Raw genomic sequence first — 115,343 nt, forward strand, 5'->3', positions numbered from 1 at the left:
CTAATGCCCGTTCCATCATCTTAAAGGCAGACCCGCAAAAATTAAGGGAGCTAAATATCTCACCCGAACAAGTGGTTGAAGCGCTTGGACGTAATAACGCCATGACGCCGTCAGGTAATGTACGTATCGACAGTACCATGTTTATTTCATCCGTGAACTCGCAGGAAGAAAAAGTAAAGGATTTTGCCGATATCCCCATCATCAGCAATGGCGTAAATACCATTTACGTACATGACGTAGCCAAGGTAGAAGATGCCTCAGACCTTGTAGTGGATTACGCACTTGTTAATGGTAAACGTTCGGTTTACTTTCCGGTTGTAAAAACAGCCAGCGCATCAACCTGGGATGTGGTGCAAAACCTGCGGAAAGAAATACCGGAGATGCAAAGCCTTTTACCGCCAGATGTACACGTAAGTTATGAATTTGATCAAAGTGTGTTCGTGATCAACTCGGCTAAAAGCTTAATGACCGAAGGTATCCTCGGTGCTATACTCACGGGCCTGATGGTACTGCTCTTCCTGCGTGACTGGCGAAGCAGCCTGGTGGTTATTATTACCATACCAGTAGCCATATTAAGCGCCGTGTTCTTTTTGAAAATGGCAGGGCAAACCATCAACATTATGACATTGAGCGGCCTTGCGCTTGCCATTGGTATCCTGGTTGACCAGGCAACCGTAACCATCGAAAACATCCATCAGCATTTTGAGATGGGCAAAAGCAAAAAGAAAGCTATCCAGGATGCCTGTACCGAAATTTCATTCCCGTTGTTACTTATCCTGCTAAGTATCCTTGCAGTTTTTGCGCCTTCATTTGTAATGAGTGGCGTGCCGAAGGCAATGTTCCTGCCGCTGTCCCTATCTATTGCGTTCGCTATGATCGTGTCTTATGTAGCTGCGCAAACGCTGGTGCCAATTATATCAAACTGGCTTTTAAAAGCCGAAATGTTCCAGTACCATCATGCTGGCTTTCACGCTCATGCAGGTTTAGACCTTGATGATAATGAAACGGCCGAAGTAAAACTCCATACCGAGCAGGACATCAAACATCCCGAAGAAAATGATTTCTTTCAACGTATTAAAGTAGGGCTGCTTAATAAGCTCAATAAATGGATGCCCAAACGCAAACCTATTGTAATACTTTACCTGGTTATTGTACTTGTACTTACCGCAATTGGTTTTGTCATTATCGGTAAGGATATGCTCCCTAAATCAAACGCGGGACAATTGCAGCTAAGGATAAGGGAGCCCGATGGAACCCGGTTAGAGATCACAGAGCGCAATGTTAAAAGCATCCTGAAAATTATTGATTCTGCTGTACATGGAAATATAGCGATCTCATCTGCATTTGTTGGCCCGGTATCGGCCAACTACGGGCATAGCAACCTTTATGTGTTCAACAGTGGTTCGCATGAGGCAGTGATGCAGGTACAGCTGGATGAAAACTATAAAGTAAAGATGGATGATCTTAAGGACCAGCTTCGGTTAGCCATTGGTAAAAAGTTTCCACGGATCAGGTTATCTTTTGAACCGATAGAATTGACGGAAAAATTAATGTCGCAGGGTTCGGCAACACCGATAGAAGTGAGGGTTGCGGCAAAAAACATTAACGATATGGCCGGCTACTCTTCTAAACTTGTCGAAAAACTGAAAGCTATACCTTATTTGCGTGATGTACAGGTTGCCCAGCCGTTGAAATTCCCGACAATCAATATCCGCCTTGACCGTCAACGACTCGCACAATTAGGCTTAAGTATTGAAAATGTTTCCAAAAGTATCTCTGATGCTACGGCATCCAGCAGGTACACCCTGAAAAACCTGTGGCTGGATAACAACAAGCAATACACTTACAACACCGAAGTGCAGGTGCCGGAATACATGATGAACAGTATGGAGCAGCTTCAGGCCATCCCGGTTGTACCCGGCAAACCGAGGCCCTTACTTTCTGATATTGCCAGTATTAGTATTGATTCGCTTCCCGGCGAATATGACCGCTCCGGGCCCCGCAGGTTTTTGACTATTAATGCCAACATCTATAAAAAAGATCTTGGTACGGCTACTACCGCGGTGCAAAAAGCAATTGATGAAATGGGTACACCTCCGCAGGGATTAGTAGCCGAGGTAAGGGGGATGTCATCATTACTGACCGAAACATTAGGGTCTTTGCAAAACGGGCTTTTAGCGGCTATTGTAGTTATCCTGTTACTGCTCACTGCAAATTATCAATCCTTTGGTTTGGCAGTTACCATCCTGTCTACGGCACCGGCTGTATTGTTAGGATCAATAGCCATGCTGTTGCTTACAGGTTCTACATTGAACCTGCAATCTTACATGGGTATTATCATGTCGGTTGGCGTATCGGTGGCTAATGCTATCCTGATAGTTACCAATGCAGAAACTTTGAGGCTGGAATACCGCGATCCATTCAAGGCTGCATCCGTTGCAGCCAGTATCCGATTAAGACCGATTTTGATGACGAGCCTGGCCATGATTGCCGGGATGATCCCTATGGCAAGCGGCCTTGGCGAATCAGGAGATCAGTCGGCCCCGCTTGGCCGCGCAGTAATTGGCGGATTGATAGCTTCAACAATAGCGGCGCTTTATATTGTGCCCCTGGTTTACGGCTGGGTGCAACAAAAAGCATCGTATAAAGATGTGTCCCTGTTGGCCGAAACAGAAGCTGAACCCGAAAAGCAGATGGAATTAGTATCCTAAAACCCTTATAATTAAAATAATGAATTTAAAATATATAATATTGTTAAGCGCTGCTACCACTATGTTTTATGGTTGCACAGAAAATAAGGCTTCAGAAAAGAAGACTGAAACCAACATTGTACATTATGCACTGGTAAAAGTTACGCAGGCAGGTATGGAACAAACAGTAAAGTTACCGGCTCAGCTCTCCGCTTATCAGGAGGTGAGTATATTTCCCAAAGTAAATGGCTACGTGAAAAATGTATTGGTTGATATAGGCAGTAAAGTTGGCAAAGGGCAACTATTGATGACACTTGATGCACCTGAGATACAACAGGCGTTGCTACAGGCAAAGGAAAAATACGCCCGTGCAAAATCAGATTTTGAACTGAATAAGGAAAATTATTTGCGTTTAAAAACGGCATCCCAAACCGCGGGGGCTATTTCGCCAATGGACCTTGCTACCGCAAAAGCAAAAATGGCATCAGATAGCGCCCTGAGCAATGCCGAAAAGGCTAACTGGCAGATGCAGCAGGCTATGAGTGATTACTTGCACGTAACAGCGCCGTTTAACGGTGTTATTACAGAGCGCAATACTCACCCTGGCGCGTTGGTAAGTGCGGAGGCAAAAGATAAACCCATGCTTGAACTAAAAGAGGTTGATCATTTACGTTTACAGGTTGATGTACCTGAAGGTATTTCTGCTACATTGCAAAAACACGATTCAGTTAGTTTTTTCATTTCCGCTTTGCCTGGAAAAAAGATGACGGCCAGCGTAAGCAGAAAGGCAGGCAACGTAAATATCCAGTACCGCTCCGAGCGGATAGAGCTGGATGTGCCTAACAATAACGGTACTTTATCGCCGGGGATGTATGCAGACGTTATACTTAAAGCGAAAGGGAACGCAAAGGCGCTGATCGTGCCCAAATCTGCAGTTGTAACCTCTACCGAAAGGAAATTTGTAATTGCTGTGCGCGGTGGAAAAACGGTAAGGGTTGATGTATCTACGGGGATAGAAAACAAAAACAAAATAGAAGTAGTTGGAGATTTAAACAGTGGTGATGAAATAATTGCCGCTGCAACAGATGAGATAGACGAAGGGATAGCGGTTAAGTAACCGTTATCCTCTTAAAAGCAAAACAAACGATGGACCACGAATTTTTACACACCCCGGCCGGGCCCATAGCCCTTAAAATGGCGGTAGCCATATGTATTGGCATGCTTATCGGCATGGAGCGTAAATGGTCGCACAAGGAGGCGGGTATACGTACTTTTTCCATTATATGCCTGTTGGGAATGCTGTCAGCGGTAATTGGTCAAAATATGATCATCGGATCAATGATAGGCGTTTTTTTGCTGATCATCGCAACTAATACCCGCGGCTTAATGACCAGCAAAACGTTGGAAATTACTACTTCGGCGGCGCTTATTGTCAATTATGTACTTGGTGTAATGGTTGGCCTGGGACACATTTTTACGCCCGTAGCGGGCGCTATTGTTATGACTATGCTGCTTGCGCTCAAAAGCGAATTGAACCGGTTTGCCGGCGGCTTACAGTTGTCGGAGATCAGGAGCGCTATTTTGCTGGGGCTAATCGGTTTTGTGATCTATCCTATCATGCCCGACAGGTACGTTGACCGGTGGGACCTGTTCAATCCCAGCGACGCCTGGGTAAGTATCATTGCCATTGCGGGTATCGGTTTTGTTAACTATGTGTTTTTACGGATATTCAGCACCGGGGGACTTTACCTCGGTGCTATTTTTGGCGGCCTTGTTAACAGCAGCGCTACCGTAGCCGAGGTAAGCAGCCGGGCAGAATCGTCAGGCTTAACTTCAAAAATGACCACGCTTACCCTGCTTACCACAATTGCCATGTTTGGCAGAAACCTGCTCATCGCTACCTTATTTTCTCCCGCTTCTATAACAGGCACACTTATGCCTTTGCTGGCAATGACGCTGGTTGCCGCATTTTTTATTTTCAGGGATAAAGTAACTGAAGGTAAGGCAGCGGAGCCAACCGGAACATTGAAACTCGATTCGCCCATTGCCGTAGGAAAAGTATTAAATTTCGGATTATTGTTTATCCTTATCCAGGTTGGCGGCACCCTGTTAACGCGCTTTTTTGGTAGTTACGGCCTGTTGGCAACCGGGTTGTTTGGCGGACTTGCATCCAGCGCAAGCACAACTGCTGCCGCTGCCACTATGGCCATGCATGGTAAAATTACGGCTTCCTTAGCCGGTAGTGTTACCATTGTGTCGTCGCTGGCCAGCGCTGTTGTCAATTTGCCCATTGTATGGAAAACCATTAAAGACAAACAGGTTGTAAGGCGGCTTACTATAGAGATCATGGCGGTTATCATAGTAGGTATCACTGTTGTTGTTTTAGACAGGACCTTTTTACTGTCTGATATGTTACTTGGGCGTTAGCCGCGCACAGGAATTTATGACCATTTGAAAATTAATGCGCCGGTGATTTAGCTTGGTCGGCCATGAAATTGTCCGGTTGTTAGTTTCATTTGTCTGCTTCAACGCAAAAGGGCTTAGGATTAGCGTGTTTTTGCCGCAATTTCGAGCCATCAAACAAATCAAAACTAACACATCATGACAACAAAAACAGTAAAAACAATCTATTGGATAGGAGCAGCATTAACTTCATTATGGTTTGGAGCAAGTGGCTTTTGCGAGCTTACTACCAACCCTCTTGTATGGGCAATAACAGTAAAATTAGGCTATCCTCCACACTTTATTTATATCCTTGGTGTTGCTAAACTTTTGGGTATTGCGGTGCTTTTAACACCTAACAGGTTGCTTAGATTAAAAGAGTGGGTATTTGCAGGCATATTCTTTGATATCCTTTTTGCCTTCTTTTCAAAAATAGCGGTACTTGGCTTTCCTGCTACCATAGATGCTATCGTTGCGTTTATCATGGTAAGTGTAACTTACTTCATGTTCCGCAAGCTTTATCCGGCAACATACGCAGGCACCGTTGCTTTATAAAAGTTACAGGTTATAACCTGCTATCAAATATTTCAGGCTTGTGCCATACAGAAAGAGGCTATCCGCAGGATAGCCTCTTTCTGTTTATAACTGCACCGGAAGTTTAATACCGGGCAGGGGCAATGCTGTTTCTGGCCAAAGCCGGCTGTTTAATCTTCAAGAACCGGGGCACCCTTTATTTTTTCAAGTACGGATGCCGGCAGATATGGCCGCCCGCCGGTTGCCGGTACGCAGGTGCCGGTAAAAACAGCTTTGGTCATTATTTTATTATTGAATATTATAGATTGTTTAAAATGCAGTTTTGGTGCGCCTCCTTTATCGGCATACAAGGTACAGGTAACCTTAAATTCGTCGCCTTTTTTTAATGACCTGAGAAAGCTGATGCTGTAGTTTGACAGTACCATATAAATGCCGTTTTTTGCTTCGGTTTCAAAGTCAAACCCAAGTATTTCCCTGATATAATCATGCCTGCAGTATTCCATGTAAAACGGATAATATAAACCATCCATGATCTCCTGCACATCTATATGCTCATCTTTTGCAACATAGGTTTTTGAATATTCCATAATAATTAATTCTTTTAGTTGGGTTGCAAAGCTATTGAACCTTTTCATTTATAAAAATAACAAGAGTGAGCAATGTAGACTTTAATATTACAATGACACAGGGCTGGGTTTATATCAGGTTATTTTAAGGCTTGGTCGGTAAAAAGTAAGTGAACGCCGATTGCATTGGCCGTTGGCCTTGTTACCGGTTATATTTGAATAGTTTCACTTATAGTTCATAATTACAATGACGATAAAATCTCAACCCACGTGGTCACGCCGCGGGTTCATCACCGCGCTTGCCGGTACTGGCGCGGCTGTAATGCTGAACCCGCTGGTAACATGGGCAATTGACGAGGTTGACCCACGGGTAGCCGCGATCGTAGCCGCAACAATTGGTATCGATACACATAATCATATAGATGTTCCACTTACTGCTGATGCTGGCCCTGGGCCCGACATTGACCTTGCCGGCGAAATGAAACGTTCTGGCTTATCGGCCATTTGCATGACATTTGCGCTTGATTACCAAAAGCTCAATAACCCGGGAGAAGCATATGACCGTTTCCTGAATGGCCTTTCTGTAATGGACCGGCAGTTAAAAAACAATGGCATGAAACGTTCTTTGAACATGGCAGATCTGAGGGCCGCCCATGACAAGCACCAACCCACAGTGATACAGTCTGTAGAGGGCGGCCATTTTTTGGAGGGAAAATTGGAGCGGCTTGCTGTAGCTTATGACCGTGGACTAAGGCACCTCGGCTTGCTTCATGACAATGATGCCTCGGTGTCGTTGGGTGATGTGTATACCAACCCTGCACGCTGGGGCGGTTTAACTGCATTTGGAGCGGAGATCATTAAAGAATGTAACCGGTTAGGGATTCTTATCGATTTGGCACATGCTAATGGAGAAACTATAGCCGCAGCACTTAAACTGGCAGCCAGCCCCGTGATCATTTCTCATACCGGGCTTGATACCCGGTTGGGTAATAACCCCAATATGGCTGGCATGATGCGGCCGCGGCTAATCAGCAAGGAGCAGGCAAAAATTGTTGCCGGTACAGGCGGCGTGATAGGTGTATGGACACATTTGGCAGATACGCCGTTAGAATATGCACAAAATATAAGGGCTTTGGTTGATGTTATTGGTGTAGACCACGTTTGCATTGGTACGGATACCAAGCTAACCCCCGCTTTCAGAGCCGGCGGCTTCGGGCCTAAACCAGGTAATCCTGGTCCGCCGCCGGGCGGTGGCCCCGATGATCATCATGATAAGGGCCCTGGTGATAATGGCCGCAATGGCCCGGGCGGCGGCTCTAATAAAGGCAGGGTTGGCGAACGCACAAATGAAGCATGGGAGGATCAAAAAGTGGGTTTTTATTATGCTGTCGTTGATGCCATGTTAAAAACCGGCTTTACTGCCGATGAAATTGGCAAAATAGGAGGGGGGAATTTCTGCCGGGTGTTTGAAGCTGCAACTTCAGGCCATCATTGATGTTTAAATAGAAACTATTCGTGATGCTAAGTTCTTGTTCTAACTGGATATCCCGTTGGAACAAGAACTTAGATTGGCTTAAATATTTACTTGAAAACCTTAATAATCAGTTTTTATTTGGGATGCCAGGCAAAAATCTTCATTCCAGGCTATGTCTGAGCCGTCTTTTGCCCTGATAGCCCCCCGGCACGTGGTGTAGTGCTTAATAAACCTGGTTCCAATGCTGCTATCGCGGTGATAATCCAACAGAAATTTAAAGTCAAGATCTTTGAAAATATAAGAATGCCATTGACCATTACTTAAGGAATCGGTATAGTATGTAGTTATCTTGTTTAGCTTTTTATCCTGTTTATTGTAATACATAACCTGGTAGGCAGGATTATTTCCGTTCCGTGAATCGAGGCCCGGAGCTATCACAACAGAAGAAAAAACTTTCCCTTTACTGATCATTAATTTAGCATCTGTTGTATGGGTGTGTCCTGCCAGTTGAAATTTAATAAGCGAGGCGTATTTTTTTATGATTTGAGTATATGCCAGCTGGATACTATCCTGCCATGCTGGTGATTTTAAATAACGATCTATACCCGGAGGAACATGGTAAACGAGCCAAACCGATTGATTGGGTTTAAGTATACTTAGTTTGTATTCCAGCCATTTTAATTCGGCCCGGGCTGCCGGTGCCAGGTTTTTATTTTCGCTCATAAAAAGTATCGTGTTTAATACGATAATGGATAGGTCGCCCTTTTCGTAGGCATAATACCCTCCTTTACGAAATGTTTTTTCTATTTCCCCGTTCTTGTCGATTGGTTTGAGGAGGGATTTATAGAAAATATCATATGTTTCAGCATCAGGTAAATCATGTTTTGTACAATCATTATTTCCTAATGCAGGCAGGATGATTGCGCGTTTATCTATGTTGCGAACATGTTTGATAATGTAAGCATACGTGTTTTGCATTACTTGCTTACTATGACCTTTGTGTTTGAGCATATCGCCGGGCATAATGATAAATGGATATTTACCGGGCTTAATATTGTTGATTGCGGACAGGAAAAGGGACGAATCGGTGTCGGTATGATAAAAGGTGCTCCATGTTGTGTCCAGGCGCACATGTACATCTGACAGTATCAATACCGAATCTCTTTGTGCGTAACTAAATGCAGGAAATGCAGCGAGTATCAGGAACAGAAGCTTTCTCATAGCTTAGTAATGTTAAGGAAGGTATGTAGCTTATTGATTGTTATAAAGTTATTTATTTATTCCTGAAATGTGTGCGTACGGGGCCAAAAATAAACCCCGTTAAATTTAGTTAACAGGGTGCTTTTGAAATTGCGTATAATAATTGTCTCCCCAGCATATCCCGTGGCTCTTTGCAGATAGCTGTGATATTTATTTCGCAAAGCTTTCTGCTTCCATTATGGCATCAGCAAAAGCTTTTGGGGCTTCCTGCGGTAAATTGTGACCTATACCGCCGGTAATTGTATGATGTGCATATTTACCTTTAAAACGGGCCGCATAATCGGCCGGCATTGGATGAGGTGCACCGTTGGCATCGCCCTCAAGGGTTACAGAAGGTACGATAATAGGAGGCGCAGTTGCTAATTTTCTCTCCAGGTCATCATATTTTGCTTCGCCTTCGGCAAGGCCCAGTCGCCAGCGATAATTGTGGATCACGATGGCAACATGGTCGGGGTTGTCAAAAGACGGGGCTGTTTGTGCAAATGTTGCATCGTCAAATTTCCAGTTAGGCGATGCTGTTTCCCAAATAAGCCTGTTAAAATCGCGCCTGTTAGCTTCATAACCCATGCGGCCGCGTTCGGTACTGAAATAAAACTGGTACCACCATGATAATTCTGCCTTTGGTGGCAGCGGTTTTTTATTTGCTTCCTGGCTGCCTATCAGGTAACCACTTACCGAAACCATTGCTTTACAGCGCTCGGGCCATAATGCAGCCATGATGTTGGCAGTGCGGGCGCCCCAGTCAAACCCGCCTATGATGGCACTATTTATTTTCAGTGCATCCATCAGCGCAATAATATCGGTGGCCAGGGCTGCTTGCTGCCCGTTTCTGAATGTTTGTGCCGAAAGGAATTGTGTTGTACCATGACCACGTAAATGGGGTACAATGACCCTGTATCCGGCTTTGGCAAGTACGGCCGAAACCTCAGTATAGCTATGTATGTCATATGGCCATCCATGAAGCAAAATAACCGGCTGTCCGTTGGCTGGGCCGCTTTCTGCGTAGCCAATATCAAGCAGGCTTGTTTTTACCTGTTTAATGGTATCAAAAGATGCGGTAGAAAAAAAAGTATTTTGCCGGGCTGGTGAATCTGCGTGCCTGGTTTCGGCTTTAAGTAAACCGAGACCGCCTAATTCTGCTGCAGCAACTGTTAATGCAGAAATGCCAAGAAAGCGGCGGCGGCTGAATGTTGTTTCGTTATTCATGTTTTTCGGGATTAGTGTGATTAATATTTGCCGTCAGATGCTTTTCTCATCGTTGGCATAACAAAAGTACGCCGGCATCAGGATTATGAAAGTTGATGATGTGTGAACAGGACAAATAGTGACCCCAGTTAGACATATACCCCGTTAGATATGCCGTTACCCTAAAACCGTTGAAGGCAGCAGTGCAGTTTGTATGGATAAAGAAAAGAAACCTGGGAGATTTTACTTTTTACTTCAATTATGGCAGGCCTTTAATGTCATTATTTTAATAATTGCAGGCAACAATTAGCAATGATTACTGTATTTTACCACGAAAATTTGTTAATACCTCTGTCTGAAAATGAACTTCCCCTCCAAAATAACAAACTGGTTTGCTTGTATTGCCCTGTTGGTGTTTTCGTGCCCTGTTTTTGCCCAGAAACTGGTTAACTATGTTCAACCGATGGCCGGTACAGCTATTGCCACAACCGCTTCGGCATTAAAACATGGGCAGGCAGCTGATACGCGGTTTGCCAATACTATCCCTGCCGTTACTGCTCCCTTTGCAATGACACAATGGACGCCCGAAACCGAAAGTGGGGAAACCAAGTGTGTACCGCCTTATTATTATAAGGACAGTGTGTTTAATGGCCTTCGCGGTTCGCACTGGTTAAGTGGTTCATGCACGCAGGATTATGGCAGCTTCACTATTATGCCCATCACAGGCAAACTGAAAACAATCAACAATGGTGCGTTATTTAAACATGCCGACGAATTGTCGTTACCACACCTTTATAGCATTAACCTTAATCAATATAAAGTGAAAGCATCGGTAACTGCTACAGAGCGTTGCGGGATAATGCAGTTTACCATGCAGCAGGCCGATAGTCTTTATTTATTGATTAAAGCTAATAGTGATTATCATGAAGGCTTTGTAAAAGTGGATAAGCAAAAAGGCGAAATATCGGGCTATAACCCTGTACACCGCATTTACCAGGGTTGGGGGAAAAGTGCCGGTTTCAGTGGGTTCTTCGTGATCAGGTTTGAACGGGGTTTAGGCAAAACCGGCGTTTTTTCGGGAGATAATGTATTTACGGCCGATAGTATAAAAAACGATGCAGGGGCGGGTGTTTATGCAGGGTTTAAACTCAACAAAGGCGAAAAGCTAACTATCAGGGTGGGTACCTCATTTACCAGCCTGGCCGGGGCACGTAAAAACCTGCAGGCCGAAATACCCGCGTTTGATTTTGACAAGGTTGCAGCAAACAGCGAAGTGAAATGGGAAAAAACCTTAGGAAAGATCAGCATTTCAACCAACAGCGAACAGGATAAGCGCATTTTTTACACATCATTTTACCATGCCATGCAGCAACCGCGCCTTTTTAATGATGTTGATGGCAGGTATCCGCGCTTTGCCGGTAATTACCAAACAGAACAGTTATCGGGCGGTAACTATTATGATGATTTTTCGATGTGGGATATTTACAGGGCCCAGTTGCCATTGTTTGAGATCCTGGATCCGTCTTTGATCAACAACCTGGCAAAATCGCTGATCCTGAAAGGCAGGCAGGGCGGTTGGATGCCTGTTTTTCCTTGCTGGAACAGTTATACATCTGAGATGATCGGTGATCATACCGCCTCAGTAATCAGCTCGGCATATTTAAAGGGTATCACTGATTTTGATGCTAACGATGCTTACGGGATTTTAAGGCATAATGCTTTTGAGCTGCCCGCCAACCGTGCCGATTATGTGGAAGGCAAGGGCCGCAGGGCGCTTGATAGCTATCTTAAATACAAATACATCCCCCTTGAAGACAGCGTTCGCGATGCTTTTCATAAAATGGAACAGGTAAGCCGTACGCTTGAATATGCCTATGACGACTATGCGCTGGCTCAATTTGCGAAAGCTTTAAAAAAATCTGCCGATTATAATACACTTACCAACCGGGCAAAGTATTATGCCAATGTGTTTGATGCTTCAAGCGGGTTTGTACGTGGTAAACATGCTGATGGTAGTTGGGTATCCCCCTTTAATCCCGATAAAAAGGAAACCTATATCACAGAAGGTACAGCGCGGCAATACACCTTTTATGTTCCGCAGGATGTACCGGGTTTGGCAAAATTGATGGGAGGGGCAAAGAACCTTGAACAAGCCTTAGATAGTTTGTTTGAAAAAGGGGAGTATTGGCATGGGAACGAACCGGGGCACCAGGTCCCTTTCATGTACAATTATTCCCCCGCGCCATGGAAAACGCAGGCAGCGGTGCGCAAAATATTAGCTACCGAATACAGCGATGGGCCGGGTGGCCTGGGAGGAAATGATGACGCAGGGCAAATGTCGGCCTGGTATCTGTTTGCTTCGATGGGGTTTTATCCTGTAAATCCGGTTTCGGGTGAGTACCTGCTATGTTCGCCTTTGTTTGACAAAATTACTATTACGCTTCAAAATGACAGGAAATTTGAAATTATCTGTCATAAATCGAGTCCCGGATCAATGTATATCCAGGCGGTGAAGTTGAACGGAAAAATAAAGCCTGATAATTTTATCCGTTATAATGATATCAGGAATGGCGGTAAACTTGAAATATATATGAACGATAAGCCAGGAAATAGCTGGGCAACCAAACCAGAAAATCAACCTAAAGGGATGTGATTTAGATGGCTGTTGCATTCTAATATTTAGCCGCAAGTTCAAGTGTCTTTCGCTTGAATTATTACTCAGGCAAGCGCCCACGCCATAGCCGTTAACTTAAGGGAGTAATTTGGCGCAACCCTTTTAAAATCCCCTCTCGAGAGGGGGGGCGTGGGAACGTGTTGTAGCAGGGGTGTGTTATACAAGCGATAAGCCGCACGTAGAATAACACACCCCTCCACCCCTCTCAAGAGGGGAATCGCACAATCCCACGCTTTTGAGGAGTTTTTTCTTTAAGTTAACGGCTGTGGCGTCCACGCTTACCTTTTGATGTTGTTACGCGAGCGTGGACGCTCAAAAAAGCCAACACTCGAGCGTGGACGCTCGGCCGTGCGATTTTAAAAGCACATTGAATTAGAATGCAACATGCCTGCTCTCGAGAGGGGATATTAAAAGGATAACGCCATATGGCGTCATCCGCTTGTACCCATTCCCAGCGTTGGGCATCCAATAGCAGCAGCAAATAGGTAAACACTGCATTTTTCTTCCGGACACTCATGGCAACGATACTTATGTCACAGGCAAAAAAAAGGGAGAACAGTCATGTTAAGGTTTAAAAGTAAAGTCGCTAAAGCAACAGTATAATTAGCATTGACAAACAGCCCGCCGGTTAGCTATATTAGCGGCCTGAACCATGAGCATTTTGAAAGAGATCCGCGATAAAACAGGCGAATTTTTACTGGGACTACGGGACGTACAGGAAGACATTTTGTGTACACCTGCCCAGTTTTCAGAATATACCGTTTACCTTGTGCCCGAAGGGTCGGGTATCTTCCATGCAGATTTTGGCGTATTTCCTTTTACAGGCCCTGTGCTGCTGTTTGCCACCCCGTTGCAGATCATTTATATAGATGAATGCCATGCTATAAAAAGTAACGTGCTGCAATTCCACAGCGATTTTTATTGTATTGAATATCACCGCGAGGAAGTGGCCTGCAACGGATTATTATTTAACAATATCTACGTTGATCCCATTGTTTCGCTTACCCCGCAGGATGTAAAAGTGTTTGAGCTGTTATTGATGCAGGTAGACGATGAATTTATGCAAGCCCAGCCATCCGAAATTGTATTGCGCGCCTATCTGCAGCTTTTTTTGGCCAAAGCCAGCAGTATAAAAATAAATGCTATCAGTGCCGATCAGGATAAACCGCAAAAAGACGAACTGATGGAAAAGTTCCGGACGCTGCTTAACCAGCACTACCTCGATCTGCACAAACCATCAGACTACGCATCGTTGCTGGCTATCTCACCCGATAACTTAACCCGGCGCTGCACAAAATACTTCCGTAAATCACCATCCCAACTTATCCAGGAGCGGCTGATCCTTGAGGCAAAAAAACAGCTTCACTTAACCCGGCAAAGCATTAAGGAAATTGCTTATAAGCTCAAGTTTCAGGATGAGTTTTATTTTAGCCGGGTGTTTAAAAAGTTCACCAAAGTATCGCCCCAAACTTTTCGCGATAAAATCGGCATTTCCGTCGTAGCGGATTTGTACAAATAAAACCCTTTTTTGTCCATGTTGGAGGAGCCTGTAGCGTTGTAGTTTTGCCTTATCAAAAAACAACAATATGAAAACTTCAATCATAAATACCATAGCAGGCCTTGATCAGCTTGGTAAAAAAGCAGTTCGTTTCGGCATCGTGGTCGTATTTCTTTGGATAGGCGGTCTTAAATTTTTCACTTATGAAGCAGATGGCGTTGTGCCTTTTGTGGCTAACAGTCCGGTGATGTCATTCTTTTACAATCACCCTGCCGAGTACAAAAAACACATGAACAAAGAAGGTGAACTGATTGCCGGCAACCACCAATGGCATATCGAAAACAACACCTATGGCTTTTCTGTAGGCCTGGGCATTTTCCTGGTAACATTGGGCGTTTTGGTAGCGCTGTATAAAGTTGTGCCAATACCAAGTATGATTGCCAGTGTCCTGGTATTTATCATGACATTGGGTACACTATCTTTCCTGATCACAACACCCGAAAGCTGGGTGCCTCACTTAACCGACAGTGATTGGGGCTTCCCGTACCTGTCAGGCCGCGGCCGTCTGGTGATCAAGGATATTGTGATCCTTGGCGGTGCCATTATCACCATGAGCGAAACCGCACAGCTTTATCTTAAACGTAAAGCCACAGGCAAATAATTTAAAACACCCCAAACTATAGGTTGCTAACCTTTTGCACCTACAGGGTATTTTATAACTATCGGTAAAGTGAGTTTCGTCCTTCCGGATCTAAAACCGGGAGGGCAAAACTTAAATCAGATAGCCGCGATGTGTTGATGCCGGTGAGTTAACTTAAAGTCTGTGTGGGGTGCAGAAGGCACATGTTAAAAAAAGAGATCGTTGTACAATGACCTCTTTTTTATTATTGGTTTCTAAGTTAACTTTGAGCCTAATCCCTGCATTATACATGAAATATTTCAGCGCCGTTCTATTCCTCTTCTTTATTTGCCAATATAGCTTTGCCCAAAGCCATAAAGAACAGATTGCCTCTTTCAGGCAAAATTATAAAGATGATTTTTTGAAAGATCCGCGTTCGCCACTAAAAAAGGAAGATCTCGAATTTCTTCGTTTTTATGATGCCGATAGCACCTACCGCGTTACTGCCCGGGCGCAGCTGTTAACTAATCAGGCGGCTTTTATTATCCCCACCTTTAGCGGTACAGGCAGTCAGTATGTGCGGTACGCCCAGCTTTCCTTTACGTTAAAAGGCAAACCTGTGCAGTTAACCATTTATAAAAGTATCGCCCTGGCGCAAAACCCGGCATTTAGCAATTACCTGTTCCTGCCGTTTACAGACGCTACAAATGGTTCAGAAACATACGGTGGCGGCCGCTATATCGACCTTACTACCAAAGACATTAAAAGTGGCTCTATCATTATAGATTTCAATAAAGCCTACAATCCGTACTGTGCTTTTGCAAGCGGCTACTCATGCCCTAAACCTCCCGACGAAAACCGCGTTGATATGGCTGTTGAAGCAGGTGAAAAAAACTTTGGGAAAGGACATTGATTTCAACCACGCATAAATTATAAAACATAAACGGCCGCCTTTTGCAGGGCGGCCGTTTATGTTTTTACCGGTTGGTACTTTATTATTTGCTTGCTTCGGGAAGCAATTGCATACGGATATAGTTTTTGCCGCTCAGGTATTTTTGAGCAGTAGCTTTTACGCTTTCAATGGTTACACTGTTCAAATCTTTAGTGTAGTTATCCAATTGGTGCAAATCTTCCTTATCGTTGATTTGCCCGCTGATATAGCCCAGCCAAAAACCGTTGGTGCGTACAGCTGTTTCACGGCTGCGGATGCTTTCTGCACGCCATTTATCAATGTTTACCTGTGCAGGTCCGTTTGCTTTGATCTTGCTGATCTCATCAAGAGTTGAGGCTACCAGCTTGTCGGCATTTTTAGGGTCACAGCCAAAGTAAACAATTACCGAATAGCGTTGCGTTGGGAACTTGCTGTTGTTAGCAAAGGCCCCCGGCGAGTAAACACCGCTTTCATCTTCCCTTAAACGCTCAATCAGCCTTATTTGTAAACACTCCTTCAACGCATCCAGCTGGATCCTTTCGGCTGCGCTGTAATCAAACGTGCCCGACCAGATCAAATCAACCGATGCCTTTGGTTCCGAACCTTTGTATACGTTTTTCGCTATTTGACCTTCGGGGATATGGATGCCGAGGTCTTTAGCCTGTTCGCCCAGGTTTTTAGCCGGTAACGAGGCTATGTACTTTTCAAGCAGCGGTTTTATTTTATCGATATCAATATTACCCACAAAAGTAAAGGTCATGCCCGATGCATCTGCAAAACGCTCCTTATAAATGACATATTCACGGTCAAGGCTGATCTGATCGATCTTGGCAATGCTTGGGCCGGTACGGCGAATACTGTGATTACCCAAAACCGCGCTTAAAGTATCCTGGAAAACAGCATTAGGGTCATTAAGCCTGTTGGCAAGTCCGGCTTTTGAGCTGGTAATGATTCCCTGGAACAGGTCGGCATCCTTGCGTGGTTCGGTCAAATAACCGTAAATGAGCTCAAAAGCGGTTTCCAGGTCTTTAGGGGTTGAATTACCACCAATACCCTGCGTACGCTCGCTGATATACGGACTAACGCTTAGTTGTTTACCCGAAAGATATTTTTCCAGTTGCGTAGGGTTATAGTTACCTACACCAAATGACTCCACCATGCCCGATGCATTTTTGGCCGATTCGAAATCAGCATCGCTGTAAAGCGAAGTACCACCCGCAGAGGTAGCGCTGAACAAGATCTCGTTATCTTTAAAATCGGTTGGCTTAAGTACAACCTTAATGCCGTTGCTTAAGGTTAAGGTGGTGGTACCTAAAGCGGCATCTTTGGTTTCGCCGGTGATTTTGCCTGCCGCCGGTTCGTTAGCCAACAGTGGTTGTTTGCTCACTTCGTCATTGTATGGCTTCAGGTCTTCGGCTTCAACGTCTTTTATCCATGTGTTAACTACAGCCTCTGCCGGTAGGGTTGCTTTATCCTTTTCGGGTGCAAGCAGCATTACGTCACGGTTAGTGCTTTTAATAGAAGTCTTGGTAATTGCGTTCACCTCGCTAAGTGATATACCCGGCAATTCATTTTTTACCAGATCATATTCGTAGCTTATACCCGGCGCGGCGGTACCTTTTAAAAAGTATTGCAGGTATTCGCTCACATAACTATCCGAGTTGGTTTTGTTTTTTTCTTTTAACGCTGCTTCCATATCGCTCAGGAAGCTTTGTTTGGCGCGGTCAAGTTCGGTTTGGGTAAAGCCAAAGCGTTTGATCCTTTCTGTTTCGCGCCAGGCGGTCTTGAAACCTTTTTCCAGTTCGCCGGGTTTGGCCACAGCATAAACGCTATAAGTATCCAGCCCGCCTAAAAAGCCGCTGAGGTCAGAACCACCCTGCAAATATGGCGGGTTTGCCTGGCGCATAATCTCGGCATAACGCGCACCTACCATTCTGTTATACAAGCCACGGATAGTACTTTGGCGATATTCAGACGCTGTATGCAGGTCAAGCGCGGGTTGTTTCATGAAAACCTGGGCTACCGTTACGGTCATCTCCTTATCAGTAATAGCGATGAACTGATTTTGGCCGGTTAATGGCACCGTGTATTTGGTGCGGGGCTTTTCGGCAGCCGGCTTTTTCAAATCGCTGAACTTTGCCTTGATGGTTTTCTCCATCTCGTTCACATCGATATCACCAACCACGATCAACGCCTGCAGATCCGGGCGGTACCAATCATGGTAAAAGCGTTTAATGGTTTCGGGCTTAAAATTGTTTAACACCTCGTCGGTACCGATAGGGAGGCGTAATGAATAGCGCGAGTGATTAAGAATTACCGGCAGGTAAGCCCGTTGCATACGCTCCTGTGCACCTTTACCTAAACGTTTCTCTTCCAATACCACACCGCGTTCCTTATTGATCTCGGTTGGGTCTAATGTAGCATCCTGGGCCCAGTCACGCATGATCTGGATCCCATTTTTCAGGATCTCCGGATTATCAGACGGGATTGGCAATTGATACACAGTTTCATCAAATGAAGTATAGGCATTTAAATCGGCCCCAAAACGTACACCTGATTTTTGCAGGTAACTTACCAGTTCATTTTTTGGGAAATTTTTAGTGCCGTTAAAACTCATGTGCTCCATAAAATGGGCAAGGCCGCGCTGGCTGTCGTCCTCTAATACCGATCCAACTTTATTGGCCAGGTAAAATGTTACCCGTTTTTTGGGTTCTTCGTTGTGCCTTATGTAATAGGTAAAACCATTGGCCAACTTACCGGTACGTACGGCAGGATCAAGCGGCAGGTTTTTTTCGGCTGCAGTCTTTACTGCTTTTGGGTGATTAACCTGTGCCCAGGTTGGTACAGCTGAAAACGACCAGCTGAGCGCAAGGCCAACACTGGCCAGTAGAATAGTACTTTTTATGTTTTTCATACTTTGCTTATCGGGTTAGGATTTAGCGCTAATTTAAAAAAGTAACGGTATTAAAAACGGTTTCCATGAAATTATATAAACGCCGAAAGCAGAACGCCTGAAGCTGAAAAGCTAACAATATGATTATTAAAACTTTCAATCATTTTACCGGAATTAGTTAACCCCGTATGTTTAGCCAGGCACTAAACAGGATCTGTTGTAATTTCCAGATCTTAAACAAAAAGAGCCCCGCTGTTAGCGGAGCTCTGCCGTTGCAAAGGCCTGGATAACGCCCCGATCATCTATTTAAAATCCAGATCGCCAATGTAAACAGTGCCGTTTGTGCCTTTTTTCATCTGTAGCACTATGATCTCCTTCTTTTCGTCGTGTGTTCCGTAATGCGTAAACATTTCGGCCATAACCGTGGTTGGCCCGGCAATGGTAGCCTGCCTGTCACCGTAATAATTGATCTCTATTTTATAAGTTCCCTTGATAGCTTTTTTTAATAAAAACTGTTCCGGGCCAAAGCCCTGTGTCATATCATGCGAAATTCTGCCGCCTATGGCTGTACGATTATGGCTATAAAAGCATTTTTCATTATTAGGGTCGGTTACCCAAAGGTCAATGTCGGTATTATTCATGTTCCAGTCCATCACAATGCGAACATCAACCGGCAGTGGTTTAATGAGCTTTTTATCAATAGCAGCAATGTTGAGCCTTCCCTTATTTAGCGCAATTATCCGGTTTATTTCCGGAAGGAAAATCTCCTGGATACCACGGTACAGGCCATCGGCATCGGCAGTGTAGCTTTTGGTCATGGCGGTATAAAGCACGTCAAGCGCCTTTTGATGTTCGCCGGCATCATCAAGGGCCAAACCATAATCACGATAGCTTTGCGGATCAAGCGGGCGTAATTCGGTTACTTTTTTAAAGGCAAATACTTCGCCTTCAAAATCGCCAAGCTGTTTCAATTTATAGCCCAGCATTTTATATAGTTCATAGCTGCCCAGGTCAAGCTCGGCAAGGTTACTCAAAATCCGTTTACCCAGTTCTGTGTTGCCTGTTTTTATAAAATAATCGGCCACATCAAAATAATAAACAGGGTTACCGCTCAACGACGTTCTTAAATCCAGGTATTTTTGATACTGTGTGGCCTTGTCTGTTTTCTGGATGATCTTTAAATAATCGGCAGCGGCCGGGTTGTATGCTACGTTGATGGCCCCGTTTTTATCAACAGAATTGGCCACAGAATCAGACTGAACAGCGGCGTTCCGGGTATGGATTATCACAACACCTTCGGCGGCCCTTGCTCCATACATCGCGGTAGCATTGCCACTTTTCAAAACATTAACCGATACAATGTCATTAGGGTTAATATTGGGATTAGTAGTTGTAGCCACTCCATCAACAACATACAAGGGCTGGCTACTTCCGGTACTGGCATTACCGCGGATGCGTACCTCGGCGTTTGAACCCGGAGCCCCCGCATCGGTTACCTGTACTCCGGCTATCCTGCCAGATAATGCAGTATTAACATAACCGGGAGTTACAGCCCTGTCCTGAACCTGGCTTACCGAACTGGTAAGGGTTTGTTTTCTTTGTGCGGTATAGCCTACTACAACAACCTCGTTAAGCTGGTTTGCATTTTCCGGGGCTGCATTTGCTGAATATTGCGCCTGGCTTACTGCCCGGGAATTACCAAAAACAACCGGAGTATTAGCTTTGGCAGCTCTGCGCGGTGACACTACCGGTGTAACGGGATTTGGTGCAACTGCAGTGGTATTTTTATTTGTTGCTTTAGGTTTTTCCTCAGCTTCGATCTTGGTATCCCACCATTGTGCCAATTCTGCTTTTGTAGTGTAAGCCGTGGTCAGGTTTTCACGTATGGGCTCGTTAACCGGACCTCGTTGCTTCATGATGGCATCGTATTGGGCCTGCAGTTCGGCAGGTGGTTCAATACCGTATTGGATGTAATCACTTACATTTTCCAATACTATAAGCGACGTATTGCGGGTAATAATGCCGAACCGTTTGCCAAGCGATTCAATTTCCTGCCGGTTGGCATCGTAGTTAATATCCAGCTCGCTGATCTTTTTCTGTGCCCATAGTTTGGCCACGTCCACTCCTTCAACGGCGTTGGTTGCCAAATCAAGTGTAACTGTTTTTTCAAAACTAACCTTATCGCCATAACCATATTGCAGGGTGATGGTTTGGTTGGGGTTGCGGGTGATTCCTGCTATTGAAAATGAGTTACCAACTGCCACAGGTAAAGAGGGATAAGTTTCTTCAACCAGGGCCCCTGCCTTGATACCCAGAAAATGAAGCGAACGGGTGGTTAGCTTATTCAAGGCTTTATCGGCATTAGTTCCGTTAAGGTCTATCAGTTCGCCATGTGTTTTCAGGGCAATGAGTTTAAGGTTGCTATAATCGGCTGTTGGTGATGAATTGATGCAGTAAACCGGCTTACCGGTAAGCTTCAAAGTTTTTTCGCCAAAGGTTTGGTGACCATCGCTCATCAGCAGGTACTCATCTGCCGGGTATTGGGCCAGGTTGATATTTCCCAAATTGGTGGCACCGTCATAAGTAATGTGCTCAAGCGCTGTTTTAAGCTCAGTCCAGTCGCCGTTATGTATAGTATAACTTTTGCTGCCGGTCACTTTATTGCTGAATGTTGTAAGATTAACATCTGCATTATTTACTTTTTTGAAATAAGTATCCAGCAAGGCCAGCTCTTTTTTGCTATCGCGATTGCTACCACTTAACGATGCATCCCATAGCAGGCCGATTCGGCGGGGAAGCGGTTTATCCAAAGGCTGCGAGTTTAATGAAGTATTAATAAAGTAATAGTACTTATTTCCCTGTGCCTGCAGCATTACCTCATTTGCTTCGGCAGGCTTAGGGATTAAAAACGATAGGGGATGGTCGGGCACGTAATTGCTTTTTTCAATAGATGCCGAATAAGTGTTATGGTGGTTATCAAAATGCAGTATGTCGCCTTCTCCTTCAGCAAGCGGGGCTTCGGCATTTTGAATTACCGATGCATTGAGCGAAAATTTTTCGACAGTATCCTTAACATTTAGCGGTAGCGTAAATTTCAGGTTGCCTTTATCGGCCATGGGAACCTCTTCTTCATACCCAATGATCACCGTACGGGTGCTGTTGGGATTAATAGGATAAATACGCGTACGGAATGCGTTTCCTTCAACCTTTTCGAGCAAGCCCGGATCAACCCGACGGCGTTCAATGGCCTCAAATGTTACAGTTCCCTTACCCCTGTCAACAGGTACAGCCTCGCGCATTTTGCCATTAATGTCCAGCGCGTAACGGCTCACGCTCACGCCATCCTTTAACGGAAATATCAGCGTACCTTCTAAAATGCGCGAAGTTGAGTTAAAGAAAGTCATTTGCCAGGTGGTGCGGCTGATGTTGCCATAAATAGCGACGTCAACTTTTAACTGTTGCAGCTTAACGCCATTATTGCTTTTACCATCAACCGTAAGCTGCGGGCTTTGCGCATAAACTGTTACTACAGGTAGTACAAACAGTATAATTGCAAATAGTGGAAAGGAAATAATCTTTTTCATGGATACTTATTTCCCATAGGATGCAGGGATTTAAGCGTTTCCATAAAATGATTTAAAAAAATTACTGCTTTGAGAAGTTGTGTACCTCCGGCACAACAAAAATTTATTTATTTCATTTTCTACAAACCTTTTGCACCTCTGGTGCAATTCATCCAATCTTTGAGCTATGGGCATAAATAAAAAAGGATCTAAAACATCTCAAAAAATAGATGCTTTAGATCCTTAAACTTTAAAAGAATATATTATTATCCCTTTTTACCCTTTGCTTTATCGCTGTAAGTTAGTTCAACAGCAGGGTTTTGGCTGTATGCTTCCCAAAGGGCATCAAGGCTTTTACCGGTTAGGGCTACCCATGATTGGTCGGAATACTGATGAGCGCGTAATTGCACATCCAGATCGGCAATTAAACCCGGCTTAACGTTTTTTTCGAGCCATGCAAAAAAGCGGGCTGTTACGCGGTAGCTGTTGGTATAATGTTGTTTGCTGCTAAAAGCTGGCAAATACCATTTTGAACCTACGTTATCAACGCCGTATTTATACCTTACGTAATCGGCTATGCCTTCTGTTAACCAAACCGGCCCGGCACTGTAGCCATAACCCTGAACCAGGTGCATGGTTTCGTGGGTTACCACATCGATATCGGTTGGGTGCGCTTTGAAATATTTAGTGCTGAACAGGATGCGGTTACCGCTCGCTTCTGCAACACCGCCGTAAGCTGTATCCGTTACAAATACAACACTTTTGGTTGTTTTTTTATTGAAGGTTTTGATCAATACCGGGAAAATTTCAAAGTAGGTATCAATTAAACTTTGCTGCACAGCCGGGTCAATGTGTTGGTTTTTGTTTATAAACACCAGCTGAAAGCCTTTCTTTTTAATAGTATCTGCCGAAACCCAGTTTTTTGCCAGTGCTGCTTCCATAGCTTTTTCCAGTTTCTTTTCAGACAGGTCTTTAACCAGGGCAGCGCTGATCTCCATTTTACCATCTTCGGCGGTAATTGCAGGGCTATCAGAAAGAGCAACTGATAAATGTTTTTTGGTGTGATAGCTATTGGCCCGGGCAAAGTCGGGATAAATGCTGTAGAAAGCTTTTGTAAGCTTCTCTCTTGATTTTGCATCTAAAGCGCTGCTATCTGCAGAGAGGTTTAAATGGTATTCTTTCAAATCATTTTCCTTCTCTTGCGCAAAGCAGGTTCCTACGCTGCATAAAAGGGCAAGGAATAATAGTTTTTTACTGATCATTTTTATTTTTTATTAATAAGTAATTCCCGGAAAGTCTGTACGGGCTTTTTCGAGTTGTGGTATCCAGCTGTTTCCATGTTCGTCTTTATCGCCAAAAGCGGTTAATGCAAGCTGTTTCAAATCTGTGCCTGCTGCGCCGCTCCAGAAATGGATAAACTCGCCCATATTTAAATCCCTTGAATATTCGGGGAAGGTTTCTTTGCCGTTATTAAAGGTTTGCTTAGGGAAGTATTTTGCCAGTAGTACAAAGAAGTTGTTTAATACCTTTGTTTTTCCGTACTGGGTATAAACAGGGTAAAACCAATCCCTGAACCAATGTGTGCCTGCACGCGGAAAGCCATCGGCAGTAGTTAATTTCATATTTTTCCAGCGGGCTGCATCGTCATCACGGCCAAGACCAAGATAAAGGTCATACTGGTAAATTTCCATCCACTTGCTATCATGCCAGATAGGGAAAGCCGGTGAGCCATGTACTCCTTTTGCAGCGCCTTCAACAATGTGACCTATTTCGTGGGTTGACAGGTCGATGTCATTGCCGATGCCGGATGTCCATGCGTTAGGGTCTGACGAGCCGCAGTCTGTTACATTATGATAATCATGACTGGCATCCATATAAGTTGAGGGATGTCCGCCGGAATATTTGCCGGCATGAAACACCGCGTACAACCGCGGATCATTGCCAAAGCTTCCGTAAGTTTTTTTGGTATAGTTCCAGGCTTGCGCCATATAGGTTTTAGGCCATGTAACAGCCGGTTTCACATCGGCGTCATAATAAAGCACTACGCTGGTGTCATAGTAAACCCTGTTAAGTGTTTGCGCATGTTCAAACCAGTGTTCTTTCCAGGTAGCGGCCGGAGCCGATGGGTCTGTACCTACGCCGGGTTGTTTGGGTGGAGCAGTTATTTTTTTGCTGCAGCCCCCAACGGCAATACCCAGCAAGCACATACAATAAAATGTTCTTTTCATTTTGGCAGATTTTCAAAAAAGCCCCGCATTAAGCGGGGCTAAATTTAATGGTATTGCGTCAATTTTAATTACCAACCGGTATTTTGAACCATGTTGTTATTTTTCAACACTTCGTCGTTGGGGATCGGGAACAGGTAATCGCGTTTTTTGAAAACCCGTGTTTCAAGTAGCGTTTTGTTATAAAAGCTATTATCGCTTTTGCTCATGTCCATGCCAAAAAATTGGCCGGCATCAGTGCTTTCGGCTATTTTCCAGCGGCGTGTATCAAAATATCGCGCGTTTTCAAAGGCAAGTTCAACCCGCCGCTCGGCACGGATAGCCAGGCGCATATCGTTTTGATTTGCAGGTGCAGGCAAACCGGCGCTTCCATATGCAGGCACATCTGCACGCTGACGGATTAGGTTAAGATATTTCAAAATATCTGCATCTCCCGGGGTCGACTCATTAAGTGCTTCAGCATAATCCAGATAGATATTTGCAAGCCTTAACATGATGGCTCCTCTGGCACCGTCACTTTTAGTAACATCTTTACGCACGGTATAACCAGTTGGTGTAACATCTGATGTACTTTGTGAGCGCCCGGAGTTTCCGTTTAAAGTAAAATCGGTAATAAGCGTTGAACCTGATACCTGGTTTAACCAGTAGCTGTTGGTATACGTTACGCCTACATAAAAACGAGCTTCGCGGCCTACCCATGGGTTAAAGGTGTTTCTGGCTGCCACATCAAAAGGTGCTTTAAAGCTTGAAAAACCAGTTGAAACATAGCCGGATGACTGATCTGTGATAGGCAAACCGTTGGCCATAAAATAAGCGTCAACCATGGTTTGTGTTACACCCAATGCACCACCACCCTGGTTAGCAGAACTTGGCGTAGCGGCCCCAACGTGTTTGGGGGTACGGTCATACTGTGTATAGCTGCCACTATTTGACCGCGCAAAGATCCACTCACTATTCCAATCGGTAGTTACAACATCCCGGCATGATTTATAGGCAGCCATAAAAGGATCGCTGTCCGTTTCCTGGAAAAGCTGGTACGTGGTAGGTACAAAAGTGGTAATGAACGATTTGGCGGCAGTAGCTGCGGCTGTCCATTTGGTTACATCAACCGTTTGGCTTATAAGTTGCTTGCCATCCTTGTTTTTTAAAGCAGCATAATCAGTATTTCCGTTGTAAAGCGGACTGGCTTTCAGCATTAAAGCTTCAACCTTGTAGGCTTTACAAATACCACTTGTGATCCTGCCGTATTGTGCCGAATTTGGCGTAGCTTCTAAATCTGCAGCTGCGCCGTCAAGTTCAGAAACCACGAAATCAATACCTTCATCAAATGAATTGCGGGGTAATCTTAAATCGGTAATAGGAGCATTAACATCCAATATCTTGTCACCTATAATTGGTACCGGCCCATAAGTACGCAACAACCAGAAGTAGAAAAGGGCACGCAAACCTCGCGCCTCTGCTTTATAGGTCTTTTTTACGTTAGCATCAACTTCGACCGGGTTAGCACTGTCAATGTTTTGCATAAAATACGTTGCATTACGTATAGCTATATAATAGGCATTCCAATAAAAGCCCACGTCACCATCGGTATTGCTCCAGGTGCTCGCATTCATATTATTACTATAATTAAAATCCCAGTTATATTTAGCCTCATCAGATGATGCTGTCCATGGCCCTGAATTACCTGTACCATTATAGCGCTGCGTTAATTCATTGGGAATAGCACTGTAAATATTAGCTAAAAAGTTATCGGTATTGGTTCTGGAAGTAAATATCTTATCAGTTGTGATGATATCATCAGGAACCTGGCTCAAATATTTTTTGCATGAACCCAGGCTTAACGCAAGCACACACAAACCTATATATGTATATTTTTTCATTTTCTTTTACTTATCTGTTTATATTTTAAAAATTAGCCTGAACACCAAAAGTTAATGTTCTTACGTTTGGATAAGCAGTACCGTTAGAGGTATTAAGCTCAGGATCCCATAATTTGAAAGGGCTCCAGTATAAAAGGTTCAAACCTTGCATATACACACGGGCAGCTTTGAAACCAATGCTTTTAAGTAAGGGCTTAGGCAGGTTATAACCTACATCGGCAGTTTTTAAGCGAACAAAATCAATGTTTTTAACCCACCACGATGATGTTACCGCATTGTTTTTATTGGCGCTGTTGCCGTAAGCCAAACGAGGATAAAAAGCGTTAGGGTTTGGATTTTCAGGCGTCCACCTGTCTTCCGCTATAGCAAAAAGGTTACTACGCTCGGCACCGGTACTGTTGTTAAACGGAATTATACCGTCGCCGCTCAACAACCTGTCGGCTCCGGCTACACCCTGGAAGAACACGCCGATATAAAAGTTTTTGTATTGCAAATTGAAGCCCAAGCCATAAACAGTTGTAGGCACATCTCCATTACCGATACGAGTAACGTCATTGGCATCAATTTTACCATCACCATTTAAATCCTTATACCTGATATCGCCGGGGCGTACAGTACCAAGGGCCGATTGCGTAGGGGCCGCATCAATTTCTGCCTGGTCTTTGAAAAGGCCGGTAGCCACATAACCAAAGGTTGCCAGGTAATTAGTACCTCTTCTTTCCATATATGGATAAGGCTGAGGGGCCTGGTCATTTTCAATAACCTTATCGCGGTTATAAGTAAATGTACCGCGTACATCAAGCGTAAACGCACCTATTTTTGTAGGGTTAAGCGCAATAGTAGCATCAATACCTTTATTGGTTATGATACCAAGGTTACCCTGAGGCGCGCTCACCAAACCCACGATAGCTGGGATTGAGGCCCTGTCTAAAAACACACCGCTCCTTCTTTCATGAAACACATCAACCGTTAATGAAAATAGCGATTTAAATGCCTGGATATCTAAGCCCAGGTCCTGTTTGTGTGATCGAGCCCATTGTACGTCGCTGCCATAGCTGGTAATTGCGGTACCGCCGTAAGTTGTATTGCCACTGGCCGAACCATTACCAAATGTATAACCGCTTGCACCTGTGCTTACCAATGTGAGGTAACCAAACCGCCTGCCATTACCACCTGCCTGTACACCACCATCGCCTACGATGCCGTCAGAATACCTGATTTTAGCAAAGTCGACAATGTCTTTAATAGGCTCATAAAATTTCTCATTAGATATTACCCATCCTACACCAAAAGATGGAAAAAATCCGAATTTTTTAGCTGGTGCGAAGTTTTCAGAACCGTTATAACCAAAGTTACCTTCGGCAAAGTATTTATTATCGTACGAGTATGTAACCCTGCCGGCCAAACCCTGGCTGCGGTAAGGGAGCGATCCGGTTAAATCTGTTGCTGAATTTAATAGCTGCTCGCGCTGATTAAATAAAGCCAATCCGGTTATGTGGCTCTTTTTACCAAAGCTATGGTCGTAATTTAAAGAAGCTTCGGTATAATACTGGCGGGTACCGTTAGCATCACCCTGCGGCGCAAAACCAAGCTGATCTGACCCCTGTTGTATTAAATTCAAATTAATTGAACCGTCTGCATTATAAGGATTAGCCCTGTTTATTTGATACCAGCTTCTTGTACGGGTACGTGAGATAGTGTGAGTATTATAAACGTCAAATGAGTACAATGCACTAAATGACAAGCCCGGAAGGAAGAATTTCAAATCCTGTGTTAGCCTTGCGTTTGACAAAACCTGATTGGCGAATATGTTTTGATAACCTGTTTGCGTTATCTCTGCATAGGGGTTAGGCTGTGCGCCGGCCGAGCTTACACCCGGCACCAGGTTACCCGGGTACATAACAGGATAAAGCACTGGATTGGTTTGCATAACATCGGCAAAGGCATTATTAGGGCTTACACCCGGGTAGTTAGTATTGGCAATGTAACCCTGCACACCCAAATCAAATTTGGTAGTGCTTGTCCAGTTCATGGAAACGTTTGAGGTAAAATTGTAACGCTTAAACTTAGTTGTAGCATCATAACTTTGTAAGCCATCTGTTTTCAATAAACTTTCCTCGTCATAATAAGCTCCTGAAATATAATACGTTGCAGTTTCAGAACCGCCACGGGCACTAAAATTGGCCCTCCTGTTTTGCGCTGTGTTATTAAACAACGCCTTCATCCAGTTTACATTTGGATAAAGGTTAGGGTCTTCGTTTTTGATGGTTGAGTTGATATAGTTGTTACTATACTCTTTACTTTGACCGCTGGCTAAACGAGCCTCATTTCTTAACATCATGTATTCAATACCATCAGTTAATTCGGGAGTTTTGGTAAATGAAGTGATACCCTGGTTATAATTGAACATTAAAACCGGTTTGCTATTGGTACCTTTTTTAGTGTTGATCAATATTACACCGTTGGCACCCGCCACACCGTAAACCGCGGTGGCTGATGCATCCTTCAAAATAGTGAATGAAGAAATATCTTCGGCATCAAGACCATTGATATCCCTGCCCTGCACACCATCAATGATAATTAGCGGAGATGCATTATTACTGCCGTTAAATGTAGAGATACCACGGATCCAAAGATCGGCACCGTTTTGGCCCGGTAAACCCGAACGTTGTACCCCAACCAAACCGCTGATGCGGCCTGCCAGTGTAGCACTCAGGTTAGCAACCGGCTGCTTGATATCCTCAAGGTTTACTGTTGATTGTGCACCTACTACACTGATTTTCTTTTGCTGGCCATAGCCTACAACAGCAACCTCATTTAAACTATTGGCAGCTGCCTGCAGGGTGATGGTAAAGTTAATTTCATCTTTAACAGCTGCGGTAAAAGTTCTGAAGCCGATAAAGCTCACAGAAATTGAATCGCCACGGCTGGCCTGGATGTTGAACCGGCCTTTTTCGTTAGTTACTGTAGCCCCTTTAGTTTTAAGATTGCGGACAGTAACGCCCGGTAATGGCAAGTTAAGTTCGTCCTTAACGGTACCGGTTATTTGTATTGCCTGATGGCTTTCCTGCGCGCTAACATTCATAACAAACGCCATACACACCAGGGCGATATACATAAGTTTGTTATTCCTCAAGCTCGCAAGAAAAACTTTTAAAAGTCGAATTTTTGACATAGTTTTTTTATTTGTTGATTGAAAGTATTTTGATTGATTAATTGAGTGTTTTATTGCGGCACATTGGTTACGCGCCACTCAGCCATCTGAAATAAATCATCCCCACCGTTAGCCGTTATATTAAGCCTGTAATAGGTGTAGGTTTTGTCGTTAGCGAACTCGTAATTATTAGTTTGGCCACGGTCTGCAAAGGTTTCATTGGTACGGGTATCTAATACCGTCCATGCATTACCATCATTTGACCCGGCAAGGTTCCAGTTTTTAGGGTCCCTTTCAGGCGCGTCATTAGCCGAAGTGAGCGTATAGCTTGTAATATGCTGCGCCTTATTAAATTTTAGCTGGATCCAAAAACTCGGATCGTAGGTAAAAATGAGAAACTTGGTTCCTGTGTCGCCATCTGTCACCTTTACCGAACCTTCTGCAGCATTTTTCCCACCCGTATTTTCAATGCTTACAGATAAAGCGCCCTGGGCGGTTACGTCCTCTGGATCTGGGGGCAACAGGGCATAAGTCCTCTGTTTGTCTTTTTTGCAACCCGAGCAAAATGCAAGGACTAAGCAAAGCATTACCAATGCCCGCCTGGTTAGTGTTAAAACATTCATAAATTAATTTGATTGTAGTTAGGAAATTGAAACATATATATTGTTAATTAATAAGCAGTTATGAATAATTACGCTATAAAAACAAGGCAATAAAAATCCTGTCCGGATATTTCCGGAATGTTTTCGTTCATTCTTTACTGTTAAAGAATAATTACTTCAGAAGAAAAAATAGCGGCCCTGCAATAGCCTGTACTATCGTTAAAATATGCCAAAGCAATGCCTGATCAGTGTTTTTTACTGATGATTGGAGGGCATAATATTACAATAGTGGATTTCTTTGAAAATTAAAACAGGTACCTGTAATTCAAAATTGTTTTCATTTGGTGAAGACGGCTAAGTTTAGTTATAAAAAGAAAGATGTATTAAAACCTGTTTAATAAAACGTTTTATCAAACAGATAAAATTGCTGCCTCAAAAAAATCATTCATTAAAAGCGATTTAAGTGAAGTAGAAATACAAATAAAACGTTTTACCAAATGAATAAAACTGATTATTTGCAATAATCTTTCATTGAAAACGAATTTAATGAAAATATTAATATTAATAAAACGTTTTATCATTATTTTATTTGACATAATTGTCAACATTAATTTCAACGCCTTTCTCAATCTCTTCAGTTTTGCTGTCCGATGATATTTGTTTTCAGATCGGGAGCAGGCAATAGCATTGCGGACTTATTGAAAATAGCCTGATCATCAGTATGATAATCTATTTATATGTTTAAAAAGAAATATTAGGTATTTTGCCTGCAGGCTAAAATCCCTTTTGGCGGGTGTGGTTGCGCACTCATTTAAAAACAATGTCATGGCAAATTCAAACAATATCTGGTATGTAACAATCCTGTTAAGTGCTATTGCCGGCTATTGTGACACCGTAACTTTTGTAGCGGCGGCTTCCATGTTTTCGGCGCATGTTACCGGTAACTTTATTGTATTCGCCTACCAGATCATTAAAGGGGCTGATCCGCAGGCATGGATCAAATTGATTTCCTTCCCTGTTTTTGTTATGGCGGTAATAACCGGCGGACGGATAGGATCGGAGACGGGCAAAAGGTACAGGCTATTATTTATTGAAGGTCTTTTGCTTCTTATTAGCGGGATTTTTGCAGTTTTTGTGAGGCTTTATTTCATCGCCGGCTGGGGGATACACTTCACTGCAATGATGGTGGTATTTGCCATGGGCCTTCAAAACGCTTTTGGTAAACTTTATGCCAAAGAAACCTATGGCCCAACAACCATGATGACCGGCAACGTAACCCAGGCTTCGCTTGATCTTGGCAGCTTTATTTTTTCTGTATTTAAGAATACAGTTAGTCTGGATGCTTTAAAAAAGCAAAGCATAACCATAGCAGGCTTTTTAGGTGGCTGCCTCGCAGGCGCTTTAATGGCGAAAAACTTTGGTTTACCGGCACTCATTGTTCCCGGTTTGTTATTGGTTATATGCTACCTGGGCACTGCCCGGCAAGCGGCCAGTCAGTTACAATAAATCTTTAAAGGTTTAGATTATCTATCAGGCAATTCCATATACCCAAACAAAGCATAAAACATTACTGGTAACGAGACTGTTACACCCTAAGCAAAACCTAACCGGTATTTTTGAATAAAGCCTCCAGCAATATGAACCAAATTAAAAAAGAAGATATTAAACAGGAAGTGTTTGACCTGTATGATGATTATGCACATAACCGCCTCGACAGGCGTACTTTTATGCAAAAGTTATCAATGTATGCAGTGGGCGGTTTAACTGTAACCGCTTTAATGAGTTTCATGATGCCCGATTACCACTCGACAGCCGAGGTTAAGACGGATGACCCGGGCTTAAAATCAGGCTATATAAATTACCCTTCGCCCAAAGGTGGCGGAACAATCAAAGGGCTGTTGTCGGAACCTGCCGACGCAAAAAAGAAGTTAGGGGGCATTGTAGTAGTTCACGAAAACAGGGGCTTAAACCCCTATATTGAAGATGTGGCCAGAAGGGCCGCCCTTGCGGGTTTTATTACGCTTGCGCCTGATGCACTGAGTCCGTTGGGCGGTTATCCAGGTAATGACGATGAAGGGCGCGCTATGCAGGCAAAAAGAGATAAAGGACAAATGGAGGAAGATTTTATAGCAGCCTATGAATACCTTAAAAACCATAAAGACTGCAATGGTAAAGTAGGCGTTGTTGGATTTTGCTATGGCGGAGGAATTGCCAATATGATGGCTGTACGGGTTCCGGATCTGGCTGCCGCTGTTCCCTTTTACGGAAGCCAGCCGGCTATTGAAGACGTTCCTAAAATTAAGGCACCGCTGATGCTGCATTATGCTGCGCTTGATACCCGGATTACAGAAGGCTGGCCTGCCTATGAAAAGGCTTTAAAAGAAAACGGTAAAAAATACCAGGCTTTTATCTATGAAAATGCAAATCATGGCTTCCATAATAACACTACTCCCCGCTATGACAAAGCCGCGGCAGAGTTAGCCTGGAAAAGGACAAATGACTTTTTTAAAGAGTATTTAAACTAAAAGCCAGGTACCCGCCTTTTAGTTTATTCATTAATATTGTGAATGAGGAAAGACGCCTTATTCTTTCGGGGTGTCTTTTTCTTCTTCGTCTTCCCGTTCTACAGTTATCGTACATTCTGTAACCAGGGCGGCAAGGGTGCCTACAGCGGCAAATACAGGTGCAAGTATCATCCCAAACAGCCCTACACTTAACGGAAAGGTCATTAACTCCTTACCGTGCTTGTCAGAAATGGTGATCCTGCTGGCTTTGCCTTCGTTAATTATCTCTTTTATCTTTCCCAATAACGCTTCACCGTTAATTGAAAATGTTTCTTTGGTGCTCATGTTTTTATAAGTTTTATATTTTAGATGAGCATATACTTGCCTTGTTACAATATCTGTTAAATATGACAATACAAACCGTTTTTACGGTTAGGCATGATGCATGCTTTCAACTTTACAAACTAATTTCCACCTTTTTTCCGGTTTTGACCGCGAGGTAAATGGCATCAATTATTTTAAGGTCTTTTACTGCTTCCTCGCCGTTTATTGGTACTACCGGCTTTTTATTGTTAAATATAATCTCAGACATTTCGTCCATTTGTACGGTTTGATGTGTGGTAACAGGCTGGTTAAGCTCGCCCAAATGGGTACGGCCTTTAATTGGCCCATAGCCGGTAGAAGGCTGCATTTCGGCAAATCCCTTTTCTCCGTCAAGGAAAAAGCGGTCGAGATTGTTCATGTTATAGGTAGACAGGCAGGAAGCTACCGCTCCGCTCGGAAATCCAAACTGGAACTGGATGGTTTCATCAACCCCTTCTTTAAATTTCACCGTATCGGTTTTAGTTTCCTGGGCAGTAACCCATACAGGTTCTTCGCCCGTCATGTAGCGCGATCCATTGATGGCATAAATACCTATATCCATCATTGACCCGCCGCCAGCCAGTTGCTTGTTCAAACGCCACTGTGTAGGATCGCCGATTGTAAACCCGCATTGGCCCTGAAAAAACCTGATCTTCCCAAATTCGCCATTTTGCCTCATCCTGATCACTTCCAGCGTTTTGGGTTCAAAATGCATCCGGTAGCCAACCAGCAGCTTTACATTGGCTTTTTTACAGGCGTCAACCATTTCCTGCCCTTCTTTCGCATTAACAGCCATCGGTTTTTCGCATATGGCATGCTTTCCTGCTTTTGCCACACGGATCACAAAATCACGGTGCAAGCCGTTTGGTGTGATAACATAAACGGCGTCGATATCGGGGTTGTTTTTAATATTGTCAAAGTTCTCGTAGTTGTAGCAATTTTTTTCGGGGATGCCATATTTGCTTTGCCAGTTTTTAACTTTTGATGGTGTGCCGCTGATTACACCTACAAGTTTAGCTTTGGTACAGCTTTGCATAGCGTCTGCAACTCTTGTTCCATATCCGCCAAGCCCCATAATAGCTACACGCAATATTGGGCCATCATAAGGCTTTTCAGCTTTATTTATTCCTTCAGCCCATCCTGAGTACGGTGCAAGTTGCAGGGCCAGGGCAGATAAGCCCAACTTCTGTAAAAAATCACGACGAGAGTTCATAGGTATGTTTTTTGGTTGATGACAATTTACATATTTCCGGGAAATATGCAGGCAAGTCATCTAAATTTTACTCAATACAAGGGCCCGCCCGCCCAAAAGTCTCAAAATGCCCAACCTTTTTGCACACAAAAGGGCTTCCGGATGGGGGAGGCCTTTTAAACATTGCAGCTGATAAACATTAGCCAGGTAATATTAAGATCACCGGTGAAGGTTGTTTGTTATACTATCTCCCTCAAAGCCACGCATAAAAGCTCAATTTCTTGTTCGGTGTTATAATAATGTACAGAAGCCCTTACAATGTTGTTCAGGTGGTTTTTATTCATATAGATGAGTGTTGACGCTGCTTTACCCACTGATACATTGATATGCTTTTCGGCCAGTTTGTTTTTTACCGCTGTGCCATCCCGTTTTTCAACAGAAAAGGTAACGATACCACACAACTGATCACCGAAATCGTGTACTGTTATCCCAGTCACTTCCTTCAGTTTTTCGCGTAACAGGTTGGCCAAATACTGCACACGCTGCCAGGCACGCTCAATTCCAATATCAAGAGCATATTCCACCGCTTTACCAAGGCCAAGCGTTAAGGCGCGGCTTTTCTCGTACACCTCAAAACGGCGGGCATCACTGCGCGGTTTAAAATCTGTTTCGGTTACCCATTGCGTGGTGAAGCCATCCATGAAAAACAGTTTTAGTTTGTCCTGAACCGCTTTACGTACATACAAAAACCCGGTACCCCGTGGTGCGCGCAAATACTTCCTGCCGGTTACTGCCAGCATATCGCAACCTATTTCCTGCACATCCAGTGGCACATGGCCTGCGCTTTGGCAGGCATCAAGCAAGTACAGTATATTATGCCTGCGTGCTATTTTGCCAATCTCCACAACCGGCATCATGTAACCCGCTGTTGATGGGATATGGGTTGCCGCTATAAGCTTTGTACGGTTGGTGATAGCATCTTCTAATGCCTGTGGCTGAAAATTACCCCGATCATCATTAGGGATCACTTTAAACACAACACCATAAGTTTTTTGGGCATGCAGTAAGCCTATCAAATTGGTTACATATTCCATTTCGCAGGTAATGATCTCGTCGCCGGGTTTAAAATCAATACCGTTAAAGGCCAGCCACCAGCCGGTACTGGCGTTTTCAACTACGGCAATCTCATCTTTATGCGCATTAATGAGTTGGGCTATAAAACTGTAGGTGTTTTCCAACTCATCACGATAAGTATATTCGGTTTCGTAACCACCGTTTTGCGCCTCTTCATGCAGGTAATTGATAACGGTATCAACTACTACATCCGGCGGTAGGGATGAGCCGGCATTGTTAAAATGGATAGTTTTTGTTGTGCCCCGGGTTTCGGCCCTTAGCTGCTGTACTTCCTGTTCGGTTAATATATTTTTCATAAAGTTGAAAAGCTGGTTTTTTAATGTAGAGACGCATAATTGCGTTTCCCGCTTGCAATTTAAAACGGTTAACGTTTGGCAAAGCGGCTTGTGCTGCAAGAGACGCAATTATGCGTCTCTACAAAAAATAAGAAACACTTAATTGTTTATAAAATTTATTTCCATCATGATATCGGCACGTTTGTAGGTACCCGGCTCAACCGGAATTTCGGTAAAACCCAGTTTACGGTAAATGTGGATGGCATTTTCCAAAATCCTGTTTGAAAATAATACCAGCTTTTTTACACCCAGTTCCCTGGCTTTATCAATCCCCGTTTGGCATAAAAACTGACCTGCACCCGCCCCGCGATGATCACGGTCTACAGCCATTTTGGTAAGCTCATAAACGCCGGCCTCGATGTGCCGCAGCGCTACAGTACCGATAATTTTTTGGTTTGAAGTAATGAAATAAATATTGCCGCCTGTTTTAATAATGGCCTCGTCGGGATTTTCCAGTACCCATTTGTCAAAAGGCTCAACGGTAAAATGTTCTTCGAGCCATGCTTTGTTAAATTTTTCAAAGTAGGGGGCGTGTTGCGGCTGATAATCGATAACCTGTAGTTCCATATGATTAATGAATTTGATCAATACAAAATAAAAGCATCCTTAAATAGCAAAACAGATGCAGTTTTATTAATTTTGAGCATAACAGATTTTGTATGGAAAGCCAGGCATTCAAAACAGATGATGAATTTTTATATGCAAAGATTGCTGCAAGAATTGAAAAGCAGATCAAACAAAACCTGCTGAACCCCGGGGATAAGCTGCCATCGGTGAGGATGCTGAGCCAGGAGCAGGGCATCAGCCTGAACACTGCTTATAAAGCTTATGTTGAGCTTGAAAATATGGGGTTGATTGAAGCACGTACCAAATCTGGCTATTATGTAAAATACCTGCCTGCCCGTTTTACCAGTGTGCCTGCAACAAAACCTCCGCTCAAAAAAGTAGAGCAGGCCAGTGTTGCCGAAATGATAGCGATGGTTTATCGCAACATGTCTGAAGATAGTGTGATCCAGTTGTCACGGTCATCGCCGCCATTGAGTTTGATCCCGCTGGCCAAGCTTAGTAAATCCATGTTGGAGTCGATCCGTAACAGCCCGTCGGGCAATATTACATACGAGAACCTGCAGGGTAACATCGCATTGCGCAAACAGGTGGCTAAAAATGCCTTTAACTGGGGCGGCAATATCACCGAAGATGACGTGGTAACTACGCAGGGCTGTCTCGAGGCTTTGATATTTTGCCTGCGGGCCCTTACCAGGCCCGGCGACACCATCGCTATTGAAAGCCCTACCTACTTTGGTATTTTTAATGTAATGCTAAGCCTTGATTTGAAAGTACTGGAGATTCCCGTTAAACCTGATACGGGCCTTGACCTGGAATATCTGGAACGGGCAATGGATGAAGTACCAGTAAAAGTATGTTTGTTTGTTACCAATTTTAGCAACCCGATAGGTGTTTGCATGCCCGACGAACGTAAACAGCAATTGGTGCACTTGCTTGCAAAAAAGCAGGTACCGCTGATTGAGGATGATATTTACGGCGAGATCTATTTTGGTAAAAGCCGCCCGCGTACCTGTAAAAGCTATGATAAGGAGGGGTTGGTTATCCTCTGTTCATCGGTTTCTAAATCTATAGCACCGGGTTACAGGGTGGGTTGGTGTATCCCCGGCAGGTTTAAGGAGCAGGTTCTGAATATCAAAATGATGCATTCTATTGCATCAGCAACGCCCACGCAAGCAGCTATCGGTCATTTTTTTGAAACCGGAAGATATGATTTACATATGAGGCATTTGCGTAAAGCATTGTATACCCAATGCCTGCGCTATACGCAGGCCATAGCAACGTATTTTCCGCCAGGTACAAAAATCAGCAGGCCGCAGGGCGGTTATGCGCTCTGGGTTGAATTGGATAAAAAAGTGAATGCATTTGAGCTATACCAATTGGCAATAGAGCAAAACATAAGCATAGCCCCCGGCCAGATCTTTAGTGTAGATGGTCGTTTTAATAACTTTATCCGCATTAGTTTTGGGCTGGCTTTTGATGAGGTAGTGGAGGAGAGTTTTAGGGTATTAGGGAAATTGGTGTGCAGTTTAACACAATAGTGTGATAGATATTTAATATTGAATTAATAAAAATAACTGGCTGGTAATATTTACCTTCGCGGTAAAATATTGTTAATGAAAACCTTAAAAACCTGCCTTGTCATTTTAATAGCATTTGCCGTTAGTTGCAGTAAAACTGAAAATGTTACCCCACCACCACCAGTGGCACCCACTTTCGGCGATTTTACTATCCCTTCAAAAGAATTTGGTGATGCTGCTTTTAAAATAACCGCACCCAAAAGTACCAGCGATGGTGCTATAACTTATACAAGCAGTAACCCTAAAGTAGCAGTTATAAGCGACGAAACTATAACCGTTAAAGGCTCAGGAACTTCGGTAATTACCGCACATCAGGCCGCCACCAAAGCTTTCCTTGCCGATTCTGTCAAAACTACTTTTACTGTAGGCCTGTCATCGCCATCGCTTACTGATTTTACCATTGCTGATAAAAAGGTAGGTGATGCCGTGTTCACGCTCATAAACCCTAAAAGTAAAAGTACAGGGGCATTCACGTTTAAAAGTTATAATCAGGCTGTAGCAAAGGTATCGGGCAATAAAGTGACCATTGTAGGGGCCGGGCGTGGTTCGATAGTAGCTGTACAGGCTGCCACGGCCAACTTCAAAGCAGATTCCATAACGGCAAACTTTACTGTAACAGGTTTAAAGCCAACGTTAGGGCCGCTTACTCTTCCGGCAAAAAAGGTTGGCGAGCCTGCTTTTATCATAACCAATCCAACCAGTAACAGCACCGGGCTGTTTACATATAAAAGCAGCAACACAGCAGTTGCCTATGTAACCGGTAATATGGTAACTATTAAAACTGCCGGTACTACAGAAATCACTGCCATACAAGCGGCCACCGCCACCTATAGCTCCGACTCAACAAAGGCTACGTTAACTGTTACAACCGGACCAATTGCTCCAACGCTCTATAATTTTGTATTCCCAGAAAAACGCGTTGGCGACGCGCCCTTTACTATAACTGCACCGGGCAGCACCAGTGCCGGGGCTTTTACCTACACCAGCAGCAGTACCAACGTGGCTACTATAAGCGGCAATAGTATCACCATAAAAGCAAAGGGGCAAACAACTATAACCGCAACTCAGGCGGCTATTGGCAGTTATACATCGGGAAAAATAACTGCTGTGTTAACTGTTGAAGACCGCGCTGTGACCGGTACGGTTACCGATGTGGATGGTAACGTTTATAAAACTATTACCATAGGTACGCAGACCTGGATGATTGAAAATTTGAAAGTTACCCACTATAATGATGGTACGGCTATACCTAATGTAACCGACGATGATACCTGGAAAGGGCTTGTTACCGGTGCTTATTGCAACTATAAAAATGATGCCTCTATAGCAGCTACCTATGGTAAATTGTATAACTGGTATGCGGTTACCAATTCAAAAAAACTTGCACCGAAAGGTTTTCATATCCCAACAGATGCCGAATGGACAATCTTATATAATTATTTAGGCGGTGAACGGAGTGTTGGCGATAAGCTTCGGGAAGTTGGTACTGCACACTGGTCTGCAAGTGTTTATGAAACTAATAGCACGTTGTTTACTGCATTGCCAGGAGGTGGGCGCACGTTTGATAAATATTCCGGGGTATTTACCCAATTAACCTCCGATGCTTATTTTTGGAGTACCACGGCAAACGGAACATTGAATGCCTGGTACATGGATCTGTATGTAAAAGGATATTTTGAGCGGCATGACAGCCCTAAATACTATGGCTATTCGGTAAGGTGTATTAAAGATTAATTCAAAGCATATGGCAGTTTAGTTTAAACAGGACTAAACTGCCATTATTTACAATGCGTTGTTTCGGCGTGTATAAATGATTGGTCAAGCAGCTGCGTTAACACCGTTGCATCCACATCTGTTAATTTTGCAATGTGTGTACAACCACCGCTTTGCTTGTGTTTCCCTAATTTTTGCAATAATTGTTCTTTGTCCCCGAAACCTGGAAGATAGAGTGTAAGCGAACTTTTGCGCGGTGAAAATGCTATGAGCGGTGCATCGCCTTCGCGGCCGCTATCATATTTGTAATGGTAACTGCCAAAACCTACAATTGCAGGCCCCCACATTTTGGCTTTATAACCGCTGGCTTTTTCCATTAATTGGGCAAGTTTAAAGCAGTCGGCGCGTTTGGTTTCATCTGCAACAGTGTTAATAAAATCACTTACGCTCGCTTCTGTTTCGATGGTTTTGTTGGTGTTTTTGGCCATGATTTTACGCAGATAAAGATTTAAAACGGATATAAATATATCAGGAAAATTTTATTTTATCCCACAGTTTATTGGTCACAACCTGCTGAATAACCTGCTCCCGGTAATTACGGCTAATTGGGATGCGGTGCTGCCCGATAAAAATATCATTCCCCTCAATGCCATCAATTTTACCGGTTGATACGATGTATGACTTATGCACACGGATGAATAATTTGCCGTCTAAATTTTGCTCCAGGCTTTTGAGATTGAGCAGGGTAATATATTTGCCTTTTGTTGTGAAAATGGTAACATAGTTTTGCATGCCCTCAACGTACAGGATCTCATCAAAATAAATTTTTTCGTACTTATTGCCACATTTAATAAAAAAGTAGTTCTCGTTGGCTTCAGGCTTTGGAGCATCGGGCCGGGCCGAATTATTAAGCAGGCGATGATAATCTTTAGCTTTATTGGCCGATTTAAAAAAACGATCGAACGTGATGGGTTTTAATAAGTAATCGAGCACATTAAGCTGGAAGCCTTCAAGCGCGTAACTGGGGTAAGCAGTGGTGATAATGACCATGGGCGGCTTCTGCATGATCTTTAAAAAATCGATGCCATTCATTTTAGGCATCTGTATGTCCAAAAATATCAGTTCAATATTTTGCCGGTCCAGTAGTTTGATCAGTTCGAGCGGGTTTTCGCAGGTACCGGTTAAATTCAAAAAATCAACCTCACGTACGTAGCTGGCTAATCCCTCGCGGGCTAATGGCTCATCGTCAATTATTGCGCAGTTCATCATAATGAAGCCATTTGAAGGGTTTGGGGCAAATGTTCCAGTTCGGCCAATGTTAATTGCAGGTGTACCTCAAAACGGTTGCCTGCATTTTGAATCTCCAGTTTGTGAACATCGGGGTAGATAAGATCAAGCCTGCGCTTCACATTTTGCAGGCCGATGCCCCCATAGTTTAATGCTTCGGTCCCCGGTTCGTTAGATGTGCTGTTGGTAACCGAAAAGTTAAGCTGGTTGTTTGTAAGCCCGAGTTTAATACGGATCCAGTTAAGCTGGCCGGTATCTTTTGATACATGTTTAAAGGCGTTTTCTACAAAAGTCATAAGTATGAAGGGAGCAATGCCTAAATGCCCGGGCATAGGTTCGTCAGTTTCAAAAGCGACCTGGACATTATTGTTTTGCCGGAGTTTTTCCAGTTCGATAAAGTTTTCGAGATAAGTTAACTCTTTTCCTAAAGGGATTTGCTGGTCGTTACACTCATACAGCTGATAGCGCAGCAATTCGGAAAATTTGGCCAATGATGCCGACGCCATGCCCGGGTTTTTATGGATCAGGAAAAATATAGAGTTGATACTATTGAACAGGAAATGCGGATTAAACTGGTACTTCAGGAATTTAAGTTCGGTTTCCAGCTTTTCTTTTTCGAGCAATTGCTGACGGTGCTGGGTTTGCAGCCAGTTTTTAGTAAGCTTGATACTCATGCCCAATGTCATGCTGGCAATGGTTGAGGGAAACGAGGTATTATAGAAATACATAAAATTATCCGGATCAACCCCGAACATTTTTTTCACCGAGCAGCCGGCAAAAAAGGCGCTCAAATAATAGCCGCCATTAATAAGAGACGAAGCGCAGATCACTGTTAGTGAGAGGTAGGTTACGTATTGCGTGAGGCTGCCCTTTTTCATGTATCTCGGCATCAGATAGTACAGGTTAAAATAAACTGCCAGTGCCTGCAATACCACATAAGCCAGCATCTTAACACTATAAGCTGAAAAGAACATGGATTTAGCCGCAGCTACGGGGTTAGCCACTGCAATAGTGAACCAAAAATAATGGTATACACACCAAAAAGGGATATGGTACAGCTTGTATTTAAACAGCCAGTTTTGGTTTAATGTATCTACTGATAACCCGTTCATTTTTTCTTTAATTGTTGATTCTACATCTCACCCACGGTATTGACTCACCCCGACATCGCTGCGCTCGTCACCCCTCTCTACGCAAGCGTAAAGAGGGGATGCTTTTATTTTTCTTACCCTCTTTACGCTTGCGTAGAGAGGGTGGTCCAGTGAAGCGTAGACCGGGTGAGTCGACTGTACGCCATGATACCCCGAGGGTGGGTTCAAAAAATCGTCATTGCGAGGACGTTTTTTATATAATGATTTCCAACATCATACCTAAAGATACAGCAATTGCATCGATTTATGCACCGTCATTATATCAACCGGTATAAATAATTGACCAAATGCAACGCTTAACTTATAAATGGTAAAAAAGCTAATATGATTTTGATTTTAAGTGGATTAGGCTTCTTTTATGTAGCTCGTCAATTATCCGCAGCTGCTCATCATTGAAGTTTTTTAAAGTTTAACAACCGGTTTTTATTTGCCGGCATAACCGCTAAAAAGGTTGTGAAAACATATGAAAACTTTAAGCATCAGCATGTTGTTTATCTGCCTTCTACAAGGTGTAAAAGCGCAGGTATCAGGCCGGGTAACTACCTCCAATGGTCAGCCTTTAGCATATGTAACCGTATCGCTTATTAAAGCGGCAGATTCATCATCAGTTAAAAGTATGCTTACCACAGAGCAGGGTGGATATAGTATTGCAGATGTATCTGCCGGAAAGTATCGCCTAAAATTAAGTAGCATTGGCTATCAAACATGGTTTTCAGCGTCTTTTGATATTAGCGGCAGCAAGGATGCAAAGTACCTCGCCGTTATTGTGATGAAAGAGGATACCCGGCAGTTAGGGGAGGTTGTAGTACGCGGCAGCAAGCCGTTATATCAGCAGCGAAGCGACGGCTTAGTGGTAAATGTGGAGAACAGTATACTTACCAAAGGCAGCACCGCTTTGGAGGTATTAGAGCGCTCGCCGGGGGTAGCTATCGATCACCGTGACAACGGGATTTCCCTGAATGGCAAAGGCGGTGCTACGGTTATGATTAACGGAAAGCTAATACGGATGCCGCTTGCACAGGTTATGAACCTGCTAAATGGCACAAATGCAGATAACATTGAAAAGATAGAATTGCTAAGCACCCCGCCCGCCGGGTACGACGCCGAAGGAAGTGCCGGAATCATTAATATTGTAATGAAAAAAAGCAAAAAGCCGGGTACCAACGGTTCATACTCTTTAACCGGTGGGTACGGCATGGGCGAAAAAGGTACCGCCGGCATCAACCTCAATCATAATACTAAAAATGTTAACCTGTATGGCTCATACACTTTTCAGCACGACAGAACCTATACCGATCTTTTTATAACAGGCAGCCAGTATATGCCTTTCATTGGCGGTAATGCCGAAGTGGAGTTTTACACCAAAACCAAACGGGTTAGTAATAACCATAATGCTACATTAGGTACCGATATCAAACTGGATACTCAAACTACATTGAGCGCCAGTGTAAGTTACAATAACATCCACTCGCCCAATTACACTTACAGTAATGCAGGGTACAATATCCTGCCCGATTCATTATTGAGGTATATTGGGAATATTAATGGTAACAACCGTTTAAATAACATTACAAATTCGCTTAGCATTGAACGGGTACTTAAGGGAGGAGAAAAGATTGGCCTGGAAGCCGACTATATTCATTACAATAGCAATGCCCCAACTCAGGTTAATACATCGTTCGTAAATAAACATGGTGAGCAGGTTTATGCCAGCAACAGTGTAAGTGCTCAACAGCAACGGGGATTTGCCAATACCACTATCAACGTAGTGGTGTTTAAGGCCGATTATACCAATCAGTTATCGCCATTGTTGAAACTGGAAACGGGTATTAAGGGCACACATACCGGCAGCTCAAGTTCATCGGGTATCGAAAGTTTTAACAATGGGGCTTGGGAACGCAATATGCAAACCGCAGCCAATATTTATATGAAAGAAGATATCGGCGCGGCTTATATTTCCCTCAACTGGCAACTGGCTAAAGGCACAAGCCTGAATACCGGGGCGCGTTATGAATATTCGTACACCAATATGGATAATCCGCAAACCGGCGGCAATATCGTGAACCGTAAGCTGGGCAAGCTGTTTCCAACTATACTTTTTACCACTAAGCTGGCCGGCCGATCCGAGCTGCAGCTGTCATACACCAAGAGGATAGCCCGCCCATCATATGATGACCTGGCTTCGTACTTTGCTTATAGTGATCCTACTGCGGTTTATACCGGCAATCCTTTTCTTAAGCCAACCATCACCAATAATATAAAGCTGGGTTACAACTATGGTGATTATAGTTTTTCGCTGCTTTACAGCCGGGATGATAATGCCATTGCCCGCTACCAGCTCAGCGAAAGCCCTGCGCATGATATCCTGTTTATCTCGCCTCAAAATTTACCATACCAAAACTATCTCACCTTTCAGGTTAATGCGCCATTTAAGGTAAGCAACTGGTGGGAGATGACTTACAGCTTTGTTGGCGGGTTGAGGCAATTTAAGGAAGATTATACCCTGAACCCCTTAACGAAATCATACTTTGGCTATTCGTTTAATTTTAACCAGCTGTTTAAGTTGTCCAGCAGCTTTTCGGCTGAGGTATCGGGGCAGTACAACTCCATGTTTTATAATGGCACAACCCGCATTGATGGTTTTGGGGTAATTAATGCAGGCATCAAAAAGCAATTAAAAAGCAACGCGGGCAGCCTGCAATTAGCGGTGGCCGATGTGTTTAGTGCGTCGCAGATCCAGGTACGATATGGTACACTTACGCGGGAGGCTTTTGATATAAAGAGCCATGTGATTGTTAATACCGAAACCAGGCATTTCCCGGTAATTAAGCTCACCTACACAAAATCATTTGGAGGTACAGGATTGGTTAACCGCAATAAGCAAGATAACGGATCAAAAGAAGAACGTGAGCGGCTTAGAAATAACTAAAAGGTTTTTGCAGCGCTAAAAAGCAGTATTGTTCATTTTTTGATAAGGCCGGGATACGGCCTTTTTTTGTTCATTTGGTGCCTGTGATGCATTAAACGCCGAAGGTTTATTTGATTAACCCGGTTTAAAAAGTTGGGGTAAGTGCCTGTGGTTCACTTTAAAACAGAGTAGGTAATAAGATAATATTATCCATCTTTTTATGTGTTTTATCCATTTTAAAATTTGCGGCACACCTATAAATTTACAAAACCAATTAGTGAAATCAAACGTAAAAAATTATGAAAAGAAGCTCTACTCTCTTAATACAGCGAAACTGTCGTTGCTACAATTAAAAATCACCAAACCCGAGTAAACCCTATAGCTCATTGAGTCATTTCGGCCAAATGATATTATTAGCTATTATTCAATTTTCCCTTTAGTGCTGGTTGCTAAACCATTTAATTGCTGGTTAAACTAACCGGCATGCAAATGCTATGACCCTAAGCGAACAGTAAAAGTGATTTTTAAAAAAATCCGGTTAACCCTAAATAATTTATATGAACCAAAATTTATGAAACCATTTTACAATTACGATCAATTTTTTGTGAAGACGGACAGGCGGCAAAGTCATCTTTTCATTGGTCGGTTACTAATGCTTTTAATACTATCTTGTTTTGTTGTTAATGTACATGCACAAAACAGGATCACAGTTGTAGGGCAGGTAACCGATACCCTTGGCGTAAAAATTCCCGGCGCCAACATCATTGCCGAAAATGTTAAGAATGTAGGTACAACGTCTGATATCAACGGCCGGTTTGTACTTGAAGTAGCCGCTGGTACCAGCCTTAAAATCTCATTTGTTGGCTTCATTGACCAGCACGTTGTAGTTACAGCCGATAATCAGCATGTTACCGTGAGGCTTAAAGAACAAAAGCTCCTTGCCGAAGAAGTTGTAGTAACAGCCTTTGGTAAAAAGGAACGCAAGGAAGCCCTTGTAGGTTCGGTTACAAGTATTAAGCCCGGCGAATTGAAGATACCGGCAAGTAACCTTACCAACGCGCTTGCAGGCCAGGCGGCAGGTATCATTGCCTATCAGCGCAGCGGCCAGCCGGGGCAGGATAACGCCTCGTTCTTTATCAGGGGGGTAACTACCTTTGGCTACAAACGCGATCCGCTGATTTTGATAGACAACGTTGAGCTTTCAACCAATGACCTTGCGCGTTTAAACGTTGACGACATTGCCAGCTTTTCGATATTGAAGGATGCGAGTGCCACAGCCTTATACGGTGCACGTGGTGCAAACGGTGTAATTTTGGTTGCCACTAAAGAGGGTAAACAAGGCCCGGCCAAAGTAAACTTTCGTTCGGAGTTTTCCTCATCGCAATCAACACAAACGCCGCAACTGGTTGATCCTATCCAGTACATGAACCTGTACAACGAGGCATCGTTAACACGTGATCCTTCACTGCCTCTTCCTTTTCCTCAAACTAAAATAAACAATACCATTAACACCATTAACCATGCGCCGGGCAGTAACCCATATGTTTACCCTGCTGTGGACTGGCTGAACTTGTTATTTAAAAAGCAAGCTACTACGCAGCGTAATAATTTAAGTGTTAGCGGCGGCGGGCCAACTACACGCTATTACATAGCCGGTTCATATAATGTTGATAATGGTGTTTTGCGCGAGGATATCCGCAATAACAACGATAATAACGTTAAGTTTAAAAACTACCAGTTGCGCTCAAACGTAAACGTTAACCTTACCAAAACAACCGAGATCATAGTAAGGTTATCCGGCACTTTCAGCGAGTATAACGGTCCCATCACTTCCGATGGCTCCTTCGCTTCTGACCTTTATAATGTGGCTATCCATACCAGTCCGGTTTTATTCCCGGCGTACTATGAGCCAGATGCAGCCAATGCAAATGCCCAGCACATCCTGTTCGGTAACGTAGGTTTGGCATCCGGTACTACCAGTAACAGCATCCAATACAATAACCCGTATGCGGCTTTGTTAAGGGGGCATAAAAATTCGTCGGAGTCAAGAATGTCGGCACAGTTTGAGTTAAACCAGGACCTGAAATTCATTACCGACGGATTAAAATTCAAGAGTATCTTCAACACCAACAGGTATTCATATTTTGATTCGCAGCTGGCTTATTCGCCTTTTTATTACAATGTTGGTAGCTATGATAAGGATAGCAATAAATATACCTTAACCTGGCTTAATCCACAGCCAACAGGTAATAACGTAGCAACCGAGTACCTGAATTACAGCCGTACCGAGCCTAATGCAAATACCTTTGTTTACCTGCAAACAGCATTGGAGTATAACAAGCCATTTGGAAAAGGGCACAACATTAGCTCAACCTTAATTGGTACGGCCCAGCAAACAATTTATTCAAGCGCTAAAGATCCTAAAACCAATACCACCACTTTGCCTTACTCATTGCCTTTCCGCAACTTAGGCTTGGCAGGCAGGTTAACTTACTCATACCTGAGCAGGTACTTTATCGAAACCAACTTTGGCTATAACGGTTCGGAACGTTTTTCTGCAAATCACCGTTATGGATTTTTCCCTACCATCGGCGGCTCATGGGTGGTATCAAACGAAAAATTCTGGAACCCTGATATCCTTGATCGTTTAAAGATCCGTGCCAGCTATGGTTTAGTGGGTAATGATGCTATTGGCAATCAAAGGTTCTTCTACCAATCGGATGTTACCCTTAATGCCGGGCCTAACTATGCCCAGTTTGGTATCAATAACCAGTACGAGCGTAAAGGTGTGTTCATTAATAACTACGCTAATCCTGATGTTACCTGGGAAACATCCAAACAAACCAATATTGCGGTTGAAGCTACCTTCCTGAAAAACTTCAATGTAGTGGCCGAGTTTTACCGCAACAACCGCTATAATATTTTGCAGGAACGTACCAACACCCCAAGCAGCGAAGGTTTGGAATCATCAACCAGCGCCAACCTGGGTAAAGTAGATTCAAAAGGTGTTGATCTGTCACTTGATTATAAACAAAGTTTCAGCAATGGTGCATGGGCATCTATCCGGGGTAACTTCACCTATTCAACCAACAGGTATAAATATATTGAAGAGCCCGATTATAAAGAGCCATGGAGGCATTTTATAGGACAGCCTATAAGCCGTGGATATGGTTACGTTGCCGAGCGCTTATTTGTTGACGACCAGGAAGCCCGTAACTCGCCAACGCAGATCTTCAGCGCTAACGGTACCAATGGTATTTTGCCGCAAGGTGGTGATATCAAGTACCGCGATTTGAACGGCGATGGTAAAATAGACTACCTTGACCAGGCATTTTTAGGCTACCCGCAAACGCCCGAAATTGTTTATGGTTTCGGATTCTCAGCAGGGTTTAAAGGGTTTGATCTTTCGGCCTTTTTCCAGGGCCAGGCAAGGGTATCGTTCTTTATCGACCCGAACAAGGTTAGCCCATTCATTCCAAGTAACGACCAATACATTTACGGAAATACCCAGGTATTGCAGGCTTTTGCCGATAGTCACTGGAGCGAAGAACACCAGGACTTATATGCCTTGTATCCGCGCCTTGGTACTACTTCAACCACAGTGCTTAACAACCTGCAGCCGAGCACCTGGTGGCTTCGCGATGGTAGCTTCATGAGGCTTAAATCGGTTGAATTAGGTTATACACTGCCAAAAAGCATATCGAAAGCAATGCACCTTACCAGCTGCCGCATTTACTTTAATGGCTTAAACCTGCTTACCTGGAGCCCCTTCAAAATGTGGGACCCTGAGCAAGGTGGTAACGGCTTTGCTTATCCGATACAAAAAGTGTTTAACCTGGGTCTAAACGTGAATTTATAACCGTAAACGGATTTTAGAGAGATGAAAAATATAAGATCATATTATAAAATTGTTATGCTGGCCGCCTTGGTTACCATGGGCCAGTCGTGCAAAAAATACCTGGATATCACTCCTGATAATGTGGCCACGATAGACTATACCTTCCGTAATCGTAACGAAGCGGAAGATTACCTGTTTACCTGCTACTCAACCATGCAGCATTTAAATGATGTGGTGAACAACCCGGGTTTTGTGTATTCGTCAGAGATCGTGTACCCCAATACACTGAACGATCATTACTTTAACGAGGCCGGTTTTAACCTGATCCGCGGCTTGCAAAGCAACTCGAACGTGAGCCTTAATTATTGGGATGGTGCCAATGGTGGCCTGGCAATTTTCCAGGCTTTAAGAAGATGTAATATCATGTTGGAAAACATTGATAAACCCATTGACCTGAGCGCATCTGAAAAGAAGAGATGGATTGCCGAAACCAAATTCCTGAAAGCATACTACCACTATTACCTCATCCGTATGTATGGCCCTATGCTGCTGATCAAGGAGAATTTTCCTATTAATGCATCGGCAGAAGAGGTGAAACGCAAACGGTCGTCGGTTGATGAAGGATTTGAATATGTGGTATCCCTGCTTGATGAAGCCATTCCTGATTTGCCCCCGGCTATTGATAACCAGGCTACCGAGTTTGGCAGGATCACCAAATTTATTGCCATGTCGGTTAAGGCCGAGATATTGACCACGGCTGCAAGTCCGCTGTTTAATGGTAACCCTGATTATGCAGGTTTTAAAGATCACGATGGCAAAAGTCTTTTCTCGTCAGCTTATGACGCAAGTAAATGGCAAAAAGCTGCTGATGCCTGCAAAGCTGCCATAACCGAATGTGAGGCTCAAGGGCTTAAACTATATACAACACCGCCAACCGTAGGTGTAGGCAATGTATCAGACAAGCTGAAGAAAGTTTTAACCCTGCAAAATGATATTACCGAAAAATGGGAACAAAACCCCGAGCTGATCTGGGCGCTGAACTATGGTTTTACTTACCAAAACTTCACCATCCCAAGGATGACCTCGGCAGCGGTAGGCCTGGCTTCAACCAATCCGGGTACTTTTGCAGTACCTATTCAAACTGCCGATCTGTTTTATACCGATAAAGGTGTGCCGATCAATGAAGACAAAACCTGGGATTATACCAACCGTAATTCAACCCAAATTGGTGATGATTCAAGCGCTCCGCTCATCATGAGCGGCTATGAAACAGCCAAAGCCCACTTTAACCGCGAGCTGAGGTTTTATGCCGATATCGGTTTTGATGGCGGCATTTGGTTTGGCAACGGCAAACGTGACGAAAGCACAGCTTACTATGTGCAGGCCCGGGGCCCGTATGCGTTGGCTGGCCCTAAAAGTATCAGCGCCACCAATATCACCGGTTACTGGCCTAAAAAGCTGGCCAATTACCTGTCTGTTTATGATAATATCTTCACTACCGAAAATTATCATTTACCGCTAATGCGCTTATCTGGTTTATATCTGCTTTATGCCGAGGCGCTGAACGAGGCCCAGGGCCCAACAGCCGAGGTTTACTCATACATTGACAGGGTACGTGCAAGGGCGGGTTTAGATGGTGTGCAGGCATCATGGAGCAATTACTCAAAAAATCCATCCAAACCAGGTTCAAAAGATGGTTTAAGGGCCATCATTCACCAGGAACGCCGGATCGAGCTTTGTTTTGAAGCACAAAGCGGCTGGGACCTTCGTCGCTGGAAAGAACTGCAGGATGTATTAAGTAAGCCTATCCAGGGATGGAATATTTATGAAGGTACAGCCGCTAATTATTACCGCCCGCAAACCATTATACAACCGGTGTTTGGCATTAAAGATTATTTATGGCCTATCGCCACAAGCGATTTGATAGTGAACAATAACCTTACGCAAAACCCTTACTGGTAGGATTATCCTGTTTTTTGAAAGATTAGATAATTTAATATATAGATATAAATTATGAAAAAGATTAATAATCGCAGATGGCTTACCGGTTTAATGCTTGCGCCGGTTTTGCTGATCATGCTTATCGTTTCCTGTAAAAAGGGCGAATCAAACATCGAGGTGGTATCTAATGATAAAACCAAACCCGATGTGGTGACCAATGTAAAGGTCGAGAATTTGAATGGAGCAGCAAGGCTTACCTATACGCTGCCTAATTCTAAAAATCTGCTGTACGTTTTGGCCAGTTATAACATTAATGATAAAACAACCAGGGAAACCAAGGCCAGTTACTACACAGATACTATTACTGTTGATGGTTTTGCAAGGGCAAAAGATTATGAAGTTACCCTGTACGCAGTAAGCCGCGCCAATATCAAATCGGATCCTGTTGTGGTAAAGGTTAGTCCTAAAACACCCAACTATTTGTTGATCAATGATAACCTGGATATTACCCCTGATTTTGGCGGAGCCAATTTCTTCGGCTTAAATCCAAATAAAGTACCTATTGCAGTGCATGTGCTATCGTTAAATGATAAAACCAATAAATATGACGAGCAGGACCCGCAATACATCAATACCGATTCAGTGAATTTTTCGGTGCGTGGGTATGACGCTACTCCTAAAAAGTTTGGTGTTTATACTACCGATAGGTTTGGCAATGTTTCGGATACGGTATATAAAACCCTTACGCCGCTGTTTGAAACCCTGCTGGACAAAAGTAAATTTTATACCTATCACCTGGATAGCGACAGTCCTATCGGCTACGGCTGGGAGTTCAAGTACCTGTTTGACGGTAACACTGGCGAACCAGGCTGGCATACCCTCAGTGCACCTACCAAACAAGGCACCTTTGCTTTGGGCGTAAATGCAAAGTTAAGCCGTTTTGTTTTGTGGGAAAGGTTGAGCGGTGTGTTCGGTTACCAAAATATCAGGCAGCTTACCTTATGGGGTACCAGTAGCGATTCGCCAAAAGATTCGGTGCTGCCTAAAAACTCGGCCCCCGGTACCGTATCGGGCGATTGGGTGAATTTGGGCAACTTTACTTATCCTAACCCGCCATCGGGCTTACCTCCAAACCAGGCAAACGCTTCTGATATAGCTTTTGTAGCCGCAGGTGTTAATTTCAAGATCAATATCAACGCACCTGCTACCAAATTTATCAGGCTGGAATGTACGCAAACCTGGGGTGGTTTGGATTATGTTAACGCGCTCGAGATTTCATTATATGGCAACCCATTGTAATACAATTAAAAATTAAAGACATGAAGATCAGATACAGTATAGCTGCTTTCTTTTTGGCGAGTATTGCAATATTTGCCTGTAAAAAGTATGATAGGGATTATAAGGCGTTTTTAGATAACCATGAAATAACTTATCCTGGTTTAGCCAGCAAAGTAAACTTTCATCCCGGTAATTTAAGGGCGGTGCTGGTTTGGCACCCAAGCCCCGATCCGAGTATTAAAAACTATAAGATCACCTGGAACAACGCCACTGATTCGTTGATTGTTGATGCCTCAAGTCACAGCCCGGCCGATTCTATTAGTGTATCCATCCCTAATTTAAAGGAGTATGTGTACAGCTTCAGATTGGTAGCGCGGGATGATGCAGGTAATTCATCGGTTGGGCAGGATATTAATAACGTGCGTGTTTATGGTGCGGCTTATCAGTCGGCATTGTTAAACCGTCCGTACAATACTGCCAATCCTTTCCAGGTAAATGATAATGGCTCGGTAAGGTTGTTTTTTAATAAGGCGGATACCGGAAACGTTTCAACCACTATTAAATACACTAACACCGCCGGTGCCGAGGCAACGAAAGAGCTTAGTGCAGACAGTGTCGGCATAACGCTTACCGATCTTAAACTGGGAACAAATATCCAGTACCGCTCATCGTACAAACCAACGGCCGATGCAGTTGATGTGTTCAATACCACATCGTTCGATGATTTTCCAAAGATCTACGGAATAGTGGAGTGCGACAAATCATTGTTTAAAGCCTATAATTTGCCTACCGATATTCCATCGGCCTACGGCTGGGAAACTTATTACCTGTGGGATAAGAGCACCAATGAACCGGGCTTTCATACACCGGGAACAAGCATGCCGCAATGGTTTACGTTTGATATGGGGCAGCAGGCCTCGCTTGCTAAAATGAAGATCTGGCAGCGTACTTCGGCACTGTATAATTATGGTAATCCGAAGCGGTTTGAGATTTATGGCAGCAACAGCCCTAATGCCGACGGTAGCTACGACAGCTGGACAAAACTGGCAAGTTTCACCTCGGCTAAGCCATCAGGTTTGCCGACAGGACAAACTAACCAGGCCGATGCCGACTTTGCCGCAGCAGGTGAGCCGTTCAACTTCCCTGCCGATCTGCCTGCATACCGTTACATCAGGTTCAAAGTACTGGAAACCTGGGGCGGAACAAATTACTTTCACCTCATAGAACTGACTATGTACAAAGTGGATAAGTAAAAACTTGGTTTGGTTTAATAATGACAAATTCCCGTTGTTTCAATTGAAGCAGCGGGATTTGTAATTTTAAGGGGAGAGCAAAGAATTATGATTTTCTGCCGCCGCTCGGCTCCAGCCCATAGCCGTTAACTTAAGTGAGTAATTTGGCGTAAGTGTTTTAAAATCCCCTCTCGAGAGGGGGCGCGATGGAACGAGAGGTAGCAGGGATGTGTTATACAAGCGATAAGCCGCACGTAGAATAACACACCCCTCCACCCCTCTCGAGAGGGGAATCGCACATTTCCGTGCTTTTCAGAGGTTTTTTCCTTAAGTTAACGGCTATGGGCTGGAGCCGAGCGGCGGCAGAAGACTTTGGAAAGTTTAACCGTCCTGTTGTAATCAACGCGGGTTTTGGCTAAAGCCGTTTCTTATCTGTTTATGACCGTCGGTTAAAACCGACGACAATGAAGTTTTTTAGCAATATCAGCTTGGAAGTCATTCTTAAATCCCTTTTTTTGAAAAATGGTCTACAAAATAGGTCTTCATTGCCGTCGGTTTTTAACCGACGGCAATGAAGACCAACCAACCCGTTTGGCTTTAGCCGAAATCTCCGCCCAATTACCGCTTATGTGTTTTCCTGTATTTCGATGGCGACATACCGATCAGCTTGGTAAACAACCTCGAAAAATAATAAGGATCATCAAAGCCCAGATCTGAGCAGATCTCCTTGATACTCCTGTCGGTAAAGTACAAATATTGGCAGGAAGCCTGGATCTTGAGCAGGTTAAAATAGTTGATGGGCGATGAGCCTGTTTTTTGTTTAAACAACCGCAAATAATGTGATGCCGAAATGCCCTGCTGCTTAGCCAGGTGCATGACCTCAAATTTTTTGCTGATGTGCTTTTTCATGTAAGCGATAGAATTGCTCACAAAATCGTTATCGTAATCAACGGGGTTTGTTTGTTTGTAATATACCAGCGACGAGATGAAACTAAGCAGGTTGATGTTTACGATCTCCATTTCTTTTTCGTGATAGCTATGTTCAAGTACTGCGTAAACCTGTTCATAAAGCTTGATCCGGCTGCTATCATACGGAACGGATTGTACTGCAGGCTGTCCGTTTTCGAGTGAGCGCTCGTAGATCAATTGCGAATTCAAGCCACTGAAATGAACCCAGTAAATACTCCATGGATTAGTTTCGGAGCTTTTGTAACGATGGGCTATGTTGCGCGGAATGATGAAAAAAGTATTGGGTTTAAGTATGTGGTCCTGGCCGCCTAAATAAACATAGCCTTCTCCATCTATGCAGTAAAGTAAAATATATTCGCTGCTGCCTGTGCGGCGTTCACGGTCATGGTAAGCCGCCTTAGGGTAATAGCCTATTGCGGTGAGGTAAAAGCCTTTGATCAAAGCATTGTTGGTGATCGATTTTTTAATGTTTGGCGGCAATACGATCATTTTTTGACCTATAAAGCCTTCTTTGATCCGCTTTTTGGGCTCGGCTATCGCATTCATAACATTACAGCATAATTGGTGCTTAAAGGTATTTATTTTTTTGATCAAAGCAAGTTTTCAATTGCTGTAGCTTAATGGTAGTATTATCCATCACTTTTTAAGAAATATCCATTTTTTTAACCGCCGTTTCATAGTAGGTTTACCAAAACCAATTAGGGATTAAAACAGGGAGCCGCCTGTTTAACGATAGATAAATACATGAGGTACCAATTTAAATATCAATACGCGCATGGCTGTTAAAACTTCATCCAGTTTATGGGGGCAGCTTAACGGTGCCGATGTGTTCCTTTTCAGGATCGAAAACGAAAACGGGGCCTATGTTGAGCTTACCAATTACGGTGCAGCTATTGTATCGGTTGTAGTACCCGACAGGAAGCAGCAGCTCGAAAACGTGGTTGTAGGCTTCCCCGATCTGCAAGGATATTTGAATGATACCTGTTATATAGGCTCAACTATTGGCCGGTACGCCAACCGCATTAGCAATGCCCGGTTTAAGCTGGATGGTAAAATATATTATTTGGATACCAATGACGGCAAAAACTCTAACCATGCAGGTAAGAGCGGTTTTAACTACAGGGTGTTCGCTGCCGAAACTATTGAGAACGGTGTGGTCATGACATTGACCAGTCCTGATGGCGACGGTGGTTATCCCGGTAAACTGGAGCTTATGGTTATTTATACCTGGAGTGATGATAATGAGTTGCTGATCAATTATAAAGCAACTGTTGATAAAACTACCATAGCCAATTTTACCAACCACGCTTATTTCAACCTATCGGCATTTAGTAGCAAGATCTATAACCATAAGCTTACCGTATCATCAGAATATATTGTGGATTCGTACGAAGATTACACGCCGAGTGGGGCTATCATACCTGCCAGGCAAAAGGCGTATAGCAATAACAAGCTAAGCGATAAATTTAAAATAGATGAAAGCCGTGTTGAAGGGCTCAATCTGTTTTATATCATCGATGCAGAAACGGAAGAGAACAAACTGGCCTATGCCGCCCTTTTAGCCGACGAAGAATCGGGTCGTACGCTTAAAGTCTATACAGATTACCCGGGCGTTTTCCTGTACACTGGCGACTATTTAAGCAGTACCTCGCCAACTCATACCGGTAAACCGGCAAAATCATTTGATGCCCTTTGTCTTGAATGCCAGCATTATCCGGATAGTATTAATCATCCCAATTTTCCGCAAGTCATATTACAGGCAGGCGATGTTTACGATCAAAGCATTTTATACAAGTTTGGCACTATATGAAAAAAAACACCCTGATATTTTTTATTCTATCTGCTTTTGCCTTTAATGTTTCGGCGCAAACCTACACGGTTAAATCGCCGGATAATAACCTGAAACTGGAACTCAAGGCGAATGACAGTGTTAGTTATTCATTGACTTATAAAAACAACCAGCTGATCTTGCCATCGGCTATAGGTCTTAAACTGGATAAAACTATCCTTGGTACAAATGCCAAAGTAATAAGCGCCAAACCATCAACGGTAAATAAAACTATCCGCCCGCTGTACGGCAAAGCCGCTGTACTTACCGATAATTATAACGAATTAGCTATCAGCTTTGCAGGGAACTATAAGCTGCTTATTCGCGCTTACAACGAAGGCGTAGCTTACCGTTTTGTTACCGATCTGAAAGATTCGGTTAAAGTAATGAGCGAACAGGCCGGCTTTAACCTGAAAGGTGCACCCGGTACAACCATTGCCGAAACCGACAATTACACTGCCTGGGAGCTGACTTATAATCAATACAAATCCATCAGCGAGGTAAAGGAAGATAAACATGCCATCACCCCTGCGTTGTACAGTTACAACAATGGCGTAAAACTGATTATTGCCGAGGCCGACTTGTTTGATTACCCCGGAATGTACGTTAAAAAGAAAAACGGCAATATCACAGGCGAATGGGCGGGCTACCCGGCTACAAGCAAAATGGGCAGCTGGGGCGATTTTGTATCGGTAGTAACCTCGCGCGAAAATTATATCGCCAAAGAACCCGGTAAAAAAGAATACCCATGGCGTGTGCTCATCGCTACCGATGATGACAAAACTTTACTGAACAATCAGCTCATTTACAAGCTCTCGAAGCCATCGGTATTGGAAAATACCGCATGGATAAAGCCCGGTAAAGCGGCCTGGGAGTGGTGGCATGATGCTATCCTGCCCGGCGCGCCAATTCCATCGGGCATGGAAAACCGTAGCACGCAGCTGTATAATTTTTATACCGATTTCGCAGCTAAAAATCATTTGGAATACATGATGATAGATGCCGGTTGGAGCGATAACTACGATGTTAAAAAACGTCTTCAAAAAACCGATATCCGGGCGGTAATTCAGCATGCTAATGAAAAACATGTAGGCATTTTTGTGTGGTGTGTAGCTTCGCCGCTGTTGAAAGACCTGGATGCCAATTTGGATTACCTGAAAGAGATTGGCGCGGTTGGTATCAAGGTCGATTTTTTTGACCGCGATGATCAGCAGGCTATCAAATGGCTGCAGGTAATTGCCGAAGGTACTGCCAAAAGACATTTAATGGTTGATTTTCATGGTTGCTCAAAGCCAACCGGTTTGCAGCGCACTTATCCCAATATTATAAACTATGAGGCTGTGCGCGGACAGGAATGTTCAAAGTGGGATTTTACCACCAATCCAGTGCACCATACTACCTTTCCTTTTATCAGGATGCTGGGTGGTCCGCTGGATTATACGCCGGGATCTATGCGCAATAAATCAAAAGATACTTTTAAGCCAATAGCCGAAGGACTGCCATCAACACAGGGTACCCGCTGTCATGAGCTGGCCATGTTTGTGGTGTTTGATCAGCCGTTGGCTGTATTCTGTGATTCGCCGACCGAGTATGAAAAGTACCCGGATATCGAAGCCTATTTATCGGCCGTGCCAACCGTTTTCGATGAAACTAAACCGCTGGATGCCAAAGTAGGCGAATACATCGCGATAGCAAAAAAGAAAGGCAGCGACTGGTACGTTGGTGCCATGACCAACTGGGATGCAAGGGACGTCAATGTTGATTTCTCTTTCCTGCCTGCAGGCGTTAGTTATACAGCAGACCTATACAGTGATGCTGCCGACGCAGATAAGAATGCAGAAAAATATGAGCATAAAACTATCACCGTAAACCGATCAACCAAATTAAACCTGAAACTGGCACCGGGTGGCGGCGCGGTTGTACACTTGCACGGGAAATAGAGATGAATGGATAACGTAGTTTTATATGAATAATAGATTGTTAGAAGTTATTTAAAAGCGATTGAAAAAATGTTTTTGTAGAGACGCATAATTGCGTCTCCCGTAGGACAAGCAGATTTTAAGGTGGATAGGCAAACTTAAATTGCATGCGAGAGACGCAATTATGCGTCTCTACATTAAAACTTAATTAAAGTAGATTTATAAAGAGAAGAAGACAACCAATTATCAAATGATCACTGATTTAAAAAAAGAAGTTAAGTTTAACAGCAGCTACATTATAGGGATCTCCTTTATTTCGGCGCTGGGCGGCTACCTGTTCGGCTTTGATTTTGCCGTAATATCGGGTGCATTACCATTCCTCCGCAAAGAGTTTGGGCTCGATCCTATTTGGGAAGGATTCCTGACCGGCTCACTGGCCCTGGGCTGTATTGTGGGCTGTATCATTGCCGGCAGCATTGCCGAAAAATTTGGCCGTAAACCGGGCCTGATGATTGCCGCGTTCATCTTCGCGGTATCGTCATTGGCTATTTCGGTATCAACATGGCTGGCCTATTTTATTACCATGCGCTTTGCAGCCGGTGTTGGCGTAGGTATGGCATCCATGCTTTGCCCCATGTACATTGCCGAGATTTCGCCGGCTAAAGTACGCGGACGTAATGTGGCTATTAACCAACTTACGGTAGTGCTGGGCATCCTGATCACCAACCTGTGTAATTACTTTTTGGCCGATACCGGCGATAACGCCTGGCGATGGATGTTTGGTTTAGGTACCGTGCCTGCAGTAGTTTTTATGCTGGGTGTATTGTTCTTGCCCGAAAGCCCGAGGTGGCTAATGAAAGTAGGCAGGAATGAAGATGCCGAAAAGGTACTTTACAAAATAGGCTCCGAAGAATTTGTTGTCTCTACCAAAGAGGCCATTGAAAAGTCATTGAAAGGAGGGACAGGCAAGCAATCATACCGCGCGGTATTTGAAAAAGCTGTACGTCCTGCTGTGCTGATAGGTATCACGCTGGCCGTGTTTCAGCAGTTTTGCGGTATCAATGTGGTATTTAACTATACCTCAACCATTTTTGCTTCGGTAGGTTCAAGTTTGAACCAGCAACTTTTTGAAACTGTTTCTATCGGCATAGTTAACCTGGTATTTACGCTGCTGGCTATGTGGCAGGTTGATAAGCTTGGCCGTAAGCCGTTGATGCTCATCGGCTCCTTAGGCTTATCCATATTTTATATTGTATTGGCTTACCTGCTGCAAAATCATTTGTCGGCTAAACTGGTATCGGTTTTCGTATTGCTGGCGATTAGCACTTATGCGCTTTCGCTTGCGCCTATCACCTGGGTGCTTATTTCGGAGATCTTCCCTAATAAAATTCGCGGTGCTGCGTCAACAGTGGCCATTGTATCGTTATGGGGAGCCTATTTTATACTGGTGTTCACCTTCCCGATACTGGCTAAGGTGTTGGGTACTTACGGGCCGTTTTATATGTACGCGGTGATCTGCTTTTTGGGCTTTTTGTTTGTACTACGGAAAGTGAAAGAAACCAAAGGCCAAACCCTTGAAGAGTTAGAAGAAAATTTAATAAGACATTAATAATTATAAGCTACATGAATAATTTGGATGTAAATGTTTGGGAAGAAAAGGTAATTATCCCAACCTACGGTATAGGCAAGCCCGATAAAAACCCCATGTTTTTTGAAAAGCGGGTTTACCAAGGCAGCAGCGGTAAGGTATACCCTAACCCCGTTATCGAAAAAATTTACGACGAAAAAGAAGACAAAGAATACACGGGCCTGTACCTGGAGAATAAATACCTTAAAGTGTTGATCCTGCCTGAGCTTGGCGGCCGGATTCAGACAGCTTATGACAAGATCAAAGACCGTCATTTTATTTACCACAACCAGGTAATTAAGCCCGCACTGGTAGGCTTAACCGGTCCCTGGATTTCGGGCGGTATTGAGTTTAACTGGCCGCAGCACCACCGCCCAAGCACTTTTGAGCCGGTTGATTATAAAATTGAAGAAAACGCCGACGGCAGCAAAACCGTTTGGGTTAACGAGGTAGAGCGCATGTTCCATACCAAAGGGATGGCCGGCTTTACACTTCACGCTGATAAGGCCTACATCGAAATAAAAGCGAAACTATATAACCGCTCGGCCCTGCCGCAAACCTTTTTATGGTGGGCTAATCCGGCTGTAAAGGTTAATGACGATTACCAGTCGGTTTTTCCACCTGATGTGAACGCGGTATTTGACCACGGAAAGCGTGATGTATCTACTTTCCCGATAGCTACCGGTACTTATTACAAAGTTGACTATTCGCCGGGTACGGATATCTCAAGGTATAAAAATATCCCGGTACCAACGTCGTACATGGCCATCAACTCCAACTATGATTTTGTTGGGGGATATGAGCATGATTCACAAGCAGGTTTGCTGCACGTAGCTAATCACCATGTATCGCCCGGAAAAAAACAGTGGACCTGGGGCCATAGCGATTTCGGTGTAGCGTGGGATAGGAACCTGACCGATGAGGACGGCCCTTACATAGAGTTGATGACCGGCATGTTTACCGATAATCAGCCCGATTTTACATGGCTGATGCCGCACGAAGAAAAGCATTTTACCCAATACTTTATGCCATACCGCGAGCTTGGTGTAATTAAAAATGCTACCAAAGATATCTTGCTGGCGCTGAATTATGAAGATGGCAAGCTGCTGTTAAAAGTATACGTAACCGGTGAGCAAAATAATCTTAACATCAAACTACAGCACGATGGCAAGGTATTGCTAAGCGAAAAAGCCTCTATCGTACCAGAGCAGGTTTTGATAAGGGAGATAGCTGTTAAAAATATCGACGAGAATCTTTTATTGTTAACCGTACATTCGGAAGCAGGTAAAGAACTTATTAAATACGATGCGGCCAGCAATAAGTTGAACAATATCCCGGAAGCAGCTAAACCAGCGTTGTTACCTGCCGATGTTGAAAATAATGAGCAACTATTTTTAACCGCACAACATTTAGAGCAGTACCGCCATGCTACCTACAGCCCGGTACCTTATTACGAAGAGGCTTTGCGCCGCGATCCGAAAGATCTCCGTAACAACAATGCCTTGGGTTTATGGTACCTGCGCCGCGGTCAGTTTGCTAAAAGTGAACCATACTTCCGGAAAGCGGTTGAAACCATTACCCAGCGTAACCCTAACCCTTATGATAGCGAGTGCTATTACAACTTAGGCTTGGCGCTTAAATTCCTCGGTAAAAAGGATGAGGCTTATAAAACATTTTACAAGGCCACCTGGAGCAATGCCTGGAAAGACAGCGGCTATTTCTCGGTAGCACAGATCGACCTGCAAAACGGCGATTATGAACTGGCGCTTGATCATTCACTGTCATCTTTAGACAGGAACGCTAACAACAGTAAAGCTTATGTTTTACGTTCGGCGGCTTTCCGCAAACTGGAACGTTTTGAAGAGGCTGTTGAAGTAAGCGTTGCAGCTATCAAAAGAGATGCCTTTAACTTAGGTGCTTTGTTTGAATTAGTTTGTGCTTACAAAGCTTTAGGTAATGAAGAAAAAGCCATGAACAGCCTTAATGAACTTACCAAACTATCACGGGGGTATTACCAAAACTACATTGAATACGCACTTGATTACGCCAATGCCGGCCTTTACCAGGAAGCTACCGATCTGTTGAGTTATGCAGTTAACGGTGATGCTACCAGTCCGATGGTATACTATTACCTGGGTTATTTTGCCTGCCAGTTAAATAATAATGAACAAGCATCAGCATATTTTAAACTGGCTTCGGCAGCTGATTCGTATTTATGTTTCCCAGATAGGCTGGAAGATATCAGCGTATTGAAACTGGCCGCTGAGCTTTTACCTGCTGATGCTAAGGCTCCATATTACTTAGGCAACCTGTTTTACGATAAACTGCAATATGATGATGCCATTGCGGCCTGGGAAACATCGGCACAGTTAGATGATACCTTTCCAACCGTGTTCAGGAATTTGGGTATTGCTTACTATAACAAGCGTAACGATCCGTCAAAAGCGTTAACATGCTTTGAAAAAGCTTTCGCGCTGGATACAACGGATGCACGCATCCTGATGGAGCTTGATCAACTATACAAAAAGCTGAACCGCCCTGCTGATGAACGCCTGAAATTTGTTGAAGCCAACCTGGAAACTGCTAAACTCCGTGATGATGTTTACTTGGAGCGCGCAACATTGTATAACTTTTTAGGCGAGCACCAAACAGCATTTGAACAAGTAACGCAAAGAACTTTCCACCCATGGGAGGGAGGCGAAGGCAAGGCTTCGGGCCAGTATGTTGCATCATTGGTTGAAATGGCCAAGCAACACATCCGTGATGGCAAAAATCATGAAGCCATTGAACAGTTAACGCAAGCGCAAACCTATCCTCATAATTTAGGCGAAGGCAAACTGTTCGGCACCCAGGAAAATGATATCTTTTACTGGTTAGGTAAGGCTTATGAAAACCTGCAGCAAACAGAAGAAGCCAAGGCTTATTTTGAAAAGGCAGCCATCGGTTTGGAAGACCCCACAGCGGCGGTTTTTTACAACGATCAGCAGCCTGATAAGATCTTTTATCAGGGTTTAGCTAAAAAATGTCTGGGTGACAGTACATCGGCAGAGCGTATCTTCAAAAAACTGCTTAATTATGGTATCGGGCACATGGATGATAACGTAAAAATTGATTACTTTGCCGTCTCGCTGCCAAATTTGCTCATTTTTGAAGATGATTTGCAGGTAAGGAACCGCGTGCATTGCTACTTTTTACAAGGACTGGGACACCTCGGTTTACGTGATTTTGAGCAGGCACAAAAGGCCTTTACTGAAGTTCTGAAACTTGATGCCGGGCACTTTGGTGCGAGGATACATCAAAATATGATAAACCAAAATACCGAAGTAGCCGGTTAAACCAAAAATCACACGTGAGAACTACTCAAAAGAAAACTTTACCACTGGGCCTGCTTTTTGCAGGCTCAATGCTGTTGGCCGGCAGGGCAGCAGCACAGGATGTAACTATCCCTGTTGAAACCCAGCACAACGCTATCGTGCTGCAAACTGATGCCGAAAAACACCTGAACATGGTGTACCTGGGCGCGAAACTGGCCAACACGGCAGAGTATGCCCGCATCCAGAAAATGTACAAGCAGGCCGACGATTCGGGTGTACAGAATGATGTTTATACACCATCAGGATCGGCCAGTCTTGGCGAACCAGCCATTACCGTTACCCATGCCGATGGTAATAAATCATTAAACCTGGCCTATGTAAGCCATACAGTTAGTAAGGTTGATGATGATATTTCATTATTAGTGGTTACCCTCAAAGATCCTGTTTATGATTTTGAGGTAAAGCTGCACTATAAAACCTATTTTAAAGAAGATGTTACCGAACAATGGTCGGTAATCAAGCATAACGAAAAAGGTGTTGTTACACTTAACAAATATGCTTCGGCCAATTTAAACCTGAAGGGTAACACTACAGGTGGTTTCTGGCTGAAACAATACCACGGCAACTGGGCGATGGAAGTGCAGCCGGAAGAAGCCCGTTTAACGCACGGCATCAAAACTATCGACAGCAAGCTGGGTACCCGTGCCAATCTTTATGAGCATTCCATGTTTGCCATATCGCTGGATAAACCGGCTACCGAAGATGAAGGAAAGGTGTTTTACGGTGCTATGGAATGGTCAGGCAATTTCAGGGTTGATTTTGAGCTGGATGTAGCCAATAACCTGAAAATTATTGCAGGTATTAATAATGCTGCTTCCGAGTATCATTTAAAACCAAATACTGAATTTACTACGCCTGCTTTTCTGTATACTTATTCAGACCATGGCAAGGGCGATGCCAGCCGCAAGCTGCAAAGCTGGGCCCGCAAATACAAAATTGTTGATGGCGAAGGCTCAAGGCTTACATTGTTGAACAACTGGGAATCAACCTATTTTGATTTTAATGAGAGCAAGCTTGCGGGCTTGTTAAAAGATACAAAAAAACTGGGTGTCGACCTGTTTTTACTGGATGACGGTTGGTTTGGCAACAGCCACCCGCGCAACGGCGATAATGCAGGTTTGGGCGATTGGCAGGAGAACAAACAAAAGCTCCCTAACGGCATCAGCTCATTAGTGAAAGAAGCGCAGGCCAATGGCGTAAAATTTGGTATCTGGATTGAGCCGGAGATGGTTAACCCTGCCAGCGATCTGTACAAAGCGCATCCTGATTGGGTGATCAAACAACCAAACCGTCCTGAAAAATACTTCAGGAACCAACTGGTGCTTGATTTAGCCAACCCTAAAGTACAGGATTTTGTATTTGGCGTAGTTGATAACCTGTTCACTAAAAATCCTGATTTGGCTTATATTAAATGGGATTGTAATGCGGTTATCTACAATGCTTACTCGGCTTATTTGAAAAAAGACCAGTCGCACATTTATGTTGATTATGTGAACGGTTTGTACAATGTATTGAAACGTGTTCGCGCCAAATACCCTAAAGTACCATTGATGCTTTGCTCAGGCGGCGGTGGCCGTGTTGATTATGGTGCACTGCAATACTTTACCGAGTACTGGCCAAGTGATAATACCGACCCGCTGGAGCGTGTGTTTATACAATGGGAATATTCATTCTTCTACCCGGCTATCACCAGTTCAAACCACGTTACTGATTGGGGCAAACAACCAATTAAATACCGTGTGGATGTAGCGATGATGGGTAAAATGGGCTTTGATATTGTGATAGGCAAGCTAAGCGAAAATGATTTGAGTTTCTGCCAGTCGGCCTTGAAAAACTATGATGGTTTGAAAGATGTGATCTGGCATGGCGATCAGTACCGTTTAGCATCACCATGGGACAACGACGCTGCTTCTATCATGTATGTGAATACTGATAAATCAAAAGCGGTGATGTTCAACTATTTGGTGAATAACCGTTACGGCTCAGGTAGCAAAGTACCTGTACGCCTGAAAGGTCTCGACCCTAACAAGAAATACCGCGTAAAAGAGATCAACCTTTATCCGGGCACAGGTTCGGTATTAGGAAACGAAGATTTAACCTTTACCGGCGATTTCCTGATGAACGTTGGGATCAATCCCGAAGCCAGTACTTACCATACCAGCGTGGTACTGCAGCTGGAAGCGATCTGATAACGGCGATTTAAAACAAGAAAGGGAGCGGCTTGCCGCTCCCTTTCTTGTTTTATGAACTGACCGAAGTTACGCTATCGCTAAACGTCGGTCAGTAACAGAGTAAAATAAAAACGCCATTGCGAATGACGTTTTTATTGATGTTATTTCTGTTGGATTGTGTGCAACTTACCTCGACCAGTAACAGCTGTTAAAGGAATGTCATTGCGAGCGCAGCGTGGCAATCGCATACTATACAGGGCGGCTGTGCTTACGTGCGATTGCTTCGTAGTGTCTCCTCGCAATTGACATAAAAAATAGTTACCTCAACTTATCTTCCATATCAAAATGCTCAATCCTTGCCGAACTCGATGGCTGTTTACTACAGGCAGAATAAAAAACATAATCCTTATCCTCATTAATACCCGGAAACAGTTTGTTAATAACCTTCCTGATCTGCAGGTTCTCACTTTTTACCGCATTGGTATCGGCAATATTTACCTTCGTAACATAGTAAATCATCGGGAACCAGCCATGATTGTTTTTTTGGTTGCCGAGCCTAAATACTCTTGGTTTCCCTGCAACCCCATCAATTACTACCGGGAAACGGTATTGTTTTGCCGTTGCTTCTGCTGCACTCTGGAATAGTTTGCCTGCCTCGGCATGGTATTGATATTGCCAGTAGTCATTGGGTGCATTACATTGTAAAGATAGCTCAAGTGTTAAACGTGCGTCGGCAAAAAGCTGTTTATCATATTTCGCCTTGCCTGACTGGTAAAGCTCGGGTGCGGTTTTACCGTTAATTTTATAAGTGTTAACGTTTAGCGAAGCCAGTTTCCATCCGTAGTTGTATTTGGCATACATGGCCGTGATCATTTCCTGGTTCGGAAACTTTTTATCTTTTGGCAAAAACAAAGCAAAGTACATTTCATGAGTGATGCCGTTATAGGTCATCTTATAGCTATTAATACCTGCCGACAGATTACTTATGGTATCGGTGCTGCGATGTTTGTTCACTATATAATACTCATCGTATATTTCATAATCGGTGGTTTTAGCAGCATTGCCAACTAATTCTATCAGCCTCAGGTTTGATTTATCATCAAGCATCTCCTGCGATTCCATATTGCTGATATCATCAGCGTTGCCGGTGTGCAGATCACGAAGCAATTGTTCGTTTAGTTTATGAAAATCATTGCGTTTGCCGTCGGGGATCTGGTCGTTTCGCCATGATCCGGGCTGCTTGATACAGCTTTGTAATGATACAGTGAGTAAGATAAACGGAATAAGTTTAATCGTGTTTTGGTATAGGGTTTTCATATTAACTGTAATGATATGAAAAAACGCTGAACTGTGCCACCTGAAGCTGTTTGGGAGGATTTGACAAAACAATATATTCACAATTGCCGGTTTTGCTTAAGCTGATAAGGGTTTACAAAAGTTGACAGGACTGACATTTTACTTAAGAATCCTGCCAGAAAATGTTAAATATCTGTTTGTGTAATAAAAAATGATTTCTTTTGAACCTGTCCTTTCACAACCTGCGGCTATAATGTTTTTAATTGCCAGGTTTGTTGCATTGCTGTAACAAATGGGAACGGAAATTTATATGGAAAACTTAAATGGAATTTTTGATCTGGAATGTTTCTTTCATTTATCTCTTGACTGGTTATGTGTGGCCGGGTTCGACGGTTACTTCAAAAAAATCAATCCCGCTGTTTCAAAAACTTTAGGATATACCGAAAGCGAACTGTTTGCAAAGCCTATCGACTCGTTTGTTTACCCCGAAGACAGAAGCATTACTGCCAGTAAACGTGAAAGTATAAAGAAGAATAACCCGCTGTATAATTTTGAAAACAGGTATGTAACCAAAAGCGGAGAAATAGTTTGGCTTTCATGGACATCAATGCCGGTAAAAAAACAGCAACTGGTTTTTGCTATTGCCAGGGACATTACCGACAAAAAGAAACTGGAGGAATTTAGCAAGGCATCAATTGTATCGGCACAAAACAATGAAATGCAAAAGGGAACAGATCTTAGTACACATAATCTGAAGCCAATAAGCGAGCTTTCCATTGCCGATCAGCTTTGGCTTTATGAGCTTGAAACGCTGGTAAGAAAATATATCGGCAAGGTTGATTTAATTATTGTATTGTTAAGCAACGAAATGGGTTTAAGTGAAAGGCAATTGCACCGTCGTATAAAAAGTACCACAGGCGTTACGCCCAATAACTATATCCGGAGGATCCGTCTGCTTATGTCTATGGAAGCAATAAACAGTGGTAAATATCGTACCGTAGCCGAAATATCTTATATAGCAGGCTTTGAAACCCCGGCCTATTTCCGAAAACTATTTAAAGAGTTTTATGGCCGCGATGTAGTGGAGTTTCTGCAATAAAACATAAGTGGTACAAAAGCTTCACGTAACAACGCAAAGATTTCAGCTTAGCACCTTTGAGGCTTAGGGTAAGGATACCCCTGTCACAAATACCCCCTTTATTTGTCGCGTACGCAACGCTGCGATGATGTTGATTTTTGAGATATTTGATGAACTCAATAGCTAATCATGGAAAATTCAGCAACTAACGGCACCCAGGTGATTGCCATAAAAGAGGCTCAAAAATACTTGATGTTAAATGTGCTATGCTCAATGGATCAACCTTTGAGCAAATGATGATGAACAATGCAAGTTTTAAGGATGTGTGCATTACCAAACTTAAAATTGAAGATGCTAACCTGAGCGACCTGGAAATAAAATACGCGCAGCTCGGCGGTGCTTATATCCATGATATAGGTATGCCGCCCGAAGGGCATCCAGCTTATGATGCCTCCGCCAAACAACATCCGCTTAAATTTGAAAACTGTGATTTACAGGGTAGCACCATAACCGATTGCAACCTGAGCGATGTTAATATCACAGACTGCAACCTGAGCGGTATGAAAATTAATGGCATCGACGTGGCTGATCTGCTAAAGGCATACCAACAGAAATAGAGAGGAACTCCAAGAAGCCGTTTAAAATCTAATAAAAAGACCGTCATTGCGAGGTACCTCGCAATGACGGTCTTTTTAACGTTATCACATTAAATAGCTTTTGGCTTTCTGCATTTAGCTTTTCGCTTTTACTTACTTGCCCACACATTATCCTTTTTATTACTGTCGGGATCATAGGTAGTACCTAACACCAGCTTTTTAACTGCTTTTTTTGCAGTGAAGTTAACTGTGGTTGTTTTGTTACCGGTGGCCCAAACAGCTATACTTTTATGTACCAGTTCGGTAGTGCCGTCTGCATAGTTAACGGTTATATTAACGGGGATGGGTTTACTACCAATTTTGGTAATGTTAATGCTGTATTTCAATCCGGTGTTAGTTACTTTATCAATGGCCAAATCGGTTACGCCATTATCAAAGAACCAGGCCTTCCAAAACCAGTTAAGGTTTGTGCCCGAGCCGGTGTTCATACAATTAAAAAAATCATAAGGCATAGGGTGTTTGCCATGCCATTGTGCAATATAATAATGCAGGGCTTTGGTAAATAACTCATCGCCAAGCATATCTTTTACATATAAATAGCCCAGGCCAGGTTTTGGATAGCTATCGGTAAAGCCCGCTGTGCCTGTAAGCATGGGCGTAAGCGTCATCACCGGAACATCAACCTCATGGCCCGCACTTTGTTCTACGGCGGCAACACCGTACGGATCAACAATTGAAGGATCTATCTCAGGGCTTACCAGCCATTCACCTATAGTTGCCCAACCCTCGTCCATCCATCCATATTTGGTTTCGTTAATACCCATGTAAAACGGGAACATGGTATGGAAGATCTCATGATCGGTAAGCTCAATGGCATCTGCTTTATCTTCAAGCGGGTTATCGTTCACCATCATGGGGTACTCCATCTGGTCGAGTCCATCAAATACGGTTTCATGCTGATACGGATATGGCCATTTCGGGAACTTGTAACTCATTACTTCTACCGTTTTGCGGGCGTAGTCAACCACTGCATAATAATCTTTGTGTTTTTCGTTAAACACAGCATCTACGCGGGTACGCCTGCCGGTTTTAGGATCAACCACCAGGCTCGATGCTTTCCATAAATAATGGTTGCTGGTAGCAAAAACAAAGTCGGTAACACTATCGGCTTCAAACTTCCAGGTGTTGGTTGGATTGTTTTTGGTGATATTGCCTGCTTTGATATCATCTTCGGCAATAATGTCGGTTACTTTATCACTTGCGCCGGCATCGGTAATGCGTTTAACGATACGGCTATCGTAAACGTCATTGGCGTTTTTCAAATCGCCTGTTGCCCAAACCTTATAATCGCCGGGCACGGTGATCTCGGCACTGAAATGGCAAAAATCATTATAAAACTCCTGCGCACCAACGTAAGGGTAGTCATTCCATCCATCAATATCATCGTAAACCGCTACCCGAGGGAAAAAATAGGCAATAAAGAATGCGCCAGTATCAATTTGGCCCGTACGAATATGCGAACCCTTATTTAAAGTGTAAGCATAGCTGATATCAAAATGAACCTTTTGTTTTGGAGCAACGGGCGGAACTTTTTGCGTCATGTTTGTGCCATTGATGCGGCGGGTTTTAGCACTATCGGGCGTTTTATTATCGATGCTAAGGCTTTTAATTTGTACACCATCAGTAAGGTCATCAGCCGAAACCGGCATTTGGCGCACCACTCCTTTTTTATACAGGTTAGGATAAAGCTTAAATAGTATCCGCTTTAAAGTATCAGGGCTGTTGTTAATATAGTCGATGCCAACGGTGCCGCTCACCAGGCGTGTTTTGGGGTCGAAATTTACTTTGATCGTATAGTCGGCAGTGTTTTGCCAGTAATTTTTACCGGGAGCTCCGGCTGTAGTTCGGGTGCCTTTGGTATATGTATTTTGCAGGTTTACGGCTATAGGCAAAGTTTGCTGTGCAAATGCTGTAGTACTGCCCAATAATAAAATAAAAGGCAATAATTTTTTTATACTGATCATCTATGCGGATATATATGAGTTATATTTGAGGTAAATATAATAAACCGCTGGCAGAACCCGGATAAGCGATAATTTTGTATTGCAGATATATTACGGTGTAAACCAAAACGGTTTTTGAGTACTTTACCATCTATAAACAGCATCCATGACTGCCGAAAAAATGATCATTGTAACCGGTAAGCAATACCTTGAGCTAAAACAAAGCTTAGAAAGCGTTGAGGGGCTTACCTATAATATAGGCACCGATAAACATCCCGAAATAGTTAAGGTGACAAACATTTACATGGATACCGATCCCGATTTTACCCGTAACCCACGGCAGTTTGCCCGTATGCACGAGGACCTGAACGTACAGGTTAAGCTGGAGTACCTGGCAGAATAGATAATTTTCCAAGGTAATTGTTCCCCAATATAATCGTAATCGCTTATTTTTAGGCCATGCATCATCCTGAAGATAATCCCTGGAAAATAACGTCACAAAAAAACATCTACGATAACCCCTGGATCAACGTTACCGAATACAAGGTCATTAACCCGGCCGGTAATCCTGGTATTTATGGCAAAGTACATTATAAAAACCTGGCTATAGGTGTTTTGCCTTTAGATGATGAGTTGAATACTTACCTCGTTGGGCAGTACCGTTTTCCATTAAATCAGTACAGCTGGGAAATGCCCGAAGGTGGTGGCCCAGAGGGCACAGATCCGCTCGAATCGGCCAAACGTGAACTACTGGAAGAGACTGGTTTAAAAGCTTCACAATGGACAGAAATTCAGCGCCTGCACCTCAGCAATTCGGTAAGCGATGAGTTGAGTATCTTGTACCTGGCCCGCGGCCTTAAGCAGTTTGAAGCCGAGCCAGAAGAAACCGAACAGCTGATCATCAAGAAAGTGCCTTTTGCTGAAATTTACCGCATGGTTTGTGACGGCGAAATTACAGATTCCATGACTGTAGCCGCAGTACTTAAGGTTCAGTTACTCCTTACAGAAAACCGTTTGTAAATTACCGCTTTATTGAAAAAAATATAACTTTGCCCGTTGATGAAAAAGTTATTAGGATATATTTTAACACCGTTTACCGCCATCGCATTTTCCTTATGTTTAGTTATATTTCATCCTATACAGTGGGTTTGTTTTCGTGTGTTTGGCTATTCGGCGCATAAAAGGGCTGTTGATATATTAAACTTATTCCTGTTACGTACTTTTTATATCCTGGGCGATACCGTAACTTTTATCAATGAGCAAAATTTACCTGTTGGCAGGCCTATTATATTTGTGGCCAATCACCAAAGCCTGCTCGATATTCCGCCGCTTATCTATTATCTGCGTAAATACCACGCCAAGTTTGTTTCTAAAATAGAACTCACCAAAAATATTCCATCTATTAGCTATAATCTTAAACATGGCGGAGGTGCTAACATCGACAGGAAAGATTCGCGCCAGGCCATGACCGAGATGATGAAGCTGGGTGAGCGTATGAAAGCCAATAACTGGTCGGCAGTGATTTTTCCGGAAGGCACCCGTTCAAAGGATGGTACGGTTAAAACATTTCACTCGGCCGGGATATCCATGCTTTTGAAAAAATGCCCCGACGCACTGCTTGTTCCCATAGCAATAGCCGATGCCTGGAAAGTTATGAAGTATGGCTATTTCCCTCTCAATACTTTTACACCGGTAACCTGGACAGTACTGGAACCTATTGAACCCGGCAAAACCCCGGTTGCCGAACTGGTGCTGGAAGCTGAGAACAGGATCAAGGCTGCTTTGGCTCGATTTCGGATTTTTTATTAACTGACTAATGTTGTCATTGTCGTCTTAAGTGTTCGGAAGGCGTAGGTCAGTTGAATACGTTGTTTTAAAAAAACATGTCATTGCGAGGAGGAACGACGAAGCAATCTCGTAGCTGTGCAGATCGGATATGCATTGGCTACGAGATTGCCGCGCTGCGCTCGCAATGACATTGTTTTTATTTCGCCTCTCCCCTGGTCGAAGTTCAGCGATAGCGTAACTTCGTGCTGAAATGCGTTAAGCTTTCAGCTTAATTGTACTTCGACTTACTTTTCTATCCCGCAAGCAGAATGCTTGCCCTGTTTTAGGTCGAAGTTACGCAATCGCTAAACTTCGACCAGTTAAAGACATCGACTCCCCACTTCCGAAATCCCAAATTTGATATCCGAAATACAATTAATCTGTTAATAATCAGTTAAATGTTAACAAATAAATCATATCATATTTACGTTAATATGAAACGTTATCGCTTATTTTTATAGACCCATAAAAAAGGTCGCCTAAAATTTACCTAAAATAATTTTTATGACCTGGAGAAAATTCAGCGGCGAAGTAATCCAATCGCCCATTATGGAAGAGGTTGAAAAGGCAATTGAACGCGAAGCCCTCCTCGGTAACAAGCTCAAAGTATGTATCGGCACCGACTCACAAGTTAAAGGATCTGTAACAGATTTTGCAACAGTGATCGTGTTTCTGCGCGAAAAGCGCGGTGCTTTCATGTTCATACACCAGGAGCGTACTTCGCAAAAAATGAGTATTAAAGAAAGGATGCTGAGCGAAGTTCAAAAGTCTATCGATATTGCCTACAAGCTTTGCGATTTGCTCGACCTGTATGATGTGGAGCTTGAGGTACATGCCGACATTAACACCAACCCGATGTTTAAGAGTAACGCTGCCTTGCATGAGGCTATGGGTTACATTCTGAGCATGGGCTTTGTGTTTAAAGCTAAGCCCGAAGCTTTCGCAAGTTCATACTGTGCAAACAAAATAGTGCAGTAAATTTGCCGAAACTAAAAGCGGTGTATCTATATTTGATATTGAAACATATCAGATATACCTATGTCGCCACTTATTGAAATCAACGACCCGGCTTTAGTCGCACAGGATACTATTCTTATTGATGCCCGCGGAGGGCAAGACTCTTACCAGCGTTACCTGGCAGGCCATTTAAACCACGCCATCTACGCCGACCTTGATCAGCACCTTACCACTAAACCCAATGACCCCGCCTTTGGCGGCAGGCATCCTTTGCCCAATATACAGGAGTTTGCTGTATTGTTAGGTAACTGGGGTATTACGCCCGGTAGTCACGTTGTGGTTTATGACGACAAATCAGGCGCGTTCAGTGCATCTCGTTTATGGTGGATGTTGCGCGCAATTGGCCATGAAAATGTACAGGTACTAAATGGCGGTTTACAAGCAGCTAAGGATGCCGGTGTTGCCTTAAGTACAGAAGCTTATAAGCCAACCCCGGTTGATCCGTATCCGGTAACGCACGAGTATGCCAACACTGTTGAGATAGCTGAAGCCGGTGAAGCTGCACAGGATTCTTCACGACTGGTAATTGATGTGCGTGAAACGCCAAGATATTTAGGACAAACTGAACCGTTGGATTTGATAGCGGGGCATATCCCCGGCGCTTTAAACCTGCCTTATATCAACAACCTTGGGGCTGATGGTAAGTATTTATCCGCAGATGAGCTGCGTAAAACTTATGATGCTGCTATAGGTGATGTAGCACATGACCAGGTGATTGTTCACTGCGGATCGGGTGTTACAGCCTGCCATACGCTGTTAGGTATGGACTATGCCGGTATCAGTGGCCCTAAGCTCTATGTTGGCTCATGGAGCGAATGGTCAAGAAGGGATTTGCCGATAGGGAAGGAAGAAAGGTAGGTTAAAAAAATGTCATTATAAGGGACGAAGCAATCGCACAGAAGCAGGGCCGCCCTGTATAGCATGCGATTGCCGCGCTTATAATGACATGACTTTTATTCCTCCGCTGCTCGACTTGTAGTCCTGTAGCCGTTAAAAAGCGCGGGCTTGTGCGATTCCCCTCTTGAGAGGGGCGGAGGGGTGTGTTTCTGCTTTGATAAGCTTGTAGCAGAAACACACCCCTGCTACCGCTCGTTCCTCCACGCCCCCTCTCAAGAGGGGATTTTTAAAAGCTTGCGGTATAATTCAATATCAAAACACTTATCATTCCCCTCTGTTACCACATTGTGAAAACATACGTTTTAAAAAGAGAACAATCTATTCCCATAAGCATTGATCAGGCCTGGGATTTTTTCTCGTCGCCATTAAACCTGGCTAAGATCACCCCGAATGATATGCGTTTCGTGGTAACTTCTGATTATACCGAAACTACTAAAATGTATGCCGGCATGATCATTACTTATAAAATATCACCATTATTGGGTATCAAAATGAACTGGATGACGGAGATCACCCATGTTGATGATAAAAAATATTTTGTTGATGAACAGCGGTTCGGCCCTTACGCTTTATGGCACCATCAGCACCATTTCAAAATTATTGAAGGCGGCGTTCACATGACCGATCTGTTGCATTATGCCATTCCTTATGGCGTGTTTGGCCGGTTAGCGAATACCGTTTTTGTTAAAGGTAAGGTGGAGCAGATATTTGATTACAGGGTTAAGGCAATAGAGGAGCTGTTTGGGGAATACAAGTAACTGCCGCGAAATTTTCTCCATGTCATTGCGAGCGCAGCGCGGCAACCGCATGCTTTACAGAGCCGCTGTGATATTGCAGCATTTTGTAAATTAACCACATGAAACTACACCAATACTATGTTTACATCATTACCAACCAGGCAAACACGGTATTATATGTTGGCGTAACCAATGATATTAAGAACCGTATATCCGAGCATAAGTTGAAAATATTTAAGGGATTCACAGCAATGTATAATTGCAATAAGCTGGTTTACTTTGAAGATTTTCAATGGATTCAGGATGCTATTGCAAGGGAAAAGCAATTAAAAGCAGGTTCACGTCAAAAAAAGATTGATCTGATTATTGCAGATAATCCAATGTGGAACGATTTGAGCGACGGTTGGTATGATTGATGTCGAGCAATATAAAAATGCGTAATAACCTTTGCGTGATTGCTTTGCTCAGCATGCGGTTGCCACGCTGCGCTCGCAATGACATTTTGGGAACAGCCCCGCGGGCTGAAAGCCCGTGGCAGACAACATTATTCCCCTACCAACACAGCCTCTTCTTCAACTACCTTAATTTTTTGCCTGCTCAGCGTGAATGCAAACACTGCGCCTGTTGAGGCCATGATCACGCCGACAATTTCGGGAGAGGTAAAGCCTAATCCCCAGGCAATGGGTAGGCCACCCAAAAACGCACCCAAGGCGTTGCCGATGTTAAAAGCGGCCTGTGTAGCTGCTGCACCGAGCATTTCGGCACCTTTGGCGGTGTTGATCATTAATGTTTGTATAGGCGAACCAATGGCCATTGAAAGTCCTCCGGTTATGAAAGTCATGACAAGCGACAGGATCTGGTTTTGCGACACAAAGAAGATGATAACCAATGATATGGCCATGGTGATCATCAATATTAAGCAGGCTTTTACCGGGGAAACCATATCTGCCAGTTTGCCGCCGAAGAAATTGCCTACCACCATGCCCAAACCTGCTAATATCAACACATAAGGCACATTGCTTGCCGGAAATTTTGAAACCTCGGTCATGAGCGGGGCGATATAGCTGATCCAGGCAAAAAGTCCGCCTGTACCAATTGCAGTTAAACCGATGATGAGCCATGCCTGTTTTTTTCTGAAAAATGAAAGCTCCGAGCGGATGTTCCCTGCGTTATTAGGGGCTAACTGCGGTAACCATAACTGGATAAATGTTAATGTAAGCAAACCAATTACAGCTATCATCCCAAAAGTATATCGCCATGAATAATGGTGGCCGATATAAGTACCTAACGGAACGGTGATCAGGTTGGCAACGGTAAGTCCGGCAAACATGATGGATATGGCCTGGGCCTGTTTACCCTTCTCGGCAAGTCGGGTGGCCACTACTGAGCCTACACCAAAAAATGCACCGTGCGGCAATCCGGCCAGCAACCTCGAAAATAACAAGACATAATGATTGGGGGCAAAGGCCGAACATGCATTGAAAACCGTAAAAATGATCATTAGCAGGGTTAAGATCTTTTTAGGTGGATAGCTGCCGGTAAAAGCAACCAATAATGGTGCGCCAATAACCACACCTAATGCGTATGCCGAAATAAGATGACCGGCAACAGGAATGCTTGTATGGAAATCATTGGCAATATCGGGCAGCATGCCCATCATCACAAATTCGGTAGTACCAATGCCGAGACCGCCTAAGGTTAACGGTAGTAAACTCTTTTTCACGTTGTTGTTATATTAAATTATATTAATGCCGGCTTCCCTGTATACTGCAAGTTCATCATCATCAGGAGATACATCGGTAATGATAGTATTCAGTTCTGTTACCGGGCCTATGTAATAAGGATCGGCCTTGTTTATTTTTTCCAAGGTGGATAGGGCGATGGTTTCTTTTGAAATTTCGATCATGGTTTTCTTGATCTCTGCTTCCTCATAATCTCTTGTAGTAATGCCGATGGTAGGGTGTACACTGCAAATTCCGAAAATACAAAGGTCGGCCCGGATATTCCTGAATGCGTTTATAGTTTCGTGGCCGATAGTGGTGAAGGATGACTTGTACAGGCGACCTCCTGCAAATATTACTTCAACGGTTGGATGATCTTCAAGCGCATTTGCTACCGGGAAACTATTGGTGACTACCGTAATCCTTAAATCGTCGGGGAGACTTTCAGCTACGGCAAGCGTTGACGTGCCGCCGTCAAAGAGCACAACCTGGCCATCTTTCAAAAAGCTTAGTACTTTTGACGCTATCACCTTTTTTGAGGCGACATCATGCTTTTCCCTCGCCCGGTAATGATGCGGGATAGGGGAGTGAGCAACTGCGCCGCCTCTAACTGCTGTTAGCAATTTTTGATCGGCCAGTACTTTGATGTCGCGGCGTATGGTATCTTCCGAAACATTGAGTTTTTCGCTCAGTTCGGTAAGCATAACTTTATTGTCTTTTGATACGTGATCTAATATGATCTGGAGTCTTTCTTCTCTTACCATGTTTGCAATATGATGCAAAGTTATAATTAATTTGCAAAATATTGCAATTATGTTTTGCTTTGTTGCATGAAAACGCAAGCAAAGAAAACCATTGCTATCGACATGGACGGCGTTATGGCCGATGTCGAGCCGCAACTGATCAGGTATTACGAGCAGTTGTATGGCATTACAACAACCATTGAAGCTATCGACGGCTTATCCCATGCGGAAGCATTTCCGTTAGATGCTGTAACGAAAGCCTCTCTGAACCTCCCCGGTTTCTTCCGTACGCTGCCGGTTATGCTCGGAGCTATTGAGGCTGTCAAAAAGCTGATGGAAGATTACGAGGTGTACATTGTTTCGGCAGCTACGGAATTCCCATTATCGTTGTTTGAAAAATTGGAATGGCTTCAGGAGTATTTTCCGTTTATCAGCTGGCGTAATATTGTGCTATGTGGCGATAAAAGCATCATCCACACCGATTACATGATAGATGACCATTGTAAAAATCTCGACTATTGCAGCGGTAAGGCAATTATGTTCAATGCCCATCACAACAAAAATGAACATCAGCACATACGGGTCCACAATTGGGATGAAATATTGAACCTGTTTGAAATGGAAAAAGCTTCTGCAGATTTGGCATAGTATAACCTACGGAAGCTTTTTGATAACTACGGACTATTGCTTTCGGCCTTAAGCATTCTGCTTTTAGCTAAAAGCTATTTCGTATCTATCCGGTAATTAAGTGATGCCGAAAAATTGGTGCCTGCGCCCGTATTGCGGCCTGTAACAAAGGTGCCGCCTGTTAAAAATAACGACAGGCTTTTGGCGAATGCATGGCCGTAGCTTAAGGATACCTGGTTAAATGCAAAATTTTTACTGGCGCTTGGGTTCACATTAAAATCTTTGTTGATACTGGTGGCATAAAAGCCGCCTACACTTAAGGAAATCTGCTCGCGGAATTTTTTATCGAGCGTTAAGCCGTATGTGGCATTGTACCTGTCCTGGAAAACACTTTCGTAACCGAAGTACTCGCGTACGCCGTTTTCGAGGATAAAGAAAGAGTTTTTACCGAATAAATGCCCGCTGCCCGCAAAAGCCAGTTTAAGCTCAGCCCCTTTTTGGTTATAACCCAATGCCGTGTTGGTGTACATGGGTAAAATGGCCGTACCCTGTAAGCTGAAGTAATATTTATAATTGATATTGGCCAGGTAATACCTGATACCCACTTCTAAATCCTGGAAACCCGAGCTTTTGCTGGTACCGAGATCTGTACTAAAGGTGTTCATAACATAAGGTGCCAGTACCGATAAGGTAAACTTTCGGCTTAAGCCAACTTCTGAATATAAAGAGTAGCTCCATGAACTGAATTTGCCGTTGTTAGCAAAGGCACCTTTATGACTGTCGGCATCCCAGGCTTTATTGGCAAAAAAGTAGGTAGCCGATGGTGACAGCGAGATCCTGCCCGGCCTTACCGGGAAACCTCCCGCATAACTTTTGCCGGTGGCTAAGGCTAACACCAATATCCCTGCAAGCAAGTATTTTGATAAAGTATTTTTCAAGGTCATGTGTGTAGATTTTAAGAGTTTAAAATAAACCGAAGGTGTCGCGCATCCAACGACCCTCATAATCCTTGTACACCTGGCTCACCTCGTGCGCAAGGTTTTTAAATACCAATACGTGTTTATCATTATGCATCGAATTAAAAACCGCGTAACCATTATTTGGCGGTACGTAAGGATCTAAAAGGCCTAAACCCAAAATTGTGGGGCATTTTATAGTTGTTGCAAAGTTTTTGGTATCGTAATAATCAAGGTTGTTCAACACCTGGTCAAAAGTTACGCCGGGTTTGCTTAACGTATATTTTTTAATATCGTTAATGGGCCACTCAACAGCGCCAACCAAATTGCGGATATCGCTCATGATAGGATTTTGTGCCGAGCAGAGGGTTATACGATGATCGAGCCCTGCAAGTGCAATAGATAAATAACCTCCCATACTGCCGCCGGTAGCCAGGATCTGGTCATGCCTTAAATTAGGCTGCGCGTAAATGAAGTCGACTGCGCGTACACAATCCATAATTACGCCGCGCATTACGTATTTGTTTTTATCCTCAATATGGTAGGAGATAAAAGCATCGCGCTCGGTATGGATCACATCGCGGCTTGTGCCTTGTCCGCGGGTATTCAGGGTGATGATCACCAGGTCGGGGTCGAGGCCCACAATAGGGTATAGCTTTACCTGGTAGCCGGGTAAGCCGAGCAGTACAGAAAATTTCTTGCTTTTATTTTTGCTGATGGGCACTGTCATGTAGCCGCGGATAGTAAGGTTATCCAGCGATTTCATTTCTATTTCGTAAACCTTGCGGTTTTCGGTGTTCATGGATGGCACCTCGGTAATTTTGTAGTTGGGTTTCACCTTGGCCAGTTCATCTTTGGCGGTTTGCCAAAACTGATCAAAGTCGGCTGGTTTGGCGTACTGTGATTTGATCTCATCAGGCCTGATGCCAAAAGCGCGACGGGTAGTATCGTCATAATCACTTACGTTGATCATCATGTTAACCTTATAAAAGCCAGTTTTTAGGTTAGGTACATCAAAATCATATTTGGAGGTACTTTTCCTGGCAACGTTTACCGGTTTGGACAGGGTTTTAACAATTTGTCCTTTATCGGTAGTGATATTGTATGATATGGTGCCTTCCTGGTTGGTATTGTAGGTGTTTTTAACTTCAAAACTAAACGAGGCGGCAGAGCTAAATTCGCCATCTTTATTATTGATGGTTAATACTGTTGATACTTCATCGTCACCGCCGCTTTTATCATTGGTTTCGGCCGGTTCCTTTTCGGTTTCCTGAGCCATAGCCGGCTTCACGGCACATATGGTGAATAAAGCGAAAGCTATGATCAGTAGTTTATTAGCGTTTTTTAGCATGTTATATTTAGGCTTTGATCTTGGCTGATTCATTTTCGGGATTACGTTCTTTGTTTTTGATCAGGAAATCAGACTTGCGGATATAATGATTAAGCGGCTCTTCTATCAATTTAAACAGCGTTATTGAAATGACATTTAAAACGATAAAAGCGTATAAAAGGTTTAAGCTATCATACTCAAACGGCGAATGCCAGTCCACCCCCCATTTGTCATAAAGTTCAAAAACGTGGTCATTAAGGCTGTTCATTCCCTCGTGTATGAAATTGTACATGTAACCTAAGTGGATAAGGTAAAATATATACGAGCTTTTGCCCAGCAGTTCAATAAAAGGGTGCGCTAAAAACTTTTTAAGCAGGGTGGTTTCGGTAAGCAAGCCATAAAAGAAAATAGCAATTGCGGTAGCCAGCAAATAGTTATTGGTGACAATGCCCCATGGATTGTGTAAGCCAGCCTCATATCCTTTCGGAATAGTTAAGGTCGACATGATCCACACGCAAAAGAGGATCATGAAAAAGCCCAGGTAAGTAAATTTCTTTTTGCTTGTGCCATCCAGTTTTTGCTTCCTTACGATGAGTGCAAGCTGAATACCCGCGAAAAACTCAAAGCATCGGCCTAAAAACGTGTACAGCATCATAAACGTAAAGTTGCCGAAGAAGCCGAACCAGTTTATTTGACTAAATATCAACACGAGTATAATGCCCAATCCTGTTACCGCGATAGGCTGAACATAAAACTTTCTGTATTTGGTGGCGATAAGGAAAATGAATGGTGCCGAAAAGTAAAAACACTCTTCAACCGTGAGCGACCAGCCCTGGGCAATGCCGGTAAATTTAAACTGATCGAAAAAGCCGCGTACAAAAACGATGTTCATGAAAAACATAACCACCGGGTTTTGCCCTGCCGTTACTGTTTGGTTTTGCGTAAAATGATAAGCTATGAATGCGCCAACGGTAAGCAATGCATACATCGGGTAGATCCGTGCTACCCGGTTTTTAAGGTATTGCAGAAACCAGGCTTTGGTTAATTTGAAGCTATCAAAATACCTGAAGGCTATCAAAAAGCCCGAAAGCACAAAGAAAATGGTAACCCCGATATGGAACTCATTAAAGAACCGTTGCACAGAGTGGGGAAATTTCTCATCAAAAACATACGAAAAATGCGATATGAAAACCAGGTAAGCTGCCATAGCTCTCACACCGGTTAATGCCGGAATATAATTGGATTGCGCTCTTTGTGACAAAACAGACGTATTTTAACTTTTAGATCAATTTAATTATACGTAAATGTTTGCAAAATGGATACCAATGTTTGAGAAGTTGCAGTTATTGAGTGGCAGCAGCAATTTAGGTCGTGGCATAAAACAAAATGGATTTGCTTATTCGTTAAACCTGAACCGGGATTTGGGGGGATTTGCCGGATTGATGGATTTTGTTTGGCTAAGTTTTCAAAGCGTTTTTATAGCATCGTCATTGCGAGGTACGAAGCAATCGCGAACTGTACAGATGAACTTGCATAGCCGCTCTGCCTATTGGGGATTGCTTCGTACCTCGCAATGACGCGTGGCTATTTTAGTGCCGTTGTTGGTATAGGATAAAAAATCTTGTCAATCCCAAAATCCTATAAATCAAGGTTCAGGCCGCTTCCCTGCACCACACCCTTGCTCAAGATCCTTTGATCAATATAATACTGGATCTCAGATTTTTTCAATCCCCAGTTGGGGGCAATAAGCAGTTCGCGGTCACTAAGGCCAAAGAGGCGCTGGATCACAATATCCGGCCGAACAAGCGGTAACAGTTCGCACAAAAAGTCTGCATATTCTTCAATTCCGAACAGGTGGAACGGTTCGCGTTTATATTTTACGCCCATTACCGAACCCTCAACAATATGCAGGTGGTGGAATTTTACAAACTTGATCTGTTTAAAGCGGTTGATCTCGTCGGCATATTTCAGCATCATCTCCTTAGTTTCCCAGGGGAAACCGAAAATGGTATGCACACAAATATCCAGCTTTGAATTTTCGACCAGGCTTAGGGCTTTTATCAGTTCTTCATGACTGCAGCCACGATTGATCTGGTTCAGGGTATCGTTATAGATACTTTCCATACCCATTTCCAGGTCGACATCAAAACGGTCGGTATAGCTTTCCAGCAGGGCGATTTTTTCGGCATCGATACAATCGGGACGGGTACCTACCGAAAGACCTACAATATCTTCAGTGCCATAGCTCAGCGCCTCGTCATACATCATTTTAAGGTAATGCGCCGGTGCGTAGGTATTGGTATTGGGCTGAAAGTAAATGATAAACTTATCGGCCTTATTACCTTTACGGGCACGTTCCATGCCTTCCTCAACCTGTTGGCGTACGGTAGGGGCGTTGCGGCTAACGGATGGGGTAAAGGAATCAACATTACAATAAGTACAACCACCGTAGCCTTTTGAACCATCACGGTTGGGGCAGGTAAAACCACCATCAACAATTACTTTAAATACGCGATGGCCTTTGTATTTTTCCTTAAGCCAGGGCCCGTAATTGTTATAGCCTTTTTCCCAGGTTGTTATTGCTTGCTGCTCCACTTTTCTTTCGTTAATTTTGCCGACTGATTTTGATCTAATCAATCAAGAGGCAAAGATAGTGAATTTTGATGAGGAGAAAGCCCCATATTGCCTGTACGGAGTATATCCGGCTATGTATTGAATAGTCCTCTGATATGCATTATCATTGTTTGATAAATGATTTAACCCCCAAAACGTGTTATATATAAGCTCCACGCTTGACATAATTGGCTTACTTGGTGTATACGTATGCAATATTCCTTTATATGTTTATAAAGTATTGCGTGCTATTTACATTGGGCAACACATTCCCAGCTATCGTTATCTGTTTTATATACCCCAATGGCTTAATAACTATGTGAAGTTTATTGGATTAGGAATGCTGGTGTTGTTTTTTGCGATTATGGCAATTTAAAAGAAACGAAAGTTGCCACTATCTGCATCGCCTTCAATTAATATAATCGTTTACCCGTTTATAAATGATTAGCTTTGACAAAACACGTTCTTTAATTAAAAAACATATGAGCCTTAAAAAGCCAGGGGGTACCCCCGCAACCAGGAAATTCAATCCTACCACCTCTCAGATTACTCACCCTAATTTAAATAATAAATAGATGGCTGCTAAATCATCAGAAATGCAAGCCCGTGAGTTTGTATACGATCTTGACAATTGTGCCAGCGAATATGGCTTTGGCAAGGAAGACGTTTGGCAGGTACACCTTGTTACCGAAAAAGACAAGGCAAAGCTTGCAAAAACCTACTATCCGCTTATGTCGGTGCCAATGGCTGCAGAAACTATCCCTACCATCCTTTCCCTTGTGCAGGGTAAGCTTATCAAATCTAATGGCATGGAGCTGCCTGCCGGTAAATCCGTAGTAATTAAAGACACGCAGCAATACCTGGTGGCTTATAATCTTAAGCGAACGTTTTGATTACAGGTAGGCTGTAATTAATTCACCTTCAAATATGTCTTTTTGTAAGTAGTCAGGATCTCGGTTATTTTGGATGGGTCCCGTTTTTCAAACAGGTGAATGATCCACACCGTAATACGCAGCATACCAACAGGGTTAACAATACCAAGGCCCAGCTTATTAATGTCATTATCCCGGCTGGCTATCTGTTTTGGATAGTCATCCCCGGTGCGGGTGAACAAGTCCTCGGCAAAGCACCAGGCACCGTCGCGGGCGTTGCTAAGGGCAAACTGGATCAGGATTGAATTATTTTGCGCGTGCAAACCTGCCAGCGACAATAGCGGAGAGATTTGGTTTAACTCGCTGATCACCTCGTAGGTAAGTGCTGAAAGTATGGTGTTGATGGAATTGAAATCCTTGTGCACTTCGGTTAGGGGTTGGTTAAGGTTGCGGGCAACTTCTACAACTGCAACACCCAAATCAAGGTTGATATGGGCATTCATACCAATAAGCAGGTGCTGCAATACCAATTTTGACGATTTGCTGAAAATACCAAAAGCCAGTTGCCAGCAATTTGAACAGGGCTGTTTTTGCTGCCAGCAGCGGTAGGCTGTAATATACCTGTTGGCAAATACTACGTCCAGTTGCTCCATCCGGGCTGAATTTTCAAACTCGCCATTTTGAATACCGTCTCTTACCTTACAGGTAACCTTATGATACAGCGCTGCAAAAAAACCGGCCCGGCTGTCGGTTTTTATAGCGTCGGCAATAATGGCCTCTAATTGTTCAATAATTTGATCAATGGTTTGAGCTTGTGCAATAGGTTCCATAACAGGCAGATAAGTCCAGGTACATTTAATTATTTTAAAGATAGGTTTTTTGTTGATAGCTTGTACATCAGGTTTTTATGTTAAAGATGCAAAACACTATTAAAAAGATCCCTATAAGCAGCAATCCCCCATATACATACTTAAAAAAAGATGCGTTGTTAAGTTTGTGGTTGAGGTACCGGCCTAAAAAAATTGCCGGAAATACCGCAGGGAGCGATACCATGAAGTATTTTAGTACTTCGGCCGTAATCAACCCTTTAAAAATATAGCCTGTTACCCCAATTAAACTTGCCGGCAAAAAATAACCCTGAAGGGTTGCCCTGAAATCTTTGGCGGTCCACTTCCGCATGTTGCCGTAAATAACCAGCGGTGGCCCGTTAACGCCATATGCACCTCCCAAAACGCCCGAAAGAAAGCCGCAGATAAAGAGCCATAGCTTGCTGTCGGTATCGAGCCTGAAGGTGTTTTTGCCGAACATGGCATATAACGAATACAGTATTATTAAGGCACCCAGACCGGTTTTTACCCATAACTCGTTACCATATATCAATATCAGTAAACCAATGGGGATACCCGGTATAGCGAAAAGGATGAGCCACTTTGCACTGTTTAACTGAATCTTACTGTGATCCTGTATCACAACTACCAATGCAACCAAAACGGAAATAAGTACCGAAAGTGGGACTGCCGCTCCGATAGGGATAAATATACTTAATAATGGTACGGCCACTAACGATTCGCCAAAACCAAAGGTTGACCTTACCAGTGTGGCAATAAAACTTATGATAAAAATGTAAAGAAAAACAAGATCCATCTTTGTGTTTATTAAACCTATTGATCATTTGCGCAAGGGCGCTGTATTGATCAATAGGTTGTTATACTTATTAATATTACGGTTTAGCAGCCCTGCGTTTTGCAGCCAGCAGGGAATCGGCAGAGAATATCCCGGCTCCCGAAATGAGCAGCGCGATGAGCCCGGCTATATACAGCAAATTGATCTCATAGCCCGGTGGACCGAAAACTGGCCCGCCGGGTGTTAAGCCAATGGTTTTTACCGAACTGAAGCCATAGTGGATTTGAATACCAAACATGGCAACAAGCATCATACCTATAAGGGGAATTGCGGTGATGCTCACCATTAATCCGATAAAGATGGCCAGGCCGCCAAGCAGTTCTGTAAAAGTTGAAATCCAGGCCATCACATGCGGAAAAGGCACGTGGATCTGAGCTAACAGGTTTCCGAAGGCTTCCGGTCCTTTGCTCAATTTTGCCCAGCCGTGGGCCATGAAGCCAAAGCCGATAGCCGCGCGCAAAAACAAAGGTGCCGGTTGCTGATAGTTTTTTCCGGCTATAGAAAATAGGTTGTTTATCATGATTGAAAATAATTGTTACGTGGTAATCCATTCGGGTTTGCCGAACATGCACATTGCTGCAAGCAGCGGTACAATGACAGTGCAAGCCCTATAATTGCTAAAAAATGTGGATACAATAGCCTGAAAGAGCTAATCAGTAATGCTTAACTTAAGCCGGAAGGCAAATGCATTTAAAGAATGCACTAAGCATTTTAGGAGGAAGAAGATATTCAAATAAGCAATGCCTTGTTTGCGAGATAAATGGGGACAGCGCTTAAACCGCGTACAGCGATATAAGGAGATAAGGCAACAACTTTTTTTGACAGGCCAATACCTGCAAAAGGTACCGCCTCAACAACAATAGCCATCAGTAACGGAACTGTTGTTTTTGACACAACTTCCTGGTAAGGGATAACTTTATCGCCGCTGTTGTATGCGTTACATTCCTCAATAATTGCTTTTACATCACGGGGAGCTTTTTGCTCCTTATTTTGAGGCGAATGATTGGCCAGTGAGCACAAAACATTTCTGAGCGGGCAATAGCCAAGCACAAGAAAAGCCACCATGATCATCAGGCTGAGTGATGATTGTATGGATTTGCTGTTTTTTCCTTGTGTCATAATAATGCTTTTAAATGCAATGTTTTTGTCCGCCAGTTAGTGGTTCACCTGCAAAGATAACATGTTTGGAAGAAGGGGTTTGTAACAAGATGATGAATAACCGGGGAATAAATTGAAAGCAATAGGGCAGGAGAAGGCTATTGAATTGGTGAAATGTACGACGTTATAAATTAATGAGTTATATTTATACTTGATTTTTTAATGTTCTAAATAAACCTGCACCTATGACCTCAGAACAGTTAACAACAGAAATAGACGATCTTAAAAAAGAGCTGGCCAAGCTCAAAGAGACTTCTGACGAGGATAAGAAGAAAGATTTTTGGCTCAAGTTTTTTTCGTCCATCTTTTTGCCGCTGGCCATCACAGCATCTGGCTACTGGTTTTCGCAGGCCATTAAAAAGCAGGATATGGAGCAGTCGCGTGATCATGATGCCGTTGCCAATCAGCAATATCAGCAGCAAATGCAGCTATCCATACAAAACCAACGCCTCGAAACATACAAGTTTGTGACCCCGCTGCTGGATATTATGGTAAATAACCCTGATCCGCAAAAGCGTGTATATGCCGCTAAAGTTATCACCGAGGTTTTGCCGAACGAGGCACCAGAGCTTTTAAAAACCGCCATTGCTTCCGACCCGGCAAATACCAAAAAATACCAAACCGCCTTTGACAGTACACAGGTTAAATTGGCTGCGGGTTTGTTTTCAGACAATAGCTCAACCCGAACAAACAGCGCCAATGATATTATGGTGAACTGGTATAAAACTGCAAGCATTGTACCGCAATTAATTGACTACGCATCACAAAACATGAGCAATGCCAATGGTATTTTTAACACGGTGGTTGTGCTGCAAAATATGCATGGCAATGTTTTGAAAGCCAACAAAGCTATAATTCAGGATTTTTTACAAAAAGTAATGAAGCTGGATAACATGCATAATACGGTAGCGAACGCCAAAGACTTAAGTAAAGCACTGAGTACGCTGTAGCCGATGAGAGTTTTCGTCTTCTGATCTCTTTTTTCAACGCTAATTTATTTATTACAACTACCATTAATTGGGATATCGAGTCCCAATTTTAAGTAATTGAATATGTGAGATTTTAACTTTATCATATGTTTAAGGGTATTAATAGTAAAATCCTAATTTTTTAACCTTTAAGTAATAATAGTTGTAAAAGTGCATTTGCAGCCTAAAAAATAAAGCTATTATTGAAACTATAAAAGATGGTTTTCGTTATAATTATAGTATTAATTAATTATTCACCTAAAAATTAAACACTATGATTACGTTATTAATAGCACTCAGCGCAAGTGCATTATGCGGTTTTTTTGTTGCGCACAGTACAAATGAAAACGAATGTTAAGTAATAGGTTAAACGTAGTAATTATGTGAAAGGCTGATCAGTGATGATTAGCCTTTTTGCTGGTTATTTACCTTTTACCTAATACTGTGAGTTTTAGTGACAGCCATTAGGCAACCAATTGAAAATAAGCTCCGTAATTTCTGTAAAAATTAAAAAATGAGAAGAGCGTTGATTATTTTATCAATTTTTACAGCAGTTTGTACCGTAGTTTCATGTAAAAAAGAGAAACACCAACCCTCAGTTAATCCGCCCACAAAAACGGTTAGATTTGTTTTATATACAAATGAAGATTTTTCAAAGGATGAGGATACAATCAGCTTTGTGGCAACCATACGTAATAATTCGGGTACCATTAACTCCCATACAATTTTTGATTCAACATTGGCCACAAGGCGGTTTAAAGATATCCCAGGCATATCAAATAAACTGATTTTCGAAAAAACAGTGCCCGACAATGGTTCCGTGCTAACGGTAGGTTTTATTTATACCGACAGATTTGGCGTCGGATCGCATTTTGATACCGTAAGTACTAATGAAAAATTAAAGGTTTTTGAGTATCCTTTTCAATAAGTTACTTGTATTGAGATTTTGGGGTAGACTCAATATCTGTTAGGCCTAATCTATAGCTTTTTGCAGCCAATTTGCTTAGCGTTAAATTTGCCTGCAGTAGCAGGGGATTGAATATCCTTTGCCCTGAATTTGCAAAATACTATAGTAAAATATTAGTTTTGAATATATGGCTAAAAATAATCGTCAAAGTGCCGGTGAGGCAACTGATAAAACCCGGCCTAAAAGTACTAAGGCTGTAACCACTAAAAAGCCCGGTAATACCAAAGTACATGCCGCCAATCCTCAAAACCCCGAAACAGCAGTTTTGTCCCTGCCCGAAAACCAGGAACACTCATTACAACAAAACGAAATGGAAGTACACCACCATCCGCAGTTAGAGCACAAACACAAACCATGGAAAGAGTACCTGCTTGAAGGCTTCATGATTTTTGTAGCCGTAATGATGGGATTTATTGCCGAAAACATAAGAGAAAGCATAACTAACAGTGAGCATGTAAAGGAACTTACCGCGCAGCTTGCGCAGGATATTAAGGCCGATACAACCCAGTTAAATGAAATTTACCGGGAGGAACTGAAAATAAGTAAAGCCAACGATACATTAGTTAACTTGCTGCAACAGCCTTTAAAAAAGGATGAGATCGGGCATATTCAAAAGCTTGTGATTGCATCACATAGTATGTGGCCTTTTCATCAATCGGCAGGGGCAATTAATGCAATCAAATATGAACTCCATTTAAAGCAGTTTTCTAACTCAAAAATTATAAGCTATATTTCAGAATATGAAAAGCATGTTGAATTGAGACATACAGTTCAGGATATTACCCTGCAATATCAACGAAGTTTTATCGATCCGTTTTTACTTAAACATTTTACCGGCGCTTCGCTGGATGCTGCTTTTAAAAAACATCCGCAGTTAAACCCTGAGACCCGAAATTTAACGCAAGAAGATATCGACCAGCTAAGTGCCGATATGATATTGATCCGGATCAATACCCGGGAGTTGCTGGCCGACAATCTGAGGGTGAAGAATGACGCAATTAAGCTATTGGACTATCTGAAAAAGCAATTTGACATAAACGAAGTGTAATAAATTGCTTTGGCTGGTGTAGGCGTGTGCTTTAAATAATAAGCCAGTACCTATTCACATAAGGTATTAATTAGCAGTTGGGGTGCTACCTTGGGCAATTTATCCGCTAAATACTTGCAAAAAAAGAAGTGTCATTTATTAATTTTCCTCTCAAGAAATCCAAATCACTTTTATTTCTTTCCTTTTTTTGACAAGAAATGAAAATTGATAAGCCGAGAAAAAAGATATCTTTTTCATGAAAAAGGGACATCTGTGCTTGTAAAGATGAAGCAAGCTCAGGAAATTCCGCTTTTTTTTACGGAATCAAAAAATTGGGACACTCCATTTGTTACAAGCCCGGGATGTAAACTGAACACCACTTTGATTTGCACTATAATGCTTAAAACCAAAAAGGCCATCCATATTGCAAACCACTTAAGCGGCAGCCTGGTATCGGCAACTGCTTTAAAAAAGAAGATGATCATCGCCAGCATGGCCAAAACCATGGCATAAGTAAATTGCTGCCAGCTGCTAACAGGTAAAAACCTGAACGCGTAGGTAGAGTACATGGCGCAACTGCCTGCCAGGGCAGCAAATGCCGTGCGCCTGATAAAGATCCATTTATTATCATCAAGCATTACCAGGGCTGCAATGGTGATAATCACCCATTTACTTGCCGCTACAATGTCGGATAGTAATATTGCGGTGGGCGTAGCTACGTAGCCAAACTTCTGTTCAATGAACCAGGCGGTTATTATTATTGATACAGCAAAATAAAGGATAGCGGCTACGGCATTCCGGGTATCGTTTGGCATCTAATTAAGTACGGGGGTTTGGACTTTAAATGTATGTATTTATAATTTAATTATGAAAGTCCCGCCTTAAATCTCCGATACCCCTGAAACAGCAATAGCGACAGGTGGTCCCGTCGCTATTGCTGTATATTATATAGGTGTAGCTAATTACAACCCGAAAGCTGTTTTAACTTTATCAACATAATCAAGCTTCTCCCAGGTAAATAATTCTACCTCGCGCTCAAGTTTGCTGCCATCATGTCCAACAAAAACTTTGGTAACGGTTTCGTTCGGCCTGCCGAAGTGTCCATAAGCCGCGGTTTCGCTGTAAATAGGGTTGCGCAGTTTAAAGCGGGTTTCAATGGCGTATGGGGTCATGTTAAAAATGCCTTCTACCTTTTTTGCAATTTCGCCATCGTGTAGCTCAACTTTAGCAGTTCCGTAAGTATTTACGTAGATGCCCATTGGCTGTGCCACGCCTATAGCGTATGATACCTGAACAAGTACCTCATCGCATAAACCGGCAGCAACCAGGTTTTTAGCAATGTGACGGGTAGCATAAGCAGCAGAGCGGTCAACCTTTGAAGGGTCTTTGCCTGAGAATGCACCGCCGCCGTGAGCACCTTTGCCACCGTAGGTATCCACAATAATTTTACGGCCTGTTAAACCGGTATCGCCATGCGGCCCGCCGATAACAAATTTACCGGTTGGGTTAATGTGGTACTTAATATTGTCGTTAAAGAAGTGGGCGTATTTTGGATATTTAGCTTTAACGCGCGGGATCAGGATACTGATGATATCAGCTTTGATCTTAGCAAGCATAGATTGTTCTTCATCAAAGTCATCGTGCTGGGTTGATATTACGATGGCATCGATACGCTGTGGTTTGTTATCATCGCTGTACTCTAAAGTAACCTGCGATTTTGCATCCGGACGAAGATATTTGATCTCATTGTTTTCGCGGCGGATGGCTGCAAGCTCTAATAATAAGGCGTGAGCTATATCAAGGGCAAGCGGCATGTAGTTGTCGGTTTCAACAGTAGCGTAGCCAAACATCATACCCTGGTCGCCGGCACCCTGCTCTTCTTTGGCGGTGCGGTCGACACCTTGGTTAATATCTGGCGATTGTTCGTGGATGGCCGAAAGCACACCGCATGAACTGCCGTCAAACATATATTCGCCTTTGGTATACCCGATTTTGTTGATCACCTCGCGGGCAATCTTCTGTACGTCCAAATAGGCTTTTGATTTTACTTCGCCGGCTAAAATAACCTGGCCTGTGGTCACCAGCGTTTCGCAGGCAACTTTCGATTCGGCATCAAATGCCAAAAAATGATCAATCAGTGCATCTGAGATTTGATCAGCTACTTTATCCGGGTGTCCTTCTGATACGGACTCTGAAGTAAATAAATATGACATAAATTAAGATTTAGCACGGTTAAAACTTGATGGGAAGGCTTTAAGACGGATTGAGTAGTAAAAAGAAGCATGGTTTTAGCACTTTTTTACGTGGTTGCAATCCGGCTCCATCGTAATAAGGAGCATTAAATCAGTCCACATTCGGCCGGTAAAAGTAAAACAAATTTCACAAAGCCGAAAATACATTTACTTTTGACGATTGAAATAATATATATAGTTGAAACGGAAAGCGTTATTTATAATAAACCCAATTTCGGGCGGGAAGAAGAAGGACGGGGTGCCTGAATTGATTAAGGATACGGTTGATAGCGGTGTAATGGAGCCGGTTATAGCATTTAGTGATGGAGTAGCCCATGCAAGGGTTATCGCATCCGAAGCAATTGGCCAATTTGATACAGTGGTAGCGGTTGGTGGCGATGGCACCGTGAATGAAGTGGCATCGGCCATTGTAGATACTGAAATGTCACTTGGTATAGTGCCGTTTGGATCAGGAAACGGGCTTTCAAGGTTTTTGGGGATCCCTATGGATACAAAAAGCGCTATTAAAAACCTTACTTCCGGTCGTACCGAAATCATTGATTCGGCCAGGGTTAACGGGCAGCCTTTTTTTAATATGGCGGGTATGGGGTTTGATGCCCATATCAGCGAGATCTTTTCGCACGGTAAAAAGCGAGGTTTTATCAGCTACATCAAATCTTCAATAAAGGAGGTGGTTGGTTATCAGTCGCAAAATTATCATCTTGATATCGATGGGAAAAAGTATGATTATAAGGCGTTTATGCTCAGCATAGCCAACTCATCACAGTATGGTAACAATGTGCATATATCGCCAAAAGCAAGCCTTCAGGATGGTTTGCTGGATGTTTGTGTGATAAAGCCCTTCCCGCTTTGGAGGTTTCCGGAAATGAGCATGCGCATGCTGGTTAAAGCAACCGAAAGTTCAAAATATGTAGAAATTATCCGCGGTAAGCAGATCCTGATAAAAAGGGAGCATACCGGTCCTATTCATTTAGATGGCGAACCACAAATGGCAGGCACGGGCATAGATATTAATATATTGCCAAATTCGTTAAAAGTTATAGTTGGCCCGTCATTTAAAAACTGATCAATATGGCTAAGAAAAATTTTACCGGCGTAGTTTACTCAACCGATCCGGATTTTCAATACCAGGAAAATGGAGGGGGGCAGCAGGAAACCTTGCCACCACAGCAGCAAAACCTTAAAATATATCTTGATCGTAAGGGCGGTAGTAAGCTGGTTACCCGTATTACAGGGTTTATTGGTGCCGATACCGACCTTGAAGCGGTAGGAAAAAAGTTAAAATCAAAATGCGGGGTTGGTGGTTCAGTTAAGGATGGCGAGATCCTGATCCAGGGCGATTTCAGGGACAAAGTGTTAACTTTACTGCAAACAGATGGCTATAAAGCCAAAAAAGCCGGCGGATAACATTAAATAAACAATTATAAACCGTAGTTTAACAAAATTATTTAGCAGCTGCCTTTTAAACAAAATGTGTAACTATGCGTTACAAGCATGCACCGAAGGTGAATGTTGCCGACGTTTTTTATAATCTTTTAAAAAAAACAGTCGATTTTAGCTTGGTAACACAAATTTTATATGTTATCACTTGCTATTTTTAAAAAAAATGGTTTTCATTGCAAATAATTGTGTTGGCAACACACAATAAAATTGTAATGTTGCGTTTATAAACACCAACAATACGCAGAATGATATTCTGTATTAAAAAATTGTAAAGAATAACATAAATGGTTTTTTTAATTCAATAAAATTCTATTTTTGTTATTCCCAACAAACAGCGCATTTTAACTAACTTATAAAATAAACAAAAACAAAAACTAAAAATTCAAAAGTAATGGCAAACGCACCAACAAAACCAACTACTCCTGTTAAGAAAGAAAGCTCAAGTGCATCGGGCATGTTTGCTTCTTTAACTATTCCAATCTGTCTGGCAGTAGCTATTTTAATATTCGTTTTCATCCTTGGTGATCCAAGCCACTTCAAAGGCGGCGACGTAGAGCACGGATACCCTTCTGATATTTTCGGAACAATTCACAAAGGTGGGGTAATTGTACCTTTGATCATGTCATTTTTATTAATGGTGATCGTTTTCTCAATCGAGCGTTTCGTAGTTATCAGCAAAGCTTCTGGCGCTGGTAGTGTTGACGGCTTTGTAAGGAAAATCCAAGCTCTTTTAAATGCAGGTAACATTGCAGGTGCTTCTGCAGAGTGCGACAAACAAAAAGGTTCTGTTGCTAACGTTATCAAATCAGCATTGAAAAAATATGGTGAAATGGAAGCTGAACCAAACCTTGACGTTGATCAAAAAACTTTAGCTATCCAAAAAGATATCGAAGAAGCTACAGCTTTGGAAATGCCAATGCTTGAGCAAAACTTAACTATCATCGCTACATTAGTATCTATCGGTACATTAACCGGTCTGTTAGGTACGGTTGTGGGTATGATCGGTGCGTTCTCTTCATTAGCGACAGCAGGTGTACCTAACCAGGTTGAACTTTCTGCACACATCTCTGAAGCTTTGATCAACACTGCATTCGGTATCAGTACTTCAGCTATCTCAATTATCATGTACAACGTATTTACGTCTAAAATTGATAAATTGACTTACGCTATCGACGAAACTGGTTTCAGCATTGTTCAAACATTTGCAGCTTCGCACAAAAACAACAGATAAAAATATAGTAGTGCTTGATGCCTCATGCACAATAAGTTAGAGGCAAAATAGTTAATACTGAAACACTATATATTTTTAAGAAATTTAACATGGCAAGGATAAAAGTCCCAAGAAAGAGCACCGCAATTGACATGACCGCTATGTGCGACGTGGCGTTCCTGCTGCTTACTTTCTTTATATTAACTGCAAAAGTAAAAACCGAAGACCCGGTACCTATTGATATACCAAAGTCTTCAATCCAGCAGCCGGTACCTGAATCTGATTTTGCTACAATATCTGTAGGTGCTCAAAAAGCATTCTTCGGTGTTGAAGGTGTTGATATCCGCAAGGAAACGTTGAACCAAATGGGTACAATTTATCACATGACCTTTACTCCTGAAGAGCAAACCAGGTTCTCTACCATTACTTCATTTGGTGTGCCAATGGGTTCATTAAAGCAATTTATTGCTTTAACCGCTGATCAGCAAAAGAAATTTGCTCAGCCGGGTATACCTCGTGATTCTGTATCAGGTGAATTAACTAACTGGATACGTCAGGCCCGTATAGCTACCAAAGCTTTACATAACAAGGAGCTTCGCTTAGCTATCAAAGGTGATAGCAAAGAAGAGTATCCTGTTATCAGGGATGTTATCGATATTTTGCAAAAGCAAAAAGTTAACAAGTTTAGTTTAATTACGGATTTAGGTAGTGCCGGTGGTGCTGCTAAAAAATAAAAGATCATGGCAGAATTAGATACCTCCGGGGGAGGCAAACACAAAGGCGGGAAGGTTCGCAGTAAAAAGCAGTCAACCCGTGTAGATTTAACCGCGATGGTGGATCTGGCTTTCTTGTTGATCACCTTCTTCATCATGACCACTACGCTTGCGAAAGCAAAAGCGATGGATTTGGCCATGCCTGATAAGGATGAGAAAACAAAAGACCAGATGGATATTGCCGCTTCACGTTCAATGACCATTTTATTGGGCAGCGACGACAAATTGGAGTGGTATATCGGCGAACCAGGAAAATCTGCGCCAACAATTGATAATTTCAGCCCGGATGGGTTACGTAAAACGTTAATTGAAAAAAGTAAAGAAGTACAACAAAAAACAGGCAAATATATGTTTGTTGTGATAAAGCCAAGCGATAAATCAAAGTACAAAAACATGGTTAGCACGCTTGACGAAATCAACATTGCCAATATTCAAAGTTATGGTATTGTTGGTATCACACCAGCAGAAGTAGAGTTGCTTAAAAAAGACGGCTTGTACAACGATAATAAATAGTATTAAATAACGTTATTAATTTCCATTAAAGCCTTAACAGATGTTAGGATCAAAATTAGACATACTAAAGCAGGAATGGATCGACGTTGTTTTTAGTAATCGTAACAAGGCCTATGGCGCTTACGAACTAAGAAAAGATAATTCAAAAAATACAAGCAAGGCTTTAATTATTGCAATTGTATTGTTTGTGTTTATCGTTTCTTTGCCTACTATCATCAACAAGATCAAAGGTCTTATCCCAGAGAAAGACCAAAAGGTGAAGATAACAGACGTGGTTCTGTTACCTCCGCCACCGGTTGACCAAACAAAGAAACCACCTCCGCCGCCACCTGAACCACCAAAACCAAAGGTTGACCAGGTGCGTTTCCCTCCTCCGGTTGTAAAACCAGATAACGAGGTTAAGGAGAAAGATCCGCCAACAGTAAAAGAACTTGCTGTGGCCGATCCAGGTCAGAAAGATCAAAAGGGTGACCCTAACGCCGACATCAGAATTGATGAGCCGGTAGGTAACTCTGACGTTAAACAAGTTGTGGAAGCCGATCCTAACCAGATCTTTACTTCAGTTGAGCAAGTTCCAGAATTTGCCGGTGGTTTAGAGAAATTTGGAGCGTACCTGAGCAAAAACATCAGGTATCCGGCTGTAGCACGTGAAAACAATACTCAGGGCCGCGTAATTTGTACATTCGTTGTGGAAAAAGATGGTTCCTTAACCGACATCAAAGTTGTTAGGGGTATCGGCAGCGGTTGCGACGAAGAAGCCGTACGTGTATTGAAAAACTCACCAAAATGGAAACCTGGTATACAAAACGGTCGTCCGGTTCGTGTACAGTACAGCGTTCCAATCAGCTTTACTTTAGCATCTGAAGAATAAGTAATGCCATTTAATTACGATAAAAAGCAAAAATCGCCCAAAAGGCGGTTTTTGCTTATTTTAGGAACCGCTGCATTCATTTGCTTTGTGGTTTTAGGTCTGATGATCATGTTCTGGGAAGCACTTCCCTTACAGATGCAACATTATCAACGTTTACTTTTCGGCGGTTTTATTATAGTTTACGCGGTTTTAAGGTTTTCAAGATTGTTTAAAAAGGATCAATATGAAGATTAATTTTAAGGTTGCTTATGTATCGATTTTAGTTGTTTCCATAGCCGGTTTACAGGCATGCAAGCAAAAGCAAGTAAAATCCGTACCAACCGATAGCTTCAATGCCGGAAGGGCAACTTTTGTAGCCGATGAATCGTTTTCGCCTATAGTAGCACAGGAAGAGTATGTTTACAGAAGCCGGTACCCCAACGCCGATCCTGTATTTGTTTACAAAACAGAAAACCAGGCTGTAAATATGTTGTTAAATGACAGTGTAAGGGTTGCCGTATTATCACGTGATCTGGATACTGCAGAGCGTAATATAATTACCCGTCGCTCGTTAAGTGTTGAGGTTGTTCCTTTTGCGGTAGATGCCATTACTTTAATTGTTAATAACGCATCAAATGATACTACCATTACCGTAGCTCAATTAAAAAAGGAACTTAATGGGCAGGGTAGTGGAAATAAAACTATCGTTTTTGATAACCCCAATTCAAGTTTGGTAAGGTATTTGAAGGATTTCTCTGGTAATAAAGAGTTTAAACAGAAAAACATTTACGCTCTTAAATCGAATATTGAAGTTATTAAATACGTTAGCGAACATCCGGATGCACTTGGGATTATCGGCTTTAGCTGGTTAAATAACCCCGAAAAGAGCTATGCCGGTTACGTTGATAAGGTGAAGATTGTAGGTGTTAAAGACGAAGGCAATAAACAGTATGCCAACGAATATTTTAAACCTTCTCAAGAATCACTTGTCTTAAAACAGTACCCGTTAAGCAGGGGATTGTATATGGTTAATTGCTCGAGCAAAACTGGCTTAGCAGCCGGATTTGTCACCTTTTTAGCCAGTGATGTAGGGCAGCGGATAATATTAAAATCGGGTTTGTTACCTGATTCTATCCCGCCAAGAGAGATAAATTTAAAAAGTAAACTATAACTAAATAAAGATGAAAATGATCAGTAAAATAGCTAAGGCTTCATTAGGACTGGTATTTTTAGGTTCATCATCAGTTTTTGCGCAAAGTCTTGCCGACGCCAAAAAAGCTATTGACGCCGAACAATATCAGAAAGCAGAGTCGATGCTCAAAACGCTTACTACAACTCAGCCAACTAAAGACGAAAATTTCTTTTATCTGGGTTGGGTGTACATTAAACAGGACTATTCTGACTCGGCGAAAGTCGTTTTCAATAAGGGGATTGCTGCAAATCCAAAATCAGCATTAAACTATGCAGGTTTAGGTGCTGTTGCCCGTTTAGATAAGGATAATGCCGGTGTTACAACTAATTTTAACCAGGCTGTTTCTTTAGCCGGTAAGGATGTAAAACCTTACACTTATGTGGGTTTATCTTATTTACTGCCTACAACTTCTGATAAGAAAGTAGCGCCTGCTGATGCAGATGCTGCAATTGCAGTACTTACTAAAGGAAAAGCTATTAATGCAAAAGACGTTGATTTGCTTATTGCATTAGGTGATGCTTACCGTTCTGTATTAAAAAGCAATGAAGCTTATTCAAACTATTCTGACGCTTCTACGATTGATCCTAAAAACCCTGCTGCTAAAGTTGCAACAGGCGTATTGTATAAGTTTGCAAACAACTTTGAAGGTTCTGAGCAGCAATATAAAGACGCTTTGGCTATCAACGCAAACTATGGCCCTGCTTACCGCGAATGGGCTGAAACGGATTTACGCTGGTCATTAACTGATCCTAAAATGGCTTCAGCTAAAATTAAAGAGGCTGTTGATCATTACAAACAATACCTGAGCTTAACTGATCAGTCGGTAGAGTCTCAAATGCGTTATGCCGACTTCCTGATCCTTGCAGGCGATTACAAAACCTTACAGCAGGTTGCAACTGATCTTTCAAAATCAGCAAGCACCAATGCAAGGGTTTATCGTTATCTGGCTTATGCCGCTTACGAAAACAAAGATTATCCTGCAGGTTTAACTGCAATTAATACCTGGTTCCAGAAAGCCGATCCAAAACGTATCATCCCTCGCGATTATTTATACCAAGGCCGCTTGCAGATGGCTTCGGGTCAGGATTCGGTAGGTATTAATACCCTGAAAAAAGCTTTAGAGCTTGACAGTACCCAAACTGACGTTTACGGTGAAATTGCTAAAGCTTTATATCACCAGAAAAAATACGAGCAGGCAGGTGATGCTTACCGCCAGGTTACTTTAAAAGCCGGTCATAACGTAAAACTTACCGACTATTTTTACGAAGGTATCAGCTATTATTTTGGTTATGACGAAAAGAAACCAAATGCTGATTCATTGCTTGTAAGGGCCGATTCAGCGTTTAGCTATGTAAACCAAAAAAGCCCAACCACAGCTGATGGTTACCTTTACCGTGCTTATGTTAACGATATGAAAGAAAAAGATCGTAACAACATTAACGGTTATGCCAAGCCATTTTATGAAAAATATATTGAGCTTGTAAATGCTAAAGGTGCACCAGACGATAAAACTAAGAAGAGCCTTGCAAACGCTTATGTTTACTTAGGTACTTACTATGAGTTTAAAGAAAAGGATGATGCTAAAGCAACTGAAAACTTCACCAAAGCAAGGGAAAATGACCCTACCAATAAACAAGCTGTAGCCTTTTTCCAACGCAAGGGCGGAGCCGGTAAAAGCAAATAACATTATATCTTAACAGATATGAAAGGCCCCTTGAAAAAGGGGCCTTTTTTTGTTTGCCCTATTTAAGTAATTGATTTATTAAGGCAATTTGTTATCAAGATTGGTAATGAATTGCAGAAATGATTAATAACCTTATAAATCGCACTTTTTTATTATTAAGGCATTAGTATATTTGCAGCATGGAAGCACAAAGTTTACCGGTTAATTATTTACCCATCATATTTCAAATGTTGGTGGCTTTAGGGTTTGTGGTAACAACAATGTTTGTAACACATAAGATTGGGCCCAAAAGAAAAACAAAAGACAAGCTGACCCCATTTGAGTCGGGTATTGAGGTGGTGGGTAATGCGCGTACACCTATCTCCATTAAATACTTTCTTGTCGCCATCTTGTTTGTGCTGTTTGATGTGGAAGTGATCTTCATGTATCCATGGGCTGTAAATTTTAAGGCTTTAGGTACTACCGGTCTTATTGAAATGTTCATTTTCATGGCTACACTTTTGCTGGGTTTTATCTACGTAATAAAAAAAGGCGCTTTAGATTGGGATTAAATTTAGATTGATTCTAAATATACCCCCTGTACGCCTATAGTGTACATTTTACATCGTTATTATTGTAAATTTGCTCCCATTATCCACATTTAGTGGATAGTGGTTTCTCTATCAATTTAGTTCAATGAGTGATATTCAATTAGTTGATGCCCCTGCCGGAGTTGAAGGCGCTGGGTTTTTTGCTACCTCGCTTGATAAAGTAATAGGTATAGCACGCTCAAATTCATTATGGCCTTTACCTTTTGCCACTTCATGCTGCGGTATCGAGTTTATGGCAACCATGGCATCTCACTATGATCTTTCGCGTTTTGGTGCTGAGCGTTTGAGCTTTTCACCACGTCAGGCCGATTTATTAATGGTTATGGGCACAATAGCCAAAAAAATGGCTCCTGTGCTTCGCCAGGTATATCTGCAAATGGCCGAGCCCCGTTGGGTAATGGCTGTTGGCGCATGTGCATCAAGCGGTGGTATATTTGATACCTACTCCGTTTTGCAAGGTATTGACGAGGTTATCCCTGTAGATGTTTATGTACCGGGCTGCCCGCCAAGGCCTGAAGCCATTATTGATGGTTTTATGAATATTCAGGAACTGGTAAAAACAGAATCGCTGCGCCGCAGAAACGAGCCTAAATACCAGGAGTTATTAGCTAAATACGGGATTCAATAATGGCTGTTATACCCAACGAAGACATAATAAAGGCAATAGGCGATAAGTTTGCCGATTTAGTGACCGTTATTGGCGAACCTTATGGTTTGTTAACAGTTGAAACCGGTCGCGAACAGATCATCGATCTGCTTACCTTTTTGAAAACAGATCCGGCGTTTAAATTTACTTTTTTAACAGATATTACCGGCATTCATTATCCTGAGCAGGAAAAGCAAACAGGTGTTATTTATCACCTGCATAGCTTGACTACAAACACACGGATCAGGATCAAAGTATTCCTGACCGATGGTGATGTACATATACCAACTGCTACTGTGCTTTGGGATGGCGCTAACTGGATGGAACGCGAAACTTATGACTTTTTCGGAGTAATATTTGATGGTCATCCTGATCTTCGCCGTATTTTAAATGTTGACGACATGACTGCTTTCCCAATGCGCAAGGAGTTTCCGTTGGAAGATCCTAATCGTGTTGACAAGAAAGATTTCTATTTCGGAAGATAGTATATTATAGAATCAAGAAATTGGAATAAAGAAACAAGAATTTGGGAGTTAGAAGCAGGTACAAGTCTTATCTTGATTCCTGACTTCCTGATTCCTGACTCTAATTAACGATACTGATGCAAAATCATCCTGTATATACAGATAACGATCCGCAAAGCGAGCTTTCAACCCTAAACCTGGGCCCAACACACCCTGCAACCCACGGTGTGTTCCAAAACGTGCTTCAGCTTGATGGCGAGCGTATTGTTAGCGGTGTATCAACCATTGGTTATATCCACCGCGCATTTGAAAAAATTGCCGAACACAGGCCATTTTACCAGATCACCCCACTTACCGACCGTTTAAACTATTGCTCGTCGCCTATTAACAATATGGGATGGCACATGACGGTTGAAAAACTTTTAAATATCCAAACGCCGAAACGTGTAGATTATCTGCGTGTAATTGTAATGGAACTTGCCCGTATTGCTGATCACATTGTTTGTAACGGTGTATTAGGTGTTGATACAGGCGCTTTTACAGGCTTCCTTTATATGATGGAGCAGCGTGAGGCTATTTATGAAATATATGAAGAGGTTTGCGGCTCGCGTCTTACAACTAACATTGGCCGTATAGGTGGTTTTGAGCGTAATTTCAATAGCCGTGCCTTTGATAAATTGCGCGCGTTTTTAAAGAACTACCCTAAAACTCTTAAAGAGTTTGAAGGCTTGTTTAACCGTAACAGGATCTTCGTTGACCGTACCCGTGATGTAGCTGCCGTGACTGCTGAGACTGCTTTGAGCTACAGCTGGACAGGCCCGCTTTTGCGTGCTGCAGGTGTGGATTATGATGTAAGGGCTATGAACCCATATTCATCATACGAGGATTTTGAATTTGAAGTGCCAGTTGGCGACAATGGCGATGTTTACAGCCGCTTTTTGGTTCGCAACGAAGAAATGTGGCAAAGCTTAAGGATTATTGAGCAGGCATTGGCCAAGCTTGATAAAGAGCCAAGCGACATTTTCCATGCCGATGTTCCTGAATTTTACCTGCCTCCAAAAGAGGAAGTATATAATAACATGGAAGCTTTGATCTATCACTTTAAAATTGTGATGGGCGAAATTCCAACCCCAACTACCGAGGTTTATCATTCGGTTGAAGGTGCTAACGGTGAACTTGGTTTTTACCTGGTTAACGACGGTGGCCGTTCGCCATACCGTTTGCATTTCCGCAGGCCAAGCTTCATCAACTACCAGATGTATGCGCCAATGAGCCGTGGTATGTTATTATCAGATGCTATTATTAACATGAGTAGTTTAAACGTTATAGCCGGAGAGTTAGATGCTTAGAGTTGACGAAGCTCAGGAACCGGTTGAATTTTCGCCGGTACTGATCAGCAAATTTGATGAAATAGTTAGCCGTTATCCGCAGGGAAAACAAAAATCGGGCTTATTGCCAATCCTTCACCTGGTACAGGCCGAATTTGGTTGGGTAAGCGCGCCTGCAATGGATAAGGTTGCCGAATATTTGAGCATATTACCTATCGAGGTGTATGAGGTTGCTACATTTTATACCATGTACTTTTTACGCCCGCAGGGCAAGTACGTACTGGAAGTTTGCCGCACAAGTGGTTGCTGCCTGGTAGGTGCCGAAAAGATCATGGATCATATTGAGGAAACCCTTGGCGTAAAAGAAGGTGAAGTTACTCCCGACGGCTTATTTAGCTGGAGAGGGGTGGAGTGCCTTGCTGCCTGTGGTTTTGGCCCGGTATTACAGATTGGCCCTGAATATACTTTTTATGAAAACCTGACCAATGAATCGGTAGATAAGTTGATCAGCGATTTAAAAGCGAAAGCTAAGAATTAAATTATGGGACGGAAACTACTTTTAGAACATATAAACGTACCCGGCATCAATACATTTGATGTTTACCGCTCAAAAGGTGGCTATGCTTCTGTCGAGAAGGCATTAAAAACCATGTCGCCCGAAGCGATTGTTGAGGAGGTTAAAAAATCAGGTCTGCGCGGCCGTGGCGGTGCAGGTTTCCCTACAGGTATGAAGTGGAGCTTTTTGGCTAAACCCGAAGGCGTAGCACGTTACCTGGTTTGTAATGGCGACGAATCGGAGCCGGGAACTTTTAAAGACCGTTATCTGATGACCTATATCCCTCACTTGTTAATTGAGGGAATGATCGTATCGAGCTTTGCGCTTGGTGCTAATACATCATATATCTACCTGCGCGGTGAAATGATGCCACAGGTAAGGATCCTGGAAAGGGCCATTGCCGAAGCTAAGGCAAAAGGCTTTTTAGGAAAAAACATATTAGGTACCGGTTACGATCTTGAACTTTATGTTCAACCGGGTGGTGGCGCTTACATCTGCGGTGAAGAAACTGCGTTGTTAGAGTCATTGGAAGGTAAACGTGGTAACCCGCGTATCAAACCGCCATTCCCAGCTATTGCCGGTTTATATGGCTGCCCTACAGTTGTTAACAACGTTGAATCAATTGCTGCTGTTGTGCCTATCATTAATGAAGGCGGCGACGAGTATGCTAAAATAGGTATCGGTCGTAGTACAGGTACTAAATTGATCTCTGCAGGTGGTAACCTGAAAAAACCGGGAGTTTATGAAATTGAACTCGGTGTACCTGTTGAAGAATTTATTTATTCGGATGAGTATTGCGGTGGTATCGCCAACGGCAAACGCCTGAAAGCTGTTGTTGCCGGTGGTTCATCGGTGCCGATTTTACCGGCCAACCTGATCCTGAAAACTATCAATAACGAAGCCCGTTTGATGAGCTATGAGTCATTATCTGACGGTGGCTTTGTGAGTGGTACTATGTTGGGTTCGGGTGGTTTCATCGCTTACGATGAAGATGCCTGTATCGTACGTAATACCTGGAACTTCGCCCGTTTTTATCACCACGAAAGCTGCGGACAGTGTTCGCCTTGTCGTGAAGGTACCGGCTGGATGGAAAAAGTATTACATCGCCTGGAGTATGGTCATGGCAAAATGAGCGACATGGACCTGCTGGTTGATGTGTCTAAGAAAATAGAAGGAAATACCATTTGTCCGCTGGGTGATGCGGCAGCATGGCCGGTGGCCAGTGCTATCCGCCATTTCAGGGATGAGTTTGAGTGGCATGTAACTAACGCAAGCGAAGCAACTTCAAGAAACTATGGTTTGGCACATTATGCTGATCCGTTGAAAGTTGTAGAGACTGCGTAAATATATAACCGTATGTCATTGCGAGCGGAGCGTGGCAATCTCGTTGCATGAAGAGCAGAGCTACGAGATTGCTTTGTGCCTCGAAATGACATAATGGTTAAGCTTTAATTTGAAAGCCAGGAAATTTAGAAATTAACAAACGACGTTATTATTAAATGTCAATGAAAGTAACAATAGACGGAATAACCGTTGATGTAGAACCCGGAACAAGCATCCTGAATGCCGCAAGGCAAATCGGGGGCGATATTGTTCCGCCTGCTATGTGCTATTACTCTAAGCTGGCAGGTAGTGGCGGTAAATGCCGTACCTGTTTGGTTAAGGTTACCAAAGGATCTGAAAAAGATCCGCGCCCTATGCCTAAACTGGTGGCTTCATGTCGTACCGGTGTGATGGATGGGATGGAGGTACAAAATATTACTTCGCCTGAGGTTGTTGAAGCCCGTAAAGGTGTAGTGGAGATGTTGCTGATCAACCACCCCCTTGATTGCCCTGTGTGCGATCAGGCTGGCGAATGTCATTTGCAAGATCTTGGTTTTGAACACGGTGCGGCTAAAACCCGCTACGAGTTTGACCGCCGCACATTTGAAAAAATTGATATCGGCGATAAGATCCAGCTGCACATGACCCGTTGCATCCTTTGCTACCGTTGCGTGTTCACTGCCGATCAGATCACCAATACCCGTTTACACGGTATCCTGAACAGGGGCGATCATTCTGAAATTTCTACTTATATCAGCAAAGCTGTCGATAATGATTTTTCAGGTAACGTAATTGATGTTTGCCCGGTAGGTGCATTAACTGATAAAACTTTCCGCTTTAAAAACCGTGTATGGTTCACCAAACCGGTTGAAGCACACCGCGATTGCGATAAATGCTGTGGTAAAGTTACTTTATGGTACAAAGGTGAGGATGTGATCAGGGTAACCGGCCGTAAAGATGTTTATGGCGAGGTTGAAGAATTTATCTGTAACACCTGCCGCTTCGACAAAAAGAAAACTGCCGATTGGGTAATTGAAGGCCCACGTAAGGTATCACATCAATCGGTGATCAGTGCTAACCATTACGAGTTTACGCCGCTGCCGGTTGTTAAAACCAACCCGGCACTGATGGAAGCCAATAAAGAACAATTTGAAAGGGAGACCCGCTTATAATGGAAACCGCAGATTTAATATTCAGAATAGTACTGATCGTTGTGATTTTCGCTATCAGCCTGGTTGTAGCTATGTACTCAACTTATGCCGAGCGTAAAGTTGCTGCATTTTTCCAGGATAGGATAGGCCCTAACCGCGCAGGCCCATGGGGTATTTTACAGCCCCTTGCCGATGGTGGTAAGATGTTTTTGAAAGAAGAGATCATTCCTACAAATGCTACAGGCTTCCTATTTATTGTTGGCCCTTCGCTGGCTATTTTAACTGCTTGTATCGGTTCGGCTGTTATTCCATGGGGATCGGCTATCCAAATCGGTGGTCGTACTTTTGATCTTCAGGTTACCGATATCAACGTAGGTGTACTTTATATTTTTGGTGTAGTATCATTAGGTGTTTATGGCATCATGATAGGTGGTTGGGCATCAAACAATAAATATTCATTATTAGGCGCTATCCGCGCTGCATCGCAAAATATCAGCTACGAAATTTCGATGGGTTTATCCATCATCGCTTTACTGATGCTTACCGGTACATTAAGCCTTAAAGAAATTGCCGAACAACAGCATGGCTTTCACTGGAATGTTTGGAGGCAACCACTTGGTTTTATCCTGTTCCTGATTTGTGCCTTTGCCGAAACCAACCGTTCACCATTCGATTTACCTGAGTGCGAAACCGAGCTTGTAGGCGGTTACCATACCGAGTATTCATCAATGAAATTAGGTTTTTACCTTTTTGCCGAGTATATCAACATGTTTATCTCATCGGCAGTAATGGCTACCCTGTATTGGGGTGGTTATAACTACCCTTTTATGGATGATATGGCTGTATGGTTTAGTCCAAATACAGCGGCTATAGTTGGTGTTGTTATATTATTCGGTAAAATCTTCTTTTCTATCTTCTTCTTCATGTGGGTACGCTGGACAATCCCGCGTTTCCGTTATGACCAGTTGATGGACCTGGGCTGGAAGATATTAATACCGCTGGCTATTGCCAATATAGTGCTTACCGGCGTGGGCAGCACATTACTTACACACTTTGGATATTAATCAAATGGAATCATTAAGCAATAAGCGAAAAGTACTGGAAGTTAAGCCACTCACCTTATTGGAGCGCGCTTATCTGCCTGTTATTGTTGGCGGCCTGGCCACAACAATGAAACACTTCTTCAAAAAGCCGGTAACCATCAGTTATCCTGAAGAAAAACGTGAGTTTTCGGAGAATTTCCGTGGTATGCACTCTTTAAAACGTGATGAAAACGGTAAAGAGCGTTGCACAGCCTGTGGCCTTTGTGCATTGTCATGCCCTGCAGAAGCTATTACCATGACAGCTGCGGAACGCCAGAAAGGTGAAGAGCATTTATATCGCGAAGAGAAATACGCTGCTGTTTATGAAATTAACATGCTGCGTTGCATTTTCTGCGGTTTATGTGAAGAGGCCTGCCCTAAGGAAGCTATTTATCTTGACGGTGATATTGTTCCTGCCGACTACTTAAGGAAGGATTTTATTTACGGTAAAGACAAATTAGTAGAAGCGCCCTTAAATCAATAAAGAAGTTTTATACCTTTGCCCTGCCTAAAAGGGTAAAGGTATTTTGTAAATAAAAACATGAGTACATTTTACTTCATCGCATTTTTGTCCATATTCTTTTCGATATTGGTAATCTCGGCCAAAAACCCGGTACATAGTATCCTATATCTGATCCTCACTTTCTTTACTTTCACCATCCACTATATTTTGCTTAACGCGCAATTTTTGGCGATTGTAAATTTCATTGTATACATGGGCGCTATACTCGTATTGTTCCTGTATACGCTGATGCTTATCAACCTTAATAAGGAATCGGAGCCTGTAAAGCCATTTATGGTTAAAATAGCGGGCGTTTTTGGTGGTGGTATATTAGCTGTTGCTGTTGCGTCATCACTTAAACTGATTGGTACATCAAACCCGGTGTTATTACAAAACCCTGAGTTAGGTCTTGTAAAAAACCTGGGTAAGGTATTGTTCAACGAATTTTTATTGCCTTTTGAAGTATCGTCGGTATTGTTGTTATCAGCAATGGTAGGCGCGGTATTATTGGCTACTAAAGAAAAAGAACCTAAAGCAGCATAATGGAAAGTTTAACAAATACTATGCACGCCGTGCCGCTTAATCATTACATACTGTTAAGCACAATTATTTTTGCAATAGGCGTAATGGGCGTATTAATCCGCCGTAATGCTATCGTGATCTTCATGTCGGTTGAGTTGATGCTTAACTCGGTTAACCTTTTGCTTACCGCATTTTCGGTATACAGGGGCGATGCTACCGGGCAGGTGTTCGTATTTTTTATCATGGCGCTGGCCGCTGCCGAAGTTGCAGTAGGTTTGGCTATCATCGTGATGATCTATCGTAACACTAACTCAATTGATATCAACGTACTGAACAGGTTGAAGTGGTAGGTTTTGATTTCGGATTTCGGAATTTCGATTTCGGAATTGAATGATTGACTGAATAAAAAATATTAAACGTCATTGCGAGGTACGAAGCAATCCCCAACTATACAGATATGTTTGAAAGGGGCTACTTTAATCTTGGTAATGAAGGATCTGATAATTAAAAACGTATAACGTAACACGTAAAACGTACAACATCGAACATGGATAAATATATCTGGCTTATTCCTATATTACCGTTAGCCGGTTTTGTTATAAACGGACTTGGCCGTAATTCATTATCAAAAAGTGTAATTGGCTTTATTGGCAGTTTACTGGTACTGGTATCATTTGGTTTAAGTCTTGCGGTTTTCTTCCAGGTAAAATCAACTGGTGTAGCCATCAACGTTAACTACTTTACATGGTTTGCAGTTGGTGCATTGAAATTTCCTTTCGCATTTATGATCGATCAGTTAAGTGCTATCATGCTGCTGATCATAACAGGCGTTGGTTTCCTAATCCACCTGTATTCAATCGGCTATATGCATGATGACGAAGGTTTCGGAAAGTTTTTTGCTTACCTGAACCTGTTCGTTTTCTTCATGCTGCTGCTGGTTTTAGGCTCAAACTACCTCATCATGTTTATTGGATGGGAAGGTGTAGGTTTATGCTCATACCTGCTTATCGGTTTCTGGTTTACCAACCCTGATTATGCCGATGCCGCCAAGAAGGCCTTCGTGATGAACCGTATCGGTGACCTTGGCTTTTTGTTAGGCATATTCACTATCATTTACGTTTTTGGCAGTATTCAGTTTGCAGAAGTGTTTCCGAAAGCAGCTGTCATGAAATCAGGTACCGGCCCGCTTTATATCATTACCATATTATTGTTTATCGGTGCCTGCGGTAAATCAGCACAATTACCATTATTTACCTGGTTGCCTGACGCAATGGCCGGCCCAACTCCGGTTTCGGCTTTGATCCACGCTGCTACCATGGTTACGGCAGGTATCTATATGATTGCCCGTTCAAACATATTCTACACGTTGTCACCTTTTACTATGGATATCATAGCTTATATAGGTTTGGCAACGGCACTTATTGCAGCACTTATAGCATTAACACAAACAGATATTAAAAAGGTGTTGGCTTATTCAACAGTATCACAATTGGGGTACATGTTTTTAGGCCTGGGTGTTGGTGCTTATACCGGTGCTTTCTTCCACGTGTTAACACACGCTTTCTTTAAAGCTTTATTATTCCTTGGTGCTGGTTCTGTGATCCACGCCATGAGCGGTGAACAGGATATGCGTAAGATGGGTGGGTTAAAAGGAAAGATCAAAACTACTTTCACCACCATGATGATTGGTACAGTAGCTATTGCCGGTATTCCTCCGCTTGCAGGCTTCTTTTCAAAAGACGAAATATTAGCACAAGCTTACGCGCATAGCCCTGTATTTTGGGCTGTAGGTGTATTAACTGCAATGTTAACTTCATTCTATATGTTCAGGATGATGTACCTTACATTTTACGGAAAATTCCGTGGTACACATGAGCAGGAGCATCATTTGCATGAATCGCCTCCAACAATGACAATACCGCTTATTGTGTTAGCTATCCTTTCAATTTTAGGTGGTTTTATAGGTGTACCGGAAGTATTACACGGACATCATGAACTGGCACATTTCCTTGAGCCTGTTTTCCACAAATCAAACGAAATTTTGGGCGAGCATCATTTATCTGAATCGCTTGAGTATGCATTAATGGGTACTTCGGTAGTGCTTGCTTTAGCTGCTATGGCTTATGCCTATATGAAATATGCTAAAAACGGTAGTGTACCAGTTGCAGATACCGAAGAGCGTCCGGCACTTACCAGTTTATCATACCACAAATTTTACCTGGATGAGCTTTACGATCTGATAGTTCGTAAACCACTCGACTGGCTTTCAACCTTCTTCTATAATGTTATAGATCGTTTAGGTATTGACGGTTTGGTGAACGGGATTGGCAGGGGAACAATTGAAACCAGTAAAGGCCTGCGCCTGCTGCAAACAGGTAACGTAGGTTTCTACATATTCATAATGGTACTGGGAATTATAGCGGTACTACTGTATAGCGTATTTGGATTAACTAAAATATAAACGATAAGCGTTTAGCAACATAAAAATGACCGTTAGTATATTACTTTTTTTGCCAATAGTTGCCGCCGTTATAGTTGCCCTGCTTAAAAATGGGATAGCTAAGCATGCAGCATTATTTTTCTCTGTTGCCCAACTGGTAATAGCGCTTATATTTTTAAGCAAGTTTGTTCCGGATGCATCAACTCAGTTTGTTATTGATGTGCCGTGGATCAGCAGTTTTGGAATTTACTTTAGTGCGGGTATTGATGGGATCAGCATGGTGTTGGTTTTATTAACATCGGTGCTTGTACCGTTAATTATTTTAACAACCTATCAGCACCAGTATAAAAGCGAAGGAGCTTTTTATGGCCTCATTTTATTTATGCAGGCAGGTATGCTGGTTGTATTTACCGCCCTCGACGGATTCTTATTCTACGTTGGATGGGAAGCCGCATTGATCCCTATTTACTTTATATGCGCCCTTTGGGGAGGTGAAAACCGGATCCGCGTCACCATTAAGTTTTTCATTTATACGTTTGCCGGTTCGCTGTTTATGCTGGTAGGTATTATCTACCTGTACCTGCAATCGCCTGATAAAACATTCGACATCCACAATTTCTATAAAATGACTTTGGATGTTAAACATCAGAGCTGGATCTTCTGGGCGTTTTTCCTGGCGTTCGCTATCAAAATGCCGTTGTTCCCGTTCCATACCTGGCAGCCCGACACTTATACCGAAGCGCCATCAGGCGGTACCATGATGTTATCGGGTATCATGTTGAAAATGGGTATTTACGGTGCAATTCGCTGGATGATCCCTAACGCCCCGCTTGGTTTTTTCCACTTCCAGACTTTGGCCATGATCCTTGGCGTTATCGGTGTGGTATATGCATCAATTATCGCTTTTAAACAAAAGGATGGTAAACGACTGGTAGCCTATTCATCAATAGCTCACGTTGGTTTAATAGCCGCAGGTATTTTTGCGTGGAACATTGGCGGCGTTCAGGGTGCCATGATCCAGATGCTTAACCACGGGATTAACGTTGTTGGTATGTTCTTTATCTGGGATATCATCAGCCGCAGGTTAAATACCCGTGAGATAGATCAGCTTGGCGGCATTGCTAAAGTTGCTCCTAAATTTGCAATTGCTTTCCTTATTATCTTATTAGGTACAGTAGGTTTACCGCTTACCAATGGTTTTATCGGTGAGTTTTTACTGTTGAAAGGTGTATTTGATTTTAGCGTGCACCATTATATGAATCTGGTGTTGGCGTCTGCTGCTGGACTTACTATCATCTTTGGTGCAGTTTACATGTTGCGCCTTTACAAAAATGTAATGCAGGGCGAAACTAATGCGCTTACTGCAACTTTTGCTGATATAAGTGGTTCTGAGCAATTAACGTTAGGGATCATTTGCGCCCTTGTAATTGTATTAGGTGTTTACCCTCAGCCTATTCTGCATATCTCTGAAGCTGCGGTAACACAGCTGGTGAGTCAGATAAGTTCAAAGTTAACAATGTAGGTTTAAGATTTTAAAGAAAAGAATGAATACTATAATCATCATATCTGTTTTACCTATAGTGCTACTGTATTTAGGGTTATATAAAGCGCAAAAGGCTTTGTTACCTGTTACTGTTATAGGTTTACTGGCTGCATTAGGTTGTGCAATTTGCCAATGGACTGCAAAAGATACAGCCGAACCGCTTTACACCGGCATGCTCTTGTTCAATAATTTTTCTGTTGTATTTTCAAGTGTTACCATCATATCTACCATACTGATCCTGCTGCTTTCAAAGGGATACTTTGAACGCATCAGCAGGCACACTGCCGAGTATTATGCTATTATCCTGTTTTCGTTGGCTGGCATCATCGTTATGGTGTCGTTTAACAACCTGGTAATGCTGTTTATCGGTATCGAGATCATGTCTGTTAGTTTATACATTTTGGCAGGTATTAAAAAGAGTGACTTTGCATCAAATGAAGCTGCTCTGAAATACTTCCTGATGGGGGCTTTTTCAACCGGCTTCCTGCTGTTTGGTATGGCGCTGTTATACGGATCGTCGGGTTCATTTAATATGGACGCCATAAGGGAATATGTAATCAACCATCCCCATATCGACCCTATGTTTTATACAGGTATAGCCCTTCTTATTGTAGGTTTATGCTTTAAAGTAGGTGCTGCTCCTTTCCATTTCTGGACGCCGGATGTATACGAAGGTGCACCTACGTTGATTACTGCTTTTATGTCTACAGTGGTTAAAACTGCAGGCTTCGCAGCGTTCCTCCGTTTGTTCTCTGCTTGTTTCCAGCCATTATCTGATTTTTGGACTCCGATATTACTGGTTATAACTATCATCACATTATTTATCGGCAATATCACCGCATTATATCAGCAAAGCTTTAAACGGATGCTTGCGTTTTCAAGCATCTCGCATGCGGGTTATTTGTTATTTGCTATTGTATCGTTAGGTGCAGCATCTGGTAATTCGGTATTTGTGTATGCTACTGCCTATTCAATCGCTTCGATCATTGCCTTTGGTGGTTTGATATTGGTTCAGCAACAAGGCGGAAGCGATAACTTTGAAAGCTTTAACGGTTTGGGTAAAAAGAACCCCTTCCTTGCATTTGTATTAACCGTGGCCATGCTGTCATTAGCTGGTATACCACTCACTGCTGGTTTCATCGGTAAATTCTTCATGTTTTCGGGAGCAGTAAGCCGTTACCATATCGGCTTGGTTATTATAGCTGTAGTTAATGCTATCATTAGTATCTTCTACTATTTCAGAGTTATCATAGCCATGTATTTCCGTGTCGACGAACGTGCTGAACTAACAGTGCCAGTTTACTACAAAGTTGTATTTGCACTTTCGGCCCTGGCTACAATTCTTATAGGTGTTTATCCCGATCTTATAGCCCGTTTCATATAATCGGTAATGATAACTGCAAATTGATATAATATTTGTAGTTTTACAGATATAGTGAATGGAAAGTTTTTGGGAATACCTTCAAAATTTAACTGACGCTCAATCCATAATAAGCAGGGGTGGTTTTTATCTCTTGCTTATTGTTGTTTTTGCTGAAACCGGTTTATTCTTTGGTTTCTTTTTGCCTGGCGATTACCTGTTGTTTATGGCCGGTTTGTTATGCGCGGCGGGTAAGGTTGATGTATCAATATCTACGCTGGTATTATCATTAATAGGTGCCGGCGTATTAGGCAACTTTACGGGTTATTGGTTTGGTTACCGAACGGGGCCCGTGCTGTTCAATAAAAACGATTCGATCTTTTTTAAGCGGCGGTACGTAGTACTGGCCAGTGAGTTTTACAATAAGCACGGAGGAATGGCGCTTATTTTAGGCAGATTTTTCCCTATTGTTAGAACATTTGCCCCTATATTTGCAGGAGTTGTTAAAGTTGATATCAGGAAGTTTTCGGTCTATAACCTTATAGGCAGCGTAACCTGGGTTTGCGTGTTTACTTTAAGTGGCTTTTTTTTAGGGCGAAGGTTCCCTCAATTAAAAGACTATCTGCAATATATCGTACTTGGACTGATTGTTATTACAACAATTCCCCTGGTTATTGCTTACATTAAGAAACAATTTCGTGATAAAAACGAACATACAGATTAGCTAATAATTTTATATACTATATAATAAAGATAAATGAGTACTCTACATCCATGGCACCAGGTTTCACCGGGAGATAACATTCCTGAAGTAGTAAACGCTATTATTGAAATTCCAAAAGGATCAAAAGCGAAATATGAAATCGACAAGGAGTCGGGCTTGTTAAAGCTTGATCGTGTATTATTTTCATCTGTAATGTACCCGGCTAACTATGGCTTTATTCCTCAAACCTATTGCGATGATAAGGACCCTTTAGATATCCTTGTACTTTGCTCAATTGACGTTTTCCCGATGTCTATCATTGAAGCTAAAGTTGTAGGTGTGATGCACATGGTTGATAACGGTGAGCAGGATGATAAGATCATCGCTGTAGCAAAAAATGATATGTCGGTGAATTACATTAATGATTTAAATGAATTGCCTCCGCATGCCATGACCGAGATCGTTCGCTTTTTTAAGGACTACAAGAAATTGGAAGGCAAAAACGTAACCATCGAACATTTATTAGGTGTACGTTATGCTCATAAAGTGATAGCCGAGAGTTTGGAGCTGTATAAGTCTACGTTCCCTGTGTATCAATCATAAATAAATGGACCCCGCACATTACGAGATTAGTTTATTTTACATTTTCGCTACCATATTTTTGGTGTTACTCAATGGCTTTTTTGTGGCCGCCGAGTTTGCCATGGTGAGGGTTCGGGGTTCGCAAATTGAAATTAAAGCCAAAAGCGGCAGCGGCGTTGCTAAAGTTGCCCGTGGCATACTGCATAATTTAGATGGTTACCTGGCTGCTACACAGCTGGGTATTACCATTGCTTCACTGGCTCTTGGTGTAGTAGGCGAAGAGGTAGCCACAAGCATTGTGATCCGCGCTTTTCTTAGCGTAGGGATAACACTTTCTCCGGGTTACATTACAGCCAGCCATATCCTGGCTTTTAGCTTTATTACTATTATGCATATTGTTTTTGGTGAGCTTGCGCCCAAATCGTTAGCTATCCAAAAATCAGTGCGTACCGTAATGGCTGTTTCATTACCGCTACGTTTTTTCTTTGTGGTTTTCAGGCCTTTTATCTGGGTGCTTAACAACTTTGCAAATTTCATTTTGAAGTTGTTAGGTATAAATGCTGTTGAAGGAGGCGAAACCCATCACAGCTCTGAAGAATTACAGTATCTGCTGGAGCAGGGCAAAGAGACGGGTGCGCTTGATTCAAACGAGCACGAACTGATCCAGAACGTGTTTGATTTTAATGAGCGTGTGGTTAAAAATATCATGGTTCCGCGTACCAAGATCTCGGGGGTAGATATTGCTTCAACCAAACAAGAGTTGCTGGATATGATCATCGATGAGGGATATTCGCGGATGCCGGTTTATGATGATGTGATCGACAAGATCATCGGTATTGTACACGCTAAGGATATTTTACCATTATTGGCCCGTAATGAGGAAATAGTGTTGAAAGATATTATCCGTAAGCCATATTTTATCCCGGAAACCAAAAAGATCAACGATCTGATGGCCGAACTGCAGCAGAAGCGCATCCAGATAGCCATAGTGCTTGATGAATTTGGCGGTACTGCGGGTATGGTAACACTGGAAGATATTGTAGAGGAGCTTGTTGGTGAGATACAGGATGAATACGACGAAGAAAAACCAATTGTTGAAAAGGTGAACGAGCGCGAGTTTATAGTAAATGCCCTTGCGTCTATTTACGATGTAAATGAGCATTTGCCGCATGACTTACCTGAAGACGGCGACTTTGACACTGTATCTGGCTGGCTCGGCGATATTTTTGGAAAGATCCCTGATGTAGGCGAACAGAAGGAATCTAACGGCTATAATATCACCGTACTAAAAAAATCCGACCAAAATATTGAATCAGTTAAACTCGAATTACTGATAAATGAAGAAGATGCAGTAGATTTACACTAATCTGCTTTTCCGTAATGCAACTTTTTTATACACCTGATATTGATCCCTCCCATC

97 protein-coding genes (2 of these 97 cut by a window edge) are annotated in these 115,343 nt (G+C 42.9%); 64 read left to right on the forward strand and 33 right to left on the reverse strand.

All coding sequences use genetic code 11. The features are described from left to right. From MTO98_RS06080 to MTO98_RS06095, 4 genes are all read left to right on the forward strand, one after another. Nucleotides 1-2,711 carry the 3' portion of an efflux RND transporter permease subunit gene (locus tag MTO98_RS06080; RefSeq protein ID WP_243485718.1) on the forward strand. 529 nt of this gene lie to the left of the window's left edge, so 2,711 of the gene's 3,240 nt are visible here — the last part of the coding sequence; its start codon lies beyond the left edge, outside the window; the stop codon is at nucleotides 2,709-2,711. A 19-nt stretch (nucleotides 2,712-2,730) separates the two neighbouring features. Next, nucleotides 2,731-3,807: an efflux RND transporter periplasmic adaptor subunit gene (locus MTO98_RS06085; protein ID WP_243485719.1), complete on the forward strand. Its 1,077-nt coding sequence runs from the start codon at nucleotides 2,731-2,733 to the stop codon at nucleotides 3,805-3,807. Between the two features lie 29 nt (nucleotides 3,808-3,836). Next, nucleotides 3,837-5,117 carry a DUF4010 domain-containing protein gene (locus MTO98_RS06090; RefSeq protein WP_243485720.1) on the forward strand — a complete coding sequence of 427 codons (1,281 nt, stop codon included), beginning with the start codon at nucleotides 3,837-3,839 and terminating at the stop codon, nucleotides 5,115-5,117. 174 nt (nucleotides 5,118-5,291) lie between these two features. Further along, complete coding sequence (locus tag MTO98_RS06095; protein ID WP_243485721.1) at nucleotides 5,292-5,687, forward strand: DoxX family protein; 396 nt, start codon at nucleotides 5,292-5,294, stop codon at nucleotides 5,685-5,687. A 149-nt stretch (nucleotides 5,688-5,836) separates the two neighbouring features. On the opposite strand, the gene MTO98_RS06100 is transcribed toward MTO98_RS06095, so the two are convergent. After that, nucleotides 5,837-6,301, reverse strand: a complete 465-nt coding sequence (locus MTO98_RS06100) for a thioesterase family protein (protein ID WP_243485722.1) — start codon at nucleotides 6,299-6,301, stop codon at nucleotides 5,837-5,839. A gap of 178 nt (nucleotides 6,302-6,479) precedes the next feature. Here MTO98_RS06100 and MTO98_RS06105 point away from each other — a divergent pair, with 178 nt between their 5' ends. Next, complete coding sequence (locus MTO98_RS06105) at nucleotides 6,480-7,727, forward strand: dipeptidase (protein ID WP_243485723.1); 1,248 nt, start codon at nucleotides 6,480-6,482, stop codon at nucleotides 7,725-7,727. Nucleotides 7,728-7,826: 99 nt separating this feature from the next. On the opposite strand, the gene MTO98_RS06110 is transcribed toward MTO98_RS06105, so the two are convergent. Further along, nucleotides 7,827-8,927: a hypothetical protein gene (locus tag MTO98_RS06110; protein WP_243485724.1), complete on the reverse strand. Its 1,101-nt coding sequence runs from the start codon at nucleotides 8,925-8,927 to the stop codon at nucleotides 7,827-7,829. Between the two features lie 189 nt (nucleotides 8,928-9,116). Next, complete coding sequence (locus MTO98_RS06115; protein ID WP_243485725.1) at nucleotides 9,117-10,172, reverse strand: alpha/beta hydrolase; 1,056 nt, start codon at nucleotides 10,170-10,172, stop codon at nucleotides 9,117-9,119. 340 nt (nucleotides 10,173-10,512) lie between these two features. Here MTO98_RS06115 and MTO98_RS06120 point away from each other — a divergent pair, with 340 nt between their 5' ends. The 4 genes from MTO98_RS06120 to MTO98_RS06135 all read left to right on the forward strand — a co-directional run bounded on the left by MTO98_RS06120 (nucleotide 10,513) and on the right by MTO98_RS06135 (nucleotide 15,855). Further along, on the forward strand, nucleotides 10,513-12,804 hold the full coding sequence (locus MTO98_RS06120) for a GH92 family glycosyl hydrolase (RefSeq protein WP_243485726.1): 2,292 nt from the start codon (nucleotides 10,513-10,515) through the stop codon (nucleotides 12,802-12,804). A 673-nt stretch (nucleotides 12,805-13,477) separates the two neighbouring features. Next, nucleotides 13,478-14,344, forward strand: a complete 867-nt coding sequence (locus tag MTO98_RS06125) for an AraC family transcriptional regulator (protein ID WP_243485727.1) — start codon at nucleotides 13,478-13,480, stop codon at nucleotides 14,342-14,344. A 67-nt stretch (nucleotides 14,345-14,411) separates the two neighbouring features. Next, on the forward strand, nucleotides 14,412-14,984 hold the full coding sequence (locus tag MTO98_RS06130) for a DUF417 family protein (protein WP_243485728.1): 573 nt from the start codon (nucleotides 14,412-14,414) through the stop codon (nucleotides 14,982-14,984). A 268-nt stretch (nucleotides 14,985-15,252) separates the two neighbouring features. Continuing rightward, a complete protein-coding gene (locus MTO98_RS06135) occupies nucleotides 15,253-15,855 on the forward strand; it encodes a DUF1684 domain-containing protein (RefSeq protein ID WP_243485729.1) in 603 nt (200 codons plus the stop codon). 82 nt (nucleotides 15,856-15,937) lie between these two features. Here the strand turns inward: MTO98_RS06135 and MTO98_RS06140 are convergent, their stop codons facing one another. The 7 genes from MTO98_RS06140 to MTO98_RS06170 form a co-directional block, all read right to left on the reverse strand. After that, entirely contained in the window at nucleotides 15,938-18,787 is a 2,850-nt protein-coding gene (locus MTO98_RS06140; RefSeq protein ID WP_243485730.1) for a pitrilysin family protein, read from the reverse strand. A 281-nt stretch (nucleotides 18,788-19,068) separates the two neighbouring features. After that, nucleotides 19,069-22,350 carry a VIT domain-containing protein gene (locus MTO98_RS06145; RefSeq protein WP_243485731.1) on the reverse strand — a complete coding sequence of 1,094 codons (3,282 nt, stop codon included), beginning with the start codon at nucleotides 22,348-22,350 and terminating at the stop codon, nucleotides 19,069-19,071. A 245-nt stretch (nucleotides 22,351-22,595) separates the two neighbouring features. Beyond that, on the reverse strand, nucleotides 22,596-23,591 hold the full coding sequence (locus MTO98_RS06150) for a basic secretory family protein (protein WP_243485732.1): 996 nt from the start codon (nucleotides 23,589-23,591) through the stop codon (nucleotides 22,596-22,598). Nucleotides 23,592-23,603: 12 nt separating this feature from the next. Beyond that, nucleotides 23,604-24,557, reverse strand: coding sequence for a hypothetical protein (locus tag MTO98_RS06155; RefSeq protein ID WP_243485733.1), 954 nt, complete (start codon nucleotides 24,555-24,557; stop codon nucleotides 23,604-23,606). 68 nt (nucleotides 24,558-24,625) lie between these two features. After that, on the reverse strand, nucleotides 24,626-26,434 hold the full coding sequence (locus MTO98_RS06160; protein ID WP_243485734.1) for a RagB/SusD family nutrient uptake outer membrane protein: 1,809 nt from the start codon (nucleotides 26,432-26,434) through the stop codon (nucleotides 24,626-24,628). Nucleotides 26,435-26,459: 25 nt separating this feature from the next. After that, nucleotides 26,460-29,552: a TonB-dependent receptor gene (locus MTO98_RS06165; protein WP_243485735.1), complete on the reverse strand. Its 3,093-nt coding sequence runs from the start codon at nucleotides 29,550-29,552 to the stop codon at nucleotides 26,460-26,462. A 107-nt stretch (nucleotides 29,553-29,659) separates the two neighbouring features. Continuing rightward, nucleotides 29,660-30,211, reverse strand: a complete 552-nt coding sequence (locus tag MTO98_RS06170) for a discoidin domain-containing protein (RefSeq protein WP_243485736.1) — start codon at nucleotides 30,209-30,211, stop codon at nucleotides 29,660-29,662. 804 nt (nucleotides 30,212-31,015) lie between these two features. Here MTO98_RS06170 and MTO98_RS06175 point away from each other — a divergent pair. Continuing rightward, nucleotides 31,016-31,696, forward strand: coding sequence for a YoaK family protein (locus MTO98_RS06175; protein ID WP_243485737.1), 681 nt, complete (start codon nucleotides 31,016-31,018; stop codon nucleotides 31,694-31,696). 131 nt (nucleotides 31,697-31,827) lie between these two features. After that, nucleotides 31,828-32,715 carry a dienelactone hydrolase family protein gene (locus tag MTO98_RS06180; protein WP_243485738.1) on the forward strand — a complete coding sequence of 296 codons (888 nt, stop codon included), beginning with the start codon at nucleotides 31,828-31,830 and terminating at the stop codon, nucleotides 32,713-32,715. Nucleotides 32,716-32,772: 57 nt separating this feature from the next. Here MTO98_RS06180 and MTO98_RS06185 read toward each other — a convergent pair whose 3' ends face one another. The 4 genes from MTO98_RS06185 to MTO98_RS06200 all read right to left on the reverse strand — a co-directional run bounded on the left by MTO98_RS06185 (nucleotide 32,773) and on the right by MTO98_RS06200 (nucleotide 36,285). Beyond that, a complete protein-coding gene (locus tag MTO98_RS06185; RefSeq protein WP_243485739.1) occupies nucleotides 32,773-33,039 on the reverse strand; it encodes a DUF4342 domain-containing protein in 267 nt (88 codons plus the stop codon). Between the two features lie 112 nt (nucleotides 33,040-33,151). Beyond that, the gene (locus MTO98_RS06190; RefSeq protein ID WP_243485740.1) at nucleotides 33,152-34,270 is read right to left on the reverse strand and encodes a Gfo/Idh/MocA family protein; all 1,119 of its coding nucleotides are present in this window, start codon (nucleotides 34,268-34,270) and stop codon (nucleotides 33,152-33,154) included. Between the two features lie 218 nt (nucleotides 34,271-34,488). After that, nucleotides 34,489-35,679 (reverse strand): aminotransferase class V-fold PLP-dependent enzyme, encoded by a 1,191-nt coding sequence (locus MTO98_RS06195; RefSeq protein WP_243485741.1) that lies wholly within the window; start codon nucleotides 35,677-35,679, stop codon nucleotides 34,489-34,491. A 138-nt stretch (nucleotides 35,680-35,817) separates the two neighbouring features. Next, on the reverse strand, nucleotides 35,818-36,285 hold the full coding sequence (locus MTO98_RS06200) for a GNAT family N-acetyltransferase (protein ID WP_243485742.1): 468 nt from the start codon (nucleotides 36,283-36,285) through the stop codon (nucleotides 35,818-35,820). 92 nt (nucleotides 36,286-36,377) lie between these two features. Between MTO98_RS06200 and MTO98_RS06205 the strand changes: the two genes are divergently transcribed. Then, nucleotides 36,378-37,823 carry a PLP-dependent aminotransferase family protein gene (locus tag MTO98_RS06205; protein ID WP_243485743.1) on the forward strand — a complete coding sequence of 482 codons (1,446 nt, stop codon included), beginning with the start codon at nucleotides 36,378-36,380 and terminating at the stop codon, nucleotides 37,821-37,823. A gap of 75 nt (nucleotides 37,824-37,898) precedes the next feature. Beyond that, nucleotides 37,899-39,596, forward strand: a complete 1,698-nt coding sequence (locus MTO98_RS06210) for an FISUMP domain-containing protein (protein ID WP_243485744.1) — start codon at nucleotides 37,899-37,901, stop codon at nucleotides 39,594-39,596. 44 nt (nucleotides 39,597-39,640) lie between these two features. On the opposite strand, the gene MTO98_RS06215 is transcribed toward MTO98_RS06210, so the two are convergent. From MTO98_RS06215 to MTO98_RS06225, 3 genes are read right to left on the reverse strand one after another with little or no spacing between them, the layout of a single operon-like run. Beyond that, nucleotides 39,641-40,063 carry a DUF1801 domain-containing protein gene (locus tag MTO98_RS06215; protein WP_243485745.1) on the reverse strand — a complete coding sequence of 141 codons (423 nt, stop codon included), beginning with the start codon at nucleotides 40,061-40,063 and terminating at the stop codon, nucleotides 39,641-39,643. A 40-nt stretch (nucleotides 40,064-40,103) separates the two neighbouring features. After that, a complete protein-coding gene (locus MTO98_RS06220) occupies nucleotides 40,104-40,844 on the reverse strand; it encodes a LytTR family DNA-binding domain-containing protein (protein ID WP_243485746.1) in 741 nt (246 codons plus the stop codon). Next, entirely contained in the window at nucleotides 40,841-41,974 is a 1,134-nt protein-coding gene (locus MTO98_RS06225) for a sensor histidine kinase (RefSeq protein WP_243485747.1), read from the reverse strand. The genes MTO98_RS06220 and MTO98_RS06225 overlap by 4 nt, the downstream gene beginning before the upstream one ends. Before the next feature lie 502 nt (nucleotides 41,975-42,476). Between MTO98_RS06225 and MTO98_RS06230 the strand changes: the two genes are divergently transcribed. The 5 genes from MTO98_RS06230 to MTO98_RS06250 all read left to right on the forward strand — a co-directional run bounded on the left by MTO98_RS06230 (nucleotide 42,477) and on the right by MTO98_RS06250 (nucleotide 53,231). Continuing rightward, entirely contained in the window at nucleotides 42,477-44,942 is a 2,466-nt protein-coding gene (locus MTO98_RS06230; protein ID WP_243485748.1) for a TonB-dependent receptor domain-containing protein, read from the forward strand. A 550-nt stretch (nucleotides 44,943-45,492) separates the two neighbouring features. Further along, nucleotides 45,493-48,780 carry a TonB-dependent receptor gene (locus tag MTO98_RS06235; protein ID WP_243485749.1) on the forward strand — a complete coding sequence of 1,096 codons (3,288 nt, stop codon included), beginning with the start codon at nucleotides 45,493-45,495 and terminating at the stop codon, nucleotides 48,778-48,780. Nucleotides 48,781-48,801: 21 nt separating this feature from the next. After that, on the forward strand, nucleotides 48,802-50,721 hold the full coding sequence (locus MTO98_RS06240; RefSeq protein WP_243485750.1) for a RagB/SusD family nutrient uptake outer membrane protein: 1,920 nt from the start codon (nucleotides 48,802-48,804) through the stop codon (nucleotides 50,719-50,721). 51 nt (nucleotides 50,722-50,772) lie between these two features. Further along, nucleotides 50,773-51,999, forward strand: coding sequence for a DUF4959 domain-containing protein (locus MTO98_RS06245; protein WP_243485751.1), 1,227 nt, complete (start codon nucleotides 50,773-50,775; stop codon nucleotides 51,997-51,999). Between the two features lie 20 nt (nucleotides 52,000-52,019). Beyond that, complete coding sequence (locus MTO98_RS06250; protein ID WP_243485752.1) at nucleotides 52,020-53,231, forward strand: DUF5000 domain-containing lipoprotein; 1,212 nt, start codon at nucleotides 52,020-52,022, stop codon at nucleotides 53,229-53,231. Nucleotides 53,232-53,828: 597 nt separating this feature from the next. Here the strand turns inward: MTO98_RS06250 and MTO98_RS06255 are convergent. Continuing rightward, nucleotides 53,829-54,725 carry an AraC family transcriptional regulator gene (locus tag MTO98_RS06255; protein ID WP_243485753.1) on the reverse strand — a complete coding sequence of 299 codons (897 nt, stop codon included), beginning with the start codon at nucleotides 54,723-54,725 and terminating at the stop codon, nucleotides 53,829-53,831. 229 nt (nucleotides 54,726-54,954) lie between these two features. Between MTO98_RS06255 and MTO98_RS06260 the strand changes: the two genes are divergently transcribed. From MTO98_RS06260 to MTO98_RS06280, 5 genes are all read left to right on the forward strand, one after another. Further along, entirely contained in the window at nucleotides 54,955-55,989 is a 1,035-nt protein-coding gene (locus tag MTO98_RS06260) for an aldose epimerase family protein (protein ID WP_243485754.1), read from the forward strand. Next, complete coding sequence (locus tag MTO98_RS06265; RefSeq protein ID WP_243485755.1) at nucleotides 55,986-57,947, forward strand: glycoside hydrolase family 97 protein; 1,962 nt, start codon at nucleotides 55,986-55,988, stop codon at nucleotides 57,945-57,947. The genes MTO98_RS06260 and MTO98_RS06265 overlap by 4 nt, the downstream gene beginning before the upstream one ends. Before the next feature lie 229 nt (nucleotides 57,948-58,176). Next, nucleotides 58,177-59,535, forward strand: coding sequence for a sugar porter family MFS transporter (locus tag MTO98_RS06270; RefSeq protein WP_243485756.1), 1,359 nt, complete (start codon nucleotides 58,177-58,179; stop codon nucleotides 59,533-59,535). A 14-nt stretch (nucleotides 59,536-59,549) separates the two neighbouring features. After that, nucleotides 59,550-62,888, forward strand: a complete 3,339-nt coding sequence (locus tag MTO98_RS06275) for a DUF5107 domain-containing protein (RefSeq protein WP_243485757.1) — start codon at nucleotides 59,550-59,552, stop codon at nucleotides 62,886-62,888. Nucleotides 62,889-62,902: 14 nt separating this feature from the next. After that, entirely contained in the window at nucleotides 62,903-65,116 is a 2,214-nt protein-coding gene (locus MTO98_RS06280) for an alpha-galactosidase (protein ID WP_243485758.1), read from the forward strand. 300 nt (nucleotides 65,117-65,416) lie between these two features. Here MTO98_RS06280 and MTO98_RS06285 read toward each other — a convergent pair whose 3' ends face one another. After that, on the reverse strand, nucleotides 65,417-66,415 hold the full coding sequence (locus MTO98_RS06285) for a hypothetical protein (RefSeq protein WP_243485759.1): 999 nt from the start codon (nucleotides 66,413-66,415) through the stop codon (nucleotides 65,417-65,419). A 289-nt stretch (nucleotides 66,416-66,704) separates the two neighbouring features. On the opposite strand from MTO98_RS06285, the gene MTO98_RS06290 reads away from it, so the two are divergent. Both MTO98_RS06290 and MTO98_RS06295 read left to right on the forward strand, forming a co-directional pair. Beyond that, on the forward strand, nucleotides 66,705-67,493 hold the full coding sequence (locus tag MTO98_RS06290) for a helix-turn-helix domain-containing protein (protein WP_243485760.1): 789 nt from the start codon (nucleotides 66,705-66,707) through the stop codon (nucleotides 67,491-67,493). A 245-nt stretch (nucleotides 67,494-67,738) separates the two neighbouring features. Next, entirely contained in the window at nucleotides 67,739-68,089 is a 351-nt protein-coding gene (locus MTO98_RS06295) for a pentapeptide repeat-containing protein (RefSeq protein WP_243485761.1), read from the forward strand. Nucleotides 68,090-68,217: 128 nt separating this feature from the next. On the opposite strand, the gene MTO98_RS06300 is transcribed toward MTO98_RS06295, so the two are convergent. Continuing rightward, entirely contained in the window at nucleotides 68,218-70,092 is a 1,875-nt protein-coding gene (locus tag MTO98_RS06300; protein ID WP_243485762.1) for a M1 family metallopeptidase, read from the reverse strand. Nucleotides 70,093-70,237: 145 nt separating this feature from the next. On the opposite strand from MTO98_RS06300, the gene MTO98_RS06305 reads away from it, so the two are divergent. The 7 genes from MTO98_RS06305 (at nucleotide 70,238) to MTO98_RS06335 (ending at nucleotide 74,965) form a co-directional block, all read left to right on the forward strand. After that, nucleotides 70,238-70,474: a hypothetical protein gene (locus MTO98_RS06305; protein WP_243485763.1), complete on the forward strand. Its 237-nt coding sequence runs from the start codon at nucleotides 70,238-70,240 to the stop codon at nucleotides 70,472-70,474. 56 nt (nucleotides 70,475-70,530) lie between these two features. Then, nucleotides 70,531-71,091 (forward strand): NUDIX hydrolase, encoded by a 561-nt coding sequence (locus MTO98_RS06310; RefSeq protein ID WP_243485764.1) that lies wholly within the window; start codon nucleotides 70,531-70,533, stop codon nucleotides 71,089-71,091. A 39-nt stretch (nucleotides 71,092-71,130) separates the two neighbouring features. After that, nucleotides 71,131-71,880, forward strand: a complete 750-nt coding sequence (locus tag MTO98_RS06315) for a 1-acyl-sn-glycerol-3-phosphate acyltransferase (RefSeq protein WP_243485765.1) — start codon at nucleotides 71,131-71,133, stop codon at nucleotides 71,878-71,880. A gap of 522 nt (nucleotides 71,881-72,402) precedes the next feature. Next, a complete protein-coding gene (locus tag MTO98_RS06320; protein ID WP_090533971.1) occupies nucleotides 72,403-72,876 on the forward strand; it encodes a ribonuclease H-like YkuK family protein in 474 nt (157 codons plus the stop codon). Between the two features lie 60 nt (nucleotides 72,877-72,936). Further along, a complete protein-coding gene (locus MTO98_RS06325) occupies nucleotides 72,937-73,773 on the forward strand; it encodes a sulfurtransferase (protein ID WP_243485766.1) in 837 nt (278 codons plus the stop codon). A 326-nt stretch (nucleotides 73,774-74,099) separates the two neighbouring features. Further along, nucleotides 74,100-74,570: an SRPBCC family protein gene (locus MTO98_RS06330; protein WP_243485767.1), complete on the forward strand. Its 471-nt coding sequence runs from the start codon at nucleotides 74,100-74,102 to the stop codon at nucleotides 74,568-74,570. 98 nt (nucleotides 74,571-74,668) lie between these two features. After that, nucleotides 74,669-74,965, forward strand: a complete 297-nt coding sequence (locus tag MTO98_RS06335) for a GIY-YIG nuclease family protein (RefSeq protein ID WP_243485768.1) — start codon at nucleotides 74,669-74,671, stop codon at nucleotides 74,963-74,965. 128 nt (nucleotides 74,966-75,093) lie between these two features. Here MTO98_RS06335 and MTO98_RS06340 read toward each other — a convergent pair whose 3' ends face one another. Both MTO98_RS06340 and MTO98_RS06345 read right to left on the reverse strand, forming a co-directional pair. Next, on the reverse strand, nucleotides 75,094-76,272 hold the full coding sequence (locus MTO98_RS06340) for an MFS transporter (protein ID WP_243485769.1): 1,179 nt from the start codon (nucleotides 76,270-76,272) through the stop codon (nucleotides 75,094-75,096). A gap of 12 nt (nucleotides 76,273-76,284) precedes the next feature. Beyond that, nucleotides 76,285-77,034: a DeoR/GlpR family DNA-binding transcription regulator gene (locus MTO98_RS06345; RefSeq protein ID WP_243485770.1), complete on the reverse strand. Its 750-nt coding sequence runs from the start codon at nucleotides 77,032-77,034 to the stop codon at nucleotides 76,285-76,287. 66 nt (nucleotides 77,035-77,100) lie between these two features. Between MTO98_RS06345 and MTO98_RS06350 the strand changes: the two genes are divergently transcribed. Then, on the forward strand, nucleotides 77,101-77,661 hold the full coding sequence (locus MTO98_RS06350; protein ID WP_243485771.1) for a 5'(3')-deoxyribonucleotidase: 561 nt from the start codon (nucleotides 77,101-77,103) through the stop codon (nucleotides 77,659-77,661). Nucleotides 77,662-77,735: 74 nt separating this feature from the next. Here MTO98_RS06350 and MTO98_RS06355 read toward each other — a convergent pair whose 3' ends face one another. From MTO98_RS06355 to MTO98_RS06365, 3 genes are read right to left on the reverse strand one after another with little or no spacing between them, the layout of a single operon-like run. Beyond that, entirely contained in the window at nucleotides 77,736-78,584 is an 849-nt protein-coding gene (locus tag MTO98_RS06355) for a hypothetical protein (protein ID WP_243485772.1), read from the reverse strand. A 19-nt stretch (nucleotides 78,585-78,603) separates the two neighbouring features. Next, nucleotides 78,604-79,947: an acetylxylan esterase gene (locus MTO98_RS06360; RefSeq protein ID WP_243485773.1), complete on the reverse strand. Its 1,344-nt coding sequence runs from the start codon at nucleotides 79,945-79,947 to the stop codon at nucleotides 78,604-78,606. A gap of 7 nt (nucleotides 79,948-79,954) precedes the next feature. Then, entirely contained in the window at nucleotides 79,955-81,187 is a 1,233-nt protein-coding gene (locus tag MTO98_RS06365) for an acyltransferase (protein WP_243485774.1), read from the reverse strand. 43 nt (nucleotides 81,188-81,230) lie between these two features. Here MTO98_RS06365 and MTO98_RS06370 point away from each other — a divergent pair, with 43 nt between their 5' ends. Then, nucleotides 81,231-81,503, forward strand: a complete 273-nt coding sequence (locus MTO98_RS06370) for a hypothetical protein (protein ID WP_243485775.1) — start codon at nucleotides 81,231-81,233, stop codon at nucleotides 81,501-81,503. A gap of 61 nt (nucleotides 81,504-81,564) precedes the next feature. Here MTO98_RS06370 and MTO98_RS06375 read toward each other — a convergent pair whose 3' ends face one another. Then, nucleotides 81,565-82,521: a TIGR01212 family radical SAM protein gene (locus MTO98_RS06375; RefSeq protein ID WP_243485776.1), complete on the reverse strand. Its 957-nt coding sequence runs from the start codon at nucleotides 82,519-82,521 to the stop codon at nucleotides 81,565-81,567. A gap of 593 nt (nucleotides 82,522-83,114) precedes the next feature. On the opposite strand from MTO98_RS06375, the gene MTO98_RS06380 reads away from it, so the two are divergent. Next, nucleotides 83,115-83,432 carry a hypothetical protein gene (locus MTO98_RS06380; protein WP_243485777.1) on the forward strand — a complete coding sequence of 106 codons (318 nt, stop codon included), beginning with the start codon at nucleotides 83,115-83,117 and terminating at the stop codon, nucleotides 83,430-83,432. A 17-nt stretch (nucleotides 83,433-83,449) separates the two neighbouring features. Here MTO98_RS06380 and MTO98_RS06385 read toward each other — a convergent pair whose 3' ends face one another. The 4 genes from MTO98_RS06385 to MTO98_RS06400 form a co-directional block, all read right to left on the reverse strand. Continuing rightward, nucleotides 83,450-84,241: a DUF5995 family protein gene (locus MTO98_RS06385; protein ID WP_243485778.1), complete on the reverse strand. Its 792-nt coding sequence runs from the start codon at nucleotides 84,239-84,241 to the stop codon at nucleotides 83,450-83,452. 67 nt (nucleotides 84,242-84,308) lie between these two features. Further along, complete coding sequence (locus tag MTO98_RS06390) at nucleotides 84,309-85,055, reverse strand: sulfite exporter TauE/SafE family protein (RefSeq protein ID WP_243485779.1); 747 nt, start codon at nucleotides 85,053-85,055, stop codon at nucleotides 84,309-84,311. A 76-nt stretch (nucleotides 85,056-85,131) separates the two neighbouring features. Then, entirely contained in the window at nucleotides 85,132-85,614 is a 483-nt protein-coding gene (locus MTO98_RS06395; RefSeq protein ID WP_243485780.1) for a DoxX family protein, read from the reverse strand. Nucleotides 85,615-85,823: 209 nt separating this feature from the next. Further along, nucleotides 85,824-86,213, reverse strand: a complete 390-nt coding sequence (locus tag MTO98_RS06400; RefSeq protein WP_243485781.1) for a hypothetical protein — start codon at nucleotides 86,211-86,213, stop codon at nucleotides 85,824-85,826. Nucleotides 86,214-86,437: 224 nt separating this feature from the next. Between MTO98_RS06400 and MTO98_RS06405 the strand changes: the two genes are divergently transcribed. Then, nucleotides 86,438-87,202: a hypothetical protein gene (locus MTO98_RS06405; RefSeq protein ID WP_243485782.1), complete on the forward strand. Its 765-nt coding sequence runs from the start codon at nucleotides 86,438-86,440 to the stop codon at nucleotides 87,200-87,202. 525 nt (nucleotides 87,203-87,727) lie between these two features. Here MTO98_RS06405 and MTO98_RS06410 read toward each other — a convergent pair. Continuing rightward, nucleotides 87,728-88,033, reverse strand: coding sequence for a hypothetical protein (locus MTO98_RS06410; RefSeq protein ID WP_243485783.1), 306 nt, complete (start codon nucleotides 88,031-88,033; stop codon nucleotides 87,728-87,730). Nucleotides 88,034-88,314: 281 nt separating this feature from the next. Here MTO98_RS06410 and MTO98_RS06415 point away from each other — a divergent pair, with 281 nt between their 5' ends. Continuing rightward, nucleotides 88,315-89,235 (forward strand): hypothetical protein, encoded by a 921-nt coding sequence (locus tag MTO98_RS06415; RefSeq protein ID WP_243485784.1) that lies wholly within the window; start codon nucleotides 88,315-88,317, stop codon nucleotides 89,233-89,235. A 275-nt stretch (nucleotides 89,236-89,510) separates the two neighbouring features. On the opposite strand, the gene MTO98_RS06420 is transcribed toward MTO98_RS06415, so the two are convergent. Both MTO98_RS06420 and metK read right to left on the reverse strand, forming a co-directional pair. Further along, nucleotides 89,511-90,029 carry a hypothetical protein gene (locus MTO98_RS06420; RefSeq protein ID WP_243485785.1) on the reverse strand — a complete coding sequence of 173 codons (519 nt, stop codon included), beginning with the start codon at nucleotides 90,027-90,029 and terminating at the stop codon, nucleotides 89,511-89,513. Between the two features lie 147 nt (nucleotides 90,030-90,176). Beyond that, complete coding sequence (gene metK / locus MTO98_RS06425; protein ID WP_243485786.1) at nucleotides 90,177-91,427, reverse strand: methionine adenosyltransferase; 1,251 nt, start codon at nucleotides 91,425-91,427, stop codon at nucleotides 90,177-90,179. Between the two features lie 217 nt (nucleotides 91,428-91,644). Between metK and MTO98_RS06430 the strand changes: the two genes are divergently transcribed. The 27 genes from MTO98_RS06430 to MTO98_RS06560 form a co-directional block, all read left to right on the forward strand. Continuing rightward, nucleotides 91,645-92,532 carry a diacylglycerol kinase family protein gene (locus MTO98_RS06430; RefSeq protein WP_243485787.1) on the forward strand — a complete coding sequence of 296 codons (888 nt, stop codon included), beginning with the start codon at nucleotides 91,645-91,647 and terminating at the stop codon, nucleotides 92,530-92,532. 5 nt (nucleotides 92,533-92,537) lie between these two features. Then, nucleotides 92,538-92,873, forward strand: coding sequence for a translation initiation factor (locus MTO98_RS06435; protein ID WP_243485788.1), 336 nt, complete (start codon nucleotides 92,538-92,540; stop codon nucleotides 92,871-92,873). 427 nt (nucleotides 92,874-93,300) lie between these two features. Then, nucleotides 93,301-94,140: a MotA/TolQ/ExbB proton channel family protein gene (locus MTO98_RS06440; RefSeq protein ID WP_243485789.1), complete on the forward strand. Its 840-nt coding sequence runs from the start codon at nucleotides 93,301-93,303 to the stop codon at nucleotides 94,138-94,140. Between the two features lie 89 nt (nucleotides 94,141-94,229). After that, nucleotides 94,230-94,853 carry a biopolymer transporter ExbD gene (locus MTO98_RS06445; RefSeq protein ID WP_243485790.1) on the forward strand — a complete coding sequence of 208 codons (624 nt, stop codon included), beginning with the start codon at nucleotides 94,230-94,232 and terminating at the stop codon, nucleotides 94,851-94,853. Between the two features lie 6 nt (nucleotides 94,854-94,859). Further along, on the forward strand, nucleotides 94,860-95,405 hold the full coding sequence (locus tag MTO98_RS06450; protein ID WP_243485791.1) for a biopolymer transporter ExbD: 546 nt from the start codon (nucleotides 94,860-94,862) through the stop codon (nucleotides 95,403-95,405). Between the two features lie 40 nt (nucleotides 95,406-95,445). Beyond that, nucleotides 95,446-96,276, forward strand: a complete 831-nt coding sequence (locus MTO98_RS06455) for an energy transducer TonB (RefSeq protein WP_243485792.1) — start codon at nucleotides 95,446-95,448, stop codon at nucleotides 96,274-96,276. Between the two features lie 3 nt (nucleotides 96,277-96,279). Continuing rightward, nucleotides 96,280-96,510 carry a hypothetical protein gene (locus MTO98_RS06460; RefSeq protein ID WP_243485793.1) on the forward strand — a complete coding sequence of 77 codons (231 nt, stop codon included), beginning with the start codon at nucleotides 96,280-96,282 and terminating at the stop codon, nucleotides 96,508-96,510. Continuing rightward, nucleotides 96,500-97,426 (forward strand): PstS family phosphate ABC transporter substrate-binding protein, encoded by a 927-nt coding sequence (locus tag MTO98_RS06465; RefSeq protein ID WP_243485794.1) that lies wholly within the window; start codon nucleotides 96,500-96,502, stop codon nucleotides 97,424-97,426. Before MTO98_RS06460 ends, MTO98_RS06465 begins: the two co-directional genes overlap by 11 nt. Before the next feature lie 10 nt (nucleotides 97,427-97,436). Further along, entirely contained in the window at nucleotides 97,437-99,131 is a 1,695-nt protein-coding gene (locus tag MTO98_RS06470; protein WP_243485795.1) for a hypothetical protein, read from the forward strand. Between the two features lie 179 nt (nucleotides 99,132-99,310). Beyond that, nucleotides 99,311-99,682, forward strand: coding sequence for an NADH-quinone oxidoreductase subunit A (locus MTO98_RS06475; protein WP_091217156.1), 372 nt, complete (start codon nucleotides 99,311-99,313; stop codon nucleotides 99,680-99,682). A 124-nt stretch (nucleotides 99,683-99,806) separates the two neighbouring features. Next, nucleotides 99,807-100,349: an NADH-quinone oxidoreductase subunit B gene (locus MTO98_RS06480; RefSeq protein ID WP_091175781.1), complete on the forward strand. Its 543-nt coding sequence runs from the start codon at nucleotides 99,807-99,809 to the stop codon at nucleotides 100,347-100,349. Beyond that, nucleotides 100,349-100,852 (forward strand): NADH-quinone oxidoreductase subunit C, encoded by a 504-nt coding sequence (locus tag MTO98_RS06485; protein WP_243485796.1) that lies wholly within the window; start codon nucleotides 100,349-100,351, stop codon nucleotides 100,850-100,852. The genes MTO98_RS06480 and MTO98_RS06485 overlap by 1 nt, the downstream gene beginning before the upstream one ends. A 116-nt stretch (nucleotides 100,853-100,968) precedes the next feature. Beyond that, nucleotides 100,969-102,180 carry an NADH-quinone oxidoreductase subunit D gene (locus MTO98_RS06490; RefSeq protein WP_243485797.1) on the forward strand — a complete coding sequence of 404 codons (1,212 nt, stop codon included), beginning with the start codon at nucleotides 100,969-100,971 and terminating at the stop codon, nucleotides 102,178-102,180. Next, nucleotides 102,173-102,697: an NAD(P)H-dependent oxidoreductase subunit E gene (gene nuoE / locus MTO98_RS06495; RefSeq protein ID WP_121224146.1), complete on the forward strand. Its 525-nt coding sequence runs from the start codon at nucleotides 102,173-102,175 to the stop codon at nucleotides 102,695-102,697. The genes MTO98_RS06490 and nuoE overlap by 8 nt, the downstream gene beginning before the upstream one ends. A 3-nt stretch (nucleotides 102,698-102,700) precedes the next feature. Then, the gene (nuoF, locus tag MTO98_RS06500; protein ID WP_112575916.1) at nucleotides 102,701-104,059 is read left to right on the forward strand and encodes an NADH-quinone oxidoreductase subunit NuoF; all 1,359 of its coding nucleotides are present in this window, start codon (nucleotides 102,701-102,703) and stop codon (nucleotides 104,057-104,059) included. A 161-nt stretch (nucleotides 104,060-104,220) separates the two neighbouring features. Beyond that, a complete protein-coding gene (locus MTO98_RS06505; RefSeq protein WP_371825407.1) occupies nucleotides 104,221-105,210 on the forward strand; it encodes a 2Fe-2S iron-sulfur cluster-binding protein in 990 nt (329 codons plus the stop codon). Beyond that, on the forward strand, nucleotides 105,210-106,253 hold the full coding sequence (gene nuoH, locus MTO98_RS06510; protein WP_243485798.1) for an NADH-quinone oxidoreductase subunit NuoH: 1,044 nt from the start codon (nucleotides 105,210-105,212) through the stop codon (nucleotides 106,251-106,253). Before MTO98_RS06505 ends, nuoH begins: the two co-directional genes overlap by 1 nt. A 4-nt stretch (nucleotides 106,254-106,257) precedes the next feature. Then, nucleotides 106,258-106,755: an NADH-quinone oxidoreductase subunit I gene (locus MTO98_RS06515; RefSeq protein WP_091217133.1), complete on the forward strand. Its 498-nt coding sequence runs from the start codon at nucleotides 106,258-106,260 to the stop codon at nucleotides 106,753-106,755. Between the two features lie 57 nt (nucleotides 106,756-106,812). Beyond that, complete coding sequence (locus tag MTO98_RS06520; protein ID WP_243485799.1) at nucleotides 106,813-107,316, forward strand: NADH-quinone oxidoreductase subunit J; 504 nt, start codon at nucleotides 106,813-106,815, stop codon at nucleotides 107,314-107,316. Next, nucleotides 107,316-107,645, forward strand: a complete 330-nt coding sequence (gene nuoK, locus MTO98_RS06525) for an NADH-quinone oxidoreductase subunit NuoK (RefSeq protein WP_090533902.1) — start codon at nucleotides 107,316-107,318, stop codon at nucleotides 107,643-107,645. Before MTO98_RS06520 ends, nuoK begins: the two co-directional genes overlap by 1 nt. A 197-nt stretch (nucleotides 107,646-107,842) precedes the next feature. Next, complete coding sequence (gene nuoL, locus MTO98_RS06530; RefSeq protein ID WP_243485800.1) at nucleotides 107,843-109,756, forward strand: NADH-quinone oxidoreductase subunit L; 1,914 nt, start codon at nucleotides 107,843-107,845, stop codon at nucleotides 109,754-109,756. A gap of 25 nt (nucleotides 109,757-109,781) precedes the next feature. After that, nucleotides 109,782-111,257, forward strand: coding sequence for a NuoM family protein (locus MTO98_RS06535; RefSeq protein WP_243485801.1), 1,476 nt, complete (start codon nucleotides 109,782-109,784; stop codon nucleotides 111,255-111,257). Nucleotides 111,258-111,279: 22 nt separating this feature from the next. Further along, complete coding sequence (locus tag MTO98_RS06540) at nucleotides 111,280-112,662, forward strand: NADH-quinone oxidoreductase subunit N (RefSeq protein ID WP_243485802.1); 1,383 nt, start codon at nucleotides 111,280-111,282, stop codon at nucleotides 112,660-112,662. A 55-nt stretch (nucleotides 112,663-112,717) separates the two neighbouring features. Beyond that, on the forward strand, nucleotides 112,718-113,362 hold the full coding sequence (locus tag MTO98_RS06545) for a DedA family protein (RefSeq protein ID WP_243485803.1): 645 nt from the start codon (nucleotides 112,718-112,720) through the stop codon (nucleotides 113,360-113,362). 33 nt (nucleotides 113,363-113,395) lie between these two features. Next, complete coding sequence (locus MTO98_RS06550) at nucleotides 113,396-113,944, forward strand: inorganic diphosphatase (protein WP_243485804.1); 549 nt, start codon at nucleotides 113,396-113,398, stop codon at nucleotides 113,942-113,944. A 4-nt stretch (nucleotides 113,945-113,948) separates the two neighbouring features. Continuing rightward, nucleotides 113,949-115,289, forward strand: coding sequence for a hemolysin family protein (locus MTO98_RS06555; RefSeq protein WP_243485805.1), 1,341 nt, complete (start codon nucleotides 113,949-113,951; stop codon nucleotides 115,287-115,289). 14 nt (nucleotides 115,290-115,303) lie between these two features. Next, on the forward strand, nucleotides 115,304-115,343 hold the beginning of the coding sequence (locus tag MTO98_RS06560) for a 16S rRNA (uracil(1498)-N(3))-methyltransferase (RefSeq protein ID WP_243485806.1). 671 nt of this gene lie beyond the right edge of the window; only the first 40 of its 711 coding nucleotides appear in the window; its start codon is at nucleotides 115,304-115,306; the stop codon falls past the right edge of the window.

Source organism: Mucilaginibacter sp. SMC90 (assembly GCF_022811725.1).
Taxonomy (GTDB): Bacteria; Bacteroidota; Bacteroidia; order Sphingobacteriales; family Sphingobacteriaceae; genus Mucilaginibacter.

Excerpts from the sequence above, each read along its gene's own strand:
- MTO98_RS06085 (WP_243485719.1), top strand. The coding sequence starts at position 2,731 with ATGAATTTAAAATATATAATATTGTTAAGCGCTGCTACCACTATGTTT.
- MTO98_RS06090 (WP_243485720.1), top strand. The coding sequence starts at position 3,837 with ATGGACCACGAATTTTTACACACCCCGGCCGGGCCCATAGCCCTTAAA.
- MTO98_RS06095 (WP_243485721.1), top strand. The coding sequence starts at position 5,292 with ATGACAACAAAAACAGTAAAAACAATCTATTGGATAGGAGCAGCATTA.
- MTO98_RS06100 (WP_243485722.1), bottom strand. The coding sequence starts at position 6,301 with ATGAAAAGGTTCAATAGCTTTGCAACCCAACTAAAAGAATTAATTATT.
- MTO98_RS06105 (WP_243485723.1), top strand. The coding sequence starts at position 6,480 with ATGACGATAAAATCTCAACCCACGTGGTCACGCCGCGGGTTCATCACC.
- MTO98_RS06110 (WP_243485724.1), bottom strand. The coding sequence starts at position 8,927 with ATGAGAAAGCTTCTGTTCCTGATACTCGCTGCATTTCCTGCATTTAGT.
- MTO98_RS06115 (WP_243485725.1), bottom strand. The coding sequence starts at position 10,172 with ATGAATAACGAAACAACATTCAGCCGCCGCCGCTTTCTTGGCATTTCT.
- MTO98_RS06120 (WP_243485726.1), top strand. The coding sequence starts at position 10,513 with ATGAACTTCCCCTCCAAAATAACAAACTGGTTTGCTTGTATTGCCCTG.
- MTO98_RS06125 (WP_243485727.1), top strand. The coding sequence starts at position 13,478 with ATGAGCATTTTGAAAGAGATCCGCGATAAAACAGGCGAATTTTTACTG.
- MTO98_RS06130 (WP_243485728.1), top strand. The coding sequence starts at position 14,412 with ATGAAAACTTCAATCATAAATACCATAGCAGGCCTTGATCAGCTTGGT.
- MTO98_RS06135 (WP_243485729.1), top strand. The coding sequence starts at position 15,253 with ATGAAATATTTCAGCGCCGTTCTATTCCTCTTCTTTATTTGCCAATAT.
- MTO98_RS06140 (WP_243485730.1), bottom strand. The coding sequence starts at position 18,787 with ATGAAAAACATAAAAAGTACTATTCTACTGGCCAGTGTTGGCCTTGCG.
- MTO98_RS06145 (WP_243485731.1), bottom strand. The coding sequence starts at position 22,350 with ATGAAAAAGATTATTTCCTTTCCACTATTTGCAATTATACTGTTTGTA.
- MTO98_RS06150 (WP_243485732.1), bottom strand. The coding sequence starts at position 23,591 with ATGATCAGTAAAAAACTATTATTCCTTGCCCTTTTATGCAGCGTAGGA.
- MTO98_RS06155 (WP_243485733.1), bottom strand. The coding sequence starts at position 24,557 with ATGAAAAGAACATTTTATTGTATGTGCTTGCTGGGTATTGCCGTTGGG.
- MTO98_RS06160 (WP_243485734.1), bottom strand. The coding sequence starts at position 26,434 with ATGAAAAAATATACATATATAGGTTTGTGTGTGCTTGCGTTAAGCCTG.
- MTO98_RS06165 (WP_243485735.1), bottom strand. The coding sequence starts at position 29,552 with ATGTATATCGCCCTGGTGTGTATGGCGTTTGTTATGAATGTTAGCGCG.
- MTO98_RS06170 (WP_243485736.1), bottom strand. The coding sequence starts at position 30,211 with ATGAATGTTTTAACACTAACCAGGCGGGCATTGGTAATGCTTTGCTTA.
- MTO98_RS06175 (WP_243485737.1), top strand. The coding sequence starts at position 31,016 with ATGGCAAATTCAAACAATATCTGGTATGTAACAATCCTGTTAAGTGCT.
- MTO98_RS06180 (WP_243485738.1), top strand. The coding sequence starts at position 31,828 with ATGAACCAAATTAAAAAAGAAGATATTAAACAGGAAGTGTTTGACCTG.
- MTO98_RS06185 (WP_243485739.1), bottom strand. The coding sequence starts at position 33,039 with ATGAGCACCAAAGAAACATTTTCAATTAACGGTGAAGCGTTATTGGGA.
- MTO98_RS06190 (WP_243485740.1), bottom strand. The coding sequence starts at position 34,270 with ATGAACTCTCGTCGTGATTTTTTACAGAAGTTGGGCTTATCTGCCCTG.
- MTO98_RS06195 (WP_243485741.1), bottom strand. The coding sequence starts at position 35,679 with ATGAAAAATATATTAACCGAACAGGAAGTACAGCAGCTAAGGGCCGAA.
- MTO98_RS06200 (WP_243485742.1), bottom strand. The coding sequence starts at position 36,285 with ATGGAACTACAGGTTATCGATTATCAGCCGCAACACGCCCCCTACTTT.
- MTO98_RS06205 (WP_243485743.1), top strand. The coding sequence starts at position 36,378 with ATGGAAAGCCAGGCATTCAAAACAGATGATGAATTTTTATATGCAAAG.
- MTO98_RS06210 (WP_243485744.1), top strand. The coding sequence starts at position 37,899 with ATGAAAACCTTAAAAACCTGCCTTGTCATTTTAATAGCATTTGCCGTT.
- MTO98_RS06215 (WP_243485745.1), bottom strand. The coding sequence starts at position 40,063 with ATGGCCAAAAACACCAACAAAACCATCGAAACAGAAGCGAGCGTAAGT.
- MTO98_RS06220 (WP_243485746.1), bottom strand. The coding sequence starts at position 40,844 with ATGATGAACTGCGCAATAATTGACGATGAGCCATTAGCCCGCGAGGGA.
- MTO98_RS06225 (WP_243485747.1), bottom strand. The coding sequence starts at position 41,974 with ATGAACGGGTTATCAGTAGATACATTAAACCAAAACTGGCTGTTTAAA.
- MTO98_RS06230 (WP_243485748.1), top strand. The coding sequence starts at position 42,477 with ATGAAAACTTTAAGCATCAGCATGTTGTTTATCTGCCTTCTACAAGGT.
- MTO98_RS06235 (WP_243485749.1), top strand. The coding sequence starts at position 45,493 with ATGAAACCATTTTACAATTACGATCAATTTTTTGTGAAGACGGACAGG.
- MTO98_RS06240 (WP_243485750.1), top strand. The coding sequence starts at position 48,802 with ATGAAAAATATAAGATCATATTATAAAATTGTTATGCTGGCCGCCTTG.
- MTO98_RS06245 (WP_243485751.1), top strand. The coding sequence starts at position 50,773 with ATGAAAAAGATTAATAATCGCAGATGGCTTACCGGTTTAATGCTTGCG.
- MTO98_RS06250 (WP_243485752.1), top strand. The coding sequence starts at position 52,020 with ATGAAGATCAGATACAGTATAGCTGCTTTCTTTTTGGCGAGTATTGCA.
- MTO98_RS06255 (WP_243485753.1), bottom strand. The coding sequence starts at position 54,725 with ATGAATGCGATAGCCGAGCCCAAAAAGCGGATCAAAGAAGGCTTTATA.
- MTO98_RS06260 (WP_243485754.1), top strand. The coding sequence starts at position 54,955 with ATGGCTGTTAAAACTTCATCCAGTTTATGGGGGCAGCTTAACGGTGCC.
- MTO98_RS06265 (WP_243485755.1), top strand. The coding sequence starts at position 55,986 with ATGAAAAAAAACACCCTGATATTTTTTATTCTATCTGCTTTTGCCTTT.
- MTO98_RS06270 (WP_243485756.1), top strand. The coding sequence starts at position 58,177 with ATGATCACTGATTTAAAAAAAGAAGTTAAGTTTAACAGCAGCTACATT.
- MTO98_RS06275 (WP_243485757.1), top strand. The coding sequence starts at position 59,550 with ATGAATAATTTGGATGTAAATGTTTGGGAAGAAAAGGTAATTATCCCA.
- MTO98_RS06285 (WP_243485759.1), bottom strand. The coding sequence starts at position 66,415 with ATGAAAACCCTATACCAAAACACGATTAAACTTATTCCGTTTATCTTA.
- MTO98_RS06290 (WP_243485760.1), top strand. The coding sequence starts at position 66,705 with ATGGAAAACTTAAATGGAATTTTTGATCTGGAATGTTTCTTTCATTTA.
- MTO98_RS06295 (WP_243485761.1), top strand. The coding sequence starts at position 67,739 with ATGCTCAATGGATCAACCTTTGAGCAAATGATGATGAACAATGCAAGT.
- MTO98_RS06300 (WP_243485762.1), bottom strand. The coding sequence starts at position 70,092 with ATGATCAGTATAAAAAAATTATTGCCTTTTATTTTATTATTGGGCAGT.
- MTO98_RS06305 (WP_243485763.1), top strand. The coding sequence starts at position 70,238 with ATGACTGCCGAAAAAATGATCATTGTAACCGGTAAGCAATACCTTGAG.
- MTO98_RS06310 (WP_243485764.1), top strand. The coding sequence starts at position 70,531 with ATGCATCATCCTGAAGATAATCCCTGGAAAATAACGTCACAAAAAAAC.
- MTO98_RS06315 (WP_243485765.1), top strand. The coding sequence starts at position 71,131 with ATGAAAAAGTTATTAGGATATATTTTAACACCGTTTACCGCCATCGCA.
- MTO98_RS06320 (WP_090533971.1), top strand. The coding sequence starts at position 72,403 with ATGACCTGGAGAAAATTCAGCGGCGAAGTAATCCAATCGCCCATTATG.
- MTO98_RS06325 (WP_243485766.1), top strand. The coding sequence starts at position 72,937 with ATGTCGCCACTTATTGAAATCAACGACCCGGCTTTAGTCGCACAGGAT.
- MTO98_RS06335 (WP_243485768.1), top strand. The coding sequence starts at position 74,669 with ATGAAACTACACCAATACTATGTTTACATCATTACCAACCAGGCAAAC.
- MTO98_RS06345 (WP_243485770.1), bottom strand. The coding sequence starts at position 77,034 with ATGGTAAGAGAAGAAAGACTCCAGATCATATTAGATCACGTATCAAAA.
- MTO98_RS06350 (WP_243485771.1), top strand. The coding sequence starts at position 77,101 with ATGAAAACGCAAGCAAAGAAAACCATTGCTATCGACATGGACGGCGTT.
- MTO98_RS06355 (WP_243485772.1), bottom strand. The coding sequence starts at position 78,584 with ATGACCTTGAAAAATACTTTATCAAAATACTTGCTTGCAGGGATATTG.
- MTO98_RS06360 (WP_243485773.1), bottom strand. The coding sequence starts at position 79,947 with ATGCTAAAAAACGCTAATAAACTACTGATCATAGCTTTCGCTTTATTC.
- MTO98_RS06370 (WP_243485775.1), top strand. The coding sequence starts at position 81,231 with ATGTTTGCAAAATGGATACCAATGTTTGAGAAGTTGCAGTTATTGAGT.
- MTO98_RS06380 (WP_243485777.1), top strand. The coding sequence starts at position 83,115 with ATGGCTGCTAAATCATCAGAAATGCAAGCCCGTGAGTTTGTATACGAT.
- MTO98_RS06385 (WP_243485778.1), bottom strand. The coding sequence starts at position 84,241 with ATGGAACCTATTGCACAAGCTCAAACCATTGATCAAATTATTGAACAA.
- MTO98_RS06390 (WP_243485779.1), bottom strand. The coding sequence starts at position 85,055 with ATGGATCTTGTTTTTCTTTACATTTTTATCATAAGTTTTATTGCCACA.
- MTO98_RS06395 (WP_243485780.1), bottom strand. The coding sequence starts at position 85,614 with ATGATAAACAACCTATTTTCTATAGCCGGAAAAAACTATCAGCAACCG.
- MTO98_RS06400 (WP_243485781.1), bottom strand. The coding sequence starts at position 86,213 with ATGACACAAGGAAAAAACAGCAAATCCATACAATCATCACTCAGCCTG.
- MTO98_RS06405 (WP_243485782.1), top strand. The coding sequence starts at position 86,438 with ATGACCTCAGAACAGTTAACAACAGAAATAGACGATCTTAAAAAAGAG.
- MTO98_RS06415 (WP_243485784.1), top strand. The coding sequence starts at position 88,315 with ATGGCTAAAAATAATCGTCAAAGTGCCGGTGAGGCAACTGATAAAACC.
- MTO98_RS06420 (WP_243485785.1), bottom strand. The coding sequence starts at position 90,029 with ATGCCAAACGATACCCGGAATGCCGTAGCCGCTATCCTTTATTTTGCT.
- metK (WP_243485786.1), bottom strand. The coding sequence starts at position 91,427 with ATGTCATATTTATTTACTTCAGAGTCCGTATCAGAAGGACACCCGGAT.
- MTO98_RS06435 (WP_243485788.1), top strand. The coding sequence starts at position 92,538 with ATGGCTAAGAAAAATTTTACCGGCGTAGTTTACTCAACCGATCCGGAT.
- MTO98_RS06440 (WP_243485789.1), top strand. The coding sequence starts at position 93,301 with ATGGCAAACGCACCAACAAAACCAACTACTCCTGTTAAGAAAGAAAGC.
- MTO98_RS06445 (WP_243485790.1), top strand. The coding sequence starts at position 94,230 with ATGGCAAGGATAAAAGTCCCAAGAAAGAGCACCGCAATTGACATGACC.
- MTO98_RS06450 (WP_243485791.1), top strand. The coding sequence starts at position 94,860 with ATGGCAGAATTAGATACCTCCGGGGGAGGCAAACACAAAGGCGGGAAG.
- MTO98_RS06455 (WP_243485792.1), top strand. The coding sequence starts at position 95,446 with ATGTTAGGATCAAAATTAGACATACTAAAGCAGGAATGGATCGACGTT.
- MTO98_RS06460 (WP_243485793.1), top strand. The coding sequence starts at position 96,280 with ATGCCATTTAATTACGATAAAAAGCAAAAATCGCCCAAAAGGCGGTTT.
- MTO98_RS06465 (WP_243485794.1), top strand. The coding sequence starts at position 96,500 with ATGAAGATTAATTTTAAGGTTGCTTATGTATCGATTTTAGTTGTTTCC.
- MTO98_RS06470 (WP_243485795.1), top strand. The coding sequence starts at position 97,437 with ATGAAAATGATCAGTAAAATAGCTAAGGCTTCATTAGGACTGGTATTT.
- MTO98_RS06475 (WP_091217156.1), top strand. The coding sequence starts at position 99,311 with ATGGAAGCACAAAGTTTACCGGTTAATTATTTACCCATCATATTTCAA.
- MTO98_RS06480 (WP_091175781.1), top strand. The coding sequence starts at position 99,807 with ATGAGTGATATTCAATTAGTTGATGCCCCTGCCGGAGTTGAAGGCGCT.
- MTO98_RS06485 (WP_243485796.1), top strand. The coding sequence starts at position 100,349 with ATGGCTGTTATACCCAACGAAGACATAATAAAGGCAATAGGCGATAAG.
- MTO98_RS06490 (WP_243485797.1), top strand. The coding sequence starts at position 100,969 with ATGCAAAATCATCCTGTATATACAGATAACGATCCGCAAAGCGAGCTT.
- nuoE (WP_121224146.1), top strand. The coding sequence starts at position 102,173 with ATGCTTAGAGTTGACGAAGCTCAGGAACCGGTTGAATTTTCGCCGGTA.
- nuoF (WP_112575916.1), top strand. The coding sequence starts at position 102,701 with ATGGGACGGAAACTACTTTTAGAACATATAAACGTACCCGGCATCAAT.
- MTO98_RS06505 (WP_371825407.1), top strand. The coding sequence starts at position 104,221 with ATGAAAGTAACAATAGACGGAATAACCGTTGATGTAGAACCCGGAACA.
- nuoH (WP_243485798.1), top strand. The coding sequence starts at position 105,210 with ATGGAAACCGCAGATTTAATATTCAGAATAGTACTGATCGTTGTGATT.
- MTO98_RS06515 (WP_091217133.1), top strand. The coding sequence starts at position 106,258 with ATGGAATCATTAAGCAATAAGCGAAAAGTACTGGAAGTTAAGCCACTC.
- MTO98_RS06520 (WP_243485799.1), top strand. The coding sequence starts at position 106,813 with ATGAGTACATTTTACTTCATCGCATTTTTGTCCATATTCTTTTCGATA.
- nuoK (WP_090533902.1), top strand. The coding sequence starts at position 107,316 with ATGGAAAGTTTAACAAATACTATGCACGCCGTGCCGCTTAATCATTAC.
- nuoL (WP_243485800.1), top strand. The coding sequence starts at position 107,843 with ATGGATAAATATATCTGGCTTATTCCTATATTACCGTTAGCCGGTTTT.
- MTO98_RS06535 (WP_243485801.1), top strand. The coding sequence starts at position 109,782 with ATGACCGTTAGTATATTACTTTTTTTGCCAATAGTTGCCGCCGTTATA.
- MTO98_RS06540 (WP_243485802.1), top strand. The coding sequence starts at position 111,280 with ATGAATACTATAATCATCATATCTGTTTTACCTATAGTGCTACTGTAT.
- MTO98_RS06545 (WP_243485803.1), top strand. The coding sequence starts at position 112,718 with ATGGAAAGTTTTTGGGAATACCTTCAAAATTTAACTGACGCTCAATCC.
- MTO98_RS06550 (WP_243485804.1), top strand. The coding sequence starts at position 113,396 with ATGAGTACTCTACATCCATGGCACCAGGTTTCACCGGGAGATAACATT.
- MTO98_RS06555 (WP_243485805.1), top strand. The coding sequence starts at position 113,949 with ATGGACCCCGCACATTACGAGATTAGTTTATTTTACATTTTCGCTACC.